Genomic DNA, 95,649 nt, shown 5'->3' with positions numbered 1-95,649 from the left:
GTTATATAAGAAAAACAGCTACTGGATACCAGCAAAAAATAGAGAGGTATCAAGCTAAGAACTGCTCTGGATGCCAGATCAGAAGCTTATGTCATAGATCAGAGGACAATCGGATAGTAGAGAGGAATCACAAGCTAGTGAGACTCAAATCACAAGCAAAACAAAAATTATTGAGTCCACAAGGTATTGCACATAGAAAACAAAGATGTTGGGATGTTGAGGCGGTTTTTGGTAACATAAAACACAATATGAACTTCAAAAGGTTCATGTTGAGAGGTCTTGAAAAAGTAGAAACAGAAATAGGGCTAATTGCAATGGCACATAACCTCAAAAAAGTGAGTTTAGCGATGTAAGAATCGCTTTGCTATATTTTAAATAAGAACTAATTACATAATTAATCAAGTATCTTAACAATAAAACCAACATGATTAAAAATTAAAAGGTCGCCTAAATTGTTTTTAGACGACCTCTTTTATTTACTCTTTTTCACCTAATTCAAAATCTAAAGGTAAGGTGTCGCCTATTCTTTGACTTCCCATTGCTCCACTAAAATACACACCAATAACAGGCGTGTAATTACCATAGGTATCCACATAAAATTCTGGAATCTCTAGTTGAATTATAGATTGATGTTCTTTATCAAAAAGAATAGAGACTTTTTCTTTTAAAGTTATCTTTTTAAAATCTTGATTTTCTGTAGCCTCTACGGTAAAAAAAGACCATTCATCTACTCTAAATTTATCGTGAAAAACCCAATAGCCTTGCTCCTTTAAATTCTTATTATAAAGTGATTTCATAAAATGTTGCACAGAACCTTTATAAGCTCTATTTCTATGCTTTAAAATTCTCTTATTTACAGTATCGAAACCTTTATAAAATGAGGTTCCAAAATAAGTTACAGAGTTTATTGTAAATTCTAAACCTGTAAGATCTGCATATCTAAAAATGATTTCAAAATCCATTAAATCATATGCAATTTCATACTGCAACGTTTTATTTAAAATCCTAAGTGGCACTGAAGCGCTTGCGTATAATGCTTTATTATGTTTATCGTATTTTAATATTAAGTCATCTTCATTTAATATTTTACATGACTCGCCAAACTTAGACGTTCCTAAAAATTCCTTTCGAAACAACCTTAGTTTCTGTCTCCGTGTTAAACCATCGTCATACTCTAAATGGACCTCTTCTAAAGCATTATCAGCTTCAACGAGTTCTACACTAATGTTACTTTGACTTCTATAATCTGAAATCAAAACCTTTTCAAAACCTAAATAAGAAATAACTAAAGTAGATTGTACGGCGTCGGTGTAGTCAATTGAAAATTCGCCATTACTATTTGTTGTAGTACCAATTGTGGTATTATTAAAATACACAGACACCGTTTCAACAGGTTGTTGTGTAATTTTATCAATAACTCTACCAGTAAGCGTTTGTGATACACAAAAAAAGGGTAACAAAAAGATTAAAATATATATCTTATTTGTCTTCATTGTTCTCTGTAAACTTGCGTTCTAGTTCCGCCTGAAATTCTTCCATTACAGGTCTAACGGTACTTTCTGGTAAGTCTGCAATTTTTATATACATTAAGCCATCCACTGCATTATTAAACAAAGGATCTACATTAAATGCGACAAGTCTCGCATTTTGTTTAATATATTTTTTAAGTAAAACAGGTAATCGTAATGCGCCTGGCTCTACTTCATCTATAATTTTATCGAATTTATTTAAATCGGCTTCCGTAGCATCAAAAACAAAATCCTTATCAGCGTCTTGCAGTTTTACCTTAAACTCTTTTTTAGGATGAACGTATTGCGCTACATACGGATCGTAATAATGAGATTTCATAAACTCAATCATCAAACTTTTTGAAAAGTTAGAAAACTGATTACTTATACTCACTCCACCAATTAAATATTTGTGCTCAGGGAAACGTAAGGTGATATGTACAATACCTTTCCAAAGTAAAAACAAAGGCATTGGTTTTTGCTGGTATTCTTTTATAATAAACGCACGACCCATTTCTATGGATTGGCTCATCATTTTATGCAATTCAGGTTCAAATCTAAACAAATCCTGAAGATAGAAACCATCGATACCAAAACGTTCAAAAATTTTAGAACCTAAGCCCATTCTGTACGCTCCTGCAATGAGGTTTTTTTCATTATCCCATAAAAACATATGGTGATAATAGGTATCAAATTTATCTAAATCAATAGCTTCATTTGTGCCTTCTCCTACTTCTCTAAACGTAATTTCTCTAAGCCGTCCTATTTCTCTTAAAATATTGGGAATGTCATTTGCCGAAGCCAAAAACACTTCATAATTTTTACTCTCTAACAACCTACAATCGCTTACTCTAAGTTTATCTACCTCAGCAATCATTACTTTTGGTGCGATTGGAGTCACAATACGTTTTGGTATTTTTGTGACCTTTAATTGCGATTGTATATTATCTAAAATCTTAGGTTTATCTTCAAAAGTTTTAGACAACATATATGTTTTTCGCCTTAAAAACTCAGAAAATTCTGGAAGCGTTGGATGTTCATTTTGATCTTTTACCGAAATGGCCTTACCAACTCTTACTTTTATTATACGACGTTTTTGAGTTAATACTTCTGAAGGTAACTTTGCGGTTCTTAGTGTATCACTTAATCTAGAAAGTCTGTAAAACAAGCGACTATTCTTAGCATGAAAATAAATAGGAACAACAGGTACTTTCGCTTTCTGAATTAATTTCATGGCGGCAGCTTCCCATTCCTTATCAACGACTAATTTTCCGTCTTTATACGTAGAAACTTCACCTGCAGGAAACACCCCTAATGGATGTCCATCTCTTAAATGGCCAATAGCATTTTTAAAACCGGCAATACTACTTGCTGCATCCTTTCTACCTTCAAAAGGATTTACAGGCATTATATATGGCTTAAGTGGCTCTATTCGATGTAATAAAAAGTTGGCGATAATTTTAAAATCACTACGTTGTTCTACCATTAGTTTTAATAGTAAAATACCATCAATACCACCAAGTGGATGATTAGAAATCGTAATATAAGGCCCTTCCTTCGGAAGACGTTTCATGTCTTCTTCAGGGATCTCAAACTTAATTTGAAACTCGTCTAAAATAGCATCAAGAAAATCAACATCACTAAGGTGTTTGTTGCGCAAATAGAACTTATTTATTGTAGATATCTTAAGGACTTTCATCAATGTCCAACCAAAAAAAGTACCCAAGAAACCATACTTATCAGCATTAATTGCTTTAGCGACTTCTTTTGCGGTAACTAAACCAGTATCGGATGCTTTCCCCATAAAACAAATGTAATAACTATTTATTTAGTAACTATTTGAACTGTCCCCTGCGCTAATTGCTTCAACAACACCTCTTTATCCTTCTCTAGCTCTTTTACCACAACATCATTATAGTGTCTAATCGTATAAAGGCTGACATTATTATGACAAACAACTTTAAATTTTGCTTTTAAATGTTGAAGCAATTTCTCTAAATTATCAAATAAATTATCAATACAAACAGAGAAACTAATAGCAGAATTCTGAATCACATCAACCTTCATTTTATACAAGTGTAGCAAACTAAATATTTCACTAATATTTTCTTCCATAATATATGAAAAATCTAAGGATGACAATGAAATTAAAGTCTGATTTTTCTTAACTATGAAACACGGAACCTCTGGCACTAAAGCTTTTCCTTTACTTACACATGTACCTGCTCCTTCCGGATTTAAAAATGATTTTACATACAACGGAATTTCCTTTTGTTGTAATGGCTGAAGCGTTTTAGGGTGAATTACAGAAGCTCCATAAAAAGCCAACTCTATAGCTTCTCTATAGGATATTTGATGTAATAATTGTGCGTTTTCAAAATATCTCGGATCTGCATTTAAAACACCTGGTACATCTTTCCAAATCGTAACACTATCTGCATTTAAACAATACGCAAAAATCGCAGCCGTATAATCACTACCTTCTCTACCTAAAGTTGTGGTAAAATTATTAGCATCACTACCCAAAAATCCCTGAGTAATATTGAGAATATTAGCATTTAAATGAGACGAAATGTTCTCTTGTGTTTTTTCCCAATTTACATTAGAGCGTCTGTAATAATTATCTGTTTTTACAAACTCTCTAACATCAACCCAATTATTTTTTAATCCAATTTCATTTAGGTAATGACTAATTATTGTGGTCGATATTAATTCACCGTAACCTATAACTTGGTCATACACATAATTATAATCTGGCGATTTATTGCTTTTAAAAAAGGCATTTAATTCATCAAAAAAAGACTTTACATCCGTAAAGACTTGATGACGATTATTCTCAAATAAATCGACTAAAATGTCATTGTGGCATTTAATAACATCGTGAATTGCACTTTGTAATTCCTCTTTATGTTCAAAATAATTTTTGATAACCAACTCCATTCTATTCGTTGTTTTTCCCATTGCTGAAATCACAACTAAAGTGTTATCATAACCTGTAGTTTGTAAAACTTTTGCTAAATTTTTTACACCATCTGCATCTTTCACCGATGCCCCACCAAACTTAAAAATGCGCATTATATTTTATTTAAATAATTTTCAATTCCATTTTCATCCAGATGTACCACATTCCAATCGCGTTTTACATCTGCACCTTTACTTTCGTAGAACTTTATAGCGGGTTCATTCCAATCTAAAACTTCCCAACTTACGCGTTTTACGCCTAATTGTTTCGCATGTTTTACAACGGCATCTAAAAGCTGAGTACCAACTCCTTTCCCTCTACATTTTTCACTCACAATAAGATCTTCTAAATGTAAAATTTTGCCTTTCCAAGTAGAATACCTCATATATACTAAGGCAATACCTTCAATCTTATGATCAAGCTCGCTAACAAAACAAGTAAATTTCGGATCTGCTCCAAAGCCATCATTCTCTAAATCAGATGCTGTAATTTCTACAGCATCCTCCTCTTTTTCAAACGTTGCCAATTCTTCAATAAGTTCTAAAACTCTTGGCATATCTTCGATAAGTGCTAATCTTGGTTGTTTCATTTTGCAAATAAAAGATTCAAAGATAATCTAATCTCAGTTTACAAAACAATTTTTTTAAAGTACGAAAACGTTGTAGTTTGCTAAAAAAGGCGATATTTGTGTGCTACTAATCAATATTATACTTAATGTCTAAACCAAATCAAACTTTAGGGGAATTTATAATTGAAAATCAAACGTCTTTTAAATATACCTCTGGAGAACTTTCTCGTCTATTAAATTCTATTCGTTTAGCTGCTAAGGTCGTTAATCACGAAGTTAACAAAGCTGGTTTAGTAGATATCATTGGTAATGCTGGTGATACTAATATACAAGGTGAAGATCAGCAAAAGCTAGATGTTTATGCTAATGAAAAGTTTATTCAAACGTTAACCAAAAGAAATATCGTTTGTGGTATTGCGAGTGAAGAGGAAGATGATTTTATAGCTATTAATAGCCAAGATGAAAATAACCAAAACAAGTATATTGTTTTAATTGACCCTTTAGATGGCTCTTCTAATATCGATGTTAATGTTTCTGTAGGAACCATTTTCTCAATTTACAGACGTGTTACTCCATTAGGAACACCAGTAACTTTAGAAGATTTTTTACAAAAAGGAAGCGCACAAGTTGCAGCTGGTTATGTGGTATATGGAACCTCTACGATGTTAGTATATACAACAGGAGATGGTGTTAATGGTTTTACATTAAACCCCGCAATTGGATCTTATTATTTATCGCATCCAAATATGCAATTTCCTGCAGATGGAAATATTTATTCGGTAAACGAAGGTAATTATTCTGATTTCCCTGTCGGAATTAAAAAGTATATAAAATACTGTCAGGAAGACGAAGGAGAAAGACCTTATACTAGTCGATATATTGGATCTTTAGTTTCTGATTTTCATAGAAATATGATTAAAGGAGGTATTTACATGTATCCTAAAAGTTCTAAAAATCCGAAGGGAAAATTACGTTTACTTTATGAATGTAATCCGATGGCCTTTATTGCAGAGCAAGCTAATGGTAAAGCAAGTGATGGCTTTACAAGAATAATGGATATTGTACCTACAGAACTACATGAACGTGTGCCTTTTATTTGTGGTAGCGTGAATATGGTAGAAAAAGCAGAAGAATTTATGCGTAACGAGGAATTATAAATTACGCTTCTCTCTTAAGACTTCAAGTTTCACTTAACTTGAAGCAATAAAAAAGCGACTATATTTTAACGTATCGATGTTAAATATAGTCGCTTTTTATGCTATTACTATTTACTCATTCATTGACTTAATACCGTCAATAAAGGTATCGAGATCTACTTTATCATGAGCCAAGGCTAAAGCCTTATCTGCTATATATTTAACGTTATTGGCACTAAATCCTAATCCAACACAAAGTTTCTCTAATAACCAATGCTGATTTGGACCTTCAATATCATCAACCCATACCATACGCGCCAAATCATAAAGACGCTCTAAACGCATATCATAAGATGTTGGTGGATTAATAGGATGACTTTTATAATCGATTAATATCTGTTTGTACTCTAACTCCGAAATATCTAATCGCGTTGCTAAACGATCTAAGAACGCTTTCTCTTTCTCTGTAATAACACCATCACTATTAGCAACTCTAACTATAGCTGCAAAATGATCTTCATTACGTTTTTTAAATCCGCTATCGAATAAATCTGAAAATGACATATATATACTTTATTTATTATCTAATTATTAATTCTGAACAAATATAATTCTATTCAAAGAATTATCATTAGTGAACACTTCAAAAATTTTATATTTGCAGTTCCAAAATAAGAAACTTGAGTAAAGTATCTATTGCCCAAACATTCGCACAGACTTTGCAACTGCAAAATCTGCAAACTGCTATTGCCCAAAGCGAAACAAAAACACATTTAAAAGGTCTTGTAGGATCCTCATTTTCAATTACGGTTGCCGAAGTTTTTAAAACCGCAGACAAACCTTTTTTGTTGATTTTTGATGATAAAGAAGAAGCGGCTTTTTACCTTAATGATCTTGAACAACTGATCAACGATAAAGACGTGTTATTTTATCCAGGAAGCTACCGCAGACCGTACCAAATTGAAGAAACTAATAATGCCAATGTGCTCTTACGTGCCGAGGTTTTAAACCGAATTAATTCGCGTAAAAAACCGTGCATTATTGTGACCTATCCTGATGCGCTTTTTGAAAAGGTAGTCACTAAAAAGGAACTCGATAAGAACACCTTAAAAATCTCAGTTGGCAACGACTTAAGCATCGATTTTGTTAATGAAGTCTTATTCGAATATAAATTTAAACGTGTCGATTTTGTTACCGAACCTGGAGATTTCTCTGTAAGAGGTGGTATCGTCGATGTCTTTTCATTTTCGCATGATGAACCTTACCGAATAGAGTTTTTTGGAGACGAAGTTGATAGTATTAGAACTTTTGATGTAGAGACGCAATTGTCTACGGAGCGTATTAAGAAAGTGAGCATCATTCCGAATGTGGCTAATAAAATGATTGCTGAACAACGCGAAAGTTTTCTAAAATACATTTCGAATAAAACGGTTATTTTTTCTAAAAATGCATCCCTGACGTTTTCAAGAATTGATGATTTTTATGATAAAGCGGAAGAGGCTTATAATAATTTATCTAGCGAAGTTAAACATGCCTCTCCTGAAGAATTATTCTGTAATTCGGACTTATTAAAACGTCAATTTTTAGAATACTCTTTAGTTGAATTTGGAACAGAAGCTTTTTTCGCGCAGCAACTTATAGCCTTTTATACCAAGCCACAACCCGCATTCAACAAACAATTCAATTTGTTGATTGAAGATTTAAATGAAAATAACGCTAACGGCATTACCAATTATATCGCTTGTGTAAGCGAACAACAGGCCAAACGTTTTCATGATATTTTTGATGATGCAGAACAAACGGTTCATTATAAGACGGTGGTGCTTTCACTTTATCAAGGTTTTATAGATACCGAACATAATCTTGCTATTTATACAGACCATCAAATTTTTGATCGTTATCATAAATTCCATCTTAAAAATGGGTACGCCAAAAAGCAAGCCATCACTTTAAAGGAACTTACAAATCTCGAAATCGGAGATTACGTTACACACATTGACCATGGTATTGGTAAGTTTGGTGGCTTACAAAAAATAGATGTTGAAGGCAAAAAGCAAGAAGCCATAAAACTAGTATATGGCGAACGCGATATTTTATACCTCAGCATTCACTCGTTACATAAAATCACTAAGTTTAACGGCAAAGATGGTAAGCCTCCAACGGTTTATAAATTAGGAAGCAAAGCTTGGGCGACGTTAAAACAAAAAACAAAATCTAGGGTTAAGGAAATTGCCTTCAACCTTATAAAGCTTTATGCCAAACGAAAATTAAAGAAAGGATTTCAGTACGCTCCAGATAGCCATATGCAATTAGAGTTGGAAGCTTCTTTTATTTATGAAGATACTCCAGATCAAATCACATCTACAGCAGATATAAAAGCGGATATGGAAAGTGAACGACCAATGGATCGACTCATTTGTGGTGACGTTGGATTTGGTAAAACTGAAGTTGCAATTAGAGCGGCATTTAAAGCTGTGGATAACGGTAAACAAGTTGCTGTTTTAGTACCAACAACCATTTTGGCTTATCAACACTCACGAACTTTTAAAGAACGTTTGAAGGATTTTCCGGTGACTGTAGATTATGTGAATCGTTTTAGAACAGCCAAAGAAAAACGCGAAACCCTAGAAGGATTAGAAAAAGGAAGCGTTGATATTATCATAGGAACACATCAATTGGCAAGTAAAAACGTAAAATTTAAAGATTTAGGTTTACTGATTGTTGATGAAGAACAGAAGTTTGGTGTTGCTGTAAAAGAAAAATTAAAGACCATAAAGGAAAACGTAGATGTACTGACGTTAACAGCGACACCAATTCCGAGAACACTTCAATTTAGTCTAATGGCTGCGCGAGATTTATCAGTCATTAACACGGCTCCACCAAATAGATATCCTATAGAAAGCCATGTTATTCGTTTTGGTGAAGAAACCATTAGAGATGCGGTGAGTTATGAAATTCAACGTGGCGGTCAGATTTATTTTATTCACAATAGAATAGAGAATATTAAGGAAGTTGCTGGTATGATTCAACGTTTAGTGCCTGATGCAAAAATCGGTATTGGACATGGGCAACTCGATGGTAAAAAACTAGAAAATCTAATGCTCGCTTTTATGAATGGTGAATTTGATGTTTTGGTAGCGACCACTATTGTAGAAAGCGGATTAGATGTACCAAATGCGAATACTATTTTTATCAATAATGCGAACAATTTTGGACTGAGTGATTTACACCAAATGCGAGGTCGTGTAGGGCGTAGTAATAAGAAGGCCTTTTGTTATTTTATTACTCCAGATTATTCTGCAATGACAGCCGATGCTAGAAAACGGATTTCAGCCTTAGAGCAATTTACAGAGCTGGGTAGCGGATTTAATATCGCTATGAAGGATTTAGAAATACGTGGTGCAGGAGATTTACTCGGTGGAGAGCAAAGTGGATTTATTAATGATATCGGATTTGATACCTATCAGAAAATATTGAATGAAGCCATAGATGAATTAAAAGAAACTGAGTTTTCAGATTTATATAAAGATGATGGTAAGCCTAAACAATATGTCAAAGACATTACTATTGATACGGATTTCGAATTGTTGTTTCCAGATGATTATATCAACAACATTACCGAACGTCTAAATCTTTACACCAAACTCAACGAGATAAAAACAGAAGAAGAACTCGCTAAATTTGAAACTGAAATTATTGACCGTTTTGGTGAGTTACCAACGCAGGTTTCAGACCTATTAGACAGCGTCCGCCTTAAGTGGATCGCAACAAAAATGGGGATTGAAAAACTGATTATGAAGCAAGGCAAAATGATTGGTTATTTTGTGCAAGATCAGCAAAGTGGTTTTTATCAGAGTGACGCATTTACTAAAGTTTTACAATTTGTACAGATGAATGCTGGCAAATGCAAAATGAAAGAAAAACAAACCCGAAAAGGATTACGCTTATTAATTACGTTCGAAAAAATTAAAAACACCAAACAAGCATTAATGGCCTTAAAGGATATATAATGAATGAAAAAAGTCATTTAAATAACCTTTTATTGCTCATTATTGCCACAGTATGCCTCAGTACGTCTGGACCGTTAGGTAAATTTATAGAGATGCCAACACCGGTAATTATTTGGTGGCGTTCTATTTTAGCCGTAATTATACTTTTCTTTTTCTGCCTTTTTAAAGGGATTAATTTAAAGATCCATAATAAAAAAGACCGTTTCACTTTTTTTATTGCTGCTTTATTAATGGGAGGTCATTGGGTTTTCTATTTCTATGCCTTAAAACTATCTAACGTAGCTATTGGAATGATTTCACTATTTACGTTCCCAGTGATTATAGCCCTTTTAGAACCTTTATTTTCAAAAGTAAAATTAGACCCTATCCATATTGTACTCGGGTCAATGGTACTTCTTGGCATCTATATATTAGCTCCAGATTTCGATTTAGAAAGTAGTCAGTTGCAAGGCATTCTATTTGGTGTACTTTCGGCGATCTGTTATGCCTTAAGAATCCTTATGCTAAAAGGACATATTGCGACGTATAATGGCACCATGCTGATGTTTTATCAAGTTGTGGTGTTAACGATTGTATTGGCGCCTGTTTTATATTTTATGGACACTTCTAATATCACCACACAATATCCTTATGTTTTACTATTAGCCATAGTAACTACGGCTATTGGACATACCATGTTTGTAAATAGTTTAAAATATTTTAAAGCCAGTACAGCGAGTATTATTGGCAGTACACAACCGATATTTGGAATTATAATTGCCTTCTTTTTTTTAAATGAACTACCTTCCCCTAATACATTTATCGGTGGTAGTTTAATATTGGCTACGGTTATTATTGAAAGTATTAGATCTAAAAAGGAGATATAGCATTATAATGGCTTAATTCTTGAAGTTATTCAATGGTTGGTATTAGTTGTAAATAAGTCTTAAGCATGAAAGAAATTTACGAACCAAAATTCGTCGAAAAGCTATTTGATAAAATGTTAGGTATTTATACAGAAGCATTCGGCAATTCTAAAAATGCTTTTCAAATTTTTAAAAGAGATAATTTTGAAGTCGAATATATCAATTATTTTTACGGTTGCGCCACCGGAATAAAAGGCCGAAAAATAAAATAACAATTAGCAAACAGTTTTATAAAACATACAATACCATGAAAAAATTATTAATCCTACTTTTGGTTTTACCCTTACTATTACAAGCTCAAAGTGTAAAGGGTTCATTTTCACCAGCTGAAGATTTTAGCTATGCCTTTTTATATCACGCCACACCAGAAAGTGCTAATTATGTTAATAGAGGAGAATTAGATAGTGATGGTAATTTTGAGATTCAATTAGACTCAACTTTAACACCTGGTATTTATAAAATTGTATATGCCGTTCCGCCTGAAGAAAATAATTTCGATTTTATCTACGATGGAAAAGAAACTGTAGCTTTTAATTTTAGTTACGAAAAAGGTGTTGAGTTTAAAGTTTCTGAAGAAAATAAACTTTGGAACTCTTATCTTAAAAGTATAGAAATGGTGAATCAAACTATTAGTAATTATTACTCTAAAGAGAATAATGATAAAAAAGGTTTTACTGCTATTTTTAAAACCTTAAAGGACACACAAACGGCTTATGAAGAATTAGCTAAAGACAAATTGGTTTTTAAGTTTATCAAAGCCAACAGACCTTATATTCCAACCCAATATGAAGATATTAGCACCTATTCAAAAAATCTTAAACAACATTATTTAAGAGACGTTGATTTTAGTGATTATCTACTACAGAGTTCATCTTACTTAATAGACCGCGTTACTGCTTATGTTTTTAATATGGTAGTAGACCCAAGTGAAGCCACTTATAAACAACACATTGATGATGTTGCCTCTGCGATTACTGATGATGATTTAAGTATTAAATCGAGTATGCTAGAAATGCTTTGGCAACAATTTGTAGCTTTAAAAAATAATACGATTGCCAATTATATTACGGATAATTATTTACTAGAATTAGCAAAATCTACAAACAATAAAGTTTTAGAAGATATGGTCATTTCTTTTAAAAACACATCAATCGGATCTAAAGCACCCAATTTTGAAATCACTTTGAATGGCAAAAAAACAAGCTTACACCAATTAGAAAGCGCAGAAAACTACTTGCTAGTTTTTTGGAGTAGTGGTTGTAGTCATTGTCTTAGCGAATTACCAGAAGTAAAAAAACTGGTAAAAAATAAACCCAATTTAAAAGTCGTAGCCTTTGGATTAGAAGATGATGACGAAAACTGGACTAAAGAAATTAAGAACTATCCAGATTTTATTCACCACATTGGATTAAAAAAATGGGATAACCCAATTGTAAAAACCTACGGCATTTCTGCGACACCAATGTATTTTATATTGGACGCGTCTAAAGTTATTACAGCGAAACCTTATGGTTTTGAGGAATTAGAAGTGTTACTAAAAGCATTGTAAATATTTTATGTTTAGCGTTGAAGACATAAGAGAGAACTACAAACGTTTTCCGGACGCGAAAATTGAAAATATAGCAAGAAATGAATCTAAAGGATTAAGAAAAGAAGTCCTCAGTGTTTTAAAAGATGAAATTATAACACGGCAACTAAACCTAAGTCTTATTAGTTGGATTGATTCGGAAACTAAATCATTTGAGGGTTTAGAGCGCAAAAATCTTATCCAAAAAATTCAATATCAACACTGTCCCAAATGCTTAGAAAAAACTAAATTATTTGGCTTTGAAACCCATACGGTTAAATCATTTTTAATTGGAACTAGTTCGTCTAGGGATGAACAAATACTTTGTGCAAGCTGTGGAAAAACAGTAAAATTAAACGCTATCGTAATTACATTTTTCGCAGGATGGTGGTCTGGAAAAGGGTTTCTATTAACACCATTTACTATTCTTAAAGACGCATTAAGCTTCTTATTTATTGATAAAATTAGCGATAGAATCCTAAATACCTTCGTCGATGACCGAACCGGTTCATTTAGAAGATACGGCACTGATGACAGCGTGTTAACGCGACTTATACAATGGAAAAATAATTCGGATGACAATTCATCATCGTATTAATAAGAAAACGCCCAGTAAAAACAAGTGTTTTAACTGAGCGTTTTGAAACTAAATAACCAACCAAATTTAGTTTCATATGTATAATTTTATTTTTCTTTAGGGCTTAGATGAAATCCCAATTTTAAATTACATCTTGTAATTTATCTATAGCCTTAAATGCTTCGTGTACTTTCTCTAGTATTTTCTATTTTCTTTGTTTTTTGCTTACGTTTTTTATACCTATCAACTTCTGTAGTTGACTTCCCTTCTACACCTGTGCTTCTGTAATACTGTATGTATCCTCTTCCTCTAAATTCGTACAGGGTACCAGAGTTTGCATGAAACAACTCTATCGTACTATCATTAATAACGCTCAATTCGAAGTATTCATTGCTGAAGAAATCATAATCTAATGTTAATCTTTTTAAGTAACTATTTCCAGAGACATCTCGCACCTCATAGTCACCTATAAAATCCCAAAAGATATTGTTTGTGTTATAGACGTTTTGATCTTGAGAACTTCTAAATGTTGCATCATTTCCACCAGCTAAAAACTGTAAATAGTTCTCACTATCAAAATCATTTAAGGCTCCATAATTGCTTGTATACGTTTTTTCCCAAGCTTCATACTCTTGTAAGAAATAATGAATATTGTCATAAAACACATAGTCGTAATCAAAACTTGAACGCTGATAACCCTCTAAAAAATAAGAGGTATCATTAAAAGGATTGTATAATTCAATGGTATTATTATCTACTTGGTACACATCAAAACTGTCGTAACCATCAATAATATGATAGACATCTAAAATCCCGTCATAAGCGTTATAACTTCCTATTTCAACACCATAACCATTGCCTTGGCTTCCGATGCCAACTAAATTATTATTTGCGTACATACGACCATTATTAAATGAGACTGTAAATGCAACTTGTAAAAATGGTGTTTCTCCGTACCCTTGTGTCGCATTAATATCTACGTACCATAAATCATATGAATTTAGTAATTGATTTAATGAAACTGACGGTTCATCAACATAACGTGTTTCTTCTACATAACACGAGGTAAATAGTGTTGCAATAAATGCAAATCCTAATAGTAGTTTTGTCGTTTTCATAATCTAGCGTTTTAAAGGTTGTTAATTATAGCTTTTCAAAAGACGTGCCAAAAAATATTTTGACGTTATTTCAGACCTTCCAAAGGTATATCTATACTAATTGTTATCACATCTAAAACGCCTTTTAATATCGAAGGTTTAACATGGTTTTAGCGTTAACGATTCTATAAATTTTCCGTAACTTTGAATTACAAATTTGATTAAAACACTATGAGTACTACTACAAAATATGCTGTTTTTGGTGCAGGAAGTTGGGCTACAGCCATTGTAAAAATGCTTTGCGAAAACTTAGATGAAGTTGGTTGGTATATGCGAAGCGTTTATGCCAAAGAACATATCTTAAAAGAAAAACACAACCCTAGTTATTTGAGTTCTGTAGAATTTCATACAGATCAGTTAAAACTAAGTAATGATATTAATGAAATTGCGGAATGGGCAGACGTGCTTATTTTTGTAATTCCATCGGCCTTTATTCATGGCGAACTAGAGAAACTAACTACAGATATTAGTCAAAAAACGATTGTATCTGCCGTAAAAGGTATTATGCCAGAAACAGGGAAATTAGTTGGTGAGCATTTTAATGATGAATATGCTATTCCTTTTGAAAACATTGCTATCATTGCTGGTCCTTGTCATGCCGAAGAAGTCGCTTTAGAGCGTTTATCTTATTTAACAATTGCGTGCGACGATGCTAAAAAAGCACAAGCTATTGCCGACAAATTATCGAGCGATTACATTAAAACAAAAACGAGCGATGATGTTATTGGTATAGAATACGCTGTAATGCTTAAGAACATTTATGCTATTGCAGCCGGAATGGCTCATGGATTGGGTTATGGTGATAATTTTCAGAGTGTTTTGATGAGTAACTCTATTAGAGAAATGAAACGTTTTATCAAAAAAATGCATAAGATGAAACGTAACATTAATAATTCGGCTTATTTAGGTGATTTATTAGTGACTGGTTATTCTGTTTTTTCTCGAAACCGTATGTTCGGAAACATGATAGGTAAAGGCTACACCGTAAAATCGGCACAAATGGAAATGAATATGGTGGCTGAAGGTTACTACGCCACAAAAAGTGCTTTTGAATTAAATAAAAAGAACAAAAAGAAAACACAGCTACCTATAATTAATGCTGTTTACGATATTCTTTATGACAATAAAGATCCTAAGAAAGTATTTAAGAAATTGACGGATAAGTTGGATTGACAATATAGCCTTTAGCTGTTAGCCGTTTGCTATTAGCTAAAGGCCAATAGCAAACAGCTAATAGCTACTTTACCAAAATACCACGTAATTGCATTAACGGAATAGCCTGTAAAGCCTTTTCGTTGATTGTATTTTTTCTGAATACATACGTTTTATCAAACATTTGGTTGCCTTCAAAAAACGTGATTTTAAACTCGTTGTTCAGCTCTAAAACCTTTTCTTGTAGATATTCAATTTTAGCGTAACTTCTTGCGGGTAGTTTTGCAATCGTATGGCGCATTATAGGTGTTACTTTAGTGTCACTATAACCTCTGGTAACAATAAGAACCGTATCTAAATCTTTATCGCTATTATTAATGATATAAGCATTCCAATCTTGAGTTTTATATTCCAAATGTTCTTCTTGCACCACGGCAACATGAACATCTTTTACTTCTGGTATTGTGATGTCTTTTTTCAAAGTTTATAATGCTGATTTAAACTGCTCTAAAAATCGAACGTCATTCTCACTCAACAATCTAATATCGCTAATTTGGTTTAATAACATCGCAATACGGTCAATTCCCATTCCGAAAGCAAACCCAGAATAGACTTTAGAATCAATACCACAGTTTTCTAATACATTAGGATCTACCATTCCGCAGCCCATAATTTCTAACCAACCTGTACCTTTAGTAATTTTATAATCTGTTTCGGTTTCTAATCCCCAATATACATCTACCTCTGCACTTGGCTCAGTAAACGGAAAATATGAAGGACGTAATCTAATTTTAGACTTCCCAAACATCTCTGTAGTAAAGTATTGTAAGGTTTGTTTTAAATCTGCAAAACTCACATCTTTATCAATATATAAGCCTTCCACTTGGTGAAAGAAACAATGTGAACGTGCAGAAATCGCTTCATTTCTATAAACTCTTCCTGGAGAAATTGTACGAATTGGAGGCTGATTGTTTTCCATATAACGTACTTGTACAGAACTTGTATGTGTACGTAATAAAATATCTGGATCGGTTTGAATAAAAAACGTATCCTGCATATCTCTCGCTGGGTGGTATTCTGGTAAATTCAACGCTGTAAAGTTATGCCAATCATCTTCAATTTCTGGCCCTTCACTAACGTTAAAACCAATGCGCGAAAAGATATCAATAATCTCATTTTTAACTATAGAAATAGGATGACGTGCACCAATAGCAATCGGCTCACCAGGACGCGATAAATCACCAAAAATCCCTTTGTCTTCCTCTTTACTTTCTAAAGCTTCCTTTAAATCGTTGACTTTAGTTTCTGCTGTAATTTTAAGCTCGTTAATTATCTGTCCGAATTCACGTTTCTGATCGTTCGCCACATTTTTTAATTCGCCATAAAATGCCTTTAAATGTCCTTTTGAACCTAAATACTTAATTCTAAAGGCTTCAACCTCTTCTTTAGATTGTGCTTTAAAAGCTTCTGCTTCTGCTATGAGTTCTTTTATCTTGTCTATCATGAGTTCTATTCAAAAACGAGTGCAAATTTAGTTTTTTTTTGCGAGATAAGGTAGCTGTATCAAGTCTTAGCTAATTGATATATTCTGTTTCCAAAAAATAGTTTACAATAGCCTCTTTCATCAGCACACTTTGTTCACCAGCTTTTAGATGTGGTAATTGCGCTAATACTTTGTAGTGTGGCCAACCTTCTTCATCTACATAATCAAACTCATAAAACCCATAAGGTGCTAAAACCTTACAAATTGCTATATGCATTAAATCGAGTTTGTGATCTTTTTTATACTCGCGATGAAACTGACCAAGCTCCTGTACACCAATAAGATATATTATAGAGTCGAGATCTAATCGGTCTCCATCAGCAAATTGGTTTGAGAGTTTCTCTACCACCAACTCCCATCGTTCTTTTAATTGTTCGTCTCTTGCCATGTTCATTTCCCGTAAAACGGGAATCTCTTTAATTAATAATTCAAAGTTTTAAGTTGAAGAGTTCTCCTTCAAGTTCAACTTCTTATAAGGTTTCAAAGTTAATAAACTAAAGTAGGTTGAAATGCGTTATTATTTATAAATCAGAAAAAAAGTATAGTTTATCTTATTAGCCCTAAGTTTAAATTATTTGATTTACTAAAATTTGAACTTAAAAAATTCATGTACTTTTGTTTAAACCGCTAGTTCTATGAGTATAATTGATATTATTTTAGCCTCCCTTTTATTATTCGGATTTGTACGTGGGTTATTTAAAGGGCTTTTTGTAGAAGTTGCTTCTTTATTGGCTTTAGTTTTGGGTGTTTATGGCGCGATTCATTTTAGTGATTTTGCCGCAGGCTTTTTAAAACCTAAGGTAGATTGGAATGAAAAAACCATTAATATCGTTGCTTTTGCCATCACTTTTGTCGTGATTGTTTTAGTCATTAGCCTAGCCGGAAAAGCATTAACCAAACTAGCCGATTTCGCCGCTTTAGGAATCATCAATAAACTCGCAGGCGCTGTTTTTGGAGCGCTTAAAATTGGATTAATTCTTAGTGTACTTTTGAGTGTTTTTCATAAAATGAATAACACCTTACCCTTTATGGAAAAAGAAGATTTGGAAAAAAGCACGCTTTACGAGCCTATAAAATCATTAGCTCCTATGATTTTTCCATCAATCATTAAAAGCGAATCAGAAGCAGACGCTGAGCCAGACACTACTGAGGAAAACGCATAAAAAAAACCATTCTTTCGAATGGCGTTTTTTACTAATCTAAGTGATAAATTTCCATAATATCTTTGAGATATTTTTCAAAGTCTATTTTCAAATCAATGAGTTTTCCGGTGTGTACATCAAACACCCAACCGTGTACTTTTAAACCACGATCTCTATATGCTTTTTGAACAGCAGCCGTTTTAATTAAATTAACGCATTGTTCTTTTACATTAAGTTCTACTAAACGATCATATTTTTTTTCTTCGCATTCAATCGCATTTAATTCATTATGATGAATTCTATAGACATCTCTAATATTTCTTAACCAACCATTTAAAACACCTAAATCTGCAGATTGCATGGCTGCTTTTACACCACCACAAGCATAATGTCCGCAAACTACAACATGATTAACCTTTAAATGTGTTACAGCATAATCGACCACAGACATGGCATTTAGATCTGTACCAATAACCATATTGGCGATATTTCTATGTACAAAAACCTCACCAGGACCTAATCCCATCAAATCTTCAGCGGTGACTCTACTGTCGGAACACCCTATGTATAACAATTCTGGTTTTTGTCCTTTCCCTAAGTCTTCAAAATAATTAGAATCAACGGCAAGTTTATCTTTAATCCACTTTTCGTTATTTTTAAATACATTATTTAAGTCCATATTTATATCAGTTAAAATTCATCCTTTACATTATTTTTAATCCAGTTTAAGCAACTATCAAAATCCTTAAAAATATGATCTTTAGGAATTAAATCTGGAATAATATCAATACGTTCCATCATATATCTTGGTTGCTTTAACAACCCAACAAACAAGACTTGGATATTTCTTTTTGATAAATCCTGAAGCACATCTTCCATAGCGTAGAGCCCAGATTGATCCATATATTGCATACGTCCTAAACGTATTACTACGGTTTTAGCTGTAATAGGTATTTGATCTGCTAACGCTTGAAATTCACTAGTAGAGCCAAAGAACAATGGTCCTTTTAGGTGTTTAATAAAAACTTCTTCTTTTAGTTTTTCAGGAAAATCAGCTTCATCTGACCAAGCCTTCTCTTTCTTTAAAGATTTAACATCGGATCGCAAGGCCGTTAAATCACCTATTTTTTTCATGAACATAAGTGATGCTATTATTAATCCGATACCTACCGCATAGACTAAATTCCAAAATGTAGATAGTAGTAATACGACAATCATAATTAAAACTTCAGAACTTAATTTTAATGGGCCAATTTTAATATCTTTTGGTAGCGCTGGGATCGCTTTTAAACCTTTATAATCCATAACCCCAAAACCAACGGTAATTAAAATACCTGCTAAAACTGCTGCTGGGATTTGTGATGCAATATCTCCTAAAACTAAAAGAATCAATAATAAAAAGACACCAGCAATCATTCCGGATAATCTAGTTTTACCACCTGCGTTAATATTTACAACCGTTCTAATAGTTGCACCTGCGCCTGGTAAACCACCAAATAAAGCACCAATAGTATTTCCTATACCTTGTCCGATAAGCTCTTTATTTGGCTTATGTTTTGTTTTAGTAACATTATCTGCAACCACACTCGTTAATAAGGAATCAATAGACCCTAATAACGCTAAGGTAAACGCGGTAAAGAAATAAGGCATTAAATTCCCGAAATCAAATTCGGTGAAAATGGCCATATTTGGCACCGGAAAACCACTAGGGATTTGTTCGATTGGCCTGTAGTCTAAACCAAAGCCAAAAGCAATTCCTGAAACAATTACTAAAGCCACTAAAGTACTTGGTACCGCAGTAGTTATACGTTTAAATCCGTATATAATAAGTATGGTTCCAAGAGCTAGTAGCAATTCTAACCAATTTATACTTTGTAAGGCTCTTGGTATTGCTTTTAATGCTCCCAATGCACCAGAAGCAGAATTCCCTGCTAATATAGACGCTTCACTTTCCATTTCTTCAGGTGTAATTCTACTTGCTCTATCTACTGTTTCTTTAAAATTTTCAAGTACCAATATACCTTCACCAGCTTCTTCTTTTAGAATATCATTTAAAAGCATTTCTTCAGCATGAGGCATATGTTTTTCAATTAACGCGGCATCCTCACCTGCATAATAGCCCACTGCTGGCAAAATTTGTGTGATAATTATAATGAGTCCAATGGCTGTCATAAACCCTGAAACCACAGGATATGGAATGTACTTAATGTATTTTCCGAAGCCGAAAACCCCTAAACCAATTTGCATTAACCCTGCTAGGATAAATACAGCTAGAATTATAGGAAGTGATTTACTAACATCTCCTTCATTAACAGCTAATAATCCTGCAATTAGAACCATACTTACCGCTGTCATTGGAGCCGTTGGCCCAGAAATCTGCGTATTAGTACCGCCAAAAAGTGCTGCAAAAAAAGCTAAAAAGATAGCACCATAAAGTCCTGCACTAGGACCAAGACCAGACGACACTCCAAACGCTAAGGCTAATGGTAACGCAACAATACCTGCTGTAATACCTCCAAAAGCATCACCTTTAAGATGGGAAAAAAACTTTTTCATAATTCTATATTCTATTAAAATCTATTGATACAAATCTTGATTTTTTTTAGAAATTAAGGTACGTAATAATATTAAATTGATCTCTATTATTAGTTTCAAAAAATTGATTCATATAACCGGCTTCTATTCTTAGTGATTTATTCACCTTGTAACCTAAGCCTCCATAAACTCTATTTCTATCAAAAACAGAAGATTCCGTATTTAAAAAAATCTCATTATATACGGAAAGATAATAGCTATTGCTTTCTTTTTTCGTTAACGGCACATTAATTCCTAAAAAATAACGAAAGCGCATTTTAAAATCGTCTTCAACAAAACGTTGTTCAAAACGATAGCGATGACTTAAACCGACACTACCAAAAGTTTGTTTAGTTGTAAATTGTTGAAATATACGATGCTCATTTATAGAAATTTTATCTTCGGATTCATCAGTATAATTTTGAGATAGAATATAACCATAACCGAGTAAAATATTATTATTGTTTTCTGATAAATTATATCCAACACCTGTTCTTATAAGTAATTGCTCTAAATCATCAATAATATTGTAGCTTCTGTATTGTACTTCATTATGGATATTCCATTTGGAATCTAGCTTCTTATTTCCTATATAAATAAGCCAATTACCAAAATTACTGTCTTGTGCATACGTAAAAAATGGTAGCACTAACAAAAGCGTTAGAGCTACCATATTTATTTTTTTAAACATATTATATTTTTACTTTTTATTCATAAAATTTTACTTCACCCGTATTTACATCGTACATCGCACCGATAATTTTAATCTCACCGTTTTTCTCCATTTCGGTAAGAATTGGGCTTTCGGCATGAATTCTATCAATCATTAATTGTACGTTCATGTGTGATACGTCATCTACAAAATCTAAGTTTTTAGAAGTTCTTAAACTTTCGTCCTTAGGCTCCGTAACTGCATTTACAGCTGGTGTTATTTTCTGAACTAACTTGGTTAGATTCCCCATTTCTGCATGGTCACAAGCTCCTTTTACAGCTCCACAACTTGTGTGTCCTAAAACGACGATAAGTTCTGTACCTGCTAACTTGCATGCAAATTCCATACTACCTAAAATGTCTTCGTTTACAATATTACCTGCAACACGTACACTAAAAATATCTCCTAATCCTTGGTCAAATACCAACTCAGCCGATACTCTAGAATCGATACAACTTAAAATCGTTGCAAATGGAAATTGCCCATCGCTTGTATCATTTACTTGTTCTAAAAGATTACGATTAGCCTTTAAATTATTTTGAAATCTTTGGTTTCCTTCTTTTAAGTATTGCAATGACTTTTGAGGTGTCATTGTTGCTTGGGTTTCTTTTGTATGTGCTTTCATAATGTTTTTTTCGTTTAATTTTAATTGTTATTTATCTATGCTTCCGAAACTAATAATGAAACATTCAATTTGCTCACCACTTCTCTTAATGAGGCTTCACCTGTATTTTTCGATTTACCTTCAGCTCTATCTACACACAATAAGTTAATATTGTTTTTCAACAAATATGAGGAAAGGGTATCCATAGCATCTGCATTTTGCTCAAATACATACTCTATGATTTTTTCTTCATTTTCAGTTGCTGTGTGTTCAGTTTCTTGTTGGCTGTTTATAATTTTGAAAGATTTTAACGGTGCTTTTGCATGCAGCATTAAATCTTTTGAAAATTCAGTATTAAAGATTTTATTAGAATCATTAAAAACTCCTAAAGACATTTTTTCATTTGGCACCAATGCGTTTTCATTGGATGAAATCATAATGACACCTTTAAAATTTTTCAAGATAAAACGTGTAATACTATCTCCAATGAGCTGTAGCGGATTAGAATCTCGTTGTCCTAAAACAATAATATCTGGCTTAGAAAGTGCGATCTGATTACGGATTTCTTCTTTAATTTTCCCAAAAGCATAACTATAATTGATGGTTATATTATACGCTTTTGAAATCGGATTAATTAATGCTTCGATATTCTTTTTAGTCGAAATCTGTTCATCATTTAACGTTCTAATTGCAGAGAGCTGATTATCTCTATCTACAATATCAATGTGTTTTTTAACATGAAATAATTCGATGTCTGCATCAATCATTTGTGCTAAACTCACACTACTTTTTATGGTGGTACTTGTCGTTTTGCTTAAATCAGAAAGTACCAATATTTTATATTTACTATTTTTCATGATTTCTAGCTTAAACTTATATTAGACTTAGGTCTTAATTGAAAGAACTCAATAAAACTCGGTGGATTTTCAACAACTCCACGTTTTGAAACTAATTTGATATCTATATTTCTCTCTTTTGCTTTAAAGGCAAAATCTTCGAGAATTTCAATAATATCATAATCTAGGTACCTCGTCTTTGTAACATCAAACTCTAAATACGTATCTCTTGGTAAACTATCTAGTTCTTTAAGAATTGCACCTTTATTAAAGAAGGTTACTTCTTCAGCAAGTGCCATCTTAATTTTGTGTTTTCCATTACTGTTATCTTCAATATGCAAGAAGTGAGAGTTTTGGTAGCTTTTTAATAGTATAACAACAATACCAACAGCTAATCCTAGACCAATACCAACTAATAAATCTGTAAAAACGATTCCTACTACGGTGGCAAAAAATGGAACTGATTGTTTCCATCCTAAATTATACATCTTTTTGAATAACGATGGTTTTGCTAATTTATAACCAACGATTAATAAAATTGCAGCTAACACTGATAAAGGAATCTTATTAAGTAACGTTGGAATTAATATTACAGAAATTAATAATAAAAATCCATGAATAATAGTTGACATTTTACTTTTCCCACCAGATTGTATGTTGGCAGAACTTCGAACAATTACCTGAGTTACAGGAAGACCTCCTATTAATCCTGAAAGAATATTACCTGTTCCTTGTGCTAATAATTCTCTATTGGTAGGTGTTACGTTCTTATCTGGATCAAGTTTATCTGATGCTTCAACGCTTAATAAGGTTTCTAAACTTGCCACTAATGCAATGGTAAAAGCGACAATCCAAACTTCATAATTTGTAATTACAGCAAAATTAGGAAAGCTAAATTGACCAATAAAAGAATCTAAATCATCAGGAATTGGAACACTTACCATATGTTTTCCTCCTATAGAAAGTACGTCGTGGTTTTGTGTTAATGTAAAGAATATTATCCCTAAAACTACGACAACGAAAGGCCCTTGAATAATTTCAAATACTTTAGATTTCTTAGTCAATACCTTATCCCAAAGTATTAATAGTAATAAACTTATAATTCCTACTAAGGCAGCTCCAGGGTGTATGTTACTAAACATAGAAATTAGCTCTGAAAACGTATTACCACCGTCAATTTCAAAAAATTCTAAATCCCAAGCAGATTCTTCATCATAGCCAAAAAAGTTAGGGATTTGTTTTAAAATAATGATGATTCCGATACCTGTAAGCATACCTTTAATTACAGAAGACGGAAAATAATAGCCAATAATTCCGGCTTTTAATACTCCAAATAGCAATTGAATAATTCCACCTAATACAACAGCTACTAAAAAGTTTTCATAACCACCTAAAGTACCAATGGCTGTTAATACTATAGCTGCTAAACCAGCTGCAGGCCCACTAACTCCTAATTTAGAACCACTTAAGGATCCTACTACAATTCCACCAATTACACCAGCAATTACTCCTGAAAAAAGTGGTGCTCCACTGGCTAAAGCAATACCCAAACATAAGGGTAGTGCAACGAAAAATACAACGACACTTGCAGGCAAGTCGTTTTTTAATGTTTTAAACATTTTATATAATGATTTTATCTATTGAATAGATTTCAATAGTTATTTTAATACTTTTTTTGGGGGACAATAAATGTCGGACGAAAAAATATTAAATAAAATCGGGAGGTGGAGAAATTAAATTAAGATGTGGTTTAGGGTAATTTTTAAACCTATAGCCTTCAAGATGTGTAATTTCTTGATCTTCAAATAAAAATTCTGAATCTTGATGATCTTTATCAAACAGAAGCTTAGCATGTGCGTTCTCTTCTTCTTCAGTTATACTAAAAAAACACGCCACATCAATTGAGTCATCAATAGACATGATAATTGTAGGTGCAGAAATAAGCGCCATAAATACTATGGTTAAAAAAATAGCTATTCTGTATTTGGAGCTTTTTTGCATAAGCGGCAAATATAATATGTTCGATTTTAACAGACTGTTAAATTAGTTCTAAAAAACCTTTAATAGTTTAATATCTTTAGAAGGAATCCAACCTGTAGAGTTATCAGATAATTGAATTTTATTCCAATCATCATAAGTTTCAACGACCTGCACTTTAGTGCCTTCATGCAACCTAAACACCTCTTCACTAGTAGGATTAGGATCCGTTTTCACTCTGCTTTCTTGTACAAATACAATTGCAGGATTATCTTTTTTATTTAAACCTTCTTTTTGAAAAGCCATAGCTACTGCAAAAAAGGCAATACATAAACTAACAATACTAGTTACAAACGCAATTCTTTTTTTTGAACTCGTATATGAAAAGTGATAGGCTAAAAATATAATTACAAATAAAAGCACACCACCTACTGCGATTTTTGCCCAAACATCTGTGTTAAACGTATTGACTATATTATTTATTATTCTTGAAAACCCAACAACCGGAACCGTATCTATAGCATCAATCGTCATGTTTTGCGCAAAAGCCAAATTATTTTGTATGTCCTTATCGTTTGGATCTAATTGAAGCGCTTTTTCAAAATAATAAATACTAGGCGCAATATTGTTAAGCTTGTAATTGGCATTTCCTAAGTTAAAATAGAGCTCGGCAGAATGTTCTTTGGAATCTAAAATAGATTCATACACATCAATCGCTTCTGCAAATTTGCCATCATTATATAAGGCATTTGCATCATTAAAACTTTGGTCATTTTGAGAAAAGCCAATAAGGCTAAAACAATATATAAGTAAGACGGTAATTGTTCTCATATTATCTTAGTTGCTTATCTATTAATGAAATTGTATTCGCTGCCTTATCATAATCATTCTGCATGGTAACCTGTGTAATTGGAGTATAACGTGCCAATTCGCAATTTTCTAATATTGAAATAAAATCTGAAACCACTTCTTTTGAAACCTGTCTCTCTATTAATAGACTTTCAATTTTTTCTTTGTTAAAATCGCTAGTTTCAATAGTCAACTTTGCCTTTAAATAATTATGAAGTGCTTTTTCTAAGGCTAAGTAAAATGATTCTTTTTGCCCAAGTGCTTTTTTAGCTTCGCTTAGATACTTTTTAGCCAAACGATCTGCTTTTCTAATACGATTACCTTGCACATCTGCAGCGCGTTCGTCCTTTTTGCGTCTCACAATGATTGCTAAGGGAATGGCCAAAAATGGCACCAATAATAAAGACCAAAACCCAGTAGACTTAAAGAACGGTTCTGATTTTATGCTCGTCCAATTAGAATTGGTTTTTATAAAGGCAAACGTAGTTGCACTTGTATTAACCGTCTGTTTAGTTGTATCTGCAGCGTTTTCCGTGGTCGCATTAGCTGCCATAGGACCTTCTAACACATCAATAACAATATCGTCTGAAGAAATACGCTTATAACTTTCCGTTTTTAAATCGAAATATGAAAATGAAATCGTCGGAACAGGATATTTCCCTCTGTATTGTGGCACTATGGTGTACGTATCAGAAATATTACCTTGCATACCACTTAGGTTAGTCCGAACATTTTCTTGGTGTTCTGGTTCATAAACTTCTAAGGAACTCGGAACCGTAAGCTTTGGCAATTCAAAAAGTTTTAAATTTCCTGATCCTGAAACTTCTATTTTAGCCTGAAGCGATTCCGTAGCATTTAACTGTGTTTTAGACGTTAAAACTTTGAAATCAAAATTACCAACAGCACCTTTAAAATCAGAAGGTTTTCCTTCTTCTGGCAATGCTTTTACATTAATAGTTCTACTACCAGCAGTGACCATTTTTGGCACTCTAGTTAATAATACCCTACCAAAAACATCTCTTCTATTTGATGGCACTTCTACAGTGACCTCCATCACTAACGGCTCTAATTTTAAAGCCCCCGTTTTTTGAGGATAAAGCACTGTTTTTCTAAGAATAACATAACGGTACTCTTCACCATTATATTCGCCTGTATGAACAGTAAATCCTTTAACATCTATATTCTGACTCCAAAAATCATTAAATCTAGGCGTATCTTTTTCTCTCCAACTGCTTACTCCTGTATCTTTTGAAACGTATAATTTATAAACTACAGTGATAGCTTCATTTAAATATGGACTTGCTTTTGATACCTCAGCAACTAAATGAATATTCTCTGAAGCAACTTCTGAAGCGGTTGCATTTTCGTTAGGAGCACTCACAGCAGCAGTGACATTTACCGTTATTGGAAATGTTTTATAGGTTTCACCATCGATTTCAATGGTTGCTTGTTTGATTGTAAAGTTTCCTCGCGATTTTGGTGCTAAAAAATAACTATAGGTTTTAGAATAAGAACGTTTACCATTTCTTGAATAGTTACTCACGGACGTATTTGGCCCTCCAACGACATCAAAATTTGCAAAACTTGGAGGCACAAAATTATCTCCGTCTTCGTTCATTTCGAAATCGATACGTAAGCGCTCATTAATCCCTAATTTCTTCTTGCTGACTTTTGCTTCAAATTTAACTTGTGCAGAAGCGATACTTGTTGCAAGTACTAAGAATACTATTACTATGTTTTTAATTGATTTCATTTAATTTATTAATACACTTCGACTGCGCTCAGTGTGACAAAAATTTAAAGTTTTATGAGAACCTACAAACTGTTTAATTAAAAAAACAAGCTTACCTATCACAGTAAGAGACCTCATACTGCGACTGAATACTGTTAACTGATTATTACCAATCCTTTTCTGTCTTAACTTTAGCTCCTTTTTGTTTCTCTGCATTCATTTTCTCTTGAACCTTTTGTTCTTGATTTTGCATCGCATCTAAAATATTCTTTATTTGCTGAGGAGACATTTGGCCTTGTTGTGGCTTCGGTTTTTGGTTGTTATCCTTATTATCTTCATTTCCTTTACCATCATCCTTTGGCTTACCGTCTTCATCCTTATCCTTATCTCCGTCTTTTTTATCTTGGTCTCCTTCGTCCTTTTTATCCTGATCGTCTTTCTTTTCTTTATCGTCTTTATTTTCGTCCTCTTTCTTCTGCTCGTCTTCCTTGTTCTGCTCGTCTTCTTTATTGTCGTCCTTCTTATCATCTTCGCCTCCTCCATCATCTTTTTGCTGATCGGCACATTCTTTTGCTAAGGCAAAATTATAACGCGATTCTTCATCAAGTGGATTGTTTCTCAAGGCATTTTTATAAGCTTCAACTGCTTCTTTACATTGCTTATTTTGCATTAAAATATTACCAATATTATGAAACGCCCTATGCTTTTCATCTTTGGTAGTTGCATTATTTGCTGCTTCTTGACTTCTAAATAAGGCTTCATCAAAACTCCCTTTTGTGTAATACGAATGTGCTAAATTATAAGCACCTGTAGCTTTGGTTGGCGCTTCTGAAATGGCTTTTCTGTATTCCATTTCGGCTTCTACATAGTTATCTTCCCCGACCAACTCATTTGCTTTATACACAAAATTGGTTGCGTTCTTGTCAGCTTTTAACTGTTCTTTATTGAGATCTTGGGATATTCCAAAATTTCCAATAAAAATCGTAATAAGTAGTATATATAGTTTCATGTGTATCTCTTAATTATGAAAACGACCTCTAAATTACTAAAGCTCTAATTGACTTAGCGTTAAAAAAAATCTAAAAATTTTAATTCGTTCGCTTCTGTTGATTAAAAAAGTCGCATTGAACTTATTTTATAAGAAGCCTCTCAATTAATCCTTTTAGATATATGTTTCATTAAACAAATTCAACTTCTTTAACCAAGCTGTTTTTCGTTCTAAAAAGAAGATATCAATAAACAATAATAGAATTCCGAAAGCCAAAAACCATTGAAATTGATCTTTAAAATCTGCAATTTGTTTCGATTCAAATTCTTGTTTATCCATTTTATCTAGCTCTTCCTTTATAGTCTCCACAACTTTAGCCGTATTGCTTCCGTTAATGTAAACTCCATTGGCTTCTGCTGCAATCTCTTTTAATGTAGATTCGTCTAACCGGGTAATAACAGTCTCATTGTTATTGTCTTTCTTATAATTAAGAATTACTCCGTTGCGCTTTATAGGAATAGGTCCTCCTTTAACATTACCAACTCCAATAGTTAATATCCTTATGCCTTGTTCTGCAGCTTCTTCTGCAACACTTAAAGCCTCTCCATCATGATCTTCTCCATCTGAAATAATAATCAACACCCTATTGGCCTGATCTTCATTATCAAAATAGGTTTTAGAAAGTTGAATCGCTTCGCTAATTGCTGTTCCTTGTGAGGATAACATATCGGTATTCATGTTTTGTAAAAACATTTTTGCCGAAGCATAATCTGTTGTAATTGGTAATTGCGGAAATGCTTTGCCAGCATACGCAATAATACCCACACGGTCGCTCACTAAACTATTCACAATTTGAGTAACTAACTGCTTGGATTTTTCTAATCGGTTTGGCGCAATATCTTCAGCCAACATACTTTTTGAAACATCTACGGCAAAAACAATATCTACACCTTCACTTCTAACCGTTTCTAATTTTGTACCTATTTTAGGATTCACTAAGGCTAAAGACAAACAAGCAAACGCCCCAGAAAGCACTAACATTTTTAAAACACTTTTAAATAAGGATTGATTTGGGCTAAGACGTTTTAGTAAGCCAGAATCTGCAAATTTCTTCTGTACAGACCGTCTCCAAAGCTGGAGTAGTATAAACAACAGAATGATTACCGGTATTACCAGTAACGTCCAAAACCATATTTTTTCGTCAATTCTAAACAAAGCTTCTAAATATTGTATTTCTTAATAATAATTCTATCAATAATAACAGTCCTGCAAAGAGCACTAATGGCCTGTATTTTTCGTCGTAATTGTAATATTTTGTTTCTTCAATTTCGGTTTTTTCGAGCTTATTAATTTCTTCATAAATCTCAGCTAACTTATCATTGTTTGTGGCTCTAAAATATTTCCCACCTGTTTCTGCTGCAATTTCCTTTAATAAAGCTTCGTCAATTTCTACTTGCATACGACCATATCTAAACGTTCCATTAGGATTAAAACCAATTGGTGACAATGCTGTACCATTAGTACCTATACCAATAGCATAGACTTTAATTCCATATTCTACAGCTAAAACACTAGCTGTTTTGGGGTCTAAGGCACCAGACGTATTAACACCATCCGTTAATAAAATAATAACTTTACTCTTAGCTCTACTATCTTTTAATCGGTTTACAGAAGTTCCTAAACCCATACCAATTGCCGTTCCGCCTTCGATAATAGAATTGTAATTAATATCTCTTAACGATCTTTTTACGATAGATTTATCACTGGTGATTGGTGTTTTAGTATAAGCCTCACCAGCATATTCTACTAAGCCAATACGGTCATTTGGGCGACCATCAATAAAATCGGCTGCCACTTCTTTTAAAGCATCTAATCGGTTTGGACGCAAATCTTTTGCCAACATACTTGCCGAAACATCAATTGCCATAACAATATCTATTCCACTAGTGGTTTTAGTCTTTGTAGACACATCCACAGTTCTGGGTCTGGCTAAAGCTGTAATTAAAAAGGCTAAAGCAAGTAAGCGCAATGCAAAGAGAACATGTCTAAATTTTGTCCAAAATGAAGATGCCCCTTTAAAACCTTTAATACTCGATATTTTTAACTCGGCCGTTTGTTTACTGTGTTTAAAGACATACCAAACTATTGCTATTGGCAAAAGCAACAGCAACCAGAAAAATTCTTTATTTAAAAATTGTATATTCTCTAACATTATTCTTTTTCTTCTACAGGCTCTTCAGATTTTAACTCAACAGAATTCATAATACGCTCAATCATTTCATCGGCATAATTATCGTCCTTAGACCAAGTGATCACAATTTGTTGTAATACATTTTCATTAGAAAAACATAACAATACATATTCTGCATTCACAAAATTATCTGTTTCTGCTCCCTTAAGGTTTAACGTACCAAATGTTTTTAAGCCTTCAGCATTATTAGGGGTAATAAACTTATCTCTTTTAATCGTTATATCGGAAGCTCCTTTTGCTTCAAAACCTTTAATAGTTTCCTCTGAAACCTTCAATAAATCAAAGGTAGGATTCTCTGTTTTTTCTCCTTGTGGTGCTTGCTTAGGCACTTTTAGTGTCGTGGTATTGATAACCACACTAAAAACATCTAACATGGTACCGTAAGCAAAAGTGGTCATGTTGAGTTTCTCTTTAGCTTCTTCCGGAATTTGAGGATCAACACGTTTTAATACTATTGGTGTCTCAATCCAAACAGGTGGAAAACCATAAGCACTTTTTACCCAATTACCCTCTAACAACTCTTTACTCTCGTGACCAATAATAGTATCTTTTACGTAGCTAAAGCCATATTTTATCCCGAAGCCAACAAAGGTTGCAATAATCAGAAATACTGAAATACCAACGGTAATCCATATTTTTGTACGCTTCTTTTTGCGTTCTTGTGCTTCTTTATACTTTTGATCTAATAACTTTTCTTCTTCGGATGGTTCTGGCAAGCTCACCTTAACGTGGTCTATAGCTTTATCTATCGTAGATTTATCCATTTCTGCAAGCGCAGTATCTGGCGCAGACTTTGCAAACTTAACTAAATCGGCACGTTGTAATATAGATTCTATATGTAAGATGGTTTCTTTTGAAAGCGGAATTTGATTGCCATCTTTTAATAAATTCAATCTTGTAATTAATTCTGATGTGGTACTTTCTAAAGCACGATCATAGACTTTTTCATCTAAATATTTTCTGACAATAAAGGTTAATTCAGAATAATATTCTTTAACCTCTGAGCGCATTAAAAATTGACTTTCATCAAGCTTTTTTAAGGCTAATTTTGCACGATCATAAGGAGGTAATAACGCTATTTCTTCTTCCTCTGTTAATGGTTTTGTTCTCCAAATAAACCAATACAATAAAAATGCAACAACCGCAATTATGAATAATGCGATTAGAATCCATTTCCACCAATCACTTCCACTTTCTTCAACTTCAATAATAGGCTTAATATCGTAGAGTTTCTGTTTTGTTGTGTCGACCTCAATCGTATTAACCGAAACTTTTAAAGAGTCTGTAAAAAAGGGTTGCTCCCCTATAATGATCTTTTGCCTCGGGATTGTATATACGCCAGAATCAAATTGTGTTAGCTTATAGATTCTAGATAGTAGAAATTTTGCTTCGCTTTTAGTGGTATCTATTTTTAAAGCCTCTACATTTTCTAAAGGCATAAATGTTTGCCCTTCTGGAAACACAACCAGTGCTAAAGAATCTGCTTCTACATTAATTTTATAGTTGATTTGCTCACCAATTCTAATTTTTGTGGTGTCAATTTCAGAAGTAACTTGAGCTGAAGAGACGAGTGATGATAGAAAACAGAATATAGAAAATAGACCTAAAACGGTTGACCTAAGATGGCTGACCATTGGGCTTGTATTTCTTATTATGTTATTTTTCTTATTCATATTCTTTTCTTCTTTTCGCAAAACTCTTTTCCTCTACTCTTTTTTTCTATCCTCTTCTTTTAAAATACCCTAAGAGTTTCTTTACATAACTTTCATCTACACGGCAATCAATAACTCCTGCTCCAGATTTAGTGAAACTGTCTTTAAAATAGTTGACTTTTTCGTTATAAAATTGGTTATAATTCTGTCTTACCTTTTTAGATGACGTATTTACCAAAATTAATTCTCCGGTTTCCTCGTCTTGCATTTGAACCATGCCTAAATTAGGAATATCTTCCTCGTGTTTATCATAGACTCTGATCCCAGTAATATCGTGTCTACCTGCTGCAATTTTAAGATTCTGCTTGTAATTATCGGCTACAAAATCGGATAGCACAAAAACAATCGCCTTTTTCTTCATGACGTTAGACAAAAACTTAAAGGCCTCTGCAACGTTAGTTTGTTTACTCTTAGGCTTAAACTCTATTAATTCTCTAATTATTCTAAGTACATGAGAACGTCCTTTTTTAGGTGGAATATAAAGTTCAATCTGATCTGAAAATAAAATAAGACCTATCTTATCGTTGTTCTGAGTTGCAGAAAATGCTAATGTAGCTGCCATTTCTGTAACTATTTCATTTTTAAATTGGTTTTGTGTTCCAAACATTTCACTTCCTGAAACATCTACCATAAGCATCATGGTAAGTTCTCGCTCTTCTTCAAAAACTTTAATATGAGGCGAATTGGTTCTTGCTGTAACGTTCCAATCTATATTTCTTACATCATCGCCAAATTGGTACTGGCGCACTTCAGAAAATGTCATACCACGACCTTTAAAGGTTGAGTGATATTCACCTCCAAATATATGATCAGACAAACGACGTGTCTTAATCTCTATTTTTCGTACTTTTTTAAGAAGTTCTTTAGTATCCATTTTTTCAGTTTGCTGTGAGCAGTCTTCAGTTAGTCGTTACGCATAAATCAGAATTGGAGTTAGCCACTGCCAACTGAATACTGATTTACTGACCACTATTATGGTACTTCGATTACGTTTACAATCTTATTGATAATATCTTCTGAAGTGATGTTCTCCGCTTCTGCTTCGTAAGTAATTCCTATTCTGTGACGTAAAACATCGTGAACAATAGCACGTACATCTTCTGGAATAACATAACCTCTTCGTTTAATAAAAGCGTAACATTTCGCTGCTGTGGCTAAGTTTATACTTCCACGAGGAGAGGCTCCAAACGAAATTAATGGTTTTAAATCCCCTAGTTTATATTTTTCAGGATAACGTGTTGCGAAAATGATATCGAGAATATATTTCTCAATTTTTTCATCCATATAAACTTCTCTAACTGCATTTTGTGCGCTTAGAATTTGAGCGATAGAAACTACAGGGTTTACTTTTTCGTAAGTTCCTCTTAAGTTCGCTCTTACAATTTGCTGCTCATCATCTATCGTTGGATAATCGATAACCGTTTTTAACATAAAACGATCCACTTGTGCTTCTGGTAACGGATACGTTCCTTCTTGCTCAACTGGGTTCATCGTTGCCATTACCAAGAATGGCTTGTCTAAAATAAACGTTTCATCACCAATAGTAACTTGTTTTTCTTGCATCGCTTCAAGCAAAGCCGATTGTACTTTAGCTGGTGCTCTGTTAATCTCATCTGCTAAAACAAAATTGGCGAAGATTGGTCCTTTTTTAATCGTGAAGTCATTCTCCTTCATATTAAAAATTAATGTACCAACAACATCTGCAGGCAATAAATCTGGTGTAAACTGAATTCTACTAAAAGAAGCATCAATCGCTTTTGAAAGCGTATTAATCGCTAATGTTTTTGCTAAACCTGGCACACCTTCTAGTAAAATATGACCTTGACCTAATAAACCGATGAGTAATCGCTCTACCATATGCTTTTGTCCAACAATAACCTTATTCATTTCAAAGGTTAATAAATCTACAAATGCACTTTCTCTTTCTATCTTTTCGTTAATTGACTTAATATCAACTGTACTCGTTTCTTCCATTATTTAAGGGTTTAAGAACAAAACTATGTTTTACACCAATTTCATTTTAAAGTAATTTTTTAATAAGAAATGGCTTCGTGTGTTTTAGAGCATGCAAAGTGTTAATTTTTTTTCTTAGTTGCTGTTAACAATTGGTTAAAAAAAAGAGCAACACCGAAGTATTGCTCATTTAAAGTTTAGAACTCGCCAAAACGAGTTCTATTAATCATGGATTAGATAATTAATATTGAATGTCTCTTATTTCTGTATACAATTTAGGATTTAATACCATCATATTATCAGACGCATTAAAGCTAATAGATTCATCGAGGTTAAGATCTATTACTATGTCATAAATATGATTAGATTCAAATTCTGTATTTACCAAGTTAGAAGGTGTAGCATTTCCTTTATCTGCAACATCTAAACTGAATAATGTTTGGTCAATATCCATAAAATTATTGTCACCTAAAACGATTCTAATTTCATAAACATATGCCGATTTAATTTCAAAATAACTTACTAATTGCAATTGATTATCAGCATTAAGCGCGCTAACATTGTGTGTACCTGTGTTAATTGCATTTAGGCTAACCCAATTTGAAGCACTTTTCTCCTCTGTAACACGTATTTGCACATCGGCTATATCTAAGTAAACTTTATTAAGGTCTTGTGTCGTGCTTTTTAAACTAACAGACACTGCTGCTAATTGATCGGTATTATCCATCTCATCTTTAGAACAACTTGTTGCGCTGATTAAAATGATAAATGTAAATGCTAAAAACTTAATGGCTTGTAAATGTTTCATAATTTGGGGTATTGAATAATTACAGAGCAATGATACCTCATTCGGTATGTTTTGAGTATTTTTATGCATGAATTGCACAAAAACCTATATAAACTGAAAATAAAGTGAAATATTCTCGATTAATTGCAGGTACTATGACCTGGGGAAGCTGGGGAAAACAGCTCTCAAATAAAGAGATGGAAGCTTTAATGAACTTCTGTGTTTCTAACCACATTACTACTTTCGACCATGCTGACATTTATGGGGCTTATACTACTGAAGCCGACTTTGGTAAAGCATTTAAAAGCTCTAGTCTTAAACGTGAAGACCTTCAGCTAATTTCAAAATGCGGTATTCAAGAACTCAGTGATAACAGAAAAAATAAAGTTAAACATTACAATTACAGTAAAGATCATATTATTTGTTCTGTTGAAGACTCTCTAAAAAATCTTGAAACTGATTATTTAGATTTATTGTTACTGCACAGACCTAGTCCGTTAATGGTTGCTGAAGACATTGCCGAAGCAATTACCGTTTTAAAAAAAGACGGAAAAATTAGAGACTTTGGTGTGTCTAATTTTACACCATCGCAAATGGACATGATTGGTTTACGCATGGATATTGACGTCAATCAAATTGAATTCTCTCTAACCGAACATTCTGCAATGTATAACGGCACCTTAGATTTTATGACCACTAGCGGCATAAAACCAATGGCTTGGTCTCCTTTAGGTTCTGTATTTAAAGACGATAATGAACAAACCAGACGTATCCATAAACAACTAGGTGAATTAATGGATAAATATAACGCAACGGAAGATCAGTTGTTATTGGCTTGGATCTTAAAGCATCCCTCAGGTATTCACCCTGTTATAGGAACAACGACTGAAAAACGATTAAAACTCGCTGTTGAAGCAGCGAAAATTGAATTAGAATTAGAAGATTGGTTTTTAATTTTACAAGCTGCACAAGGACATAACGTACCTTAGTGAATCCCTACAAAAAGAAGGAATCTTGTATTTAAAACTCAAATATCATAACAATAAAGAGATTACTGCTTTCGCAGGAATGACAGAAACATGAAAAAAATAGCATTAATAACAGGAGCAACAAGCGGAATCGGAAGAGCAACGGCTCATGTATTTGCGAAACATGGCATTAACTTAATATTATGTGGTCGTAGACAAGAGCGCTTAGATAGTGTTCAAAGGACACTTTCAAAAGAAACCAATGTGCATACGTTAAATTTTGATGTTCGCGATAGAGAAAAAACATTTGAAGCTATTGCGTCTTTACCAAAAGAGTATCAACATATTGATATTTTAATAAACAATGCAGGTAATGCCCATGGCTTAGACCCCATCCAAACCGGAAATTTAGACGATTGGGATGCGATGATGGATATTAATGTAAAAGGTTTGCTCTATGTTAGTAAATCTATTATTCCAGGAATGACCGAACGTAAATCCGGACAAATTATTAATATAGGTTCTTCTGCAGGTAAAGAAGTGTATCCAAATGGTAATGTGTATTGCGGCAGTAAACATGCCGTTTTAGCCATTACAGAAGGCATGCGTATTGATTTAAACCCCTTCGGAATTAAAGTAGGTGCTATAAATCCTGGTTTGGTAGAAACTGAATTTTCTGAGGTTCGGTTTAAAGGAGATGCCGCAGCAGATAATGTATACAAAGGCTATAAAGCTTTGCAAGCGGAAGATGTAGCAGAAGTCATTTATTTTGCCATCTCTAGACCTGCTCATGTAAATATTGCAGATGTATTGATGTTTTGTACGGCTCAAGCCAATTCAACAACAGTAAAGAAATCTTTATAGTTTCTTCACTGTTGTTGAATATTATTAATTATTTTTTATTTCTACACCATGGCACATTATCGTTCATTTGAAGATTTAGAAGTTTACAAAAATGCTACAACATTTTGTGATGCTATTTGGGATATCATTATAAATACACCTTTACAAAAAGATTATAAATTGAGAGAACAAATAAATGGTTCTTCTGGTTCAATTATGGATAATATCGCTGAAGGATTCGGTAGAGGTGGAAATAAAGAATTTATTATGTTTTTGAGTTTTTCACGCGGCTCTTGCGCAGAAACCAAATCACAATTATTGCGTGCAAAAAACAGAAATCATATTACTGTAGAATTATATACTGAGCTTAATTCGAAAGCCGAAAATCTTATTGAGCAACTTTCAAAATTTATGAATTATTTAAAAAAATCTAATCGAAAAGGGCCAAAGTTCGATTAAGCCCTAATAAATAATAACAATAATTAATAGACAATAGTCCTTGATTAACAAACGCCTTCTCATAAAGCACTTACTTGCTCACAACGATGAGAACAGTTTTTATGATAAAAAGCGAAAAATTGATATTAGTCAAAAAGAAGGAAAAGCGAAGTTTTTAAAACATGTTTGCGCACTCTCTAACAGCAATCCAAAGAACAATTCTTATATCGTTATTGGAGTAGAAGATACCGATAACGAAATTATTGGTGTCGATTTTTTTGATGATAGCAAAATTCAGAATCTCATTAACGCTTACCTCAACAATCCGCCAATTGTACAATACGAAAACATTCCATTTCCGCATTTACCAGACGACAAAGTCGTTGGTTTAGTAACTATTAGACCCCTTGATAGTATTACAGCTCTTAAAAAAAACATCTGGAAATATTACGGTGGCTCTGTGTTTTTTAGAGACGGAAGCATCAGCATGCCTAAGGTTTTTGATATTGAAATTGAAGATGTAAATTCAAAAATTGTTGCAGCGATTGAAAACAATGCACAAAATAATATTGAACTAACATTAGATGGTGTTTTCGATTTTATGAACAAGCGTCAGGATTTTAGTCCGCAGTATAAAGTTTTTAAAGAATACTTTGTGTTGTGTTGGTCTGGCTACAAAAAGTATGTAAAAAATGAATTGTTCTTTTCTAGAGTAGATATCGAATTAATTAATGAACAGGTTCGTCTATTTTATTCGGCTTTAGATGAAGTTTCAATTTCATATACCGAAGATTCTTTTATAATTATTGAATATGTAAAACTAGGCTTGTATCAGTCTCATAAATACTACAAACTTGAAGAAAAGATTATTCACTTCGAAAACAACGCTAGTTATTCTATTGAAGTTAATCTCGTATTTGAGCCGCCTCAATTTGATAAAAAAGTGTTACACCATATTTACAATTCTAATAATTCAATTTTAGAAAAACTAAAAAAGACCATAACACTGTCTCAAAGCGAATCCCAAGATTTAAAGAATTTAGCTGCCAGCTATTTAATTTGTTATCTAAACGGATTTGAAATAGCATTGCAAAAATTGGAAGAGATAAAACCACATTTAAAAAGCTACAATTTAGAACTCTATTATTCGTACAAAGAAACCATGCGAATATTACGAAAAGTAAAATACAGTTAGTTCACCGATAATAAATGTTTTTAATCCCTGATTTTTGCGTTTTACCGAATCAAACTTAAAAACACTACTGATTATACATTTTTTTCGACCATTCATCAGAAACTTTGCTGACCCACCTAAATATTGTCCATATTTGTAATGCTATTAATCAATTACCAAACCTTGTTTCTCTAAAGCCAAAAGCTGAAAATTGAAACAAGGTTTTTTTATGCGCTTAAATAAAATTTAATTGTTCTTGTTTATTTGGAATTATACCGTCAGCAGAAACACCCATCCATTTTGAAAGTATTGTAGCATAAATCGATCTAAAATCGGTAGTGTATTTTATATCTCCATTAGCGTCCAAGTCACTTAAACTCGCCAAATTATTATAGAAACCCGCCTTCTTTAGATTCTTACCGATTACAAACACATTATTAGCAGTACCATGATCTGTACCATTAGCTGCGTTTTGTTTAACACGTCTTCCAAACTCAGAGAAAGTTAAAATCAATGTATCTTTAAACGTATCATTTCGCTTTAAATCGCTTACAAATGCCGAGACACTTCCTGCATATTCTGATAATAATTTTGTTTGCTTGTTATTCTGATTCGCATGCGTATCAAATCCCCCAAGAGATGTGTAAAAAACCTTAGTGTCTAAACCCGAATTAATAAACTGGGCTACATTTTTAAGTTGTTTTGCAAATGCGTTTTGAGGATAGGTTTCTTGTGAAGTTTTTACATCCGTATTTTCAAAAATATAATTCGCAGAGGATTTAGCTTCAATCATAGTTTGATACAAATACCCTAAGTTGTGTTCACTTAAATGTGTATCGTTATAATGGCTTAATACACTTTTAAAATATGGGTCTTTTGCCGAATTATACAAGACTCTAAAATCGTTAGTTGCAATGCCATTAAAATGATCACCCTTCATGGCTAAACTGAGCTTCTCATCAATTTCTATAGCATTGTAAGGCTGTTTTCCATACTGATCTAAATAACGCCCCAACCAACCACTTTGCAAATATTCATCTGAGCTACTTGCCGTTTGCCAAATATCCATAGATCTAAAATGTGATCGTACAGGGTTTGGATAACCGACATTGTTGATGATGGATAATTCTCCATTATCAAACAACCCACGTAACGGACTTAAACTTGGATGAAATCCTAAATCGTCATTTAGTTTTATAATATCTTTAGTAATCGCTAATTTTGGCCTTGCGTTGTAATACAAATCATTGTTGTGCGGAATTATGGTATTAAGTCCATCATTTCCTCCAGCCAATTGTACAATAACCAAACGTTTATATCCTAAACGTTCTGAAGCCACAGCTTCGAATGCTTTTACAAAATCAGGAACAAAAAATAAGCTGCTCGCTAGTGCTGAATTTTTAAGAAATTTTCGTCTATCCATAATTAACACATTTGATATTCTGGTAATGACATCAACTGAACGCAATACTCTCGCTTAGACATTTTACTCAGTGTTTTTAAATAGTCAGCAGTCCCCTTATTAATAGTCCCTTGAAGGATATAATCTTGAAGATCTCCCGTGGCAACAGTCTCAAAATTCTCTAAAAAAGCAGTCCAATTGGGTAGGGTTTTAAAAGGTAATTTACCTTTATACTTTTGCATAAATTTCTTCTTGAATTGATCATTTTGGCCCGAATCAATTACGGAGTTATTCAAAATTACAGAAGGCAATTTTAAACGTATCATAATGGTATTGGCATCAATCCAAGCTTTATCACCTTTCCAACCTGCCACATTTGGTGGGTTTAACAAGGTTTGTCCCAATAATTTTTGAATTTTAATGAGGTCTTTTTCTTTTTCAAATACAACAGGCACTGTATTCGCCATACCCACTAAATACTCTATAGGAGATTTAATTTTTGAACCGATGTTATCGTCATCATAAAACCAATCGGATAGAAACACAAACCGCATTAAATTTTCGATATTATAATCCTTAAAGAACACATCTGCCATAGCAGCGATATGTTTTTTATTAGGTTTAGGATTTACAAAATGACGGTAGATCTTATCTGAAATAAAGGCAGCACATTGTTTGTTTTTAAGAATAATATCGATAATATCATCACCATCATAATTGCCTATGCTATTAAAAAACAGCTTAGAATTATTATCATGACGGTTTTCTTTATATACAAAATCCCCTTCAAAATCATGACTATAGCCTGTAAAAGCTCGTGCGCACTCTTTAATGTCTTTTTCGGAGTACTGTCCTTCACCTAATGTGAACAGCTCCATTAATTCGCGTGCAAAATTCTCATTAGGTTTTGCTTTTCTATTTTGTTTTCCATTTAGATATTTAAGCATTGCGGCTTCTTTAGAAATAGCTTTCACAAAATCTCTAAAATCGCCTAAAGCAAAGTATCGAAGCGTATTATTATACCGCTCAGCATATAATGGATTTCTCTCTCTGCACACAAAATGATTTGCCCAAAACAACGTCATACGCTCTCTAAGTAACTCACTAGGATTAACTAATCGTTTTACCCAAGCTATATTAAACTCTAAAATTTTCTTGGTACCTTTTTGATTAATCTCTCGTGCTAATTCTGGAAAACTCTTAAGATCAACTGGTTTAATTCCATCTAAATAAGATAGATCAATATGTAGTGGAGTAAAAGCTTTAGAAGATTCAAAAAGTACTTCAACCACTGATGTTCTCTGTTTAGATATGATTGTATTGGACTTTGGATGCATTCCAAAACCTGCTCGCCAATACAAATGTTGAAGTTGTTGCTGTGTCATGTTTAATTAAGACTTAATATTTTTCTGATGGTTTAACTCAGAACATTACAAATAAAAAAACCGTCTCTTTTACAAACGGTTTTTAAAATTAATTATTTTTGAATCAGTAATAAAACTAAAAATCAATTTAAAAACCGTGATATTAAATCGCGACTTCCAATTGTAAAAACGAGACCAACTCCTATCGAATGATACTTTCCTTTACTAAAAAAATCATCTAACTGAGAAGGCACATCAATATTGGTTTTACTTACATTATAGCCATAATCGAGGTACACCATAAAATGCCTCGCTAACTCATAATTAAGATATAATCCATAGCGATTTAACTTCGCTGAATCATGCTGCTCAGCAATATCAGATGTACTAAAACCCGTGTTTTTATAATCTAAACTGCCCTCAAAAGCAATATTAATCCCTAATCTCAATTTTTCAGCAGGTAATAATTCATAGCCAAAGTAGGCATAGTTTTCAGCAATTCTCGATTTTCTATAACTCCCTAAGCGTTCTTGATTTTTAACATCAAAATAGCTCGCACCTGTTGCAAGTCCGATAAAAAAGTGCTTATAAATATACATTTGTACTTTAAAATCAATTCCAGATTTACCCTCTAAGCCTTCACCCATAAAATTGTCACCGCTTGTAAATGGTTTGTGACCACCTACCATAATTGCAAAAAAACGTTGACGCTCTTCAGAATCGAAAAATGCATTGCTAGAACTTGTTTTAGCTACACGTCCAATAGACTCATCTTGAGCATTACCCACAGAAAAAACTAATAAAATTATTAGTGTATTAATAATTGAACGTAAAGTCATAGCTGCTTTCATTAATTGTAATAAATTCTATTATTTCTGGTTCGTCATTTATAGAATATGTAAACTCCACAACCTCACCAATCGGTACCTGCAATAGCCATTCATAATCTGGATTATCATCATTAAGCGTTTTACTTATAAATCGTTCTTGATAACAAACACTTTGTAATTCGTTTAGTGTTTCCCCTTCAAAATACTCTAAACAAAAACCTTCAACATATCTAAAACTATAGGTAATGGTGCTAGATGCACTACTTGTTTTAACAATATTATAATTAAAGTTTGCTAACCTTCTTAAGGTTATCGTTTCGAGATTATAAGTTAAATCTATCGGAGTAAAATTAAGAGTATTGGACTTATAAACATAAGTGCTGTAACTCTCATTTAATGCTATTTCAATAGCAAAATCTTCATCTTTATCATAAAATGATGTCACGAAAAACGTACCATCAGAAGCACTATAACCTTCACCTAACAGGTACGGATTTTCACCACCACTAAAATTACTTCTTCTAGTATGGACACTTACTTTCGCATCTGGAACAGGCATATTGTCTTGGTCTTTAATTGTGCCTTCAACTAAAATCCTAGTATTATCTTCTAGGTGAACCTCACAACTCAAAACCGCCGTTAAAAAAAACGGTATTAAGAAGAATTTAAATAGTAATTTCATAACATGAAGTAGATCGGTTTTAAAGTAGATGCAATTTGTAAGAAAAGGTTGCGTCACTACAATGTTAAAAAAAATAAAGCCACATCTTTCGATATGGCTTTAAAATATTTAAAAACTTAACCTTAGCTTAAAGATCAAACTTAATCCCTTGTGCTAAAGGCAATTCGTCAGAATAGTTAACCGTATTGGTTTGTCTTCTCATGTACACTTTCCATGCATCAGAGCCAGACTCACGTCCACCACCTGTTTCTTTTTCACCACCAAAGGCACCACCAATTTCAGCACCAGAAGTTCCGATGTTTACGTTTGCAATTCCACAGTCAGAACCAGCATAAGATAAAAACTTCTCTGCTTCTTTCATTTCGTTAGTCATGATGGCTGATGATAAACCTTGAGCCACACCATTTTGTTTCTCAATAGCATTTTCAACCTCACCAGAATACTTCATTAAGTATAAGATTGGAGCAAATGTTTCGTGTTGTACAATTTCGAAATGATTTTCAGCTTCGATGATTGCTGGTTTTACGTAACAACCACTTTCAAAACCTTCACCTTCTAAAACTCCACCTTCAACTAAAACGTTTCCACCTTCAGCTTTTGCTTTTTCAATAGCCGCTAAATAGGTATTCACAGAATCTTTATCGATTAATGGTCCAACGTGATTATTTTCATCTAACGGGTTACCAATTTTAATTTGTCCGTAAGCACCAACAATGGCATCTCTTACTTTATCGTAAACAGATTCGTGAATAATTAAACGACGCGTAGAAGTACAACGTTGACCACAAGTCCCCACAGCACCAAACACAGCACCAGGAACCACCACTTTTAAATCGGCAGTTGGCGTGATAATAATAGCATTGTTTCCACCTAATTCTAATAATGATTTTCCAAAACGTTCTGCAACTGTTTTACCAACAATACGTCCCATTCTTGTAGAACCTGTAGCAGATACTAAAGGCATTCTATGATCTGTAGTCATCATTTCACCTACTTTGTAGTCTCCATTAATAATACAAGAAATACCTTCTGGTAAGTTATTTTCTTTTAAAATGCCAGCAATAATATTCTGACAAGCTATTGAACATAACAATGATTTTTCAGAAGCTTTCCAAACACAAACATCACCACAAATCCAAGCTAAAGCTGTGTTCCAAGCCCAAACTGCTACTGGGAAATTAAATGCTGAAATAATACCAACAACTCCAATTGGATGCCATTGTTCTCTCATCACGTGACCAGGACGTTCTGAAGGAATGGTTTGTCCGTTTAATTGACGCGATAAACCTACAGCAAAATCACAGATGTCAATCATTTCTTGAACCTCACCGTAACCTTCTTGCAACGATTTACCCATTTCGTAAGACACTAATTTCCCTAAAGGTTCTTTTAAGTCTCTTAATTTATTACCAAACTGACGTACAATTTCGCCACGTTGTGGTGCAGGTACATCTCTCCAAGTTTTAAATGCGCTAGTTGCTGCATCCATTACTTTATCGTAATCGGCTCTTGTGGTTGTTTTTACTTTTCCTATTAATTTGCCATCTACAGGAGAGTAAGATTCTATAATTTCTCCGTTAGAAAAATTATTAGAACCTGTAGAAGATCCTTCATTTATATCTTTTACACCCAACTGTTGTAAGGCTTCTTTTATTCCGAAATCGGTAGCTACTGCTTCCATATTTGCTTATTTTTTATGAATTATTAAAATTTTATGCGAAGTTAGTAATAAATACTTAGTTAGCCGAAGTGTGGCATCTCTAAATTGAATAACATTAAGGCCTATGAGTTAGTCGAATAACAAATTAACCCTCTCTACAAAAACTATCTTAATTTCATTAACTCATTTGTGTATAATTATTAACTTTAAGACCAATTTAACAATTAACCTACGTCTAAAACTAAAAATCTAAGCGTACTTATTTAACAAGAAAGCACTTACCTTTGCTTCTTAGTCGAAACATTCAATTAAATCCATCAGCAACATGAACATCAAAAAGCACCTCCTCCTACTCCTAATTCTAGCATTTGTATGTTCTTGTAAAAAGAAGCCTGTTGAAACGGATAACATTTTTAAATTTAGAGACTATATCAGTTACACTACTTCAGGATTGGTGTCTGTTGCAGATCCTATAAAAATTACACTTTCAGATACTGTTAGTGGTTGGGAAATAGATAAAACATTACCAGCTGACCTTATTAAATTAACACCTCACGTTCAAGGACAATTAAAAGCCATGAACAATCATACACTTTTGTTTACACCAGATGAATCTTTAGAACCTGCTACAGAATATACCGTAAACGTTAAATTGGGTGCGATTTATAATACTATACCAAAGGATTTTGAAGATTATACGTTTCAATTTAAAACCATCACACCAAGTTTCAATATTACCACTCAAAACCTACAATCGTATAGTAAAGAATGGCAGTATATGTTTGCGCAATTACGATCGGCTGATGTGATTTCACTTAATGAAGCTAAAAAATTAGTCGCTGCTTCCCAGAACTCAAAATCTTTAAACTTAGTATGGAATGAAGCTAATGAAACTTCAAAATTCTTCGAGTTTAAAATAGATAGTATTAACCGTTTAGTTGAAGATAGTAAAATTGATATCACATGGGATGGATCTGCTATAAAAGCGGACAATAAAGGTGAGAACTTTATCACTATTCCTGGAAAAAATAATTTCACGATTGTGAATACAGAAGTTGTTCAGAGTCCGGAACAATTCTTATCGCTAAACTTTTCAGATCCTTTAGTAAAGCAGCAAAATTTCGCCGGATTAGTATCGCTTCAAGGCGTTAAAAATCCAAAATATATTGTTGATGGTAATGTACTAAGAGTGTATCCAGACACTAAATTGGTTGGAGATATTCAAGTCGATGTCTTTAAAGGCATTAAAAACACCGATGGTTTCAAATTAAAGAAACCGTTTTCAGAACTGTTAACTTTTGAAGAATTAAAACCTGAAGTCCGACTTATTAGCAACGGAAGTATTCTTCCAAATTCAAAAGAATTGAAATTCAATTTTGAAGCGGTTAACTTGAGTAAAGTTGATGTCAGAATCATTAAAATTTTTGAAGATAACGTCCTTCAATTTTTACAAGATTACGACCTTAATAGTGGCGACCAATATGCTATTAAAAAAGTAGGTAGACGTATTGCAAAGGAGACCATCACTTTAATTCAAGAAGAAAATCAAAACACCGGAAAATGGAAAGCTTACAGTATTGATTTATCAAAATATCTTCAAGCAGATCCTGGTGCGATTTACAGAGTGGAGTTAAGCTTTAAAAAGGAGTATTCGCTTTACGATTGTACGTCGAATGCTGAAACAACAACCATTGATGAAGATGATTACTACGGCGATTATTATGAGGAAGATTACTACGCTTCTGAAGAAAGTACTGAGGAAGAAGAAGACTTACGAGAAGAACGCTATTGGGACAATTTAACCTATAGCTACCGAAATACCAATTACCGCTGGAGAGATAGAGATAATCCTTGTACGGACTCTTATTTTAATTACGGCAATCGCGTGGTCTCTCAGAATTTAATCAGTTCAGATCTTGGAATTATTGCGAAACAAGGTGCGGATAATACTTATCTATTTGCGATAACGAATATTCTATCAACTAGTCCAGAAAGTGCTGCAAAAGTCACACTATACAATTACCAACAACAAGAATTAGCAAATGGAATTACCAATAAAGACGGTATTATAAAAATCGATGCTAAACACAGAGCTGCTTTTGCGATTGCGACTAAAGGTAGTAATGTGAGTTATATTAAATTACACGATGGTATGTCCTTATCGCTGAGTAAATTTGATGTGTCTGGTAACCGACTACAACGTGGACTTAAAGGCTACATCTACGCAGAACGTGGTGTTTGGCGACCAGGAGATAGTTTGTTTTTAACGTTTATGTTGAATGATGTTGCAAACAAACTACCAAAGCGTCATCCTGTAAAATTAGAAATCACAGATCCTGTTGGAAAATTAGTGTACAGAAAAATCTCTATAGATAACCTTAATAATTTCTATGATTTCACGGTGCCAACCTCAACAGACTATAAAACCGGAAATTATAATGCGAAGGTTTCTGTTGGAGGAGCAACATTTTCTAAAGGTTTAAAAATTGAAACCGTAAAACCAAACCGATTAAAAATTAAAATCGATTTTGAAAATGATATTTTAACCAACGACAAACCGCTTCAAGGAGATTTAAATGTGACGTGGTTACATGGCGCACCAGCAAAGAACTTAAAAGCGGAAATAAAAGCAAAATTCACATCAACTTATACAAGTTTTAAAGGCTATAAAGATTACGTTTTTAACGACCCTACACGAACATTCAGTTCTGAAGAAACCAATGTTTTTGAAGGTAATTTAGATGAAGAAGGTCATGCTACAATTGACGCTAAATTAAATATCGGTAAAAATGCTCCTGGTATGTTAACGGCTCAATTTTTAGTGCGAGCGTTTGAAAACGGAGGTGATTTTTCACTAGATGCTTTCACCATGCCTTATGCACCTTACGAAAGTTTTGTTGGGTTACAATCACCAAAAGGCAACAATTATGGTTCCTACTTTACAGATGAAAACCACACGTTTGATGTGGCTACAGTTACAGCTGAAGGACAACCTATTCAACGTAAAAATCTAGAAGTAAAGGTTTATAAAGTCGAATGGCGCTGGTGGTGGAATTCCTCTTACGATAACTTATCGAGTTACGTATCGAGCAATTATCACAGACCTGTTCAGTCCTTTTCTGTGAATACAGATGCCAACGGAAAAGCAAATTTTAAACTTAAAATCCCTGAAGACGAACGCGGACGCTACTTAATTAGAGTGGTAGATCCTGTAAGCGGACATGCTACAGGTAGAACGGCTTATTTCTATAAAAACTGGTGGTCATCAAATCCTTCGAACGATAAGGAAGCGGCTAAAATGTTAGTATTTTCAACCGATAAAGAAAATTATAATGTTGGTGACACGGCAAAATTAACCTTCCCTTCAGGATCTGAAGGTCGGGCTCTAGTAAGTATAGAAAATGGTTCAGAAGTGCTACAACACCAATGGGTAAAAACTAAGCCAGGTGAAACGACTGTGGATATTCCTGTAACTTCAGCAATGGCACCAAATGTGTTTATTAATATTTCGTTATTACAACCGCATGCTATTACCTCTAACGATTTACCAATTCGTTTGTATGGTGTGATTCCTATGATGGTTGAGGATCCTTCGACAAAATTAGAGCCACAAATTAAAATGCCAGATGTGATTCAGCCTGAGCAATCTTACGAGATAAAAGTATCTGAAAAGCATAACAAATCTATGACCTATACTATTGCCGTTGTAGAAGAAGGCTTGTTAGATTTAACGCGTTTTAAAACACCAAATGCTTGGGATAGTTTCTATGCACGTGAAGCTTTAGGTGTAAAAACTTGGGATATTTTTGATGATGTTATTGGAGCGTATTCTGGAAGTATTGACCAAGTCTTCGCTATTGGTGGAGATGGAAGTGCTGCTGCTGGAAAAAACAAGAAAGCCAACCGTTTTAAACCTGTGGTGACGTATTTAGGGCCTTTCCTATTGGATAAAGGACAAACAAAAACGCATCAGCTAAAAATGCCAAATTATATTGGTGCGGTTAGAGCTATGGTTGTAGCAGGTAATAATGCCACAGAAGCTTATGGAAGTGCCGAGAAATCGGTTCAGGTTAAAAAACCATTAATGGTGTTAGCAACTTTACCACGCAAATTGAGTCCTGGTGAAAAAGTAACACTTCCCGTGACGGTTTTTGCCATGGAAGACAAAGTGAAAAACGTCAACCTATCCTTAAAATTAAGTGATGGTATTGTCGTAAAAGGCGACACTTCCCAATCGATAAGATTCGATAAACCAGATGAAAAAATGGTCTATTTTGAATTGGATGTTACCAAAGCAAAAGGCATCAATACCATTGAAGTCATCGCTACAGGAAACGGTGAAAAATCAACCTATAAAGTTGAAATTGATGTAGAGAATCCTAATCCGTTCACATCGCGTGTTATTGATAATGAATTAGAGGCAAATACCAAACAAACAATAGATATCACAACCTTTGGTGTTGTAGGAACAAATTCAGCAACGGTAGAATTTTCAACCTTGCCACCAATGGACTTTACAGGTAGATTGCAATATTTAATCCGCTATCCGCATGGCTGTTTAGAACAAACTACATCTGGTGTGTTCCCGCAACTATTCTTAGCTGATATATTTGATTTAACGGCTCAGAAGAAAAAAGAAGTCCAAAGTAATATTGAAAGTGGTATTAAACGTTTAGGCAATTTCCAACAACCTAATGGCGGCATGAGCTATTGGATGGGAGAAAACACCGCTAATGATTGGAGTACAAGTTATGCTGGTCACTTTATGATTGAAGCTGAGAAAAAAGGCTTTGTATTGCCATTAACGTTTAAGAGCAACTGGATTGCTTACCAACAACAAGCCTCTAGAAATTGGAGACCTAGCTACCGTGTTTATCATTCCGATTTGGCACAAGCCTATCGCTTATACACCTTAGCTTTAGCTGGTAGCCCAGATTTAGCAAGCATGAATAGATTGCGTGAGTTTGAAGAACTATCTAACGAAGCCAAATGGAGATTAGCAGCAGCATATGCTTTAGCAGGACAACAAGAAGCGAGTGATGCGATTTCTAAAACAGCAAACATCAATTTTCAACCGTCTAAATCTAATTATTACACCTATGGTTCAGTAGATCGAAATAGAGCTATGGCTTTAGAAACGATGATTATTACGGGCAACCCAAAAGCTAGAGATTTAGCAAAAACCATTGCTAAAGACTTATCAAGCAATAATTGGATGAGTACGCAAACGACAGCTTATAGTTTATTAGCCATGGGGAAAATGGTTGTTAAAAATGGTGGTAAAGATTTAAAACTGACTTATAGTATTAATGGTAAATCAGAAACTATAGATACTAAAAATGCCATTGCGCAACGCAGTATTCCTATTAATGATGGTACCAATCAACTTACCATTACGAACGCAAAAGACAATTTGGTTTATGTGAGAGTACTAAATTCTGGTAAATTGAAATTAGGCGAAGAATTAGCTGAGCAACGTGGCTTTACTATTTCAACTGTATACAAAGATTTACAAGGCAACAAAATTGATATTAAAACGCTTCAACAAGGACAAGATTTTGTAGCGACGGTAAGTATTTCCAACTTAACTAATGACTATGTACACGATGTGGCTTTAACGCAAATTTTCCCTTCAGGTTGGGATATTGTCAATACAAGATTTACAGCCTTTGGAGATACCACAGTAAGTCAAGCGAGATACACAGACATTAGAGATGACAGAGTGAATTTCTATTTCGATATGAATCCTAAAGGCAAACATGGTACCAAAACGTTCACCGTATTGCTGAATGCCTCTTACCTAGGCACCTATTATTTACCAGGCTCACAAGCTGAAGCCATGTATGATAATGACTATTTGGTGAGAAACAAAGGAGAATGGATCACTGTTGAGAAGTAGCACAACAAATTCCTGCGCAGGCAGGAATCTCATGATATGAAAAAACTGATTTTAAATAGCACTCTATTCCTAAGCTTAATCATTTTTACAAGTTGTAAGACTGATAATGTTGAAGGAATCATTTTAGAGAAAACTTTGGTTGTTCATCAAGATTATTCTAAAAACAGAAAAATGGCTTCTTTTATAAAGTCATCGTTGAATAAGGATTCTGAAGCTTTTAAACAATTGATTCATTTCCCAACGGGTGGTGGTGAGAGCTCATATAATTTAGGGTATGTAATTACTCAAATTATATATAGGCTAAGTGAAGATGAAATCATTGAAATGACAAAAAATTATGATAATGTAAATTTAAATTATTTACATAGTATGATTGGAGTAGGCTTAGAATATGGTGATAATGATTATGATGGAAAAATGGATGAGACATACTTTAAAGACGAATTCCCTAAGCTATTTAAATATATAAATGAAAAAACAAAAAACTAGATACTGAATCAAGTTCAGCATAAACTAAATACTCGCCGTCCGGAAGGCAAGAATCCTAGAAACAAAACCGCTAAAATGTTTAACCTTAAATCACAAAATTATGAGAAATTTAAAGCAGATTTTAGCGATCGGAATGCTCTTCACTGTCGCATTAGTAACAGCACAACAAAATGCTTACGTAGCAGCAGAAAGCGGATTATCCCTTAGAGATCAGCCCGATGTAAGCGGTAAAATGCTAAGCAAATTAGCCTATGGAGAGGCCATTGGAGTTCTTGAAAAAACAGACAAAAAATTAGTCGTGCTCGATGGTGGAAAAAAAGTAAGTGGAGAATGGGTAAAAGTTGAAACTCGAAACCATATTGGTTATGTGTTTAATGGCTACTTATCTTCAACAAAAATTTCTAAAACCATCCGATTGGATTTGGATAAATTGAATGTTGAAATTAAAAATTTAGCCACAAGTGACTACAAAAGGACTCACAATCTAAAACAGCAAGATTCCATAACAATCAATGTCGATAGTGGAGCTTCACCTGAAAAAAAACAAATTGTTTTGGTTGATAATGATTATAAGCATGTGAGTATTTTTCAGCGTTACGAAAACAGCATTTCATTTATGAGCGTCGATAAGAAATGTGATGCCAATGACTGGAAACATTTTGATTCGGAATGGAGGCCACTAAAACAAACGAGATCTAACACTTTTGAAACTTTAGCGTATTCTGAAAATGATTGGAAACAATTTATTGACACTTCCGTTGAGGATTTAAAAACTGAAGTTATTGACCAATGTGGAGCAGATTGGTTAGACTATTTTAAGACGATAAAAAACGTGAAGGATTATCCTATTGGAGTTTCAACAAATCGTGTTTTTCTTAAAATCATATTGACCGATTTTGAAGATAATATCACTGAAAAAATAATTGAGTTTGATATGCCTAAAGGCTGTTAACCAGAAATAACAAAACCTAACAGGTTTTTGAAACCTGTTAGGTTTAATTTTTAAAAATCATGAATAATTTTAAACCCTACTACGCTGTTATTTTCACCTCAACGCAATCAGAAGTTACTGAAGGCTATCCCGAAATGGCAGAAACAATGGAAAACCTAGCTAAACAACAAGAAGGTTATTTAGGTATCGATTCCGCTAGAAATGACAATTCGATTACGCTAAGTGGAGCAGTCGGTATTACTGTAAGTTATTGGGAAAGCATAGAAGCCATTAAAAGTTGGAAAGCTAATACTGAGCATTTACTCGCGCAACAAAAAGGACGCGAACAATGGTACAATTGGTATAATGTGAGGATCTGTAAAGTTGAAAGAGAATATGAATTTAAGCTAGATTAAAAATCTACTTATCGTTTTAAAGCAAAGTGAGCTCTAAACTCTTTACGAACACCACTACTAGGCTCGTCGTACTCTACTGTAAACCAATAGTCGCTTGTCGGCATCGCATTACCGTTGAATGTTCCGTTCCAATCCTCTCCATCAGGACTTAGTTGCTTTAATAACTTGCCGTAACGGTCAAATATGTAAATTATAGCATTACTACCAATACCTTCAATATTCCAAGTCTCATTATTACCATCTCCATTTGGAGTAAAATACAGCGGGTAATCGATAATAAACTTTGATGTTACTGTTAAGCCACAGCCATTCTTATCTCTTGCCGTGATTTCATGGTCTCCAGCTGATACGTTCGTAAATGTTCCTTCATCTTGCCAAGGCCCTCCGTCTAAACTGTATTCGTAAACACCAATTCCTATAGCTAAAGCTTCTAAAACATGATTATCGGCAAAGGCTTGTGTTACTAGTTCTATAGTTAAACTTGGTGGTTCACTTTCTATCACTAATGTCGAATCTTCATTTTCACAACCTGTGACTATATTCGTTATATATACAGCATAAGTTCCGCCTTCAGTTGGCATAATACTAGATCCTGTTTGGCTTATAAGTGCACCTTCATAAGTCCATATAAAACTATAATCTACTGTAGACAAACCTGTGTCAATTACTAATGGTTCTAATATTTCTGTTCCATTCGTATTTAAACACAATGTATAATTCTCTTCTAAATTAAATTCTGGTAATGGATTTACTTGTAACGTCAATTCGGCCACTTCATAACAGATTGATGTGTCATTTCCTGTTGTATCAAGTGTGTCATTATCTACTCTTGCATAAATCACTTGTGGATTAACGCTATTTTCATACAATGTTGGTAATGGGTTTACATTTAAGTCTGCATCTTCTTGTGTCGCGAAATACGTCACGATATAATTCAGTGGATCTTGCCCGTCTAATACTTCTGGATCTCTCGTGGTTAAATTAAATTGAGCACTATCATTAGCTGGATTACCATCGGTTTCCATATTGTCATCACAGGTTTCGTACATAATGGGCTCCAAATTTGGATTAGCCTGAGCTGCTTCTTGTACTTCAATATTAAAACTTTGTGTGCTGATTGAACAACCCGTAATAGTGTTGGTGATGGTTACAAAGATTTGTTGTGGATTACTAAGATTCGTATATAAACCTGCAACTCCATTAATTCCTGCCTCGGCATCCGCTAGGTTTTCATGGTAACTCACTATAAACTGTGTTGGGTCTTGACCGTTTAAAACTTCTTCGTCTTTAGTTGTTAAGTCAAAATTATCAAAGCCATCGGTAAATAATTCACATTGTATAAAGTCGGTTACCGCAACCACTGTTGGTAGAGGATGCACTACAATAGTAAAATCTACTAAGGCATAGCAACCAGTAGCATCCTTAGTCACCCTAACATAGATTTCTTGCTCAGATGCTTCTATATTTGTGTATTGTGTTGGATCTGGTATTGCATTTGTTCCTGAATCAGCATCGTCTGCACTCTCATAATATGTAACAGTAACTCCAGCTTCTCCGTTACGGATTAGGATTTCGTTTTCCGTGAGATCAAATAGCTCTACACCATCTCCTGTATTGATGTCATCACACAATTCTATATTTGGTAACAAACTGCTTTCTGTAGGAGTTGGATTAGGTAATACTCTTATTGTTAAAGTTACAAAATCTACACAACCCGTATTTGTATCGGTAACCACTGCATAAAGCGTCTGTGGATTTGCTACTTGTCCATTTACAGACCTATTGTTATAATTTGTTGGGTCTGGTATCGCATTCTCTTGAGCTTGCGCATCTGTATTCGTTTCATAATAAGCCACTGACCAACTCGTATTCCCACCTGTTATTTCTGCGTTTTTTACCGTAAGGTCAAATGCTGTTATTTCATCACCAGGCACCTCACCTAAGTCATCACATTCACTTAATTGCGTCGGTTGTATTGCTTCTGGTGGTAATGCTACAATCAATTCAAATTGCCCTGTATCATAACATCCTGTAATAGGATCGTATAAACGTACGTAAATAGTTTGAGGATTACCCGTATTCGTATAGTTTACAATATTGATGATTGGATTAGTTCCCGTTTCAGCATTGACAGCACTTATATGATAGGTTAAAATCACATTTAGCGGATCTTGACCATTAAGGATTTCTTCATCTTTAGTCGTGAGATCAAATTGAGCTAAACCATCATTATTACTATCACAGATTGTATATGCTTCTAGATTTACGGGCACTTCTGGTGCTGGGTTTACAATAAGCTCTAGCGCATTCTGAGTAAGACTATAACAACCTGTTAACGTATTCTCTGAACGTACATAAATTAATTGATTATGAGCTACAATATTATTATACAAGCCGACAATAGCATTACTTCCCGTCTCTGCATCATTCTGTGTTTCGTGATACGTAATTACAACATCAGATTCACCATTTGTAATTTCTACCGTACGGATTTCTAAATCAAACTGACCAAAACCGTCATTGTCAACATCACATATTTCTATTGAATCTGGATTTGGCTCTGGTGATGGTATTGGGTTAACTCTAAGGGTTAATGTGACGGTATTGTAACAACCTGTAATATCATTTTGTGCTCTCACAAAAATGGTTTGCGCATTACTTGTGTTTACATACGGACTTACAATTGGGTTTGTCGCATTGTCTGCATCCAATTGAGTCTCATAATGCGTTAGCGTTATACCTGTTTGACCATTAAGCACCTCATCATTAGCATCTTCTAAAATAAAACCTTCTTGTTCATCTCCTGAATTATTAACATCACATAATTCTAATGGTGCTGGTGTTACTAATACGGGTAATGGGTTAACGATTAACTCTAAACTTGTTATTTTATAACAGCCTTCTACCGTTGTATTGTCTTCTACGCGGATCCAAATTATTTGGTTAAAATCATCTGTATTGATGTAAGCTAATGGATTTGTAATTGCACTATTCGCTATTTCCGCATTGGCTTCTGTTTCATAATAGCTAACGATATATTGTGCTGGATCTTGGCCATTCAACAACTCTGATGCTTTGCTCGTTAAATCAAATGTTGCAAATCCGTCAGCAGATAAATCATCACACACTTCTAATGCTGTTGGAGCAATGAGCTGAGGTGTTGGCTCAACGATTAACTCTAACAAAATTATAGTCGCACAGTCGGTAGCTATAGTTGAACTTTCTACTCTTACATAAAGGATTTGAGCATTTTGCACAATATTATTATAGCTTACCGTAGTGTCTATAGCATCCACACCAATATCAGCATTGGTCTGTGTCTCGTGATACGTTACCGTAAGACCTGAAGAAACACCTCCAGTGATTTCATCATTGACATCCGTAAGCGTAAACAAACCATAACCATCATTATCTGGATCACAATATATTAAAGCTTGTGGTGTATTAGCAATTGGTGCTTGTTGCACTAATAATTCTAAAGTTGTAATTGCATAGCAACCTGTATTGACATCCTTAACTTTTGCAAAGATAATTTGACCGTTGCTAGTGTTAGTATAAAGTGTTGGCAATACATTTGTTTCAGCTTCAGCTTCTGCGAACGTCTCGTAATAACTTATAGAATAGTTAGGATTACTCCCTGTGATTTCTGCATTTTTTAAACTTAAATCTATTACTGTAAGTCCATCTGGTGTACCATCGTCACAAACTTCTAATGGAGTTGGTGCGATAGGTGTTACAGCCGAATACACTGTAACTGATTGTGTACTTGTTGAAGGACAAACACCACTTGTTGTATATTCAATAGTATAAGTTGCATCTGAGGCTCCTCCAGTAATAAGGCCAGTATTTGTATCGATTGAAGCTCCATCCGTTGGCATTGGATTAAAGAAGAAACTACCTCCTGAATTTCCTGTAATAGTAGATGCGCCACCATCACATGTTGGAGTTATTGAAAATGAAGCATCATCCGCAACTAATACATTAAATGTTTCCGTTTTGGTGTCCGAACACAATCCAGGTGTTACATATTCAATAGTATAACTCGTTCCTGATGTTCCGTTAGTAACTGTTCCCGTATTAGAATCTATGGTTGCTCCGTCTGAAGGCGAAGGATTAAAACTAAAAGTTCCACCTAAGGTATCATTAATAATAACTGTAGCGCCATCACAAGTGGCCGTAATATTAAAAGAAGCAATATCTTGGGTCAAAATATCACCGTTCACAGCTGTTCTCGTTGCAGAAATACAACCTGTAATTGGATCTGTTGCTTGTGCGTAATAAGTTCCTGATGTATCCACAACCAAGGTTGTGCTGTTAGATACTAATAAGTTTCCTGCAGTTGCCGTATCAAACCAATCTACAATAATTCCACTTGGCACTATCACAGATAATGTGGCTTCAACTGAATTACAACCTGAATTAGCATCACCATCACTAATCGGTGCCTCTGGTAAAACAGTAGATGTCGTAACACCAACTCTTGTTAACGATATACAACCTGTTACTGTATTTACAGCCTCAGCGTAATATGTTCCTTCCATTGCAGTGAGATACGAAACACTATCTGATTGCAATAAAGCACCACCCGTTGGCGCATCATACCAATTTACAACAATCCCACTTGGAACTGTAACTGAAAGCGTTGCATCATTCGCTATACAACTAAAATTAACATCACCATCACTAACTGGAGTTGCAGGAAAAGTAGCGCCCGAAGCATTAACAGGCACTCTTGTTATAGACACACATCCTGTAATTGCATCAACAGACTCCGCATAGTAAATTCCTGGAGCTGTTGCTAAATATGATTCAGAATTTGATTGCACCAAAGTACCACCTGCAGCGGCATCATACCAATTAATATTTATGCCACTTACAGCCGCAACAGATAGAGTTGCTTGGCTACTAATGCAATCGAAATCAACATCTCCATTACTAACAGGAGCTATAGGATTTGGATTAATAAATACTTCATATACATCTGAAAATGTATTACAATCTAAATTATTAATATTGGTAGCATATTCAGCAACTTTCGTTCTGTAATAAGTTCTCGTGGTAATTCCTGAGATAGAAATAGAGGCATTTGTCTCACCAGCAACATCTGTCCAATTTACACCATCAGTACTGACTTGCCATTGGTAAAAATGATTACTAAATACTGTAAAATCTGGTATTGCCGTAATAACATCAGAATACGGTGTTTCTGAATTACAAATAGAAGCTGAATTATTATTACTAGTATCTTCGACAGCAATTAAATCCCCACAACTTTTAAATACAATATCATCAATAGCTAAATCATTACCACAACCACCAGCTCCATTATTAATCATTTTGAGTATAACCGACGTCTGCCCTGGTAAGGTTTGAAAGACCAATCCATACTGCTCCCATGTTGGTGTAACTTCACTATATATATCTCCTGTATCACCATATGCTAATAAATTAGTATTGGTATTATCCCAAATTTCGAATTGTACATTTACAGGTATTCCATTACCACCACAGCCAGAGAGCGGTAATATGTTCATTAACCATGATGAAAATTCGTAAGTTGTATTTTCACATAAACCATCAATAGGTGTGGTGTAAAATTCTCCTGTAGTAAAACTCGCATTTACAATTAATGCTTTTCCATTAACATCACCTGTATGGTCACTAGGCATACTCCAACCATAATGAGATGTTTGCGGCCCAATTGTATATTGACCATCTTGAGGTCCTGGGTATCCGACAAAAGTATAAGTCGTTGTGCCAACTGGCAATTGCGGAATATAACTGGTACCTGTTCCAAAATCTTCTACAAATATCGGATCACCAGAATTTCCTTGACAAAATCCTAATTGCGCATGCACTTCTTTTGTAAAAAAAGAAACACAAAAAATTATGATTATTTTAAGATTGAATAAATTGTTTCTCACGTTCAAATATATATATAAGTTTGTATAATAATTTTGGCTTTTAGCCGAAAAAGGCCCAAAAACCACATATGTATAGGTCATGTATAGTTTAATTAAGCACTTTAAGAAAAATAAAATTACGTTTGTAGTGCTCTTTGTGCTTCTAATTGTCTATTATTTCTGTTTACCGAAGAAATTATTTAAAGATCCTACGGCTACAATTATTACAAGCCAATCAAATGAACTGTTAGGAGCCTTAATTGCAGATGATGGTCAATGGAGATTTCCTGCCAATAATACTGTTCCAGAAAAATTTAAAACGTGTATTCTTCAGTTTGAAGATGAATACTTTTACCAACATCCTGGATTTAATCCTGTTTCAATTTTTAAAGCTTTAAAAGACAATTTAAGTTCTGGTAGCGTCAAACGAGGAGGAAGCACATTAACACAGCAAGTCATTCGACTCTCTAGAAAAGGACAATCGCGCACCTATTTTGAAAAACTAAAAGAACTTATTCTGGCGACACGTTTAGAGTTCAGATTATCTAAAGATGACATTTTGAACCTCTACGCGAGTCATGCTCCATTTGGCGGAAATGTTGTTGGTATCGACGCGGCATCTTGGCGTTATTTTAATAGAAATGCCTCTAACCTATCGTGGGCAGAAAGTGCCACTTTAGCTGTATTACCCAATGCTCCAAGCTTAATTTACCCAGGAAAAAATCAAGAACGGTTGTTAGAGAAACGAAATCGATTATTAAAAAAATTGTTTAAAAATGGAACCATAGATGAATTAACCTATGAATTATCGATAGCAGAAAACCTACCACAAAAACCATATCCGCTACCACAAATCGCTCCACATTTACTTCAAAAAGTAGCTAAAACAAATAGAGGGGAGCGCATAAAAACGACGATTAGTATTGAACTTCAAGAACAAACAAATGCCCTTGTAAAGCAACATTACGATCTCTTAAAGCAAAATGAAATTCATAATCTTTCCGTTTTAGTTTTAGATGTAAAAACAAGAGAGGTACTCACCTATATTGGAAATTCCCCAACAGATAAAACCCACCAAAATAGTGTAGATATTATTGACAAGCCCAGAAGTACAGGTAGTATTTTAAAGCCCTTTTTATATGCTGCCATGCTTGATGCTGGAGATTTACTACCAAATACTTTAGTGGCAGATGTGCCTACACAATTTGGAAGTTACCAACCTGAAAATTACAATCAAACTTACGACGGAGCTGTAAAAGCCAACGAAGCATTATCGCGATCACTGAATGTGCCTATGGTTAGAATGCTTCAAGAATTTGGATTAGATCGGTTTTATCATTACCTCAAAGCACTTCAACTTAAAGATTTAAAATATAATGCCAATCATTACGGGTTATCTTTAATATTGGGAGGTGCAGAAAGCAACCTATGGGATTTGTGTAAAAGTTATGCTAGTATGGCATCGACTTTAAATCATTTTAATAGCAACTCTAGTCAATATTTTACAAATGAATTTTCTCAACCTATTTACAATTCTAATGAAACTGTTGACTTCGGAAAATTAACATCTGAGAAAGGGGTTTTTGATGCTGCTTCTATTTTTTTAACTTTTGAAAGCATGAAACAAGTGAACCGACCAGAAAGTGATGAAAGTTGGAATTACTATGATTCTTCGCAAGAAATTGCATGGAAAACAGGAACAAGTTTTGGCTTTAGAGATGCTTGGGCAATTGGCACAACAAAGGATTATGTCGTTGGTGTTTGGGCAGGAAATGCCGATGGCGAAGGGCGACCAGGCTTAGTTGGCGTGCAAACAGCTGCACCAATTATGTTTGATGTTTTTGATTTATTACCTAAAAGTGATTGGTTTGCTAAGCCTTATGATGAAATGCTTGAAGTGAGTATTTGCAAAAAAAGTGGCTATAGAGCGTCACCAGTTTGTGATGTTACAGAACTAAAATATATACAGACAAGTGGAAAAAAAACAGAACCTTGCCCGTTTCATAAATTAGTACACGTGAATGCTTCAGGACACTATCAGGTCAACTCATCTTGCGAAGACATTTCAAATATTACAAATACATCTTGGTTTGTTTTGCCTCCGCTTCAAGCTTACTATTTCAAGAATAAAAATCCGTTTTACAAACCATTACCTCCATTTAGAATAGATTGTACTGAATCTTCAGGAATTAGTATGGAATTCATTTACCCCAACCAACAAAGTACTATTTATTTACCTAAAGGTTTTGATGGCAAAACTAATGAGTTCATATTAAAAGTCGCACATTCTAAACCAGAACTAGAAATCCATTGGTATATAGACAGTAACTATATTGGCAGTACTAAAGACATACATGATTTAGCTGTTTTGCCTGAACCAGGTAAACATATTATTACCATTGTAGATGAATTAGGGAATGAACTAAAACATCATATTACAGTTTCAGAATAAGATATAGCTTATACTATTATCTGTTAATATAAATCCAACCACTATGTTGTTTTGCACCTCCATCGTAAATCATAGTGTAGAAATAAGTACCTACAGGTAACTCGTCACCATTGTTAGTTTGACCTTCCCATTCGTCCTTATAGTTATTTTTTGAATAAACTAAAGTTCCATTTCTATTGAAGATTTCTATTTTTGAAACATCAAAATTACTGAGATCAAAGTTATCGTTTTGCCCTGGGGAAACACCTGGTGATATACCTTGAGGTATAAAACAATCTTGAGGCCCCGAGTCTACAGAAATACTTACCGCTGTTCTAAAATCTGAAATACATCCTGTAAGATCATTAACGGCTTCTGCATAATATATTTCTTGATCGCTCACCTCATATATTGTGCTATTTGCAAGTACTAAAATTCCTCCTATTTCTGAATCGTACCAATTTACAGTAATCCCTGATGGTACACTAACCGACAATATGGCTCCTTGAGCGACACAATCGTAATCAACATCACCATTACTTATAGGTTCATTTGGTGCAAATACACTTGTACCGACTGCTGTTCTAGCACTAGAAACACAACCTGTAATATCATCTACTGCTTCCGCATAAAAGGTTCCTTCTAAAGTGGTCGTATAATTAAGACTATTAGCCAATAAAAGGTTTCCTCCTACAGCATTATCATACCAATTTACAGTCACTCCTGCTGGAGCAGAAACGGATAAAGTAGCTTCATTAAAATTACAATTGAAATCTTCATCACCATTACTAATCGGTGGTTCTGGCACAGCACTTAATGCGATTACCGCTGTTCTGGATGTAGAAACACATCCGGTTAAAGTATCTACAGCTTCAGCATAATAAGTACCTAAAGCTGTTGCTGTATAATTAAGACTATTTGCTTGTAAAAGGTTTCCAGCTACAGCATTATCATACCAATTAACTTCTATATTTGACGGCACTGTAACAGATAGTTGTGCTTCGCTTGTATTACAAATAAAAGGCATATCTCCACTACTTGTAGGTGCATCTGGATTTGCATTTACTGTTATCTCAAAAACGTCAGAGAACAATAAACATTGATCATTATTTAAATTAGTTGCTATTTCAGCAATCTTAGTTCTATAAAATGATGATGCTGTTACTGATGCCACAAGCGTTTGATTTGTTTCACCTGCAATGTCGGTCCATGTCACACCATCGTTACTTTGTTGCCACTGGTAAAAATGAGAAGTAAATACAGCATAATCTGGAGTGGCTGTTAAGGCTAATGAAAAAGGTGTATCGCTATTACAAATATCAGCAGACGTGTTATCTACTTCATCTGTAACAACTACAATATCTCCACAAGTTTTAAGCTCTATATCATCGATAGCTAAATCATTACCACAACCACCATCACCATTGTTAATCATTTTTAGAATTACTTCATCTTGCCCCGCTAAGGTTTGAAATACTAAACCGTACTGTTCCCATGTAGGATCTGCCGCACCATAAACATCACCTGTATCTCCACTTGCTAATAAATTAGTATCCGTACTATCCCAAATTTGAAAACGAACATCAAAAGGAATCTCTATACCTAAATCATGACAGAAGCCTGGTATTTTAACTAAATTAAGTAACCATGCTGAAAACTCATAAGTCGTAGCCTCACACAACCCTGTAATCGTTGTTCTATAAAATTCACCGGCACTGAAGCCCGCATTTACCATTAAAAATTTCCCGTCGGTATCATTAGGCGTATGATCCTCAACCTGATGCCAATCAAAACCATTTCCAAAAGAACCATTACCTAGTGTATAAAATCCATCATCAGGAAATCCATCTGTATAATAATAAGTTGTTGTGCCTTCTGGTAAGACTGAATTAATTGTGCCCGTCCCAAAGTCTTCGGAAAAAATAGGATCACCTGAGCTTCCTGTACAAAAACCTAATTGTGCATTCGCTTCATTTGAAAAAGAAAAAACACATAAAATAATAACTACTTTAAGACTTAAGAATTTGTTTAGCATGTTCATAGAATTTGATTAACAGTATACATTAAAAATGGTTTAACCCGTTCAAATATATATATAACCTTGTGCAATAATTATAGCTTTTCGGCAAAAAGAACCCTGAAAACCCCTTTTGTATAGTTCATGTATAGTTAACATAACGTTAAATTTATTATTTTAAAAAAAACGGATGGGAACTTGTTGAAATGTTTGCCAAATTTTAAAGCAATCCGTTTCTTTTCATCTTGTTTTAAACCCAAATTTTACGGGTTAAATAAAAAAACACATTTAAAATTGAGAAAAGTTTAGAAATACATTTCATAAAGTAATTATTTCATAGTAGAAGTAAAACTAGAGAATGTAGGTTTAGGTCCAATTTTTCATTTATGGATTCTTAGAATAAACAGAAAATGTAAGTACTTAAATAAGCTATAATGTTCACTGGCATTTTAGAACACCAATAATTTATCAGACGTTAAAAGAAATTATAAAATTCCTACGAAGAACATAACCGAATGCATAATAACATTGTTACTAAGTAATGCTATAACATAACCTCCATTTTAAGTAGTCTATATAATAAGAGTCGTCAAAAGTTAAACAGATTCTTTTTTTGCTAAATAATTAAATTATTATCCATGTAAAATTCTAATGTGTATTTTTACAGAAATTAATTAACTTATCATTATGGAAACCGTACAGTTTATACATTCAATTTGGGCCTATCTTGTACTTTTAGTCTTAGTACTTGCAACATTTAACGCATTAATTAAATTTTTTGGCGACAAGGAATTCGATGCAAAAGATTTTAGAATTTCATTATTCGCATTAATTACAATGCATATTCAATTACTAATTGGTATTATATTGTATTTCACTAAGGATTATTTTTCAGTGATTGAACAAGTTGGTGGTATGGGAGAAGTGATGAAAAACTCAGGATTGAGAAAATTAATTATAGAACATCCTTTCGCCATGATTATTGCTGTAGCTTTAGTTACAATAGGCTATTCTAAACACAAAAAGAAATTGACCTCTAAGCCAAAATTTAAGCTACTGGCTATTTTTTATACTTTAGCTTTAGCTTGTGTTTTATATATGATTCCATGGAACCTTTGGTTCTAAATTTTAAATCATAGCACATAAAAAAAGCGTCTAAATAGTATTTAGACGCTTTTTTTTAGTTTCAAAATTTCGTTTATAATTCTTTAACTAAGTATATATATATACAGGAAAGTGATCACTATAACCTCCTGAAAGACCTGCATCAATCATTCTTAAAGGATAGTCTTTATAGCGTCCTTCTTTATTCGTTAAATACGACTTGTTAAAAATTCCTGCTTTATAAAATCTAAAAGACGTATAATCCTTTTCTAAAAAAGGTTGTGTAAATAAAATCATATCAAATAAACTCCATGAATCTCTATAACCAGTTGTTCCTAATCCTTTTTTCTTATATAGGTTTTCATAAGGATTATAAATACCTTTTAACTTCACCTCTTCTTTATCTGCTTCCGTTTTTAATTCCTCTTTCATACTGTCATTTATAGGGTTATCATTAAAATCTCCCATCGTCATGATTTTAGCATAAGGATCTATAGATTGCAAAGAATCAATTATACGTTTATTTAATTTTCCCGCTGCAACACGTTTAAATCGACTTCTTGCTTCACCTCCACTTCGAGATGGCCAGTGATTAACAATAATATGAATTAAATCTCCGTCTAATTCACCACTAACTAATAACTGATCTCTCGTATATACACGCTCTCTTGAAGAATCATCATATATAAGTAATTCATGAGAACTAGTTTCAATAGGTCTAAATAGTGCTTTTTGGTACAATAGAGCGACATCAATTCCTCTTTTATCAGGAGAATCAAAATGAACGATACCATAATCCTTACTCAATAATTGTGGATCATTAACCAAATCTACTAGCACTTGTCTGTTTTCAACTTCAGAAACTCCAATAATCGCAGGTGAGTTTTTGGTATCTTCATAACCAATATCAGCAACTACCTTTGCCATATTTTTCACTTTCTTCTTATATGCCTCAGCTCTTAAACCTTGATTTAATTCCATTATAGGACTAGCCTCATCATATTTAGTGGTGTCATTTATGGTATCAAATAAATTTTCTAAATTATAAAATGCTACGGTGTGAATTTTATACTTTTTCTTTTCCTGAGCATTTACACTTATAAATACAAAAACGAATACTACTAATAAGCTGTGTTTTAAATTTTTCATTTATCGCATGTTATGTTAACATTAATTACTTTACAAATCTTGAGCCAAAAGTAGATATTTATTATAAATAATGTAAATTTGCACGCCTTAAATAACTTTTATTTAATGTACCAAGATTATTAACTTTAAATTTAGATATGAAAAAAAGTTTAATTATTTTACTATTTGGAGTTTTAACTTCCTTTACCATGATGGCACAAAGTACCATTATTAAAGGTAGTGTAAAAGATGCCGCATCTTCTGAACCAATTCCAGATGTAACAATTACTATTGAAGAAACCCAACAATCAACTTTGACCAACGGTTTCGGTGAATTTATTTTTTCTAGCAATGTGCCATTAGGCGAACAAGTCTTAAGAATTTCTAAAGCTGGTTATGCTACAAAACGTTACCCTATTATTGTAAATGAAGGACAAACCGTAGATATTACGGATATGACTTTAGATATCGATGTCACAGATGTACAAGATATGTTTACAATTACGTTATCTGATGATGAACTTAATGATGACACAAGTGGTGCAGATAACATATCTGGATTATTATCATCTTCATTAGATGTTTTTCAAAGAACAGCAGCTTTTGAGTTTAGTTCTTCCTTCTTTAAAGTTAGAGGTTTAGATTCTGAAAACGGTTCTGTTTTAATGAACGGTATTGAGATGAACAAACTTTACAACGGGAGACCACAGTGGAGTAATTGGGGAGGATTAAACGATATGATGCGTAACCAAGTTTTAACAACTGGTCTTACGCCTTCTGACTATAATTTTGGCGGTGTTTTAGGAACATCAAACATTATAACTAGAGCGTCTTCTTACAGAAAAGGTGGACGTTTTACCTATTCATCTTCTAATAGAAGTTATACTAACCGTGTAATGGCAAGTTATGCATCTGGTTTATTAGATGGAGGCTGGTCTTATGCGCTTATGTTAGGAAGACGTTGGGGAGAAGAAGGTTTTGTGGATGGAACATTATATGATTCTAATTCATTCTTTGCTTCTGTAGAAAAGAAAATAAACGATAAGCATAGTATTAACTTTACTTCAGTTTACACACCTAATAGAAGAGGAAAGTCGTCACCAAACACGCAAGAGATTTATGACCTTAAAGGGATTAAATATAATGAGTACTGGGGAGACCTAGATGGTGAACAACGCAACTCTCGTATTAAAGAAGTTGAAGAGCCAATCTTTATGTTAAATCACTATTGGGATATATCTTCTAAAACAAGATTAAACACTAATGTTGGTTACCAATTTGGAAAACTAGGAAACAGTAGATTAGATTATAGTGGTGGTGGTAACCCAAGTGCTGCTTATTACCAACTACTACCTAGCTACCACGAACAAAGAGATGATCTTGCTGGCGCGTATTTAGCAGGGCAAAAATTTATAAATGATGGTCAATTAGATTGGAATCGTATTATAGATGCTAACGTTACTAATAATATAGGTGACATTACTTCTGCTTACGCTTTATACGAAGACAGAGCTGATGACAAACAACTAACGGTTAATTCTATATTTACTTCTGAAATTAATGAGCACATCGTTATTAATGGAGCGGTAAACTACAAAAACTTAAAATCAGAAAACTTTGGAGAAGTTCTAGATTTATTAGGCTCTGATGTTGGTTTATTAAACGTAGATTCTTTTGATGGGTACCAATACGATAACCGTAATCAAGATAGAATAGTACAAGAAGGAGATAAATACAGATATAACTATAACTTATATGCTGATGTCATTTCAGGGTATGCTCAAGGACAGTTTAAGTATAACAAATTTGATTTCTATGCTTCTGCTAATATAACTAGCACAACATACCAAAGAGAAGGGTTATGGGAGAATAGTAGATTTGATGGAGTTGACGGACGACCAGCGTCTTTTGGAAAAGGAGAAGAACTTTCTTTTACAGGCCTTGGTGCAAAAGCAGGATTCACATATAAAATTACTGGAAAACACTTAATTGATGTTAATGGAGGTTACCTTACTAGAGCACCAAATTTACGTAACACGTACTCTAACTCTAGAGAAAATCATTCTGTTGTAAATAATATCAGTGAAGAAATAGTAACATCTTTAGATGCAAGCTACATATTTAGATCACCTATAGTTAATGCTAAAGTTACAGGATTCTATACAAAAATAGAAGATGCTAACGAAGTTGGCTTTTATTATGCTGATGGTTTAAGTGGTGGTAATGATATCGCAGATAACGATACATCTGCATTTGTACAAGAAGTTTTACAAGGTATAGACAAAAGCCATTTAGGAATGGAATTAGGAATTGAAGCACAAGTAACACCAACTATAAAATTAAAAGGTGCTGCTTCTATTGGTCAATACACATACGACAACAACCCTAATTTATACTTAACGTCTGCTAGTTTTCAAACAGCAGATGGATCCGGTTCTATTGATTATGGTAAAGCGAATTTAAAAGATTATAAACTTGCAGGAGGCCCACAAAGAGCTGCTTCTATTGGTTTTGAATATAGAGATCCAGATTTCTGGTGGTTTGGCGCAACAGCTAACTTCTTCTCTAATGCTTATATAGATGTTAATGCATTAACAAGAACAGAGAATTTCTATTTAGATTCAGACGGATTACCAATAAATGACTATGATGAAGATATAGCTACTGACTTATTAAAACAAGAGAAAATTAGCGACTATATGGTTATTAACCTTGTAGGTGGTAAATCTTGGAAAGTTGATGAATATTATATTAGTCTATTTGCTAGTGTTGGTAACATCCTAGATGAAGTTTACAAAACAGGTGGTTTTGAGCAAGGTAGAAATGCTAACTACAGAGAACTTAGAGATGATAATGCTGATGGCAATCCTCAATTTGGTTCTAAGTACTGGTATGGACGTGGAGCTAACTATTTTGTTAACCTAAACGTAAGATTCTAAAAAGAAAAATTAACAAATAATATCACAATTATGAAATGTTCAAATTTCATAGATTCAATAATTATAAATAAAAAAGTTATGAATAAAGCGATTAAATCTTTAAAATTAATATTAGTCTTAATAGCTTCTGTAGCTATTACATCTTGTGTCCAAGATGATGACTATACTATTCCTAATAGCTTAGGAGACGAAGAAAATAAAAGTCTTACATCATTGTTAGAGACTGGAAATGAATTGACATTTGCAGAGGTTAAAGCATTGTACCAAGGAGGAGAGTTCATCGAAGCTGTAGATACTAATGACTATGTAAAAGGTTATGTATCTTCATCTGACCAAACAGGGAACTTCTTTAAAGAATTTTTTATTCAAGATAGTCCTACAAACCCAACATCAGGTTTAAAAGTAATTTTAAACCAAGTTGATACTTATAACCAATTCAATTTAGGAAGAGAAGTTTATATTAGTCTTCAAGGTTTATTCATTGGTGAAGAACGTGTTGGAAACGGAGTTACTACTATTGGTGGAGGAACTGAAACTGATCAATTTGGCACTACTGTATCAAGTTTAAATGAAATTCAAATTAGACAAAAAGTTTTAAGATCTACAGTTACTGAAGAACTTACTCCTTTAAACTTAGGCTTAACTGCAATCAATGGTAGCCATGTAGGTGTTTTAGTAAAAGTCGAAAATGTAGAATTTGCAGATGATGAAATTGGTTTAAATTATTTTGACCCAATTGAAGTTTTCGATACTCAAAGAATCTTACAAGATTGTAGAGGTTTTACATACCCACAATTTATATTAGAAACGAGTAGTTTTTCAAGTTTTAAAAATGAGCCTTTACCAATTGGAAACGGATCTGTTACAGCTGTTGTTAGTAAAACTTTTGATGGAGCTAGCTTAATATTGGCTTTAAACTCTACTGATGATGTAAATATGGATAGTGCTAGATGTTCTTTATTAGATCCTGCGGATTTCAGCAACCTTTTTTCTGAGGACTTTGAAGGAATGTCAACAGGTGCCACTGTATCTGGAAATGGCTGGACAGCCTATGCAGAAGAGGGCACTTATAACTGGAGAGCTTTAACGACTACTGATAGTGGTAATCCAGGACCTGGAAACAAAATTGCGTCAATGGGAGCCTATAACTCTGGTGTACCAGTTAATATTGCTTGGCTAATTAGTCCATCTATTGATTTAGATTCTCAAGAATTAACGTTTATTAACTTCCAATCTTCAAACAATTTTGATGACGATAGTGAATTAGAACTTTTAATATCTACTGATTGGGATGGAAATCTTTCTACAATAACTAACTCAACATGGACTTCCTTACCGGGAAATATAGTTTCTGATGACACATTTTACCAAGATTGGGTAGATTCTGGATTAATTAATTTAAGCAATTACTCAGGCACAGCTTATGTAGCTTTTAAATACGTTGGTGGTGATAATAGCGGCAATGAGTCTCCAAATACAGGAACTATTGATGGTACTTTTGAAATTGATAATTATAGAGTTTTAGGTCCAAACTAAACCGATAAAATAATATTCATCAAACCTGCAATGATAAACATTGCAGGTTTTATTTTTTAAACTCTATCTATATGACTTCATTATTTGACAATTATTATATTTTAATTTTCAACCATTACAAAAAAAAATTAGGCAAACGAAGCCTAAATATAGCGTTGTTTTATATTACGTTTTTAGAGTTGTCCGTTATATTTGCTTTATCGACTTTCCTTATGGCATTCGCCAGCCAAATGAAGATGGCTATAATGTCTTCTACAAAATTTTGGGTATTATTTTCAATAGTCGCATTGTTTATAATTTCTAAAAACTGGATGCGTTACAACGGAAAGAAACGAATGATTCTTAACGCTAAATCTAAACGCAGTGACACTTCTATATACTTACTATGGCTTTTCCCTCTAGGGTGCTTTGCAATAGCCCTTATACTACTTCAAGTTCAATAAAAAAACGCCACCCTTTCGGATAGCGTTTTTATACTATTTTATGTTATCTGAATTTATTCAGTTACTTTCTCTTTACTACAACATTCTTTTTTACAATCTGCTTTACAAGCAGTTTTTTCGCCCTCTGTTTTATTAGCACAACAAGCCTCTTTACAGTCTGCTTTACAAACTTTCTTATCAGCGCCAAAATCATCTACAGCATGCATATCTTTAACCTTATAGGTATCCGACACTTTACCAACTGCTTCTTCTAAAGATTTAGGCGTTACTTTAGCCTCATCATACTCTACCATAGCTAAACGCGCATCAAAATCAACTTTTGCAGATTTTACACCTTCCATTTTCGCCATCTTCTTTTCAATAGTTTTAGCACAACCCATAGCACAAGTCATTCCGTCTATTCCAAACTCTACTTTAGCATACGTTGCATTAGGATCTAGAGTTTTAGCAACGTCTTTTTTAGCAACTTCTACATCTACAGTTTTTACTTCTGGTTCTGATTCATTTTTACAAGAGGTAAAAACCAAAGCCACAATTGCTACTATACTTATTGTCTTAAATATCTTCATTGATTTAAAGTATTAATATTTTGGTTAAAACTAACAAATATTGACGTTCCTTGCGAAACAATTAACGAATTTTATGACTCAATTACAGCGTTTTTGTACGAAAACCCCTAATTTGAAATGGATATACCTTATAATACTATCCATTATATGGGGAAGCTCGTTTATACTTATTAAGAAATCGCTTTTAGGACTTACAGCTTATCAGCTCGGAGCGCTTAGAACTATTATAACAGGACTACTTCTTTTGGCTTTTGGTTTTAATACACTAAAAACAATTCCAAAATCTAAATGGAAATGGTTGTTAATTTCGGGGCTTTTAGGTTCATTTATTCCAGCATTCTTTTTTGCCATTGCAGAAACAGAAATTGATAGTGCTGTAGTATCAATATTAAACTCATTAGTGCCATTAAACACGATTTTATTAGGCTTTGCCGTTTTTAGAATCACATCAACCAAGCTCCAAGTTTTTGGCGTCATTATCGGCTTTATTGGTACGGCAATTTTAATTTTAAAAGGATCTGAATTAAACCCTAATCAAAATTATTTATATGCAGGCTTCGTAATTGCATCAACAGTAATGTATGCCGCAAACGTCAATATTATAAAACGCTATTTACAAGATGTAAAACCATTGGCTATTGCTGCTGGCAATTATGCCTTCATTGTTATTCCGGCACTAATTGTATTACTATTTAGTGACTTCTTTACGGCAGAAACGCTCTCTAATCCAAAGTTATTAGACGCCTTAGTTTATGTTGCTATACTATCTGTTTTTGGTACTGCACTCGCCAAAATATTATATTTTAAATTGGTACAAATGTCTACTCCAGTTTTTGCGTCTTCTGTAACTTACATTATGCCTATTGTCGCTTTAATTTGGGGAGTTTTAGATGGCGAGAATTTAAGTTATATACAAGGTTTAGCGTCAATACTTATTTTGATTGGTGTCTATTTATCTCATAAACCACAGTCTAAACCAAAATAATACCCATAAAAAAAACCGAAGCGAAAGCTTCGGTTTTTATATTAATATTTAAATGTGATTAGTTAAAATCCGCATCTGATACTCCTTCGTTAATTTTAACTTCTGTAGTCTCAAAAGATAAAACTTGAGGTCCTGTTGCTATTTTCATAGTGTTAGGAAACTTCACACCGTCTACTTCTTTATAGTTAGAATAATCAGTAATCGTTGTCATTGTTTGTCCTCCCATCTCTGCAGACTCTTCTGTTCTTACCAAATAGTTAGTTTTAGTATCGTAATATCTATAAGATGCAACATCTCCATTTGTTACTTTAACCTTATAAACATCTGCACCATCAATAGTCATGATACTTTCTAATTCTAAGCTAGAAGCATCAAGATACAATTCTGGAAACAATCCTTTTTCAGCTTTCTTAACTGATAGCATTTTATCGTCCATAACAGTTTTTTGCCCTTGTTGAACCATATAGCCACTCTCACCGTTAAAACTTTGTTGCATTACAGCACCCATACCTTCTACAACAATTTCCATATAAGATTTGTTTGGTGCCATTTGCTTAACTGTCGCTTTTGGCTTAAATGGTGCTCCTTGAATAGTTACATCAGAATTCACTAAAATTGTATTAATCTTACTTAAGTTCGCTTCACCACCAATTGCAGTAATATAATTATTGATAACAGCATCAGCAGTTAAACCTGCTGGTAATGGCTTAGAAAACACAGGCTTTTCAGTTGCATTTGCATATTTATCAAAGTACTTGATTGGAATTCCTGTTTTTTCTAAATTCTCTAAAACTTCAGCACCATTACCTACAACAATAATTCTTAAGTTATCTTCTTTAAAATATTTGTTGGCCACACGTTGAATATCTTCTACCGTTACATCATTTATTTTTTGTAAATATGTAGTGTAAAAATCTTCAGGCAAATCATTTAACTTAATATTTAACGCATAATTTGCAATAGTTTGCGGACGCTCTAAAGCCATTACAAAGTTACCTACATATTTTGCTTTAGCATCTTTTAAAAGCTGAGCATCAACTGGTTCTGTTCTAATTCTTTTAATTTCTTTTAAAGCTTCAATAACAGCACTATCAGTTACTGCATTTCTAACTTTAGCAGTTGCATTAAAACGAGATGCGCCATATCTGTCTGTTCCTAAACTAGAATAAGCACCATATGTATATCCTTTATCTTCTCTAAGATTTTTAAATAAATAACCTTCACCACCACCACCTAAGATGTTGTTGGTAATTAAAGCGATATGATAATCTTCATCATTCATCTTTAAATTAACATTATTTGTAATAGAAAGATTAGATTGTGTAGCATCTGGTACATCAACAAAGTTAATTTGTGTGTACTGTACGTTAGCGCTTGGTTTTGGTACTGTACTGTTAACAGCTACAGACTGTGACCAATTTTTAAAATATTTTTGAATTTGCTTTTTAACGTCTTTATATTTTACGTCACCAATCACAACTAAGTAAGCATGATTTGGGTTAAAGTACTTTTCATAGAACGCAACAGCATCTCCAAAAGTTACATTTTTGATAGTCTCTTCAGTTACAAATTCTCCATAAGGGTGATTTGTTCCATAAGATAAAGCCAAACCAACTCTCCCAGAAATAGCATCTGCACTTTTAGCATCTGCTTTTAAACCTTCAAGTAATTTTGTTTTTTCTTTATCAAACTCTTCTTCTGTTAATAATGGATTGATAGCTGCATCTGCCATTAATTCTAAAACTCTATCAGAATACTTCGTTAATGAACTTGCAAAACCGCCACTAATTCCAAAGTTTAAACTTGCTCCTAAGAAATCAATTTCTTCGTTAAAGTCATCTTTAGAAATAGTTGTCGTTCCATTACCTAACATACTTCCGATTAAGCTTTCAATACCTGCTTTTTTCCCTGTTGCCACAGGAGCATTATCGATTCTTAAAGAGTAAGATACTCTTGGTAATTTATGGTTTTCTACCACAAGTACCTTTAAACCATTCTTTAATGTAAACTCTTCTGGCTTATCAATTGAGATTTCTGGTTCTGGACCCGCCACAGGTGGCTGAGATCTATCTATTTGTGCACTGGCGCCAATAGTCATTATAAATAATGCGAAAAAGGCTACTATTTTATTGTTCATGTTAATTGCTGTTTTCATATTATTGATCTTCTTTTTTTGGTAGATATTCAATTTCTACTCGTTGGTTAGGGCTTAAATATTTTTTAGCCGCTGCCTGAATGTCTTCTCTAGTAATAGATCTATAAGTGTCTAACTGATTGTTAATGATATTTACATCACCATATAATAAGTAGTATGTTGCTAAAGAACCTGCAATACCTGCAACACTAGAATTTGAGCTTACGAAATCATTTTCAAACTGATTTAAAAGTTTTTGATAATCACGCTCACTAATTAATTCATCTTGAAGTTTTACAATTTCCTCATCGATCTCAGCCAATAATGTATCTAAACTAACCTCTCCTAGTGGTAAAGCGAATAAAGCAAAAATGTTATAATCTACTTGACCAATATTAACCGCCTGTACTGTTAAAGCTTGTTTTTGATCGTCGATTAATTTTTTGTAAAGTACAGAACTCTTTCCTCCACTTAAATAACTAGAAATCATATCTAACACATAAGCATCTTTAGTAGATTGACCAGGAAGTCTGTATGCCGCTATAATTGCCGGGATTTGAATATTCTTATCAAAAGCAGTTGCTTTTTTGGTTACAGTAATTGGTGTTTCTTTTGGGAAATTACGAACTACGTCTGGACCTTTTTTAACAGCACTAAAATAATCTTGTACTAATTTTTTAGTTTTAGCATAATCAATATCACCTGCGACAACCAATACAGCATTGTTTGGCACGTAATATTTATCGAAATACGCATTGAACTCTTCTAAAGTAGCAGCATCTAAATGTTCTAATTTACCAATATTTTCATCCTTGTAAGGGTGAACTTCAAAAAGATTCTCACCTATAGTCTTTAGAAGACTTCCATAAGGTCTATTATCGTAACTCTGACGTTTTTCTTCTTTTACAACTTCGTTCTGTGTATCTACACCAACTTGGTCAATAACAGGATGTAACATACGCTCCGACTCTAACCATAATCCTAACTCTAATTTATTAGAAGGGAAGATTTCATAATAGTACGTTCTGTCTTGAGACGTATTAGCATTAAATGTACCTCCATTTGCAGGTATAATTTTCATAAATTCCCCACGACCAATATTTTCAGAACCTTCAAATAAAAGGTGCTCAAAGAAGTGTGCAAATCCTGTTCGTTCTCTATCTCCATCTTTTCCTCCTACATCATACATTACAGATGTAATAACAACTGGCGCCGTATTATCTTGGTGCATAATAACGTGTAATCCGTTGTCTAAATCAAATTCCTCAAATTCAACTTTTTGTGCTATTGCCTGATGGCTAACAAACAACAAAGAAGCCAAAGCCAGTAAGTAGTTTTTCATTGTAGTCTTGTTTAAAATTTAAATTGTTTAACTGTTTGTCTCTACTAAATGCATATTGTTACAAGAAGTCTTACAAAAATAAACAATGATTTAACTTTTAACATAATATAACGTAAAAACTATCCCTTATACAGATGGTAATTTTAATGAATATACCTAAACTATCAATTATTTAAAGTAAAAACAGCTCTAAAACCTTTAAAACGCTTGCCTATTAATAATTTAGAAGTATATTTGCATCCGCTTTCTGAGAGGAAAGCTCATTTTTTAATAAACAAATTAATAAAAACGTTACGCTATGTACGCAATTGTAGAGATAGCAGGGCATCAATTCAAAGTTGAAAAAGACCAAAGAGTTTTTGTTAACCGTTTAGCAACAGAAGAAGGTAAGAAAGTAGATTTCGACAACGTTCTTTTAATTGCTGATGGTAACAATATTACTTTAGGCGCCCCAGCTATAGATGGAGCACTAGTAGGTGCAAAAGTCTTAAGACACCTTAAAGGTGACAAAGTAATCGTCTTCAAAAAGAAAAGACGTAAAGGTTACCGTGTAAAAAACGGACACAGACAATCTTTAACTGAAATCGTAATTGAAGGTATTACTGCTTCTGGAGCTAAAAAAGCTGCTCCAAAGAAAGAAGCTAAAAAAGCAGAACCGAAAGCTGAAAAAGCTGCTCCTAAAAAAGCAACTGGTAAAGCTGACGATTTAAAGAAAATTGAAGGTGCAGGACCAAAAGCTGCTGAAGCATTGGTAAACGCAGGTTTCGAAACTTTCGAAAAAATCGCTGCTGCTAAGCCAGAAGAATTAAGCACTGTGCTTACTGAAGCTAGCTCAAGATTAGCACACATCGTTACTGATACTTGGCCAAAGCAAGCTAAATTAGCTGCAGATGGTAAGTGGGACGAGTTACAAGAATTACAAGACAGATTAGACGGTGGAATTGAAAAGTAATTTTCAATTGCATTAATATTAACAAAATAAAACCTTAAGATCATGGCTCATAAAAAAGGAGTTGGTAGTTCGAAGAATGGTAGAGAATCAGAATCAAAACGTTTAGGCGTTAAGATATTTGGTGGACAAGCTGCTATTGCTGGTAACATTATCATAAGACAACGTGGAAACACGCACCATCCAGGTGAAAACGTTTACCAAGGAAAAGATCATACTTTACATGCTAAAGTTGACGGCCTAGTAAAATTTACTAAGAAAAAAGACAACAAGTCTTACGTTTCTATCGAAGCTTTTGAAGCTTAAGAAATAAATTTCTTATCAAATATTAAAACCCTTTCTATTTTTAGAAAGGGTTTTTTGTTTCTATCATTCTAAGCAAAGCGAAGAATCTCATAGTGACATCCTTATTATATATTGAATAAAAACACTTCGCTTCGCTCAGAATGACGTATTCTTATATAATCTCCATCTTTTTTAGCAGGAAACTGGCATTCATATTTTGACAAACACCTTGTTTTAATTTATAATCGAAAAAGAGTTCGTCGTTTATGATTTCGGCATCGAAGTAATAGTTTTTTACGGCTTCTAACTCGGTTTCAATTTCAGTAAGACTTAAGTCGTGTGTTGCTATGATTCCTGTGGCATGTTGTTTTACTAGTTTCTCAACAAATTTTCGGGAGCCAATCGCTTTGTCTGTACTGTTGGTTCCTTTTAGAATTTCATCTAAAATGACGAAGTAGTTTTTATCATTTTCAATCGTATCTACCACAAATTTCAATCTAGTAAGCTCACTAAAGAAGTACGAGCTATCATCCGTTAACGAATCCGTTGTACGCATACTTGTAATTAACTTAATAGGCTTGTATTTACTTTGTCTAGCACAAATAGGCAATCCAACATTAGCCATGACGATATGAAGCGCAACGGTTCTTAAAAACGTACTTTTACCAGCCATGTTAGCTCCTGTAACAATAAAAAATTGTTCTTCTTTTAATTCTAAATCACTGTCAACACGCTTATCAGCATTTAACAATGGATGCCCTAAACCTTCTGCTAAAATCGTAACGGGTTCATCCGTTATTTCTGGATAGGTAAATTTTTGATGATTAAATGCATAATTTCCGAAGCTATTAAACGCATCAAAGAAGGTAACCACCTCAAACCAATCATCTACTTTATGGCCGTATTTAGAAATCCATTTTTCAACGTTATAACTGTTTCTAATATCTAGCAATAGATAACCATTGCCTAAAACCAATGAAATAAGATTATTTCTGTTATCTAGAGCATCCAGTGCTTTTGAAAACTTTGAGAATATTTCGGATGCTTTCTGGTCTTCGGACCTGATCAATTTTTGTTTCTCTTGTAATAGTTCAGAGTTAAATTCTGTCGTTTCAATAGCTTCTAAAAGCAATGCATATTGCCTAAACGTATCTTTCGCTCTTCCTGTATGATGTGCTAGTATATCGGTCTTTTTCCAATATATTCCAGATATTCCTAGACCAAATAATAACCAATATCCAATAGTCGAAATTGGAATAATTTCCAAAACCCCCAATCCTAAGATTACCAACGATACGATACCAAAACCTATAGTTATTGCATACTGTGTCTTACCTAAAAAGGGTTTGTAATCTTTTAACCACGTAATAATAGATGCTGCTGAGTGTTCTATTTCCACACCTTGCGCTACAGCCACATAGTTTTGTCGCCATTGTGGTAAATCTGCCAATTCTTTTATAGCGTCTTGTCGTTCTTTAATGTTGGTAATAGCGTTAGAAAGCAAATTGGCACTTAATTTCTGAGCTCCTTCTTTAAGTGCTGTTCTATTCATAAATTGAAAGAAAGATCCTTTCCCAAATAAATCGATATCTAGACTAAAAAAATGTTTAGGATCCTGAAAATCTGAACCCTCTAGACGATCATGAAAATCACCTTTTTCTATTTTTAATTCCTCTTCATTAATCGCAATTAATCGTTTGTGTAGATTTCGCTTCGATTTTAAATCTGTGTAGCGCGCTAGTAAAAAAAGAAAACTAGAGATACCTAAAACAGCAATTCCTGCGGCAATTTTCCAATTCTCATAAGTGAAATAAATTCCAATTCCTGAAAGCACAAAAATGGCAAGTCTAAGTAAACTATATAAGCTTAGCTGTTTAAATATACGTTTAGAAGCTACCTGATTTAATTCTAATTGCTCTTTGTAAAAAGATGCTGGGTTTTGCATAAGTCTATAATAAAATTGAAATATAAGAAAAGTAAAAATCCCAAGTCATGATTAGGCTTGGGATTTTGTATAATAAGATTTCTGCTTTCGCAGGAATTTGTTAACCTTTTAAAGTCGCAGATAAATACTCACGATTCATACGTGCAATATTTTCTAAGGAAATACCTTTAGGACATTCTACTTCACAAGCACCTGTATTTGTACAGTTACCAAAACCTTCTAAATCCATCTGCGCAACCATGTTTTTAACACGATCTACGGCTTCAACTTGTCCTTGTGGTAATAACGCATATTGCGATACTTTGGCACCAACAAATAACATGGCTGAAGAGTTTTTACAACTCGCTACACAAGCACCACAACCTATACAAGTTGCAGCATCCATAGCTTCATCTGCTGCATGCTTAGAAATAGGAATACTGTTAGCATCTTGCGTGTTACCAGAAGTGTTTACAGAAATATAACCACCTGCTTGTTGAATACGCTCAAAAGCCATTCTGTCTACAACTAAATCTTTAATTACAGGAAACGCTGCTGCTCTAAATGGCTCAATAGTAATTGTATCACCATCATTAAACATACGCATGTGTAACTGGCATGTTGTTACACCTCTATCTGGTCCGTGTGCTTCACCATTAATGTACATAGAACACATACCGCAAATTCCTTCACGACAATCATGATCAAATGCTACAGGCTCTTCACCAGAGTTTACTAATTGCTCATTCAAAACATCCATCATTTCTAAGAAAGACATGTGTTCTGAAATATCAGTAACTTTGTAATCGACCATTTGACCCTTAGCTTTTGAGTCTTTTTGTCTCCAAATTTTAAGTGTTAAATTCATATCGTCTTTCTTATTTGTATGAACGTTGTTTTAGTTCAATATCTTTAAATTCTAATTCTTCTTTATGTAATACAGCATTAGCTGGTTCTCCTTTATATTCCCAAGCAGCAACAAAGGCAAAGTCTTCATCATTACGCTTCGCTTCTCCTTTTTGAGGACCATCTAATTCTGCAGATTCTTCTCTAAAGTGTCCACCACAAGATTCTTCTCTCATTAAAGCATCTTTTGCAAACAATTCTCCTAGTTCTAAGAAATCTGCAACACGCCCAGCTTTTTCAAGCTCAGGATTCATTTCATCTGCTGTTCCTGGTACAGAAACATCTTTCCAGAATTCTTCTCTTATGGCTTTAATTTCTGCCATAGCCTCTATTAAACCTTCTGCGTTTCTAGACATCCCTGCCTTGTCCCACATTACTTTCCCTAATTTCTTATGGAAATAATCAACAGATTTAGTACCCTTATTATTTACGAAGAAGTTAATTCTATCGCTTACTTCTTTTTCTGCTTCATCAAATTCTTTAGTATCCGTTGGAATTTTCCCAGTACGAATATCATCAGATAAATAATCACCTATAGTATATGGTAATACAAAATAACCATCCGCTAAACCTTGCATTAAGGCAGAAGCTCCAAGTCTGTTTGCACCATGATCAGAGAAATTAGCTTCACCAATACAATAACAACCAGGAATCGTAGTCATTAAGTTGTAATCTACCCAAACACCACCCATTGTATAGTGTACTGCAGGATAAATCATCATCGGTGTTTTGTATGGATTTTGATCTATAATCTTTTCATACATCTGAAATAAGTTACCATATTTCGCTTCTACGATCGCTTGACCTAATTCGTAAATTTTTTCGTCTGAAGGATTTGTGATATTATGAATTTTAGCTTGCTCTCTTCCGTAACGTTCAAAAGCAGAAGCAAAATCTAAATATACAGCTTCACCAGTTGCATTAACACCATAACCAGCATCACAACGTTCTTTTGCTGCACGTGATGCGACATCACGAGGTACTAAGTTACCAAATGCAGGATAACGTCTTTCTAAGTAATAATCGCGTTCATCTTCTGACAAATCAGTTGGTTTTTTACGACCTTCTCTAATTGCCATTACATCTTCCATATTTTTAGGAACCCAAATACGACCATCATTACGCAATGATTCTGACATTAAAGTCAGTTTCGATTGGTAATCTCCCGAACGAGGAATACATGTTGGGTGAATTTGTGTATAACAAGGATTTGCGAAATACGCTCCTTTTTTATGAATTTTCCAAGCTGCAGTTGCGTTAGATCCCATAGCGTTTGTTGATAAGAAATATACATTTCCGTATCCACCAGAACCAACAACAACAGCATGTGCCGAATGTCTTTCTATTTCACCAGTAATTAAATTACGAGCAATAATACCACGTGCTTTTCCGTCTACAATAACAACGTCTAGCATCTCATGACGGTTAAACATTTCGATCTTACCACGAGCAATTTGTCTATTCATTGCTGAATATGCTCCTAATAATAACTGTTGTCCTGTTTGTCCTTTAGCGTAAAATGTTCTAGAAACTAAAACACCACCAAATGAACGGTTGTCTAATAACCCACCATAATCACGTGCAAAAGGAACACCTTGAGCCACACATTGGTCAATGATATTAGCAGACACCTCAGCTAAACGATAAACGTTAGCTTCACGAGAGCGGTAATCACCACCTTTAACGGTATCGTAAAATAATCTATAAGTAGAATCACCATCACCTTGGTAATTTTTTGCTGCATTAATACCACCTTGAGCTGCAATCGAGTGCGCTCTACGAGGTGAATCTTGGTAAGCAAATGCTTTTACATTATAGCCTAACTCGGCTAATGTTGCAGCAGCAGAACCACCAGCTAATCCTGTTCCAACAACAATAACATCAATATGACGTTTGTTGGCAGGATTTACTAAATCGATGTGATTTTTATAATCGGTCCATTTATCTTTAATTGAACCCTTTGGTACTTTTGAATCTAAAGCCATATTAGATATGTTTTAATGATTAAGGTGATGAAATAATGCAATAAATATAAATCCTAATGGAATAATAATTGCATATGCTTTTCCAAATCCCTTTAATCCTTTTGTGTATTTATTATTTGCACCAACCGACTGAAAGGCTGAGCTAAATCCGTGTAATAAATGTAATGCTAAGAAAACAAAAGCAATTACATAAAGTACAACTCTCCAAAGGTCTACAAACTTGTGTTGAAGCTCTTCGAAGTATCTAAATTCTCCGTTAGCAAGTTGCCCAGACATATCACCAACAATATATTTGGTGTTTATTTCTGGAAACCAAAAATCGTAGAAATGAAGTCCCATAAAAGCTAAAATTGCAGCTCCACTCCAAATCATATTTCTACTCATCCAAGTAGAATTTGCAGCACCATTATTTTTAGCATAAGAAATATTTCTTGCTTTATTGTTTTTTATCTCAAGTACAAATCCCATTACAAAATGGAAAATAACACCAAAAATTAATACAGGTTGCATCAGATATTGAATGACCCAAAACGTTCCCATAAAGTGTGATACTTCATTAAAAGTATCTGCACTGAAAACAGATAATAGATTAATTGCAAAGTGTTGTAATAAGAAAATCATTAGGAAGAAAGCCGAAAGTGCCATGGCAAATTTTCTTCCAATCGACGAATTTAGAATTCCGCTCATTGTATATTTTGATTTATTTAGTCTAACAAAGATACTGCGCAATTAACGTTTTCCCAACTACGCATTGTTATTATTAATTTATTTAGAATGAATTTAATCTAGTTACATGACGATTTAATCTTTAAAATAGATCGTTAATAGTCTGCACAAAAAATCTATAACCGATAAAATTTTTAGAGTTCTTACTTAAAGGTTACGCTTTTAATATTTCAAAATTAGTATTTCAAACTGAAACTTCATAAATATCTCTTAATTTCTAACAGATTCTAGCTTCTGACTTTTGCCTACAGTATTAGTTTCACTACTTTTGATATTGAACTGAAATCACAACATTTCACACGCATACATAGAATTTATTTCGACTGCACTCAGTGTGATAACATTTAAAATTTTACTCTCATGAAATACGATTTAATAGATAAGCAACTATTTATAAAAAACCGTAAAAACTTTATGGCTCAAATGAAGTCAAGTAGTTTAGCTGTTTTTAATTCTAACGATATTTATCCTATAAGTGCAGATAGCACGCTTCCTTTTGCGCAACACAGAGATATATTTTATTTAAGTGGTGTGGACCAAGAAGAAAGCATATTGGTATTATTTCCAGATTGCCCTAAGGAAAAGCATCGTGAGATTCTCTTCTTAAAAGAAACGAATGAACACATTGCTGTTTGGGAAGGCGAAAAACTTACTAAAGAAAAAGCCTTTGGAACCTCTGGAATAAAAACTGTGTATTGGTTAAAAGACATGGAAAAGGTGTTATTTGAATTAATGACACAATGCGACACCGTTTACATTAACACCAACGAACATTACAGAGCCAATGTAGAAACAGAAACACGCGAAGACCGCTTTACAAAATGGCTATTAGACAAATATCCTGCACATAGTGTTGCTAAAAGCAATCCAATTTTGCAACGTTTACGTTCTGTAAAAGATCAAATAGAATTAGATTTAATTCAACAAGCCTGTAACATTACCGAAAAAGGATTTAGACGTGTTTTAAAATTTACAAAGCCTGGCGTTTATGAATATAACTTAGAAGCTGAGTTTATGCACGAGTTCCTTAATAACCGTTCTAAAGGCTTTTCTTACACACCAATTGTTGGTTCAGGAAACAACGCTAACGTTTTGCATTATATTGAAAACAACCAACAATGTAAGGCTGGTGATTTAATATTGATTGATGCTGGCGCAGAATACGCTAATTATGCTAGTGATATGACGCGTACCATTCCGGTTTCAGGAAAATTTAATGACAGACAAAAAGACGTTTATAATGCTGTAAATCGTGTGAAAAATGACGCTACAAAAATGCTTGTTCCTGGTACATTATGGGAACAATACCATGTTGAAGTAGGAAAACTAATGACATCAGAACTTTTAGGCTTAGGTTTATTAGACAAAGCAGACGTTCAAAACGAAAACAAAGATTGGCCTGCTTACAAAAAGTATTTTATGCACGGCACATCTCATCATATGGGATTAGACACGCATGATTATGGGATTTTAACCGAACCAATGAAAGCTAATATGGTCTTTACTGTTGAACCCGGAATTTACATTCCTGATGAAGGTTTTGGTATTCGCTTAGAGGATGATGTCGTCGTACAAGAAAAAGGAGAACCATTTAATTTAATGCGCAATATTCCTATTGAAGTTGAAGAGATTGAGGATATCATGAATTCTTAGTTTTAAAATATCCTTAAATATTAAAAAACTTGTAAGTTCATTATGTAGCTTGCAAGTTTTTTTGATTACCGCTAATCTCTAAATTATAGGACATGAAATTGACTAAAGAACGTCTTTATATACTACTAGCATTTTTTTCGATTTATGTTATTTGGGGCTCCACGTATCTGTTGAATAAAATTTTAGTTAGTCAATTAGCTCCATTATACGCTGCTTCTATCCGATTTATCACAGCAAGTATCTTGATTTTTACTATTGCCAAATTTTTAAAAATTCCTTTAAAGATCACAAAGCGACAACTACGAAATACAGCAATTGCCGGTTTTTTGTTTTTAACGATTGGAAATGGTTTAGTCGTTTGGGCATTAAAGTCTGTTGATAGCGGTTTTGCTGCTTTAGAAATTTCGGCGCAACCTTTAGTTGTATTAATTCTATTGCGAATTTTAGAAGGTAAAAAGATTCAACCTATGTCTATATTAGGTGTTGTAATTGGCTGTATCGGTATTTATTTGTTAGTGAGTCAACGTGAAATGATTGGACAAGAAGGCATGGTTACCGGAATGATTATGATTTTTATATGCATGCTAAGTTGGGCCTATTGTAGTCTTTTTGTTTCAAAAGCCGACTTACCTTCAAACTTTTTTGTGAATACAGGCTACCAAATGTTATTTGGAGGTGCCCTATTATTAATCGGTAGCCTTATTGTTGGCGAAGAACGACTCCCTTTTTCTAGTTGGAATACCGAAATCATCAACTCTATGGGAATGCTTATTATTTTTGGAAGCATTGTTGCTTTTACGGCGTTTAACTACTTATTGAGCAAGGTGTCTCCAGAAAAAGTAGCGACCTCAACGTATGTAAACCCTATTGTAGCTTTAATTTTAGGATGGTATTTTTTAGATGAAACCTTTTCGGCGCAATCTATAATTGCCGCAGCTGTTTTACTTACAGGAGTGTATTTTATTAACACCAAAAAGACCATTACGCTTTTTAAACGCTTCAAAAAAGAAATTTAAGCGACTAGAACTAAATGCATAATGATTGACCTTGTTTCATTACAAAACGTCAACTTTCTAATACGGATTAACCTTCAAAAATAAACAAGCGCTCCAAAGCCACTTTAGGAGCTAAGTTCTCAGCGTGCCAAGAAAATGTTGTTTTCGCAGGTTTTTCCCAAACACATTTAAAATCTTCTGGCGCTTTATACTCACTTATAAACACTTGGTGACCCGCTTTGCTTTGTTGCCTGCACCATTCCCAGAATTTCTCATGATCAAAACCGTCTCGATACTTCGTTGTAGAAGCATAAGGAGGATCGCAATAGATGATACTTTGTTTTGGAATTTCTAATTCGTTATACGATTTACAAGATAGAATTACGCCTTCTAAGTTTGGGACTTGCTTCGTAATATTACGATAGTGTTCTCCCCAATAATCGCGTTTACCTTCCTTATCGCGTCTGTAACCCGCAAACCATTTTCCACCGAAAGAATTAAACCCAACATAACCCACGACATGTTTTGGGTATTGCTCTTGGTTATATTTGATATGCTTGTAATCTTTTTCAGTAACCAATTGCGGTGGATCCCAATTTTCATTGACCAAAGCTTGCCACATCTCCATAAGTTCTTGGTGCTGATCGTTGGCAATCCTAACACCATCAACCTTGTCGATCATATTCATACCACCTGCAAAAGGCTCAAGATAAGCTTGGTTTTCTTTTCTGTCTTTCAGAATAATTGGCAGTAAATCTTTGGCAAAACGCGCCTTGCTTCCCATGTACTTCATTATCTGCTTGTCATTTTTTGTTGCACAAAAGACGAAATCACAAAGACTAAAAAAGCGGGTAACACCCAGCCTAAACTTTGACTAGAAAACGGAATATAATTGGTAACCATTGCTAAATCTTCAGTCGGATTAATAAAACCAACAACATCTGGAATACTAAAAAGAAACGTCACAAGAATCACCATTCTAAACACTAATGGCGTTGCTATTTTTTCTGGAAATACATTCAATAAAATAAGTACAATCGTAATAGGATAGATAAATAATAATACTGGAATCGCAACAACTATAATGGAATTAAAATCTAACTGACCCATAGCAACTCCTAGAACACTTGCTAAAACAGCTGTAATAACATAAACCGTTTGAGAATCGTTTAACAAGCCTTTAAAATAATCTGCCGTACCAGCCACAATACCAATGGCCGTTGTAAAACAAGCTAATGAAATTAGAACACTCAAAACGGTATTTCCAAATTCACCTAACGCCGAGATACTGATATCTCGTAATAAATTGGCACGTTGCATATCACTACTTAAATCTGCATTAATATTAATTTCAGAACTATAATAAGCTCCCACAGAAATTAAACCGGCATAAATAACAAATAAACCCAAACCTGCTATAAAACCTGATTTACGTATCAACGTCCGCTTAGAACTGTACGCCTCAACAGCCATGTTTTTAAAATTCAAAGAAATAATAATTACAGCTCCAACAACCACCGCTCCAATAGCATCAAAAGTTTGATAACCTTCTAGAATTCCCACCGCAATTGGGGTTTCAAATTGAGAAATCCCTGTACTAAATTCAGAAGAAAATAAACCAATACTAATGACTGCCAAAAGCATGATGACAATAAACGGCGTTAAATATTTTCCGATAAGACTTAATATTTTTGAGCGATTAAGCACAAAAACCAACACAAGCGAAAAATAAATAAAGCTCGTTAATAAAGGTGAAGTTCCAAAAGCTGGAAAGATTGCAATTTCATGCGTTGCCGCAGCTGTTCTTGGAGACGGAATAGCCACCGCAATAACATAGATTAAAATACAATAAATTAAACTAAAGGTTGGAGATACTTTTTTACCAAAATCGAATAACGTCCCTTGAAGTCTGGCATGCGCGAGAATCCCAAGGATAGGAATTACCACAGCGGTAATCATAAAACCAATAGTTACCCAAATCCAATCGTCACCAGAGTTATACCCCAATAAAGGTGGTAGCAGTAAATTACCCGCTCCAAAAAATAATGAGAACAATGCAAAACTGGTAATTAAAAGTTCTTTGCGTTTTATATCCACCTAGTTCGTTTTCTTAAGTTCTAAATCACCAAAATCGAAACTAAAATCAGTAATTGGCGCAATATAGTTCATGGTCGCTGAAACCGCTTCTCCTTTTTCGTTAAAGGTAAATTTCACGTAAACATCTGCATCATAACTTCTATCGTTCCATTTCGCCACAAAGGTAGTCGCATTAAATGGCAACAATTCACCAAACAATCTTGATGAACGCTCACTCTTTATGGTATATCCCTTTTTTGAATCGTGAGAAATCATCACATCACCAAACCAATCGTCTGTATAAGTCCCGATAATTTGTTTTGGTTTCGGTATTGATTTAAGTGTTTTTGCCTTTTCAACTTTTGAATACACTGCAGCTTTTATACTGTCGTTATAAATAATATTATCGGCATTAGATTTGCCGTACTTCTCTAACCAATTTCGACTTTCATAACCGAGATAAGCATCTTTAATTGTATTTGTGATGGTATTAAAAGCAGAACCATTCATTTGATTTGTTAACACCACAATGCCTAAATCTAAATCTGGGATCATAGTAAACTGTGTTACGGTTCCCAACAAACCACCTGTATGATACACTTGTTTAAAACCACCTTTAACATCGGCAACAAACCAACCTAATCCGTAGCCTTTAAAATTAGAATCGTATGAATCATTTGGAGATACATTTAAAGGAGTTTGCAATTGCCAAAGTTCATGAAATTGTTTAGCACTTAATAAACGTTCACCATTTTGGGTAACCGCATCGTTCATTAAAAATTGAGCCCAAGTTAACATATCCGGAACATTACTCACAATTCCTCCTGCAGGATTAGCTGTTTCACTCCAATCGTGTGGAATCTGAATTACCTTTCCTTCTGCCATCGTATGCGCATCAATAATATTCGATTTATCTGAAACACGATTATAAGATGCTTTACTATTTGTCATCCCAACTGGTTTCATAATCTTGGTTTCAATAAAGTCTTCCCAAGACAAACCACTCGTACGTTTTAAAACTTCACCCGCTATGATGAACATATTGTTATTATATGCAAATTTGCTTCTAAATGAACTTTCAGGTTCTAAATATTTTACATTATTAATAATGTCGTTCACTGTAAAATCACTGCCTTCAGGAAAAAACATTAAATCTCCTGCACCCAATCCCATTCCACTGCGATGTGTCACCAAATCTCTAACCGTGAATTCTTCAGTGACCCAAGCATCGTGTAATTGAAATTCTGGAATATGCTTACGCACTTTATCATCCCAATTCAACTTCCCAGCATCAACCATCATCGCCAATGCAAAACACGTAAATCCCTTACTATTAGACGCGACCCCAACTAATGTTTCATTGTTCATGTCTTTTTTATTGGTTAGCGAACGCACACCATGACCTTTAGCGTAAACGACTTTTCCATCTTTATAAACACCAACAGAAATACCAGGTACATCAAAAGTACTTAAGGTTTCTGTGATGAGTTTATCGAGTTGCTGCTCTTTAATTTGAGCATTTAACAAGAAAGCAGAACTCAAAAGAACTATTGAAAAAAAGCGTTTTAAACCCATTAGATTTTTAATTTAATTTGAAAGATTTCAAAGATACTAAAATGTTATAATGAATAGTAGACAGTAATACCTTCAAAATTTATATTTGCAAACATGATTTTAAATTACAAAAATAGCAGCATTCATTATACGACGGAAGGAGAAGGAAATCCTATTGTATTACTTCACGGTTTTCTCGAAAGTGTTGCGATGTGGCAAGATTTAGTCACTGAGTTTTCTACAACTAATAATGTTATTTGTATTGATTTATTGGGGCATGGCGAAACAGACTGTATTGGCTATGTGCACACCATGGAAGCTATGGCGGAAGCCGTTTTAGCAGTTTTAGAGCATTTAAATATTGAGAATGCGCATGTCGTTGGCCATTCCATGGGAGGTTACGTAGCCTTAGCCTTAGCAGAACAGAAACCGGAATTGTTTAAAGGTCTATGCTTAATGAATTCTACATATGAAGCTGATGATAACGCTAGAAAGTTAATTAGAACACGTGCTTCTGAAATGGCACAGCAAAATTTTGAGGTTTTAGTAAAAATGTCTTTTGCTAATTTATTTGCGCCTGAAAGTAAAGTTAAACATGAAGCTGCCTATCAAAAAGCACTTCAATTAGCATTAAAGACGCCACTTCAAGGTTATATTGCTGCCCAAGAAGGCATGAAACTTAGACCAGATCGTTTTGATATTTTGAAAAACTTAAAATGCAAAAAAATAATTATTGCTGGCAAAAAGGATAGTTTAATTGACACAGTAAAAATCACCGAGAACATAAGAGGCACAGACATTGATTTTATAGAATTTTCAGAAGGCCATATGAGTTACATCGAAAACAAATCAGAATTATCTTACAATATTTTACTCTTTGTCGAAAAATAACCCCTTTAAACGCTTTATTTTGTTTTATTTTTTAAGTTTACCAGAGAGATTAAAAAATAATTTGTAAACCAACCTATTATGACACCTAACAAATTTTATTGTGATTTATTTGGACACAACTATCAGATTACCAAAAAAGTCACTAATCACGTCAATGAATACACTTGTAAATGCTGTAAAAAACAACTGACAACGAACAGCAATGGTCAACTTACAGAATTAACAGCTAAATACCAGGAGATTAATTCTGCTTTAGAACGCATTTACAACAATAAATCGATGCGTTTAAAGCGAAAAACACTCAGTTCATCGATTTGTTAATTGTTAATAACTTCTAAGTAACTAATTTTCTTATATTTAAATCCCTATAAAAAGTGATAATATCTCTAAGAAAACTAGTTAATGAAAAACATTTATTGCTCATTGTTTGGTCACGATTATAAAGTGTCCAAAAATGTTACTTATCATGTTAAAGAATATAAGTGTAAAAACTGTAAAACAGAAATGACCATTGATGGCGATGGAAAATTTATTCCCTTAACCCCAAAATTCAAAGAAATCAATCGCGTATTAAATCGCGTACATAACAAGCGTCTAGAAAAAGGGCAAAAGCTTTTTATGCTTGATCTGTAAGCGCATTCCAACCTTTAGCTATAATCTGAATTTTCTCATCAGCTCTTGTAACTAAGTGCATACCTCTGTCTTCTTCTGTCATGTAACCAATAACTGTTAGATTTGGATTACCTTTTATTTTTAGGAAATCCTCTTGAGAAATTGTCATTAACAATTCATAATCCTCACCACCATTTAAAGCAATTGTAGTGCTATCTAAATTAAATTCCTCACAGGTAGAAATCACTTGAGGATCTAATGGTATTTTCTCTTCATAAAGATCTACGCCAACTTTACTTTGCTTACATAAATGAATAATTTCAGAAGAAATTCCGTCACTAACATCTATCATACTCGTTGGTTTCACATCTAAATCCTTCAATAATTCCACAATATCTTTTCGAGCTTCAGGTTTTAACTGACGTTCTATAATGTAGGTATACATTGATAAATCAGGTTGGTTATTTGGGTTCACTTTAAACACTTCTTTTTCGCGTTCTAACACTTGCAACCCCATAAAAGCTCCACCAATGTCACCAGTAATCACTAATAAGTCATTTGGTTTTGCACCTGATCGCAATACCTCTGTTCCCTTTTCAACTTCCCCAATCGCAGTTACAGAAATAATTAAACCAGAAGTAGATGATGTTGTATCACCCCCAACCACATCAACATTGTAAAATTTAGCTGCCATAGTAATACCAGCATACAATTCTTCTAATGCTTCTAATGGAAAACGATTAGAAACCGCTATAGAAACGGTCACTTGTGTCGCCATAGCATTCATCGCATAAATATCAGATAAATTAACAACGATAGCTTTATAACCTAAATGTTTTAAAGGAGCATAGCTCAAATCAAAGTGCACACCTTCTACCAACAAATCCGTAGAAACAACCACTTGCTTTTTACCAAAGCTTAGTACTGCAGCATCATCACCAATACCTTTTACTGTTGATTTTTGGGTGACTTTAAAATGATCGGTTAAGTGCTCAATCAATTTAAACTCTCCTAATTCACTCAAAGGAGTACGCTGTGGGTTTTTATCTTCTATCATAATGCAAAAATATTGTGCTTTTTTTGAATAGGTTGCATGAATAGAATTATTTATTCCTAATTTAATTCAAATCAAAAACTAAAACCACATAAAATCATGATATTCATCCACATGTTCGCAGGTTTTTCGATGCGATTATTTGTACCGTTTCTTTTTTAAAAATTCCCGTTAAACGGTATATTTTATTCTAAAAATATCAAAACCATATGCATTTCATCGAAAAAGTAGGCATTTTGACATGATTTAGATATGGTTTACTAAATTGCTCTACCCTAAGTCAATAAAAATGAAACCTAACTCTACTAAAGCATTACCATGTGCTATTTTTGGCCATAACTATCAACGATCTAAAACGAATATTGATCACACCATTGAAATGACCTGTTCGCATTGCGATACAGTTGTGGTTACGGACCGTCATGGAAATTTTGAAACTATTACCGTTTCTAACACTCAAATCGCAGATACATTACGGGAATTATACCGTCTTACTAGACGTATACCTAAAACAAAAGTAGCTGTATAATTACACATTCTTCTCGGTTTACCTTGAATAGCCAAACCCTATCAAACCATATGCTAATATAATGTTAGTACCTATGGTAAAACCTTTGTTATATCGTATATTTGCATTCTATTTAGAACAAATCTAGTTAAACGATATGATTAAAGTATCTGATCACGCAAAAAAGAAAGTCATAGAACTTATGACTGATGATGGTTACGACCCAAGCACAGACTACGTTAGAGTTGGTGTTAAGAGCGGAGGCTGTTCTGGTTTGTCATATGATTTAAAATTTGACAAAGAACAAGCTGCTGAAGATGATAAAGTATTTGAAGTTAATGATATTAAAATCATTGTTGACAAAAAGAGCTTTCTCTACCTCATTGGTACTACACTCGAATATTCTGGAGGCTTAAACGGAACAGGTTTCGTTTTCAACAACCCAAATGCCAACCGAACTTGCGGTTGCGGTGAATCTTTTTCACTATAAAAAATAAAACACACATGTCAAAATATACAGAAGACGATCTTAGAGAAGAATTAAAAACCAAAGAATACGAATACGGTTTTTTCACAGATATAGAATCTGAAACATTCCCTATTGGATTAAATGAAGACATCGTTCGCGCTATTTCAATGAAAAAAGAAGAGCCCGAATGGATGACAGAATGGCGATTAGACGCTTTTAAAATTTGGAAAGAAATGGCTGAGCCTGAATGGGCAAATGTACGTTACAAAAAACCAGACTTTCAGGCAATTGCTTATTATTCTGCACCTGTTTCTGTAGATCCAAACAAAACCTTAGACGATGTAGATCCTGATCTTTTAGCTATGTATAAAAAGCTAGGAATTTCAGTAGATGAGCAAAAGAAAATGAATAATGTTGCGATGGACATCGTTGTTGATTCTGTTTCTGTTGCCACAACATTTAAAAAGACATTATCTGAAAAAGGTATCATTTTTATGAGTATTTCTGAAGCTATAAAAGAGCACCCAGAACTTGTAAGAAAGTATATTGGTACCATTGTCCCAACAAAAGACAACTTTTATGCGGCTTTAAATTCAGCAGTATTTAGTGATGGTTCTTTCTGTTATATTCCAAAAGGCGTTAAATGTCCTATGGAATTATCAACGTATTTTAGAATAAACCAAGGTGGAACAGGTCAATTTGAAAGAACACTTCTTATTGCTGACGAAGGCAGTTACGTTTCTTATTTAGAAGGTTGTACTGCACCAAGTCGTGATGAAAACCAATTACATGCAGCGGTTGTAGAACTAATCGCCATGGATGACGCCGAAATAAAATATTCTACTGTACAAAACTGGTACCCTGGAAATGCAGAAGGAAAAGGTGGTGTTTACAATTTTGTTACTAAGAGAGGACTTTGTGAGAAAAACGCAAAAATCTCTTGGACACAAGTTGAAACTGGTTCTGCGGTAACTTGGAAATATCCATCTTGTATCTTAAAAGGTGATAATTCAGTAGGAGAATTTTATTCTATTGCGGTGACTAATAATTATCAGCAAGCAGATACTGGTACTAAAATGATTCACTTAGGTAAAAACACAAAGTCAACAATTATATCTAAAGGAATTTCAGCCGGTAAATCACAAAACTCGTATCGTGGATTGGTTCAGATTGGTCCTCGTGCAGATAATGCACGTAACTTTTCGCAATGTGATAGTTTATTAATGGGAAATGAATGTGGAGCACATACCTTCCCCTACATAGAAGCTAAAAACAAAACTGCGATGATTGAGCACGAAGCTACGACCAGTAAAATTGGTGAAGATCAAATTTTCTATTGTAACCAAAGAGGTATTGATACCGAAAAAGCAATTGCACTAATTGTAAATGGTTTTAGTAAAGAAGTCCTCAATAAATTACCAATGGAATTTGCTGTGGAAGCTCAAAAATTATTAGAAATTAGCTTAGAAGGTTCTGTAGGATAACATCTAAAAAATAGCTATCAAGCATGAAAAAAACACTATTCATATTAACCTTAGCTTTAGCATTTGTATCGTGTAAAGACTTCAAAGACGGAGTTAAAGACGGTTATAATGATGCCAAAGCTGAAGCTGAAGCAACTCAAAAGGGAGGTGTAAAATTATATGCACTAGACGGAGGAACAGTACAAGTGAACATGCTAGAGATTTTTTCTCAAGACACAACCTACCAAGGACAATCAAAAACTTTTGCTGATGCTTTTTATATTATTGAACATCCAAAAGGTCGAATGCTTTGGGATGCTGGTTTAGCTGAAGGTTTGGTTGGTCAAGATCCATTTACAACACCAGATGGTGCATTTACAGTGTCTCGTAAGGATTCTGTAGTCTCTCAACTTAAAGCGTTGAATTTAACACCAGAGGATTTTGATTTTATTGCTTTGTCACATACGCATTTTGACCATTCTGGTTCGGCTTCAAAATTTGCTGATGCTACTTGGTTAGTCCAAACCGCAGAATACGATTTCATTACGAGCGAAGAACAAAAACAAGGTGATAACTATGCCGCAATTGCCGCTTTAACTAATGTTAAAAAACTTAATGGAGAATATGATGTTTTTGGTGATGGAACGGTAGTAATTAAATCCATGCCAGGGCATACTCCTGGACATCAGGCGTTATTCTTAAAATTAGAAAACGCTGGCAATATATTATTAGCAGGTGATTTATATCATTTTCAAGAAAATAGAGATAATAAGGGGGTTCCAAGTTTTAATTACGATGTAGATGCCACCCTAAAAAGCATGGACCTTTTTGAGGCTTTCGCAAAAGAAACTAATGCCGATGTTTACATTCAGCACAGTGCCGACGATTTTAACCGATTACCAAAATATCCAAAATATTTAGACTAATGTTAAGAAACTCACTCGTAATACTAATGTGCCTTGCACTATTTATTTCTTGTAAAAACGAAACAAAACAAGAGGTTAACCTTGAAGAAAATCGTGCAAAATCCTTCGATCAAAATGATGGATTTATAACACTAAAAGGAGACTTTGTATATTTCGCAGATGCGGCAGTTTTACAAACATCAACAGAAATTTACGGTGTTGTAATTGATAAGAATATGCACAAGTTAGATGCGCAAACAAAAGCATTTAAAAAAGAAGATACAGATATGGTTCCTGTAACCGTAAGAGTTAGAAAGTTCGAAAAAAACAAAGACGAAGAAGGCTGGCAATACAAAGTAGAAATCAAAGAAATCTTAAAAGTAGAAGCACCAGACCCAAATAAAGAAGACGTTATAAAATTAGCAAATTAAGACTATGTTAAAGATCAATAATTTACACGCAAGTATAGAAGATAAAGCCATTTTAAAAGGTATTAATCTCGAAGTTAAAGCAGGAGAAGTTCACGCAATAATGGGCCCAAATGGTTCAGGAAAAAGTACTCTAGCTTCAGTAATTGCAGGTAAAGAAGAGTACGAAGTTACAGAAGGAAATATATTATTAGAAGGCGATGACATCGATGAATTAGCCGCTGAAGAACGTGCACATAAAGGTGTGTTTTTATCATTTCAATACCCAATTGAAATACCAGGAGTTAGCGTAACTAACTTTATAAAAACAGCCATCAATGAAACGCGTAAAGCAAAAGGTTTAGGTGACATGCCAGCAAAAGATATGCTGAAAATGATCAGAGAAAAATCTGAGCTTTTAGAAATTGATCGTAAATTTTTATCGCGTTCATTAAACCAAGGATTTTCTGGAGGAGAAAAGAAACGTAACGAAATCTTTCAAATGGCAATGTTAGAACCAAAATTAGCCATCTTAGATGAAACGGATTCTGGTTTAGATATTGATGCATTGCGTATTGTAGCCAATGGTGTAAATAAATTAAAGTCTAAAGACAACGCTGTAATTGTTATTACGCATTACCAACGTTTATTAGATTATATCGTTCCAGATTTTGTACATGTATTACTCGACGGTAAAATTGTTAAATCAGGAGGTAAAGAATTAGCCCACGAGTTAGAAGCTAAAGGTTACGATTGGATTAAAGAAGAGGTTAACGCTTAATTAGTAGGCAGTGGTCAGTCTTCAGTAAGCACTAACTTACTCGGATATGACTATTTGTAGCAAAAACATTAAATCAAGTACTAATTCTTCAACTTATAGTTTGCGATTGAGCAACCTGAAGACTGAGGACTTATTACTGAAGACTTAAAAACATGAGTTTAAAAGAAAAATTAGTATCGTCATTTATGGCATTTGAGGACACGGTCGATGTGCACTCGTCAGTACATGATATTCGTACTGAAGCTATAAAGACTTTTGAAGCTGAAGGATTTCCTTCTAAGCGTCAAGAAGATTGGAAATATACATCGTTGAATTCTATTTTAAAACACGACTATAGTGTATTTCCTAAGCACGACAATGACATAGAATTTAAAGACGTAAAAAAATATTTCATTCATGATATTGATGCGTATAAAATCATCTTTATCGATGGAAAATACGCCTCTCATTTATCACAAACCACGCATGATGGTTTAGATGTTTGTTTAATGTCTGCGGCTTTAACCAAACCTAAATACAAAGTAATTATTGATAATTATTTCAATAAAATTGCGAAAAAAGATGGTTTGTCTTCTTTGAATACAGCATTTTCTATGGAAGGTGCATACATCAATATTCCTAAGAATAAAGTGGTTGAAAAACCGATTCAAATCATTCATTTTTCAACAGGAAACGAA

General features: G+C 33.9%; 80 protein-coding genes and 1 pseudogene (1 of these 81 running past the window's edge). 37 read left to right on the top strand and 44 right to left on the bottom strand.

Annotated elements, in window-relative coordinates; all coding sequences use genetic code 11:
- The coding region (locus tag HM984_RS06780; RefSeq protein ID WP_179348601.1) for a transposase at window positions 1-353 on the top strand (353 nt) is incomplete at its 5' end.
- 123 nt (window positions 354-476) lie between these two features.
- Here HM984_RS06780 and HM984_RS06775 read toward each other — a convergent pair.
- Genes HM984_RS06775 through HM984_RS06760 form a run of 4 tightly spaced genes read right to left on the bottom strand, consistent with a single transcriptional unit; the run spans window position 477 to window position 5,059 of the window.
- Complete coding sequence (locus tag HM984_RS06775; protein ID WP_179348600.1) at window positions 477-1,493, bottom strand: carboxypeptidase-like regulatory domain-containing protein; 1,017 nt, start codon at window positions 1,491-1,493, stop codon at window positions 477-479.
- On the bottom strand, window positions 1,480-3,312 hold the full coding sequence (locus tag HM984_RS06770; RefSeq protein WP_179348599.1) for a GNAT family N-acyltransferase: 1,833 nt from the start codon (window positions 3,310-3,312) through the stop codon (window positions 1,480-1,482). Before HM984_RS06770 ends, HM984_RS06775 begins: the two co-directional genes overlap by 14 nt.
- A gap of 20 nt (window positions 3,313-3,332) precedes the next feature.
- Window positions 3,333-4,583, bottom strand: a complete 1,251-nt coding sequence (locus HM984_RS06765; protein WP_115808172.1) for an aspartate kinase — start codon at window positions 4,581-4,583, stop codon at window positions 3,333-3,335.
- The gene (locus HM984_RS06760) at window positions 4,583-5,059 is read right to left on the bottom strand and encodes a GNAT family N-acetyltransferase (RefSeq protein ID WP_115808174.1); all 477 of its coding nucleotides are present in this window, start codon (window positions 5,057-5,059) and stop codon (window positions 4,583-4,585) included. Before HM984_RS06760 ends, HM984_RS06765 begins: the two co-directional genes overlap by 1 nt.
- Window positions 5,060-5,184: 125 nt before the next feature.
- On the opposite strand from HM984_RS06760, the gene fbp reads away from it, so the two are divergent.
- Window positions 5,185-6,195, top strand: a complete 1,011-nt coding sequence (gene fbp / locus HM984_RS06755) for a class 1 fructose-bisphosphatase (protein ID WP_115808176.1) — start codon at window positions 5,185-5,187, stop codon at window positions 6,193-6,195.
- 111 nt (window positions 6,196-6,306) lie between these two features.
- Here fbp and HM984_RS06750 read toward each other — a convergent pair whose 3' ends face one another.
- The gene (locus HM984_RS06750) at window positions 6,307-6,738 is read right to left on the bottom strand and encodes a tellurite resistance TerB family protein (RefSeq protein WP_115808178.1); all 432 of its coding nucleotides are present in this window, start codon (window positions 6,736-6,738) and stop codon (window positions 6,307-6,309) included.
- 116 nt (window positions 6,739-6,854) lie between these two features.
- Between HM984_RS06750 and mfd the strand changes: the two genes are divergently transcribed.
- From mfd to HM984_RS06725, 5 genes are all read left to right on the top strand, one after another.
- Window positions 6,855-10,184, top strand: coding sequence for a transcription-repair coupling factor (gene mfd, locus HM984_RS06745; protein WP_179348598.1), 3,330 nt, complete (start codon window positions 6,855-6,857; stop codon window positions 10,182-10,184).
- Window positions 10,184-11,050 (top strand): DMT family transporter, encoded by an 867-nt coding sequence (locus tag HM984_RS06740; protein ID WP_179348597.1) that lies wholly within the window; start codon window positions 10,184-10,186, stop codon window positions 11,048-11,050. The genes mfd and HM984_RS06740 overlap by 1 nt, the downstream gene beginning before the upstream one ends.
- A 65-nt stretch (window positions 11,051-11,115) precedes the next feature.
- Entirely contained in the window at window positions 11,116-11,301 is a 186-nt protein-coding gene (locus HM984_RS06735) for a hypothetical protein (RefSeq protein WP_179348596.1), read from the top strand.
- Between the two features lie 35 nt (window positions 11,302-11,336).
- Window positions 11,337-12,638 (top strand): TlpA family protein disulfide reductase, encoded by a 1,302-nt coding sequence (locus tag HM984_RS06730; protein ID WP_179348595.1) that lies wholly within the window; start codon window positions 11,337-11,339, stop codon window positions 12,636-12,638.
- Between the two features lie 7 nt (window positions 12,639-12,645).
- On the top strand, window positions 12,646-13,254 hold the full coding sequence (locus tag HM984_RS06725) for a hypothetical protein (protein WP_179348594.1): 609 nt from the start codon (window positions 12,646-12,648) through the stop codon (window positions 13,252-13,254).
- 152 nt (window positions 13,255-13,406) lie between these two features.
- Here HM984_RS06725 and HM984_RS06720 read toward each other — a convergent pair whose 3' ends face one another.
- Window positions 13,407-14,351, bottom strand: a complete 945-nt coding sequence (locus tag HM984_RS06720) for a nicotinic acid mononucleotide adenyltransferase (RefSeq protein ID WP_115808190.1) — start codon at window positions 14,349-14,351, stop codon at window positions 13,407-13,409.
- Window positions 14,352-14,561: 210 nt separating this feature from the next.
- Here HM984_RS06720 and HM984_RS06715 point away from each other — a divergent pair, with 210 nt between their 5' ends.
- The gene (locus tag HM984_RS06715; RefSeq protein ID WP_115808192.1) at window positions 14,562-15,563 is read left to right on the top strand and encodes an NAD(P)H-dependent glycerol-3-phosphate dehydrogenase; all 1,002 of its coding nucleotides are present in this window, start codon (window positions 14,562-14,564) and stop codon (window positions 15,561-15,563) included.
- Window positions 15,564-15,627: 64 nt separating this feature from the next.
- On the opposite strand, the gene HM984_RS06710 is transcribed toward HM984_RS06715, so the two are convergent.
- From HM984_RS06710 to HM984_RS06700, 3 genes are all read right to left on the bottom strand, one after another.
- Window positions 15,628-16,023: a hypothetical protein gene (locus HM984_RS06710; RefSeq protein WP_115808194.1), complete on the bottom strand. Its 396-nt coding sequence runs from the start codon at window positions 16,021-16,023 to the stop codon at window positions 15,628-15,630.
- 3 nt (window positions 16,024-16,026) lie between these two features.
- The gene (pheS, locus tag HM984_RS06705) at window positions 16,027-17,046 is read right to left on the bottom strand and encodes a phenylalanine--tRNA ligase subunit alpha (RefSeq protein WP_115808196.1); all 1,020 of its coding nucleotides are present in this window, start codon (window positions 17,044-17,046) and stop codon (window positions 16,027-16,029) included.
- Between the two features lie 70 nt (window positions 17,047-17,116).
- Complete coding sequence (locus tag HM984_RS06700; protein WP_115808410.1) at window positions 17,117-17,473, bottom strand: hypothetical protein; 357 nt, start codon at window positions 17,471-17,473, stop codon at window positions 17,117-17,119.
- A 247-nt stretch (window positions 17,474-17,720) separates the two neighbouring features.
- On the opposite strand from HM984_RS06700, the gene HM984_RS06695 reads away from it, so the two are divergent.
- Window positions 17,721-18,248: a CvpA family protein gene (locus HM984_RS06695; protein ID WP_179348593.1), complete on the top strand. Its 528-nt coding sequence runs from the start codon at window positions 17,721-17,723 to the stop codon at window positions 18,246-18,248.
- Between the two features lie 31 nt (window positions 18,249-18,279).
- Here HM984_RS06695 and HM984_RS06690 read toward each other — a convergent pair whose 3' ends face one another.
- From HM984_RS06690 to HM984_RS06615, 16 genes and pseudogenes are all read right to left on the bottom strand, one after another.
- The gene (locus tag HM984_RS06690) at window positions 18,280-18,906 is read right to left on the bottom strand and encodes a carbonic anhydrase (protein ID WP_115808200.1); all 627 of its coding nucleotides are present in this window, start codon (window positions 18,904-18,906) and stop codon (window positions 18,280-18,282) included.
- Between the two features lie 11 nt (window positions 18,907-18,917).
- Complete coding sequence (locus HM984_RS06685) at window positions 18,918-20,783, bottom strand: SulP family inorganic anion transporter (RefSeq protein WP_179348592.1); 1,866 nt, start codon at window positions 20,781-20,783, stop codon at window positions 18,918-18,920.
- Between the two features lie 46 nt (window positions 20,784-20,829).
- Window positions 20,830-21,492: a DUF2490 domain-containing protein gene (locus HM984_RS06680; RefSeq protein WP_371312140.1), complete on the bottom strand. Its 663-nt coding sequence runs from the start codon at window positions 21,490-21,492 to the stop codon at window positions 20,830-20,832.
- A gap of 16 nt (window positions 21,493-21,508) precedes the next feature.
- Window positions 21,509-22,144 (bottom strand): annotated as a pseudogene (locus HM984_RS06675) (carbonic anhydrase family protein); the annotation flags it as partial.
- A gap of 29 nt (window positions 22,145-22,173) precedes the next feature.
- On the bottom strand, window positions 22,174-22,974 hold the full coding sequence (locus HM984_RS06670) for a universal stress protein (RefSeq protein ID WP_115808206.1): 801 nt from the start codon (window positions 22,972-22,974) through the stop codon (window positions 22,174-22,176).
- Between the two features lie 5 nt (window positions 22,975-22,979).
- The gene (locus HM984_RS06665; RefSeq protein WP_179348591.1) at window positions 22,980-24,572 is read right to left on the bottom strand and encodes a SulP family inorganic anion transporter; all 1,593 of its coding nucleotides are present in this window, start codon (window positions 24,570-24,572) and stop codon (window positions 22,980-22,982) included.
- 88 nt (window positions 24,573-24,660) lie between these two features.
- Window positions 24,661-24,954: a hypothetical protein gene (locus HM984_RS06660; RefSeq protein ID WP_218845027.1), complete on the bottom strand. Its 294-nt coding sequence runs from the start codon at window positions 24,952-24,954 to the stop codon at window positions 24,661-24,663.
- 48 nt (window positions 24,955-25,002) lie between these two features.
- Window positions 25,003-25,761 (bottom strand): tetratricopeptide repeat protein, encoded by a 759-nt coding sequence (locus tag HM984_RS06655; protein ID WP_179348590.1) that lies wholly within the window; start codon window positions 25,759-25,761, stop codon window positions 25,003-25,005.
- Between the two features lies 1 nt (window position 25,762).
- Window positions 25,763-27,532, bottom strand: coding sequence for a BatD family protein (locus tag HM984_RS06650; protein WP_179348589.1), 1,770 nt, complete (start codon window positions 27,530-27,532; stop codon window positions 25,763-25,765).
- A 145-nt stretch (window positions 27,533-27,677) separates the two neighbouring features.
- Complete coding sequence (locus tag HM984_RS06645) at window positions 27,678-28,520, bottom strand: aerotolerance regulator BatC (RefSeq protein WP_179348588.1); 843 nt, start codon at window positions 28,518-28,520, stop codon at window positions 27,678-27,680.
- Window positions 28,521-28,673: 153 nt separating this feature from the next.
- On the bottom strand, window positions 28,674-29,714 hold the full coding sequence (locus HM984_RS06640; RefSeq protein ID WP_115808218.1) for a VWA domain-containing protein: 1,041 nt from the start codon (window positions 29,712-29,714) through the stop codon (window positions 28,674-28,676).
- The gene (locus tag HM984_RS06635; RefSeq protein ID WP_179348587.1) at window positions 29,707-30,711 is read right to left on the bottom strand and encodes a vWA domain-containing protein; all 1,005 of its coding nucleotides are present in this window, start codon (window positions 30,709-30,711) and stop codon (window positions 29,707-29,709) included. Before HM984_RS06635 ends, HM984_RS06640 begins: the two co-directional genes overlap by 8 nt.
- Window positions 30,711-32,384, bottom strand: coding sequence for a hypothetical protein (locus tag HM984_RS06630; RefSeq protein WP_179348609.1), 1,674 nt, complete (start codon window positions 32,382-32,384; stop codon window positions 30,711-30,713). Before HM984_RS06630 ends, HM984_RS06635 begins: the two co-directional genes overlap by 1 nt.
- A gap of 85 nt (window positions 32,385-32,469) precedes the next feature.
- Window positions 32,470-33,336 carry a DUF58 domain-containing protein gene (locus HM984_RS06625; RefSeq protein ID WP_179348586.1) on the bottom strand — a complete coding sequence of 289 codons (867 nt, stop codon included), beginning with the start codon at window positions 33,334-33,336 and terminating at the stop codon, window positions 32,470-32,472.
- A gap of 98 nt (window positions 33,337-33,434) precedes the next feature.
- Window positions 33,435-34,436 (bottom strand): AAA family ATPase, encoded by a 1,002-nt coding sequence (locus tag HM984_RS06620; protein ID WP_115808224.1) that lies wholly within the window; start codon window positions 34,434-34,436, stop codon window positions 33,435-33,437.
- A 220-nt stretch (window positions 34,437-34,656) separates the two neighbouring features.
- Window positions 34,657-35,223 carry a DUF4382 domain-containing protein gene (locus tag HM984_RS06615; protein WP_179348585.1) on the bottom strand — a complete coding sequence of 189 codons (567 nt, stop codon included), beginning with the start codon at window positions 35,221-35,223 and terminating at the stop codon, window positions 34,657-34,659.
- 104 nt (window positions 35,224-35,327) lie between these two features.
- On the opposite strand from HM984_RS06615, the gene HM984_RS06610 reads away from it, so the two are divergent.
- From HM984_RS06610 to HM984_RS06595, 4 genes are all read left to right on the top strand, one after another.
- Window positions 35,328-36,191, top strand: a complete 864-nt coding sequence (locus HM984_RS06610; RefSeq protein ID WP_371312136.1) for an aldo/keto reductase — start codon at window positions 35,328-35,330, stop codon at window positions 36,189-36,191.
- A gap of 90 nt (window positions 36,192-36,281) precedes the next feature.
- Window positions 36,282-37,034, top strand: coding sequence for an SDR family NAD(P)-dependent oxidoreductase (locus tag HM984_RS06605; protein ID WP_179348584.1), 753 nt, complete (start codon window positions 36,282-36,284; stop codon window positions 37,032-37,034).
- A 48-nt stretch (window positions 37,035-37,082) separates the two neighbouring features.
- A complete protein-coding gene (locus HM984_RS06600; RefSeq protein WP_115808231.1) occupies window positions 37,083-37,472 on the top strand; it encodes a four helix bundle protein in 390 nt (129 codons plus the stop codon).
- A gap of 40 nt (window positions 37,473-37,512) precedes the next feature.
- Entirely contained in the window at window positions 37,513-38,646 is a 1,134-nt protein-coding gene (locus tag HM984_RS06595) for an ATP-binding protein (protein ID WP_115808233.1), read from the top strand.
- A gap of 214 nt (window positions 38,647-38,860) precedes the next feature.
- Here the strand turns inward: HM984_RS06595 and HM984_RS06590 are convergent, their stop codons facing one another.
- The 5 genes from HM984_RS06590 to amaB all read right to left on the bottom strand — a co-directional run bounded on the left by HM984_RS06590 (window position 38,861) and on the right by amaB (window position 44,584).
- On the bottom strand, window positions 38,861-40,048 hold the full coding sequence (locus tag HM984_RS06590; RefSeq protein ID WP_179348583.1) for a DUF1501 domain-containing protein: 1,188 nt from the start codon (window positions 40,046-40,048) through the stop codon (window positions 38,861-38,863).
- A gap of 2 nt (window positions 40,049-40,050) precedes the next feature.
- A complete protein-coding gene (locus tag HM984_RS06585; protein ID WP_179348582.1) occupies window positions 40,051-41,412 on the bottom strand; it encodes a DUF1800 domain-containing protein in 1,362 nt (453 codons plus the stop codon).
- Window positions 41,413-41,534: 122 nt separating this feature from the next.
- Complete coding sequence (locus HM984_RS06580) at window positions 41,535-42,230, bottom strand: outer membrane beta-barrel protein (protein WP_179348581.1); 696 nt, start codon at window positions 42,228-42,230, stop codon at window positions 41,535-41,537.
- On the bottom strand, window positions 42,208-42,903 hold the full coding sequence (locus HM984_RS06575; RefSeq protein WP_179348580.1) for a hypothetical protein: 696 nt from the start codon (window positions 42,901-42,903) through the stop codon (window positions 42,208-42,210). The genes HM984_RS06580 and HM984_RS06575 overlap by 23 nt, the downstream gene beginning before the upstream one ends.
- A gap of 127 nt (window positions 42,904-43,030) precedes the next feature.
- Window positions 43,031-44,584, bottom strand: coding sequence for an L-piperidine-6-carboxylate dehydrogenase (gene amaB, locus HM984_RS06570; RefSeq protein ID WP_020895597.1), 1,554 nt, complete (start codon window positions 44,582-44,584; stop codon window positions 43,031-43,033).
- A gap of 304 nt (window positions 44,585-44,888) precedes the next feature.
- Between amaB and HM984_RS06565 the strand changes: the two genes are divergently transcribed.
- The 4 genes from HM984_RS06565 to HM984_RS06550 all read left to right on the top strand — a co-directional run bounded on the left by HM984_RS06565 (window position 44,889) and on the right by HM984_RS06550 (window position 52,298).
- On the top strand, window positions 44,889-50,462 hold the full coding sequence (locus HM984_RS06565) for an Ig-like domain-containing alpha-2-macroglobulin family protein (RefSeq protein ID WP_179348579.1): 5,574 nt from the start codon (window positions 44,889-44,891) through the stop codon (window positions 50,460-50,462).
- Window positions 50,463-50,498: 36 nt separating this feature from the next.
- Window positions 50,499-50,951: a hypothetical protein gene (locus tag HM984_RS06560; protein WP_179348578.1), complete on the top strand. Its 453-nt coding sequence runs from the start codon at window positions 50,499-50,501 to the stop codon at window positions 50,949-50,951.
- Between the two features lie 100 nt (window positions 50,952-51,051).
- Window positions 51,052-51,903, top strand: a complete 852-nt coding sequence (locus HM984_RS06555) for an SH3 domain-containing protein (RefSeq protein WP_179348577.1) — start codon at window positions 51,052-51,054, stop codon at window positions 51,901-51,903.
- Window positions 51,904-51,962: 59 nt separating this feature from the next.
- The gene (locus tag HM984_RS06550) at window positions 51,963-52,298 is read left to right on the top strand and encodes an antibiotic biosynthesis monooxygenase family protein (RefSeq protein ID WP_179348576.1); all 336 of its coding nucleotides are present in this window, start codon (window positions 51,963-51,965) and stop codon (window positions 52,296-52,298) included.
- Between the two features lie 8 nt (window positions 52,299-52,306).
- On the opposite strand, the gene HM984_RS06545 is transcribed toward HM984_RS06550, so the two are convergent.
- A complete protein-coding gene (locus tag HM984_RS06545; protein WP_371312131.1) occupies window positions 52,307-58,156 on the bottom strand; it encodes an FIDD domain-containing protein in 5,850 nt (1,949 codons plus the stop codon).
- Between the two features lie 145 nt (window positions 58,157-58,301).
- Between HM984_RS06545 and pbpC the strand changes: the two genes are divergently transcribed.
- Window positions 58,302-60,653: a penicillin-binding protein 1C gene (pbpC, locus tag HM984_RS06540; RefSeq protein WP_179348574.1), complete on the top strand. Its 2,352-nt coding sequence runs from the start codon at window positions 58,302-58,304 to the stop codon at window positions 60,651-60,653.
- 16 nt (window positions 60,654-60,669) lie between these two features.
- Here the strand turns inward: pbpC and HM984_RS06535 are convergent, their stop codons facing one another.
- Window positions 60,670-62,667 (bottom strand): T9SS type B sorting domain-containing protein, encoded by a 1,998-nt coding sequence (locus HM984_RS06535; protein ID WP_179348573.1) that lies wholly within the window; start codon window positions 62,665-62,667, stop codon window positions 60,670-60,672.
- A 666-nt stretch (window positions 62,668-63,333) separates the two neighbouring features.
- On the opposite strand from HM984_RS06535, the gene HM984_RS06530 reads away from it, so the two are divergent.
- Window positions 63,334-63,774: a hypothetical protein gene (locus HM984_RS06530; RefSeq protein WP_179348607.1), complete on the top strand. Its 441-nt coding sequence runs from the start codon at window positions 63,334-63,336 to the stop codon at window positions 63,772-63,774.
- 87 nt (window positions 63,775-63,861) lie between these two features.
- Here HM984_RS06530 and HM984_RS06525 read toward each other — a convergent pair whose 3' ends face one another.
- Window positions 63,862-64,902 (bottom strand): endonuclease/exonuclease/phosphatase family protein, encoded by a 1,041-nt coding sequence (locus HM984_RS06525; RefSeq protein WP_179348572.1) that lies wholly within the window; start codon window positions 64,900-64,902, stop codon window positions 63,862-63,864.
- Window positions 64,903-65,039: 137 nt separating this feature from the next.
- On the opposite strand from HM984_RS06525, the gene HM984_RS06520 reads away from it, so the two are divergent.
- The 3 genes from HM984_RS06520 (at window position 65,040) to HM984_RS06510 (ending at window position 69,799) form a co-directional block, all read left to right on the top strand.
- Window positions 65,040-67,820 (top strand): carboxypeptidase regulatory-like domain-containing protein, encoded by a 2,781-nt coding sequence (locus HM984_RS06520; protein WP_115808253.1) that lies wholly within the window; start codon window positions 65,040-65,042, stop codon window positions 67,818-67,820.
- Window positions 67,821-67,898: 78 nt separating this feature from the next.
- Window positions 67,899-69,356, top strand: a complete 1,458-nt coding sequence (locus tag HM984_RS06515) for a DUF5689 domain-containing protein (RefSeq protein WP_179348571.1) — start codon at window positions 67,899-67,901, stop codon at window positions 69,354-69,356.
- 71 nt (window positions 69,357-69,427) lie between these two features.
- Window positions 69,428-69,799 (top strand): hypothetical protein, encoded by a 372-nt coding sequence (locus HM984_RS06510; RefSeq protein WP_179348570.1) that lies wholly within the window; start codon window positions 69,428-69,430, stop codon window positions 69,797-69,799.
- Window positions 69,800-69,852: 53 nt separating this feature from the next.
- Here the strand turns inward: HM984_RS06510 and HM984_RS06505 are convergent, their stop codons facing one another.
- Window positions 69,853-70,368 (bottom strand): cation transporter, encoded by a 516-nt coding sequence (locus HM984_RS06505; RefSeq protein ID WP_115808257.1) that lies wholly within the window; start codon window positions 70,366-70,368, stop codon window positions 69,853-69,855.
- Between the two features lie 73 nt (window positions 70,369-70,441).
- Here HM984_RS06505 and HM984_RS06500 point away from each other — a divergent pair, with 73 nt between their 5' ends.
- A complete protein-coding gene (locus tag HM984_RS06500) occupies window positions 70,442-71,353 on the top strand; it encodes a DMT family transporter (protein ID WP_179348569.1) in 912 nt (303 codons plus the stop codon).
- Between the two features lie 58 nt (window positions 71,354-71,411).
- Here HM984_RS06500 and HM984_RS06495 read toward each other — a convergent pair whose 3' ends face one another.
- Window positions 71,412-73,490, bottom strand: a complete 2,079-nt coding sequence (locus HM984_RS06495) for an insulinase family protein (RefSeq protein ID WP_179348568.1) — start codon at window positions 73,488-73,490, stop codon at window positions 71,412-71,414.
- Between the two features lie 19 nt (window positions 73,491-73,509).
- Window positions 73,510-74,829 (bottom strand): M16 family metallopeptidase, encoded by a 1,320-nt coding sequence (locus HM984_RS06490; RefSeq protein ID WP_179348567.1) that lies wholly within the window; start codon window positions 74,827-74,829, stop codon window positions 73,510-73,512.
- 298 nt (window positions 74,830-75,127) lie between these two features.
- Here HM984_RS06490 and rplU point away from each other — a divergent pair, with 298 nt between their 5' ends.
- Both rplU and rpmA read left to right on the top strand, forming a co-directional pair.
- Complete coding sequence (rplU, locus tag HM984_RS06485; RefSeq protein WP_115808263.1) at window positions 75,128-75,781, top strand: 50S ribosomal protein L21; 654 nt, start codon at window positions 75,128-75,130, stop codon at window positions 75,779-75,781.
- Window positions 75,782-75,823: 42 nt separating this feature from the next.
- On the top strand, window positions 75,824-76,084 hold the full coding sequence (gene rpmA / locus HM984_RS06480) for a 50S ribosomal protein L27 (RefSeq protein ID WP_074936881.1): 261 nt from the start codon (window positions 75,824-75,826) through the stop codon (window positions 76,082-76,084).
- Window positions 76,085-76,235: 151 nt separating this feature from the next.
- Here the strand turns inward: rpmA and HM984_RS06475 are convergent, their stop codons facing one another.
- The 4 genes from HM984_RS06475 to HM984_RS06460 all read right to left on the bottom strand — a co-directional run bounded on the left by HM984_RS06475 (window position 76,236) and on the right by HM984_RS06460 (window position 81,565).
- On the bottom strand, window positions 76,236-78,008 hold the full coding sequence (locus tag HM984_RS06475; protein WP_179348566.1) for a MutS-related protein: 1,773 nt from the start codon (window positions 78,006-78,008) through the stop codon (window positions 76,236-76,238).
- A 100-nt stretch (window positions 78,009-78,108) separates the two neighbouring features.
- On the bottom strand, window positions 78,109-78,855 hold the full coding sequence (locus HM984_RS06470) for a succinate dehydrogenase/fumarate reductase iron-sulfur subunit (RefSeq protein WP_040757231.1): 747 nt from the start codon (window positions 78,853-78,855) through the stop codon (window positions 78,109-78,111).
- 10 nt (window positions 78,856-78,865) lie between these two features.
- Entirely contained in the window at window positions 78,866-80,878 is a 2,013-nt protein-coding gene (locus HM984_RS06465) for a fumarate reductase/succinate dehydrogenase flavoprotein subunit (RefSeq protein WP_115808267.1), read from the bottom strand.
- Window positions 80,879-80,890: 12 nt separating this feature from the next.
- Window positions 80,891-81,565 (bottom strand): succinate dehydrogenase cytochrome b subunit, encoded by a 675-nt coding sequence (locus HM984_RS06460; protein ID WP_040757229.1) that lies wholly within the window; start codon window positions 81,563-81,565, stop codon window positions 80,891-80,893.
- Between the two features lie 399 nt (window positions 81,566-81,964).
- On the opposite strand from HM984_RS06460, the gene HM984_RS06455 reads away from it, so the two are divergent.
- Together HM984_RS06455 and HM984_RS06450 are read left to right on the top strand one after the other, a co-directional pair.
- Window positions 81,965-83,257, top strand: coding sequence for an aminopeptidase P family protein (locus tag HM984_RS06455; RefSeq protein WP_179348565.1), 1,293 nt, complete (start codon window positions 81,965-81,967; stop codon window positions 83,255-83,257).
- 92 nt (window positions 83,258-83,349) lie between these two features.
- A complete protein-coding gene (locus tag HM984_RS06450) occupies window positions 83,350-84,273 on the top strand; it encodes an EamA family transporter (RefSeq protein WP_179348564.1) in 924 nt (307 codons plus the stop codon).
- Window positions 84,274-84,340: 67 nt separating this feature from the next.
- Here HM984_RS06450 and HM984_RS06445 read toward each other — a convergent pair whose 3' ends face one another.
- Genes HM984_RS06445 through HM984_RS06435 form a run of 3 tightly spaced genes read right to left on the bottom strand, consistent with a single transcriptional unit; the run spans window position 84,341 to window position 87,903 of the window.
- A complete protein-coding gene (locus tag HM984_RS06445) occupies window positions 84,341-85,045 on the bottom strand; it encodes a DNA adenine methylase (RefSeq protein ID WP_179348563.1) in 705 nt (234 codons plus the stop codon).
- Window positions 85,045-86,349 carry a branched-chain amino acid transport system II carrier protein gene (locus HM984_RS06440; protein WP_179348562.1) on the bottom strand — a complete coding sequence of 435 codons (1,305 nt, stop codon included), beginning with the start codon at window positions 86,347-86,349 and terminating at the stop codon, window positions 85,045-85,047. The genes HM984_RS06445 and HM984_RS06440 overlap by 1 nt, the downstream gene beginning before the upstream one ends.
- Entirely contained in the window at window positions 86,350-87,903 is a 1,554-nt protein-coding gene (locus HM984_RS06435; protein ID WP_179348561.1) for a serine hydrolase, read from the bottom strand. It abuts the gene before it with no gap.
- A gap of 93 nt (window positions 87,904-87,996) precedes the next feature.
- On the opposite strand from HM984_RS06435, the gene HM984_RS06430 reads away from it, so the two are divergent.
- From HM984_RS06430 to HM984_RS06420, 3 genes are all read left to right on the top strand, one after another.
- Window positions 87,997-88,773, top strand: coding sequence for an alpha/beta fold hydrolase (locus tag HM984_RS06430; RefSeq protein WP_179348560.1), 777 nt, complete (start codon window positions 87,997-87,999; stop codon window positions 88,771-88,773).
- A gap of 78 nt (window positions 88,774-88,851) precedes the next feature.
- Complete coding sequence (locus tag HM984_RS06425; RefSeq protein WP_115808280.1) at window positions 88,852-89,094, top strand: DUF1660 family phage protein; 243 nt, start codon at window positions 88,852-88,854, stop codon at window positions 89,092-89,094.
- Between the two features lie 81 nt (window positions 89,095-89,175).
- Window positions 89,176-89,406, top strand: coding sequence for a DUF1660 family phage protein (locus HM984_RS06420; RefSeq protein ID WP_115808281.1), 231 nt, complete (start codon window positions 89,176-89,178; stop codon window positions 89,404-89,406).
- On the opposite strand, the gene thiL is transcribed toward HM984_RS06420, so the two are convergent.
- A complete protein-coding gene (gene thiL, locus HM984_RS06415; protein ID WP_115808282.1) occupies window positions 89,390-90,442 on the bottom strand; it encodes a thiamine-phosphate kinase in 1,053 nt (350 codons plus the stop codon). The two genes, HM984_RS06420 and thiL, sit on opposite strands and share 17 nt — an antisense overlap.
- Before the next feature lie 286 nt (window positions 90,443-90,728).
- Between thiL and HM984_RS06410 the strand changes: the two genes are divergently transcribed.
- The 7 genes from HM984_RS06410 to sufD all read left to right on the top strand — a co-directional run.
- Window positions 90,729-90,968, top strand: coding sequence for a hypothetical protein (locus tag HM984_RS06410; protein ID WP_115808283.1), 240 nt, complete (start codon window positions 90,729-90,731; stop codon window positions 90,966-90,968).
- 136 nt (window positions 90,969-91,104) lie between these two features.
- The gene (locus HM984_RS06405; RefSeq protein ID WP_020897561.1) at window positions 91,105-91,437 is read left to right on the top strand and encodes a HesB/IscA family protein; all 333 of its coding nucleotides are present in this window, start codon (window positions 91,105-91,107) and stop codon (window positions 91,435-91,437) included.
- 14 nt (window positions 91,438-91,451) lie between these two features.
- Window positions 91,452-92,900 (top strand): Fe-S cluster assembly protein SufB, encoded by a 1,449-nt coding sequence (sufB, locus tag HM984_RS06400; protein WP_115808284.1) that lies wholly within the window; start codon window positions 91,452-91,454, stop codon window positions 92,898-92,900.
- 23 nt (window positions 92,901-92,923) lie between these two features.
- On the top strand, window positions 92,924-93,805 hold the full coding sequence (locus HM984_RS06395; protein ID WP_179348559.1) for an N-acyl homoserine lactonase family protein: 882 nt from the start codon (window positions 92,924-92,926) through the stop codon (window positions 93,803-93,805).
- A 26-nt stretch (window positions 93,806-93,831) separates the two neighbouring features.
- Window positions 93,832-94,215 (top strand): hypothetical protein, encoded by a 384-nt coding sequence (locus HM984_RS06390; RefSeq protein ID WP_257018455.1) that lies wholly within the window; start codon window positions 93,832-93,834, stop codon window positions 94,213-94,215.
- Between the two features lie 4 nt (window positions 94,216-94,219).
- Window positions 94,220-94,972: a Fe-S cluster assembly ATPase SufC gene (sufC, locus tag HM984_RS06385; RefSeq protein WP_115808287.1), complete on the top strand. Its 753-nt coding sequence runs from the start codon at window positions 94,220-94,222 to the stop codon at window positions 94,970-94,972.
- 152 nt (window positions 94,973-95,124) lie between these two features.
- Window positions 95,125-95,649, top strand: partial view of a Fe-S cluster assembly protein SufD gene (sufD, locus tag HM984_RS06380; RefSeq protein WP_179348557.1) — the 5' end (the start) only. The gene runs 789 nt beyond the window's last position; the window shows 525 of its 1,314 coding nt (coding positions 1-525); its start codon is at window positions 95,125-95,127; the stop codon falls past the right edge of the window.

Source organism: Winogradskyella pacifica (assembly GCF_013403915.1).
Classification (GTDB): Bacteria; Bacteroidota; Bacteroidia; order Flavobacteriales; family Flavobacteriaceae; genus Winogradskyella; species Winogradskyella pacifica.
Note: the sequence above shows the minus strand (reverse complement) of the source record. Positions and strands in the feature narration are given on the sequence as shown.

Bases quoted from the DNA above. Each gene is read 5' to 3' on its own strand.
- HM984_RS06525 (WP_179348572.1), bottom strand. From the start codon at position 64,902: ATGAAAAATTTAAAACACAGCTTATTAGTAGTATTCGTTTTTGTATTT.
- HM984_RS06450 (WP_179348564.1), top strand. From the start codon at position 83,350: ATGAAATTGACTAAAGAACGTCTTTATATACTACTAGCATTTTTTTCG.
- HM984_RS06630 (WP_179348609.1), bottom strand. From the start codon at position 32,384: ATGGTCAGCCATCTTAGGTCAACCGTTTTAGGTCTATTTTCTATATTC.
- HM984_RS06735 (WP_179348596.1), top strand. From the start codon at position 11,116: ATGAAAGAAATTTACGAACCAAAATTCGTCGAAAAGCTATTTGATAAA.
- HM984_RS06580 (WP_179348581.1), bottom strand. From the start codon at position 42,230: ATGACTTTACGTTCAATTATTAATACACTAATAATTTTATTAGTTTTT.
- HM984_RS06740 (WP_179348597.1), top strand. From the start codon at position 10,184: ATGAATGAAAAAAGTCATTTAAATAACCTTTTATTGCTCATTATTGCC.
- HM984_RS06600 (WP_115808231.1), top strand. From the start codon at position 37,083: ATGGCACATTATCGTTCATTTGAAGATTTAGAAGTTTACAAAAATGCT.
- HM984_RS06455 (WP_179348565.1), top strand. From the start codon at position 81,965: ATGAAATACGATTTAATAGATAAGCAACTATTTATAAAAAACCGTAAA.
- HM984_RS06620 (WP_115808224.1), bottom strand. From the start codon at position 34,436: ATGGAAGAAACGAGTACAGTTGATATTAAGTCAATTAACGAAAAGATA.
- HM984_RS06765 (WP_115808172.1), bottom strand. From the start codon at position 4,583: ATGCGCATTTTTAAGTTTGGTGGGGCATCGGTGAAAGATGCAGATGGT.
- HM984_RS06575 (WP_179348580.1), bottom strand. From the start codon at position 42,903: ATGAAATTACTATTTAAATTCTTCTTAATACCGTTTTTTTTAACGGCG.
- amaB (WP_020895597.1), bottom strand. From the start codon at position 44,584: ATGGAAGCAGTAGCTACCGATTTCGGAATAAAAGAAGCCTTACAACAG.
- HM984_RS06715 (WP_115808192.1), top strand. From the start codon at position 14,562: ATGAGTACTACTACAAAATATGCTGTTTTTGGTGCAGGAAGTTGGGCT.
- thiL (WP_115808282.1), bottom strand. From the start codon at position 90,442: ATGATAGAAGATAAAAACCCACAGCGTACTCCTTTGAGTGAATTAGGA.
- HM984_RS06750 (WP_115808178.1), bottom strand. From the start codon at position 6,738: ATGTCATTTTCAGATTTATTCGATAGCGGATTTAAAAAACGTAATGAA.
- HM984_RS06730 (WP_179348595.1), top strand. From the start codon at position 11,337: ATGAAAAAATTATTAATCCTACTTTTGGTTTTACCCTTACTATTACAA.
- rplU (WP_115808263.1), top strand. From the start codon at position 75,128: ATGTACGCAATTGTAGAGATAGCAGGGCATCAATTCAAAGTTGAAAAA.
- HM984_RS06660 (WP_218845027.1), bottom strand. From the start codon at position 24,954: ATGCAAAAAAGCTCCAAATACAGAATAGCTATTTTTTTAACCATAGTA.
- HM984_RS06615 (WP_179348585.1), bottom strand. From the start codon at position 35,223: ATGAAACATTTACAAGCCATTAAGTTTTTAGCATTTACATTTATCATT.
- HM984_RS06725 (WP_179348594.1), top strand. From the start codon at position 12,646: ATGTTTAGCGTTGAAGACATAAGAGAGAACTACAAACGTTTTCCGGAC.
- HM984_RS06500 (WP_179348569.1), top strand. From the start codon at position 70,442: ATGACTCAATTACAGCGTTTTTGTACGAAAACCCCTAATTTGAAATGG.
- pbpC (WP_179348574.1), top strand. From the start codon at position 58,302: ATGTATAGTTTAATTAAGCACTTTAAGAAAAATAAAATTACGTTTGTA.
- HM984_RS06430 (WP_179348560.1), top strand. From the start codon at position 87,997: ATGATTTTAAATTACAAAAATAGCAGCATTCATTATACGACGGAAGGA.
- HM984_RS06760 (WP_115808174.1), bottom strand. From the start codon at position 5,059: ATGAAACAACCAAGATTAGCACTTATCGAAGATATGCCAAGAGTTTTA.
- HM984_RS06495 (WP_179348568.1), bottom strand. From the start codon at position 73,490: ATGAACAATAAAATAGTAGCCTTTTTCGCATTATTTATAATGACTATT.
- HM984_RS06560 (WP_179348578.1), top strand. From the start codon at position 50,499: ATGAAAAAACTGATTTTAAATAGCACTCTATTCCTAAGCTTAATCATT.
- HM984_RS06685 (WP_179348592.1), bottom strand. From the start codon at position 20,783: ATGAAAAAGTTTTTTTCCCATCTTAAAGGTGATGCTTTTGGAGGTATT.
- HM984_RS06520 (WP_115808253.1), top strand. From the start codon at position 65,040: ATGAAAAAAAGTTTAATTATTTTACTATTTGGAGTTTTAACTTCCTTT.
- HM984_RS06515 (WP_179348571.1), top strand. From the start codon at position 67,899: ATGAATAAAGCGATTAAATCTTTAAAATTAATATTAGTCTTAATAGCT.
- HM984_RS06460 (WP_040757229.1), bottom strand. From the start codon at position 81,565: ATGAGCGGAATTCTAAATTCGTCGATTGGAAGAAAATTTGCCATGGCA.
- sufC (WP_115808287.1), top strand. From the start codon at position 94,220: ATGTTAAAGATCAATAATTTACACGCAAGTATAGAAGATAAAGCCATT.
- HM984_RS06605 (WP_179348584.1), top strand. From the start codon at position 36,282: ATGAAAAAAATAGCATTAATAACAGGAGCAACAAGCGGAATCGGAAGA.
- HM984_RS06510 (WP_179348570.1), top strand. From the start codon at position 69,428: ATGACTTCATTATTTGACAATTATTATATTTTAATTTTCAACCATTAC.
- HM984_RS06690 (WP_115808200.1), bottom strand. From the start codon at position 18,906: ATGGACTTAAATAATGTATTTAAAAATAACGAAAAGTGGATTAAAGAT.
- HM984_RS06405 (WP_020897561.1), top strand. From the start codon at position 91,105: ATGATTAAAGTATCTGATCACGCAAAAAAGAAAGTCATAGAACTTATG.
- HM984_RS06470 (WP_040757231.1), bottom strand. From the start codon at position 78,855: ATGAATTTAACACTTAAAATTTGGAGACAAAAAGACTCAAAAGCTAAG.
- HM984_RS06775 (WP_179348600.1), bottom strand. From the start codon at position 1,493: ATGAAGACAAATAAGATATATATTTTAATCTTTTTGTTACCCTTTTTT.
- HM984_RS06770 (WP_179348599.1), bottom strand. From the start codon at position 3,312: ATGGGGAAAGCATCCGATACTGGTTTAGTTACCGCAAAAGAAGTCGCT.
- HM984_RS06565 (WP_179348579.1), top strand. From the start codon at position 44,889: ATGAACATCAAAAAGCACCTCCTCCTACTCCTAATTCTAGCATTTGTA.
- HM984_RS06635 (WP_179348587.1), bottom strand. From the start codon at position 30,711: ATGTTAGAGAATATACAATTTTTAAATAAAGAATTTTTCTGGTTGCTG.
- HM984_RS06410 (WP_115808283.1), top strand. From the start codon at position 90,729: ATGAAACCTAACTCTACTAAAGCATTACCATGTGCTATTTTTGGCCAT.
- HM984_RS06665 (WP_179348591.1), bottom strand. From the start codon at position 24,572: ATGTTTAAAACATTAAAAAACGACTTGCCTGCAAGTGTCGTTGTATTT.
- HM984_RS06535 (WP_179348573.1), bottom strand. From the start codon at position 62,667: ATGCTAAACAAATTCTTAAGTCTTAAAGTAGTTATTATTTTATGTGTT.
- HM984_RS06700 (WP_115808410.1), bottom strand. From the start codon at position 17,473: ATGGCAAGAGACGAACAATTAAAAGAACGATGGGAGTTGGTGGTAGAG.
- HM984_RS06670 (WP_115808206.1), bottom strand. From the start codon at position 22,974: ATGAAAAATAGTAAATATAAAATATTGGTACTTTCTGATTTAAGCAAA.
- HM984_RS06625 (WP_179348586.1), bottom strand. From the start codon at position 33,336: ATGGATACTAAAGAACTTCTTAAAAAAGTACGAAAAATAGAGATTAAG.
- HM984_RS06650 (WP_179348589.1), bottom strand. From the start codon at position 27,532: ATGAAATCAATTAAAAACATAGTAATAGTATTCTTAGTACTTGCAACA.
- HM984_RS06395 (WP_179348559.1), top strand. From the start codon at position 92,924: ATGAAAAAAACACTATTCATATTAACCTTAGCTTTAGCATTTGTATCG.
- HM984_RS06550 (WP_179348576.1), top strand. From the start codon at position 51,963: ATGAATAATTTTAAACCCTACTACGCTGTTATTTTCACCTCAACGCAA.
- HM984_RS06590 (WP_179348583.1), bottom strand. From the start codon at position 40,048: ATGGATAGACGAAAATTTCTTAAAAATTCAGCACTAGCGAGCAGCTTA.
- HM984_RS06585 (WP_179348582.1), bottom strand. From the start codon at position 41,412: ATGACACAGCAACAACTTCAACATTTGTATTGGCGAGCAGGTTTTGGA.
- HM984_RS06505 (WP_115808257.1), bottom strand. From the start codon at position 70,368: ATGAAGATATTTAAGACAATAAGTATAGTAGCAATTGTGGCTTTGGTT.
- pheS (WP_115808196.1), bottom strand. From the start codon at position 17,046: ATGATAGACAAGATAAAAGAACTCATAGCAGAAGCAGAAGCTTTTAAA.
- HM984_RS06720 (WP_115808190.1), bottom strand. From the start codon at position 14,351: ATGAAAACGACAAAACTACTATTAGGATTTGCATTTATTGCAACACTA.
- sufB (WP_115808284.1), top strand. From the start codon at position 91,452: ATGTCAAAATATACAGAAGACGATCTTAGAGAAGAATTAAAAACCAAA.
- HM984_RS06680 (WP_371312140.1), bottom strand. From the start codon at position 21,492: ATGTTTAAAAAAATAAATATGGTAGCTCTAACGCTTTTGTTAGTGCTA.
- rpmA (WP_074936881.1), top strand. From the start codon at position 75,824: ATGGCTCATAAAAAAGGAGTTGGTAGTTCGAAGAATGGTAGAGAATCA.
- HM984_RS06695 (WP_179348593.1), top strand. From the start codon at position 17,721: ATGAGTATAATTGATATTATTTTAGCCTCCCTTTTATTATTCGGATTT.
- HM984_RS06490 (WP_179348567.1), bottom strand. From the start codon at position 74,829: ATGAAAAACTACTTACTGGCTTTGGCTTCTTTGTTGTTTGTTAGCCAT.
- HM984_RS06555 (WP_179348577.1), top strand. From the start codon at position 51,052: ATGAGAAATTTAAAGCAGATTTTAGCGATCGGAATGCTCTTCACTGTC.
- HM984_RS06435 (WP_179348561.1), bottom strand. From the start codon at position 87,903: ATGGGTTTAAAACGCTTTTTTTCAATAGTTCTTTTGAGTTCTGCTTTC.
- HM984_RS06645 (WP_179348588.1), bottom strand. From the start codon at position 28,520: ATGAAACTATATATACTACTTATTACGATTTTTATTGGAAATTTTGGA.
- HM984_RS06475 (WP_179348566.1), bottom strand. From the start codon at position 78,008: ATGCAAAACCCAGCATCTTTTTACAAAGAGCAATTAGAATTAAATCAG.
- HM984_RS06425 (WP_115808280.1), top strand. From the start codon at position 88,852: ATGACACCTAACAAATTTTATTGTGATTTATTTGGACACAACTATCAG.
- HM984_RS06655 (WP_179348590.1), bottom strand. From the start codon at position 25,761: ATGAGAACAATTACCGTCTTACTTATATATTGTTTTAGCCTTATTGGC.
- HM984_RS06465 (WP_115808267.1), bottom strand. From the start codon at position 80,878: ATGGCTTTAGATTCAAAAGTACCAAAGGGTTCAATTAAAGATAAATGG.
- HM984_RS06420 (WP_115808281.1), top strand. From the start codon at position 89,176: ATGAAAAACATTTATTGCTCATTGTTTGGTCACGATTATAAAGTGTCC.
- HM984_RS06390 (WP_257018455.1), top strand. From the start codon at position 93,832: ATGTGCCTTGCACTATTTATTTCTTGTAAAAACGAAACAAAACAAGAG.
- fbp (WP_115808176.1), top strand. From the start codon at position 5,185: ATGTCTAAACCAAATCAAACTTTAGGGGAATTTATAATTGAAAATCAA.
- HM984_RS06445 (WP_179348563.1), bottom strand. From the start codon at position 85,045: ATGAAGTACATGGGAAGCAAGGCGCGTTTTGCCAAAGATTTACTGCCA.